General features: G+C 74.0%; 96 protein-coding genes, 1 other RNA gene and 1 pseudogene (1 of these 98 only partly in view). 33 read left to right on the top strand and 65 right to left on the bottom strand.

Annotated elements, in window-relative coordinates; translation table 11 throughout:
• Positions 1 to 388: 388 nt before the first annotated feature.
• Positions 389 to 4,510, bottom strand: a complete 4,122-nt coding sequence (locus tag Q5530_RS32530) for an FkbM family methyltransferase (protein WP_415366627.1) — start codon at positions 4,508 to 4,510, stop codon at positions 389 to 391.
• Positions 4,511 to 4,569: 59 nt separating this feature from the next.
• The gene (glnA, locus tag Q5530_RS32525) at positions 4,570 to 5,913 is read right to left on the bottom strand and encodes a type I glutamate--ammonia ligase (RefSeq protein WP_415366626.1); all 1,344 of its coding nucleotides are present in this window, start codon (positions 5,911 to 5,913) and stop codon (positions 4,570 to 4,572) included.
• 152 nt (positions 5,914 to 6,065) lie between these two features.
• Here glnA and Q5530_RS32520 point away from each other — a divergent pair, with 152 nt between their 5' ends.
• Positions 6,066 to 6,716, top strand: a complete 651-nt coding sequence (locus Q5530_RS32520; protein WP_415366625.1) for an LppX_LprAFG lipoprotein — start codon at positions 6,066 to 6,068, stop codon at positions 6,714 to 6,716.
• Complete coding sequence (locus Q5530_RS32515; protein WP_415366624.1) at positions 6,713 to 8,248, top strand: MFS transporter; 1,536 nt, start codon at positions 6,713 to 6,715, stop codon at positions 8,246 to 8,248. The genes Q5530_RS32520 and Q5530_RS32515 overlap by 4 nt, the downstream gene beginning before the upstream one ends.
• Here the strand turns inward: Q5530_RS32515 and Q5530_RS32510 are convergent.
• Complete coding sequence (locus Q5530_RS32510; RefSeq protein ID WP_415366623.1) at positions 8,232 to 8,720, bottom strand: hypothetical protein; 489 nt, start codon at positions 8,718 to 8,720, stop codon at positions 8,232 to 8,234. The two genes, Q5530_RS32515 and Q5530_RS32510, sit on opposite strands and share 17 nt — an antisense overlap.
• 208 nt (positions 8,721 to 8,928) lie before the next feature.
• Entirely contained in the window at positions 8,929 to 10,644 is a 1,716-nt protein-coding gene (locus tag Q5530_RS32505) for an NAD+ synthase (protein WP_415366622.1), read from the bottom strand.
• A gap of 72 nt (positions 10,645 to 10,716) precedes the next feature.
• Between Q5530_RS32505 and Q5530_RS32500 the strand changes: the two genes are divergently transcribed.
• A complete protein-coding gene (locus tag Q5530_RS32500) occupies positions 10,717 to 12,279 on the top strand; it encodes an alpha/beta hydrolase (protein WP_415366621.1) in 1,563 nt (520 codons plus the stop codon).
• A gap of 9 nt (positions 12,280 to 12,288) precedes the next feature.
• Here the strand turns inward: Q5530_RS32500 and Q5530_RS32495 are convergent.
• Positions 12,289 to 13,168: pseudogene (locus Q5530_RS32495) on the bottom strand (IS5 family transposase).
• A gap of 112 nt (positions 13,169 to 13,280) precedes the next feature.
• Here Q5530_RS32495 and Q5530_RS32490 point away from each other — a divergent pair.
• On the top strand, positions 13,281 to 14,501 hold the full coding sequence (locus Q5530_RS32490) for an IS4 family transposase (protein WP_415366620.1): 1,221 nt from the start codon (positions 13,281 to 13,283) through the stop codon (positions 14,499 to 14,501).
• A 306-nt stretch (positions 14,502 to 14,807) separates the two neighbouring features.
• Here Q5530_RS32490 and Q5530_RS32485 read toward each other — a convergent pair whose 3' ends face one another.
• Positions 14,808 to 15,632 (bottom strand): helix-turn-helix transcriptional regulator, encoded by an 825-nt coding sequence (locus tag Q5530_RS32485; RefSeq protein WP_380641085.1) that lies wholly within the window; start codon positions 15,630 to 15,632, stop codon positions 14,808 to 14,810.
• A 120-nt stretch (positions 15,633 to 15,752) separates the two neighbouring features.
• Between Q5530_RS32485 and Q5530_RS32480 the strand changes: the two genes are divergently transcribed.
• Positions 15,753 to 16,502: an SDR family oxidoreductase gene (locus tag Q5530_RS32480; protein WP_415366619.1), complete on the top strand. Its 750-nt coding sequence runs from the start codon at positions 15,753 to 15,755 to the stop codon at positions 16,500 to 16,502.
• A 52-nt stretch (positions 16,503 to 16,554) separates the two neighbouring features.
• On the opposite strand, the gene Q5530_RS32475 is transcribed toward Q5530_RS32480, so the two are convergent.
• Positions 16,555 to 17,610: a TetR/AcrR family transcriptional regulator gene (locus Q5530_RS32475; protein WP_415366618.1), complete on the bottom strand. Its 1,056-nt coding sequence runs from the start codon at positions 17,608 to 17,610 to the stop codon at positions 16,555 to 16,557.
• Positions 17,611 to 17,676: 66 nt separating this feature from the next.
• On the opposite strand from Q5530_RS32475, the gene Q5530_RS32470 reads away from it, so the two are divergent.
• A complete protein-coding gene (locus Q5530_RS32470) occupies positions 17,677 to 19,380 on the top strand; it encodes a right-handed parallel beta-helix repeat-containing protein (protein ID WP_415366617.1) in 1,704 nt (567 codons plus the stop codon).
• Here Q5530_RS32470 and Q5530_RS32465 read toward each other — a convergent pair.
• Positions 19,358 to 19,717, bottom strand: a complete 360-nt coding sequence (locus Q5530_RS32465; RefSeq protein WP_415366616.1) for a VOC family protein — start codon at positions 19,715 to 19,717, stop codon at positions 19,358 to 19,360. The genes Q5530_RS32470 and Q5530_RS32465 overlap by 23 nt on opposite strands.
• A gap of 122 nt (positions 19,718 to 19,839) precedes the next feature.
• On the opposite strand from Q5530_RS32465, the gene panB reads away from it, so the two are divergent.
• Together panB and pip are read left to right on the top strand one after the other, a co-directional pair.
• Entirely contained in the window at positions 19,840 to 20,694 is an 855-nt protein-coding gene (gene panB / locus Q5530_RS32460; protein WP_415366615.1) for a 3-methyl-2-oxobutanoate hydroxymethyltransferase, read from the top strand.
• A gap of 85 nt (positions 20,695 to 20,779) precedes the next feature.
• Complete coding sequence (pip, locus tag Q5530_RS32455) at positions 20,780 to 21,718, top strand: prolyl aminopeptidase (RefSeq protein WP_415366614.1); 939 nt, start codon at positions 20,780 to 20,782, stop codon at positions 21,716 to 21,718.
• A gap of 105 nt (positions 21,719 to 21,823) precedes the next feature.
• On the opposite strand, the gene Q5530_RS32450 is transcribed toward pip, so the two are convergent.
• The 11 genes from Q5530_RS32450 to Q5530_RS32400 form a co-directional block, all read right to left on the bottom strand.
• Positions 21,824 to 22,603, bottom strand: coding sequence for a helical backbone metal receptor (locus Q5530_RS32450; protein WP_415366613.1), 780 nt, complete (start codon positions 22,601 to 22,603; stop codon positions 21,824 to 21,826).
• A 1-nt stretch (position 22,604) separates the two neighbouring features.
• A complete protein-coding gene (npdG, locus tag Q5530_RS32445) occupies positions 22,605 to 23,270 on the bottom strand; it encodes an NADPH-dependent F420 reductase (protein WP_415366612.1) in 666 nt (221 codons plus the stop codon).
• Positions 23,271 to 23,282: 12 nt separating this feature from the next.
• Complete coding sequence (locus tag Q5530_RS32440; protein WP_415366611.1) at positions 23,283 to 24,704, bottom strand: RNB domain-containing ribonuclease; 1,422 nt, start codon at positions 24,702 to 24,704, stop codon at positions 23,283 to 23,285.
• A gap of 67 nt (positions 24,705 to 24,771) precedes the next feature.
• Positions 24,772 to 24,960 (bottom strand): hypothetical protein, encoded by a 189-nt coding sequence (locus tag Q5530_RS32435; RefSeq protein ID WP_415366610.1) that lies wholly within the window; start codon positions 24,958 to 24,960, stop codon positions 24,772 to 24,774.
• 64 nt (positions 24,961 to 25,024) lie between these two features.
• A complete protein-coding gene (locus Q5530_RS32430) occupies positions 25,025 to 25,648 on the bottom strand; it encodes a hypothetical protein (protein ID WP_415366609.1) in 624 nt (207 codons plus the stop codon).
• A 12-nt stretch (positions 25,649 to 25,660) separates the two neighbouring features.
• Positions 25,661 to 26,659, bottom strand: a complete 999-nt coding sequence (locus Q5530_RS32425; protein WP_380641102.1) for a C40 family peptidase — start codon at positions 26,657 to 26,659, stop codon at positions 25,661 to 25,663.
• Between the two features lie 6 nt (positions 26,660 to 26,665).
• Positions 26,666 to 27,277 carry a hypothetical protein gene (locus Q5530_RS32420; RefSeq protein ID WP_415366608.1) on the bottom strand — a complete coding sequence of 204 codons (612 nt, stop codon included), beginning with the start codon at positions 27,275 to 27,277 and terminating at the stop codon, positions 26,666 to 26,668.
• Positions 27,277 to 29,190 (bottom strand): hypothetical protein, encoded by a 1,914-nt coding sequence (locus tag Q5530_RS32415; protein WP_415366607.1) that lies wholly within the window; start codon positions 29,188 to 29,190, stop codon positions 27,277 to 27,279. The genes Q5530_RS32420 and Q5530_RS32415 overlap by 1 nt, the downstream gene beginning before the upstream one ends.
• Positions 29,187 to 31,937, bottom strand: a complete 2,751-nt coding sequence (locus Q5530_RS32410) for an ATP-binding protein (RefSeq protein WP_415366631.1) — start codon at positions 31,935 to 31,937, stop codon at positions 29,187 to 29,189. Before Q5530_RS32410 ends, Q5530_RS32415 begins: the two co-directional genes overlap by 4 nt.
• Before the next feature lie 88 nt (positions 31,938 to 32,025).
• Entirely contained in the window at positions 32,026 to 32,499 is a 474-nt protein-coding gene (locus Q5530_RS32405) for a hypothetical protein (RefSeq protein WP_380641060.1), read from the bottom strand.
• Between the two features lie 3 nt (positions 32,500 to 32,502).
• Positions 32,503 to 32,778 carry a hypothetical protein gene (locus tag Q5530_RS32400; RefSeq protein WP_415366606.1) on the bottom strand — a complete coding sequence of 92 codons (276 nt, stop codon included), beginning with the start codon at positions 32,776 to 32,778 and terminating at the stop codon, positions 32,503 to 32,505.
• Between the two features lie 382 nt (positions 32,779 to 33,160).
• Between Q5530_RS32400 and Q5530_RS32395 the strand changes: the two genes are divergently transcribed.
• Positions 33,161 to 33,505 (top strand): hypothetical protein, encoded by a 345-nt coding sequence (locus tag Q5530_RS32395; RefSeq protein ID WP_380641056.1) that lies wholly within the window; start codon positions 33,161 to 33,163, stop codon positions 33,503 to 33,505.
• A 128-nt stretch (positions 33,506 to 33,633) separates the two neighbouring features.
• Here the strand turns inward: Q5530_RS32395 and Q5530_RS32390 are convergent, their stop codons facing one another.
• Positions 33,634 to 35,292 carry a DUF6345 domain-containing protein gene (locus Q5530_RS32390; protein WP_415366605.1) on the bottom strand — a complete coding sequence of 553 codons (1,659 nt, stop codon included), beginning with the start codon at positions 35,290 to 35,292 and terminating at the stop codon, positions 33,634 to 33,636.
• 344 nt (positions 35,293 to 35,636) lie between these two features.
• Positions 35,637 to 36,034: RNase P RNA component class A (gene rnpB, locus Q5530_RS32385), an RNA gene on the bottom strand.
• A 225-nt stretch (positions 36,035 to 36,259) separates the two neighbouring features.
• Here rnpB and Q5530_RS32380 point away from each other — a divergent pair.
• The gene (locus Q5530_RS32380) at positions 36,260 to 36,817 is read left to right on the top strand and encodes an NAD(P)H-dependent oxidoreductase (RefSeq protein WP_380641052.1); all 558 of its coding nucleotides are present in this window, start codon (positions 36,260 to 36,262) and stop codon (positions 36,815 to 36,817) included.
• Here the strand turns inward: Q5530_RS32380 and Q5530_RS32375 are convergent.
• The 6 genes from Q5530_RS32375 to Q5530_RS32350 all read right to left on the bottom strand — a co-directional run bounded on the left by Q5530_RS32375 (position 36,814) and on the right by Q5530_RS32350 (position 41,792).
• Positions 36,814 to 37,938: a bifunctional RNase H/acid phosphatase gene (locus Q5530_RS32375; protein WP_415366604.1), complete on the bottom strand. Its 1,125-nt coding sequence runs from the start codon at positions 37,936 to 37,938 to the stop codon at positions 36,814 to 36,816. The genes Q5530_RS32380 and Q5530_RS32375 overlap by 4 nt on opposite strands.
• Positions 37,935 to 38,672, bottom strand: coding sequence for a zinc ribbon domain-containing protein (locus Q5530_RS32370; protein ID WP_415366603.1), 738 nt, complete (start codon positions 38,670 to 38,672; stop codon positions 37,935 to 37,937). The genes Q5530_RS32375 and Q5530_RS32370 overlap by 4 nt, the downstream gene beginning before the upstream one ends.
• A complete protein-coding gene (locus Q5530_RS32365; RefSeq protein WP_415366602.1) occupies positions 38,669 to 39,811 on the bottom strand; it encodes a Nif3-like dinuclear metal center hexameric protein in 1,143 nt (380 codons plus the stop codon). Before Q5530_RS32365 ends, Q5530_RS32370 begins: the two co-directional genes overlap by 4 nt.
• A complete protein-coding gene (gene cobC, locus Q5530_RS32360) occupies positions 39,808 to 40,851 on the bottom strand; it encodes an Rv2231c family pyridoxal phosphate-dependent protein CobC (RefSeq protein ID WP_415366601.1) in 1,044 nt (347 codons plus the stop codon). Before cobC ends, Q5530_RS32365 begins: the two co-directional genes overlap by 4 nt.
• Positions 40,852 to 41,037: 186 nt before the next feature.
• Positions 41,038 to 41,160, bottom strand: a complete 123-nt coding sequence (locus Q5530_RS32355) for a hypothetical protein (protein ID WP_380641042.1) — start codon at positions 41,158 to 41,160, stop codon at positions 41,038 to 41,040.
• A 155-nt stretch (positions 41,161 to 41,315) separates the two neighbouring features.
• Complete coding sequence (locus tag Q5530_RS32350) at positions 41,316 to 41,792, bottom strand: hypothetical protein (RefSeq protein WP_415366600.1); 477 nt, start codon at positions 41,790 to 41,792, stop codon at positions 41,316 to 41,318.
• A gap of 106 nt (positions 41,793 to 41,898) precedes the next feature.
• Here Q5530_RS32350 and Q5530_RS32345 point away from each other — a divergent pair, with 106 nt between their 5' ends.
• The 3 genes from Q5530_RS32345 to Q5530_RS32335 are packed head-to-tail and all read left to right on the top strand — an operon-like array spanning position 41,899 to position 43,523.
• A complete protein-coding gene (locus tag Q5530_RS32345; protein WP_415366599.1) occupies positions 41,899 to 42,126 on the top strand; it encodes a hypothetical protein in 228 nt (75 codons plus the stop codon).
• Between the two features lie 7 nt (positions 42,127 to 42,133).
• Positions 42,134 to 42,697, top strand: a complete 564-nt coding sequence (locus Q5530_RS32340; protein ID WP_415366598.1) for a DUF1349 domain-containing protein — start codon at positions 42,134 to 42,136, stop codon at positions 42,695 to 42,697.
• A 16-nt stretch (positions 42,698 to 42,713) separates the two neighbouring features.
• Positions 42,714 to 43,523, top strand: a complete 810-nt coding sequence (locus Q5530_RS32335; RefSeq protein WP_380641036.1) for an SURF1 family protein — start codon at positions 42,714 to 42,716, stop codon at positions 43,521 to 43,523.
• Here the strand turns inward: Q5530_RS32335 and Q5530_RS32330 are convergent.
• Positions 43,450 to 44,433, bottom strand: coding sequence for a cobalamin biosynthesis protein (locus Q5530_RS32330; RefSeq protein ID WP_415366597.1), 984 nt, complete (start codon positions 44,431 to 44,433; stop codon positions 43,450 to 43,452). The two genes, Q5530_RS32335 and Q5530_RS32330, sit on opposite strands and share 74 nt — an antisense overlap.
• A 52-nt stretch (positions 44,434 to 44,485) precedes the next feature.
• On the opposite strand from Q5530_RS32330, the gene Q5530_RS32325 reads away from it, so the two are divergent.
• Genes Q5530_RS32325 through Q5530_RS32315 form a run of 3 tightly spaced genes read left to right on the top strand, consistent with a single transcriptional unit; the run spans position 44,486 to position 51,449 of the window.
• Positions 44,486 to 45,964 carry a DUF2397 domain-containing protein gene (locus Q5530_RS32325; RefSeq protein WP_415366596.1) on the top strand — a complete coding sequence of 493 codons (1,479 nt, stop codon included), beginning with the start codon at positions 44,486 to 44,488 and terminating at the stop codon, positions 45,962 to 45,964.
• The gene (locus Q5530_RS32320; RefSeq protein ID WP_415366595.1) at positions 45,964 to 47,133 is read left to right on the top strand and encodes a TIGR02678 family protein; all 1,170 of its coding nucleotides are present in this window, start codon (positions 45,964 to 45,966) and stop codon (positions 47,131 to 47,133) included. The genes Q5530_RS32325 and Q5530_RS32320 overlap by 1 nt, the downstream gene beginning before the upstream one ends.
• A complete protein-coding gene (locus Q5530_RS32315) occupies positions 47,130 to 51,449 on the top strand; it encodes an SbcC/MukB-like Walker B domain-containing protein (RefSeq protein WP_415366594.1) in 4,320 nt (1,439 codons plus the stop codon). Before Q5530_RS32320 ends, Q5530_RS32315 begins: the two co-directional genes overlap by 4 nt.
• 150 nt (positions 51,450 to 51,599) lie before the next feature.
• Here the strand turns inward: Q5530_RS32315 and Q5530_RS32310 are convergent, their stop codons facing one another.
• From Q5530_RS32310 to Q5530_RS32290, 5 genes are all read right to left on the bottom strand, one after another.
• Complete coding sequence (locus Q5530_RS32310; RefSeq protein WP_415366593.1) at positions 51,600 to 52,802, bottom strand: ROK family protein; 1,203 nt, start codon at positions 52,800 to 52,802, stop codon at positions 51,600 to 51,602.
• Positions 52,803 to 53,191: 389 nt separating this feature from the next.
• Positions 53,192 to 54,142, bottom strand: a complete 951-nt coding sequence (gene nudC / locus Q5530_RS32305) for an NAD(+) diphosphatase (RefSeq protein WP_415366592.1) — start codon at positions 54,140 to 54,142, stop codon at positions 53,192 to 53,194.
• Positions 54,139 to 55,527 (bottom strand): M16 family metallopeptidase, encoded by a 1,389-nt coding sequence (locus tag Q5530_RS32300; RefSeq protein WP_380641022.1) that lies wholly within the window; start codon positions 55,525 to 55,527, stop codon positions 54,139 to 54,141. The genes nudC and Q5530_RS32300 overlap by 4 nt, the downstream gene beginning before the upstream one ends.
• Positions 55,524 to 56,810: a M16 family metallopeptidase gene (locus Q5530_RS32295; protein WP_415366591.1), complete on the bottom strand. Its 1,287-nt coding sequence runs from the start codon at positions 56,808 to 56,810 to the stop codon at positions 55,524 to 55,526. Before Q5530_RS32295 ends, Q5530_RS32300 begins: the two co-directional genes overlap by 4 nt.
• A 318-nt stretch (positions 56,811 to 57,128) precedes the next feature.
• Positions 57,129 to 58,769 (bottom strand): DUF2207 domain-containing protein, encoded by a 1,641-nt coding sequence (locus tag Q5530_RS32290; RefSeq protein ID WP_415366590.1) that lies wholly within the window; start codon positions 58,767 to 58,769, stop codon positions 57,129 to 57,131.
• Positions 58,770 to 59,189: 420 nt separating this feature from the next.
• Here Q5530_RS32290 and Q5530_RS32285 point away from each other — a divergent pair, with 420 nt between their 5' ends.
• Together Q5530_RS32285 and Q5530_RS32280 are read left to right on the top strand one after the other, a co-directional pair.
• Complete coding sequence (locus tag Q5530_RS32285) at positions 59,190 to 60,152, top strand: neutral zinc metallopeptidase (protein WP_415366589.1); 963 nt, start codon at positions 59,190 to 59,192, stop codon at positions 60,150 to 60,152.
• A gap of 15 nt (positions 60,153 to 60,167) precedes the next feature.
• A complete protein-coding gene (locus Q5530_RS32280; RefSeq protein WP_415366588.1) occupies positions 60,168 to 61,067 on the top strand; it encodes a neutral zinc metallopeptidase in 900 nt (299 codons plus the stop codon).
• Here Q5530_RS32280 and Q5530_RS32275 read toward each other — a convergent pair.
• A complete protein-coding gene (locus Q5530_RS32275) occupies positions 61,037 to 61,474 on the bottom strand; it encodes a hypothetical protein (protein WP_415366587.1) in 438 nt (145 codons plus the stop codon). The genes Q5530_RS32280 and Q5530_RS32275 overlap by 31 nt on opposite strands.
• 668 nt (positions 61,475 to 62,142) lie before the next feature.
• Here Q5530_RS32275 and Q5530_RS32270 point away from each other — a divergent pair.
• Together Q5530_RS32270 and Q5530_RS32265 are read left to right on the top strand one after the other, a co-directional pair.
• Complete coding sequence (locus Q5530_RS32270) at positions 62,143 to 62,820, top strand: response regulator transcription factor (RefSeq protein ID WP_380641011.1); 678 nt, start codon at positions 62,143 to 62,145, stop codon at positions 62,818 to 62,820.
• Positions 62,817 to 64,310 (top strand): sensor histidine kinase, encoded by a 1,494-nt coding sequence (locus tag Q5530_RS32265; RefSeq protein ID WP_415366586.1) that lies wholly within the window; start codon positions 62,817 to 62,819, stop codon positions 64,308 to 64,310. The genes Q5530_RS32270 and Q5530_RS32265 overlap by 4 nt, the downstream gene beginning before the upstream one ends.
• A 136-nt stretch (positions 64,311 to 64,446) precedes the next feature.
• On the opposite strand, the gene Q5530_RS32260 is transcribed toward Q5530_RS32265, so the two are convergent.
• Both Q5530_RS32260 and Q5530_RS32255 read right to left on the bottom strand, forming a co-directional pair.
• Positions 64,447 to 65,526: a potassium channel family protein gene (locus Q5530_RS32260; protein WP_380641007.1), complete on the bottom strand. Its 1,080-nt coding sequence runs from the start codon at positions 65,524 to 65,526 to the stop codon at positions 64,447 to 64,449.
• Positions 65,523 to 66,935: a M20/M25/M40 family metallo-hydrolase gene (locus Q5530_RS32255; RefSeq protein ID WP_415366585.1), complete on the bottom strand. Its 1,413-nt coding sequence runs from the start codon at positions 66,933 to 66,935 to the stop codon at positions 65,523 to 65,525. The genes Q5530_RS32260 and Q5530_RS32255 overlap by 4 nt, the downstream gene beginning before the upstream one ends.
• Positions 66,936 to 66,994: 59 nt before the next feature.
• Between Q5530_RS32255 and Q5530_RS32250 the strand changes: the two genes are divergently transcribed.
• Both Q5530_RS32250 and Q5530_RS32245 read left to right on the top strand, forming a co-directional pair.
• Complete coding sequence (locus Q5530_RS32250) at positions 66,995 to 67,381, top strand: hypothetical protein (protein WP_415366584.1); 387 nt, start codon at positions 66,995 to 66,997, stop codon at positions 67,379 to 67,381.
• Positions 67,382 to 67,460: 79 nt separating this feature from the next.
• Positions 67,461 to 67,997: a hypothetical protein gene (locus Q5530_RS32245; RefSeq protein WP_380641002.1), complete on the top strand. Its 537-nt coding sequence runs from the start codon at positions 67,461 to 67,463 to the stop codon at positions 67,995 to 67,997.
• Between the two features lie 87 nt (positions 67,998 to 68,084).
• On the opposite strand, the gene Q5530_RS32240 is transcribed toward Q5530_RS32245, so the two are convergent.
• The gene (locus tag Q5530_RS32240; protein WP_415366583.1) at positions 68,085 to 71,681 is read right to left on the bottom strand and encodes a UvrD-helicase domain-containing protein; all 3,597 of its coding nucleotides are present in this window, start codon (positions 71,679 to 71,681) and stop codon (positions 68,085 to 68,087) included.
• An 87-nt stretch (positions 71,682 to 71,768) separates the two neighbouring features.
• Positions 71,769 to 74,933, bottom strand: a complete 3,165-nt coding sequence (locus Q5530_RS32235) for an ATP-dependent helicase (RefSeq protein ID WP_415366582.1) — start codon at positions 74,931 to 74,933, stop codon at positions 71,769 to 71,771.
• 66 nt (positions 74,934 to 74,999) lie between these two features.
• On the opposite strand from Q5530_RS32235, the gene Q5530_RS32230 reads away from it, so the two are divergent.
• Positions 75,000 to 75,326 carry an MGMT family protein gene (locus Q5530_RS32230; RefSeq protein ID WP_380638484.1) on the top strand — a complete coding sequence of 109 codons (327 nt, stop codon included), beginning with the start codon at positions 75,000 to 75,002 and terminating at the stop codon, positions 75,324 to 75,326.
• Here the strand turns inward: Q5530_RS32230 and Q5530_RS32225 are convergent.
• The 13 genes from Q5530_RS32225 to Q5530_RS32165 form a co-directional block, all read right to left on the bottom strand.
• Entirely contained in the window at positions 75,289 to 75,750 is a 462-nt protein-coding gene (locus tag Q5530_RS32225) for a tetratricopeptide repeat protein (RefSeq protein ID WP_415366581.1), read from the bottom strand. The genes Q5530_RS32230 and Q5530_RS32225 overlap by 38 nt on opposite strands.
• Complete coding sequence (locus tag Q5530_RS32220; RefSeq protein WP_415366580.1) at positions 75,747 to 76,706, bottom strand: pirin family protein; 960 nt, start codon at positions 76,704 to 76,706, stop codon at positions 75,747 to 75,749. The genes Q5530_RS32225 and Q5530_RS32220 overlap by 4 nt, the downstream gene beginning before the upstream one ends.
• Before the next feature lie 325 nt (positions 76,707 to 77,031).
• Positions 77,032 to 77,697: a sirohydrochlorin chelatase gene (locus Q5530_RS32215; protein ID WP_415366579.1), complete on the bottom strand. Its 666-nt coding sequence runs from the start codon at positions 77,695 to 77,697 to the stop codon at positions 77,032 to 77,034.
• Positions 77,694 to 78,809 carry a uroporphyrinogen-III synthase gene (locus Q5530_RS32210; protein WP_415366578.1) on the bottom strand — a complete coding sequence of 372 codons (1,116 nt, stop codon included), beginning with the start codon at positions 78,807 to 78,809 and terminating at the stop codon, positions 77,694 to 77,696. The genes Q5530_RS32215 and Q5530_RS32210 overlap by 4 nt, the downstream gene beginning before the upstream one ends.
• Complete coding sequence (gene nirD, locus Q5530_RS32205) at positions 78,806 to 79,168, bottom strand: nitrite reductase small subunit NirD (RefSeq protein WP_415366577.1); 363 nt, start codon at positions 79,166 to 79,168, stop codon at positions 78,806 to 78,808. The genes Q5530_RS32210 and nirD overlap by 4 nt, the downstream gene beginning before the upstream one ends.
• Positions 79,165 to 81,687 carry a nitrite reductase large subunit NirB gene (gene nirB / locus Q5530_RS32200; protein ID WP_415366576.1) on the bottom strand — a complete coding sequence of 841 codons (2,523 nt, stop codon included), beginning with the start codon at positions 81,685 to 81,687 and terminating at the stop codon, positions 79,165 to 79,167. Before nirB ends, nirD begins: the two co-directional genes overlap by 4 nt.
• 114 nt (positions 81,688 to 81,801) lie before the next feature.
• Positions 81,802 to 83,151: an MFS transporter gene (locus Q5530_RS32195; RefSeq protein ID WP_415366574.1), complete on the bottom strand. Its 1,350-nt coding sequence runs from the start codon at positions 83,149 to 83,151 to the stop codon at positions 81,802 to 81,804.
• A 100-nt stretch (positions 83,152 to 83,251) separates the two neighbouring features.
• Positions 83,252 to 84,700 carry an FAD-dependent oxidoreductase gene (locus Q5530_RS32190; RefSeq protein ID WP_415366573.1) on the bottom strand — a complete coding sequence of 483 codons (1,449 nt, stop codon included), beginning with the start codon at positions 84,698 to 84,700 and terminating at the stop codon, positions 83,252 to 83,254.
• The gene (locus tag Q5530_RS32185) at positions 84,697 to 86,670 is read right to left on the bottom strand and encodes a molybdopterin oxidoreductase family protein (RefSeq protein ID WP_415366630.1); all 1,974 of its coding nucleotides are present in this window, start codon (positions 86,668 to 86,670) and stop codon (positions 84,697 to 84,699) included. The genes Q5530_RS32190 and Q5530_RS32185 overlap by 4 nt, the downstream gene beginning before the upstream one ends.
• 203 nt (positions 86,671 to 86,873) lie before the next feature.
• Positions 86,874 to 87,671 carry a TIGR02569 family protein gene (locus Q5530_RS32180; RefSeq protein WP_415366572.1) on the bottom strand — a complete coding sequence of 266 codons (798 nt, stop codon included), beginning with the start codon at positions 87,669 to 87,671 and terminating at the stop codon, positions 86,874 to 86,876.
• A gap of 273 nt (positions 87,672 to 87,944) precedes the next feature.
• The gene (gene moeZ, locus Q5530_RS32175) at positions 87,945 to 89,117 is read right to left on the bottom strand and encodes an adenylyltransferase/sulfurtransferase MoeZ (protein ID WP_415366571.1); all 1,173 of its coding nucleotides are present in this window, start codon (positions 89,115 to 89,117) and stop codon (positions 87,945 to 87,947) included.
• Positions 89,118 to 89,254: 137 nt separating this feature from the next.
• Entirely contained in the window at positions 89,255 to 90,283 is a 1,029-nt protein-coding gene (locus Q5530_RS32170; protein ID WP_380638473.1) for a DUF3152 domain-containing protein, read from the bottom strand.
• Between the two features lie 69 nt (positions 90,284 to 90,352).
• Complete coding sequence (locus tag Q5530_RS32165) at positions 90,353 to 91,381, bottom strand: alpha/beta fold hydrolase (RefSeq protein WP_415366570.1); 1,029 nt, start codon at positions 91,379 to 91,381, stop codon at positions 90,353 to 90,355.
• A gap of 137 nt (positions 91,382 to 91,518) precedes the next feature.
• Between Q5530_RS32165 and Q5530_RS32160 the strand changes: the two genes are divergently transcribed.
• Positions 91,519 to 92,226: a TetR/AcrR family transcriptional regulator gene (locus Q5530_RS32160; RefSeq protein WP_380638471.1), complete on the top strand. Its 708-nt coding sequence runs from the start codon at positions 91,519 to 91,521 to the stop codon at positions 92,224 to 92,226.
• A gap of 63 nt (positions 92,227 to 92,289) precedes the next feature.
• Here the strand turns inward: Q5530_RS32160 and Q5530_RS32155 are convergent, their stop codons facing one another.
• The gene (locus tag Q5530_RS32155) at positions 92,290 to 93,198 is read right to left on the bottom strand and encodes an alpha/beta fold hydrolase (protein ID WP_415366569.1); all 909 of its coding nucleotides are present in this window, start codon (positions 93,196 to 93,198) and stop codon (positions 92,290 to 92,292) included.
• Entirely contained in the window at positions 93,195 to 94,094 is a 900-nt protein-coding gene (locus Q5530_RS32150; protein ID WP_415366568.1) for an AurF N-oxygenase family protein, read from the bottom strand. Before Q5530_RS32150 ends, Q5530_RS32155 begins: the two co-directional genes overlap by 4 nt.
• Positions 94,095 to 94,158: 64 nt before the next feature.
• Here Q5530_RS32150 and Q5530_RS32145 point away from each other — a divergent pair, with 64 nt between their 5' ends.
• Together Q5530_RS32145 and Q5530_RS32140 are read left to right on the top strand one after the other, a co-directional pair.
• Positions 94,159 to 94,893: a TetR/AcrR family transcriptional regulator gene (locus Q5530_RS32145; protein ID WP_380638468.1), complete on the top strand. Its 735-nt coding sequence runs from the start codon at positions 94,159 to 94,161 to the stop codon at positions 94,891 to 94,893.
• Positions 94,893 to 95,255 carry a DUF4873 domain-containing protein gene (locus Q5530_RS32140; RefSeq protein ID WP_415366567.1) on the top strand — a complete coding sequence of 121 codons (363 nt, stop codon included), beginning with the start codon at positions 94,893 to 94,895 and terminating at the stop codon, positions 95,253 to 95,255. Before Q5530_RS32145 ends, Q5530_RS32140 begins: the two co-directional genes overlap by 1 nt.
• Positions 95,256 to 95,327: 72 nt before the next feature.
• Here Q5530_RS32140 and Q5530_RS32135 read toward each other — a convergent pair whose 3' ends face one another.
• Positions 95,328 to 95,555: a DUF3107 domain-containing protein gene (locus Q5530_RS32135; RefSeq protein ID WP_415366566.1), complete on the bottom strand. Its 228-nt coding sequence runs from the start codon at positions 95,553 to 95,555 to the stop codon at positions 95,328 to 95,330.
• 41 nt (positions 95,556 to 95,596) lie between these two features.
• Entirely contained in the window at positions 95,597 to 96,274 is a 678-nt protein-coding gene (locus Q5530_RS32130; RefSeq protein ID WP_415366565.1) for a ferritin-like fold-containing protein, read from the bottom strand.
• A 300-nt stretch (positions 96,275 to 96,574) separates the two neighbouring features.
• On the opposite strand from Q5530_RS32130, the gene Q5530_RS32125 reads away from it, so the two are divergent.
• The 3 genes from Q5530_RS32125 (at position 96,575) to Q5530_RS32115 (ending at position 101,150) form a co-directional block, all read left to right on the top strand.
• The gene (locus Q5530_RS32125; protein ID WP_415366564.1) at positions 96,575 to 98,281 is read left to right on the top strand and encodes a DEAD/DEAH box helicase; all 1,707 of its coding nucleotides are present in this window, start codon (positions 96,575 to 96,577) and stop codon (positions 98,279 to 98,281) included.
• 524 nt (positions 98,282 to 98,805) lie between these two features.
• Positions 98,806 to 100,119, top strand: coding sequence for a PQQ-binding-like beta-propeller repeat protein (locus Q5530_RS32120; RefSeq protein ID WP_415366563.1), 1,314 nt, complete (start codon positions 98,806 to 98,808; stop codon positions 100,117 to 100,119).
• Positions 100,120 to 100,277: 158 nt separating this feature from the next.
• Positions 100,278 to 101,150 carry an alpha/beta fold hydrolase gene (locus Q5530_RS32115; protein ID WP_415366562.1) on the top strand — a complete coding sequence of 291 codons (873 nt, stop codon included), beginning with the start codon at positions 100,278 to 100,280 and terminating at the stop codon, positions 101,148 to 101,150.
• 3 nt (positions 101,151 to 101,153) lie between these two features.
• On the opposite strand, the gene Q5530_RS32110 is transcribed toward Q5530_RS32115, so the two are convergent.
• The 5 genes from Q5530_RS32110 to Q5530_RS32090 form a co-directional block, all read right to left on the bottom strand.
• The gene (locus Q5530_RS32110) at positions 101,154 to 101,456 is read right to left on the bottom strand and encodes a hypothetical protein (protein ID WP_415366561.1); all 303 of its coding nucleotides are present in this window, start codon (positions 101,454 to 101,456) and stop codon (positions 101,154 to 101,156) included.
• A gap of 10 nt (positions 101,457 to 101,466) precedes the next feature.
• Positions 101,467 to 102,306, bottom strand: a complete 840-nt coding sequence (locus tag Q5530_RS32105; protein ID WP_415366560.1) for a PD-(D/E)XK nuclease family protein — start codon at positions 102,304 to 102,306, stop codon at positions 101,467 to 101,469.
• A 220-nt stretch (positions 102,307 to 102,526) separates the two neighbouring features.
• Complete coding sequence (locus Q5530_RS32100) at positions 102,527 to 103,384, bottom strand: PHP domain-containing protein (protein WP_415366559.1); 858 nt, start codon at positions 103,382 to 103,384, stop codon at positions 102,527 to 102,529.
• Positions 103,385 to 103,415: 31 nt separating this feature from the next.
• Positions 103,416 to 103,976, bottom strand: coding sequence for a PH domain-containing protein (locus tag Q5530_RS32095; RefSeq protein ID WP_380638458.1), 561 nt, complete (start codon positions 103,974 to 103,976; stop codon positions 103,416 to 103,418).
• A 42-nt stretch (positions 103,977 to 104,018) separates the two neighbouring features.
• Positions 104,019 to 104,177, bottom strand: coding sequence for a hypothetical protein (locus tag Q5530_RS32090; protein WP_170185132.1), 159 nt, complete (start codon positions 104,175 to 104,177; stop codon positions 104,019 to 104,021).
• A 142-nt stretch (positions 104,178 to 104,319) separates the two neighbouring features.
• Here Q5530_RS32090 and Q5530_RS32085 point away from each other — a divergent pair, with 142 nt between their 5' ends.
• On the top strand, positions 104,320 to 104,733 hold the full coding sequence (locus Q5530_RS32085) for an NUDIX hydrolase (RefSeq protein ID WP_415366558.1): 414 nt from the start codon (positions 104,320 to 104,322) through the stop codon (positions 104,731 to 104,733).
• A 14-nt stretch (positions 104,734 to 104,747) separates the two neighbouring features.
• Here Q5530_RS32085 and Q5530_RS32080 read toward each other — a convergent pair whose 3' ends face one another.
• Together Q5530_RS32080 and Q5530_RS32075 are read right to left on the bottom strand one after the other, a co-directional pair.
• A complete protein-coding gene (locus tag Q5530_RS32080) occupies positions 104,748 to 105,833 on the bottom strand; it encodes a DUF2332 domain-containing protein (protein ID WP_415366557.1) in 1,086 nt (361 codons plus the stop codon).
• Between the two features lie 75 nt (positions 105,834 to 105,908).
• Positions 105,909 to 106,415 (bottom strand): MaoC family dehydratase, encoded by a 507-nt coding sequence (locus tag Q5530_RS32075; protein WP_380638455.1) that lies wholly within the window; start codon positions 106,413 to 106,415, stop codon positions 105,909 to 105,911.
• 298 nt (positions 106,416 to 106,713) lie between these two features.
• Between Q5530_RS32075 and corA the strand changes: the two genes are divergently transcribed.
• Positions 106,714 to 107,796, top strand: coding sequence for a magnesium/cobalt transporter CorA (gene corA / locus Q5530_RS32070; RefSeq protein ID WP_415366556.1), 1,083 nt, complete (start codon positions 106,714 to 106,716; stop codon positions 107,794 to 107,796).
• 186 nt (positions 107,797 to 107,982) lie between these two features.
• Here corA and Q5530_RS32065 read toward each other — a convergent pair whose 3' ends face one another.
• The gene (locus tag Q5530_RS32065) at positions 107,983 to 109,077 is read right to left on the bottom strand and encodes a DUF2332 domain-containing protein (protein WP_415366555.1); all 1,095 of its coding nucleotides are present in this window, start codon (positions 109,075 to 109,077) and stop codon (positions 107,983 to 107,985) included.
• Between the two features lie 98 nt (positions 109,078 to 109,175).
• Between Q5530_RS32065 and Q5530_RS32060 the strand changes: the two genes are divergently transcribed.
• Together Q5530_RS32060 and Q5530_RS32055 are read left to right on the top strand one after the other, a co-directional pair.
• A complete protein-coding gene (locus Q5530_RS32060) occupies positions 109,176 to 109,856 on the top strand; it encodes a metallophosphoesterase family protein (RefSeq protein WP_415366554.1) in 681 nt (226 codons plus the stop codon).
• Positions 109,846 to 110,685: a chromosome partitioning protein ParB gene (locus Q5530_RS32055; RefSeq protein ID WP_415366553.1), complete on the top strand. Its 840-nt coding sequence runs from the start codon at positions 109,846 to 109,848 to the stop codon at positions 110,683 to 110,685. Before Q5530_RS32060 ends, Q5530_RS32055 begins: the two co-directional genes overlap by 11 nt.
• Positions 110,686 to 110,720: 35 nt before the next feature.
• Here the strand turns inward: Q5530_RS32055 and Q5530_RS32050 are convergent, their stop codons facing one another.
• Together Q5530_RS32050 and Q5530_RS32045 are read right to left on the bottom strand one after the other, a co-directional pair.
• Positions 110,721 to 111,692, bottom strand: a complete 972-nt coding sequence (locus Q5530_RS32050; RefSeq protein WP_415366552.1) for a hypothetical protein — start codon at positions 111,690 to 111,692, stop codon at positions 110,721 to 110,723.
• A gap of 180 nt (positions 111,693 to 111,872) precedes the next feature.
• Positions 111,873 to 112,313: the 3' end of an SDR family NAD(P)-dependent oxidoreductase gene (locus Q5530_RS32045; protein WP_380638449.1), read on the bottom strand. The gene runs 447 nt beyond the window's last position; 441 of the gene's 888 nt are visible here — the last part of the coding sequence; its start codon lies off the right edge, out of view; it ends in the stop codon at positions 111,873 to 111,875.

Here is a 112,313-nt window from a genome sequence, read left to right as displayed (position 1 = left end):
GGAATCCTCTTGACGAGGATCATAAATTTACTGGCTATTCGGCACGCTGTTGAGTTCTCAAAGAACACGCGCTCACCATCTTGTCCCGCATCTTACTGCGGTTCATTCCGGGGCTTTGTGTTTCCGGTGTTTCGCTTGTGTTTGAAGCTTAGCCGGTTCGTTTTCGCGGTGTCAAATCGGCCGGTTCCGGCTTCTTCGCTCCGCGTTGATCCCGCTTCGCATTCAATTTGCTTTGTCTTCCAGACCCGAGGCAGCACCTTGGTGCTACTTATTCGCTTCTGGGAGCTTGCCGCCGCAGAATCCTACCCGGCCCGATTCGCGGTGTCAACCGCTCGTTCCGGGGTCTTGCTGGCGACTCGACAAAAGTTACTCATGACCTTGGCACAAGTCAAATCGCCTGGTCAGCGGTCTGCCGGAGCGGTCGGGCCACCTGCTGGGCGGGACTCTTGGGCGCCACCGGGCGGGGGCGCAGCCACAGCGGGATGGTCCGCAGGCCCTCCATCGCGGCCACGATCTGCTCCGGCGACGCCGCCTCGCGGGTGGCGACGGGCACCAGGTCGTAGCCCCAGATCCGGAACTCCTTGAGAACCGTGACCGGATCGTCTCCGAAGCCCTGCGTCGCCGAGGCCGAGAACTCGATGAACACGTGCGGGCGGTCCCGGCGCAGCAGGCGCACGAGCCCGGCCAGCGCGCGGTGACCGCGACCCGGCGCGTCGACCCGGACGACCGAGAGCTTGCGGCCCTGGAGGCTCGGCACCGCCTCCAGCTCCTTGTCGAGCCGGGTGGCGCGGACCTTCGCGACGTCCTCCGGCGCGCCCTCGGGCAGCGGGGCCACCGACACCCCGCCGGTGAGGGCGGGGTTGGTGACCAGTTCGCCGCTGCTCTCCCACGCGGCCGCGTCCACCAGGACCAGTTGCTGCGCGGTGCGCTCGGGCAGGTTGACCTCGACGTTGTGCTTGAGCAGCGCCCGCGCGGACGGGCAGGGCTCGACCGCGACCACCGCGCCGCCCGTGCCGAACCGGCTGAGCATCCGCACGGTCTGGTAACCGACGTAGGCGCCGATGTCGAGGAAGATCCCGTCCGGCTCGACCACCTCGTCGATCAGCTGCGACAGCCCCGGTTCCCACACCCCGTTGCTCGACAGCAGCGGCAGCATGAACGCGTCGTCGGACGGCAGGCGCAGCAGGCCCACGTCGGTGAGCACCAGGGAGCTGCGCGGCACCGCGTCGCTGTGCCGCTCGTGCTCGCGGACGACCACCCGGCGCAGGGCGTCGGCGGTCTGCTGGGCCTGGTTGGCGGCGCGCAGGCCGGCGTCCATCCGGTGGTCGCGCTCGCGCAGCACGTCCACGACCTTCGACTCCAGCGAGTCGATGCGGTCGAGGGTGCGTTCGAGGGCGCCGGTGAGCTTGTCGATGCGGTGGGCGAGCGCGTCGCCCTGCTTGGCGCGCTTGCCGGCCTCCGCGACCAGCGCGTCCTCGATCTCGCGCAGCCTGCGGCCCTGACCGGCCATGTCCGCGCGGACCCGGACCACGCCGTCGTCGACGCCGACGAGCTGGTCGGCGAGGTGGCCCTGGTTCTCGGCGTGCTGCTCCAGCTCGGCGCGCAGCACCTCCAGCTCGCCCAGGCCGATGCCGGTGGAGAGGTCGTCCTGGCGGCGGACCAGCTCGGACACCGTGCGCTCGACCCCGTCGACCAGGGAGCCGAGCACGTCGCGCATGTGGTTGTCGTAGTGGTCGAGCACCCGCAGGACGACCTTGCGCAGCTGCGGCGCCATGGGCGTGCGGCTGGCGACGCCCACGTCGGGCTGGCGGAGCAGGGCGTGCTTGGCCGAGTGCAGCGCCGTCATCGGGTCCACGGTCGGCACGGGCTTGGGCCGGCGGGCGCGCCAGGTCCGATAGGCGTGCTCGACGCGCTCGCGCAGGACGTCGCCGACCGCGGCGGTGCTGCGGGTGGCGCGGACGCGCTCGCGGCCCTTGAGCCCGATGGCGGCGGCGGTCGACCGGTCGTCGGCGATGGCGCGCATCAGCTTGGCGGCGGCCTGCACGTCGGGCTCGACGCCCTGGCGGCACGGCACGAAGATCACCGAGTTCTTGTCGAACAGCTCCGCGACCGCGCCGTGGTCGGAGGTCAGGACCGGCGTGCCGACGGCCGCGTGCCCGCCGAGGGCGTGGACGATCCGGTCGTCCGCGCCACCCCGGTGGAGCTGGACCAGGCAGTCGACGCGACCGAGGTCGTCGACCAGCTCGATGCGCGGGTCGGCGGCGGTGGCCAGGCGCAGGCGCTCGGCGGCCTCCGGGTGGGTCCTGGCGTTGGTGACCTCGATCCGCAGGGTGAGGTCCGAGCGGTCGGGGAACGCGGACAGGAACGCGGAGACCGCGCCGAGGACGTTGCCCTCGCGGTCGATCGCGTGGTCGGCCAGGGCCCCGAAGATCACGCGATCGGGGAATTCGGGTTCGCGCGTGTCGGCCTCGGCCACGGGCAGCGGGAGGACGCGGGCGACCGGGCCGCCCTGGCGCTCGCGCGCGGCGCGGGTGGTCTCGGAGGGGACCCAGACCTCGCTCGCGCCGCCGGGCTGCTCGTCGTCGAGGAGGTAGTCGACGACGAAGCGGCTGTCCGGGACGGGCTGCCTGGTGCCGACCCGCACCACCACGGGGTAGCCGGCGGTGGTGGAGGTGGGCAGGCCGGAGGCGCGGGCGGCGGCGTGGACGAGCCGCGCGACCGGGCCGGTGCCGAGGACGGTGACGCCGAGCTGGTCGTGCAGGACGGGCGATTCGGCGCGCGACCTGGGCACGGCGGACGCGGGCAGGCGGCCGGACGCCACGCCGATCCCGGCGCACCAGTCGCGGAAGGCCGCGCCGTCCGCGCCGAAGGGGTCGGGGAACTGGGTGCGGAGCGCGGGGTCGGAGCGCCAGAGCGCGGCGGCCCAGCGGGTGCTGCCCGGCAGGTCGGGGACCGGTTCGCAGGCCCAGGCCACGAACGCCGCGCCGCCGTCCGGGCCGAAGGCCGGGGGTGGGGTGGGGGTTCGGTCGGCCTGCGGTGGGGTGGTGCTGGGAGGGGTGTCGGCGGGGGTGGTGCTGGCGGTGGTGCTGCCGGTGGCGGTGGCGCTGGTGGTCGGGGGTGCCGGCGGCGCGGAGGGCTCCGGCGAGGTGGCGGCGGTCGGGCTCTCGGGAGCCGGGTCCTCGTGCGACTGGACCTCGGTGGCCTGAACCTCGGTGGCCGAATACTCGGCAGCCGGGGCCTCGGGGACCGGAACATCCGCAGCCGACGCCCCGGTGGCCGGGCCTTCGCTGGTCGGGTTCTCGGCGGCCGGGTCCTCGCTGGCCGGGTCCTCGACGGCCGGCGCCTCAGGGGCCGGCGACCGGGAGGGCTCCGGCCGGGAGGGCTGCGGCCGGCCGTTGACGTGCCCGTTCACCCGGCCGTTGACCTGCCCGTTGACCGGGCCCCAGGCAGCGTCGGGGGTCTCGGCGGGCAACTCCTCAGGGGCCGACTCCTCAGCGGCAGGCTCCTCGGGAGCCGGCGCCGGCCTCCGCCCCTCGGCGCTGAACGCCGAACCGGCCCTCGCGCGGGCCGCTTCGCGGTAGTCCGCGCGCAGCTCGTCCGGGATGAGGGTGCCGTCCGCGAGCTGCCCGAAGCCGTAGCGGACCTTCTGCGGCGCGTGCCCCTTGCGGAGCAGGTCGGCGCGGTACTCGGTGCACAGCTCGGCCAGGTGCGGGTGCTCGGACAGGAGCACGCGCGGCCGGTCGGCGAACTCCGCCGACAGCAGCCACGGGCGCTGGGGGTCGAAGCCCGCGAAGTGGACGCTGCGCAGCGGTTCGCCCAGCGTGGTCAGGGTGCCGTCGTCCCGGCGGTGCAGGTCGCGCTGCCCCGCGTTCCACGCCGACAACCCCACCGTCGCGTTGCGCAGGACGTGGATGTTGACCAGGGCCGGGGCCATGTCCAGCACGGCCTTGGTGGCGTCCGGGGCGCGGCGCAGCTGCTCGGCCAGCGAGTGGAGGAACGGCTCGGCCCCCGGCGCCACCAGCAGGAAGCCCGGGTCGAAGACGCCGGTCTCCAGCAGCTCGGCGGGCGTGGGCCGCAGGCCGTCGTCCGGGAGGGGGCGCAGGGACCTGGGCAGCAGGACCAGGGGCCCGCGCCCGACCGCGCCCAGGACGAGGTCGGTCAGCGAGCCCAGCACCTTCACCCACGGGTCCAGGTAGAGCACCGGCACGCCCTGGCCCAGCAGCTGCTCCAGCAGCACGGGCCGCAGCAGGCCGCACAGCTGGTCGGCGGTGCAGCCGGTGGCCAGCTCGGCCAGCTCCTCGGCGGGCACGCCCAGGTCGGCCGGGGTGACCAGGCCGGGGCCCGAGTGCTCGGGCAGGGCGTCGACCACCAGGGCCAGGAACCTGGCCTCCGGGTGGGTCGCCAGGAACGAGCCGGACAGCACCTTCACCGCGGGCAGCTCGGCGGCCCTGGCCACCGTGCACGCGATGAAGGCAGGACGGGTTTCCGAACGCGCGGGCACCTCGGTCACGGTCGGCAAACCTAGCTTCTCCGAGTGCTCGGTGCGTACGACCCGCACGGAAGCTCCCCTCACAGGACCGGCAACAGGGTGCGCAACTCGTACGGCGTCACGCTGCGCCGGTACGCGTCCCACTCGGTGCGCTTGTTGCGCAGGAAGAAGTCGTACACGTGCTCGCCGAGCGCCTCGGGCAGCAGCTCGGAGTTCTCCATCTCGACCAGCGCCTCGCCCAGGTTCTGCGGCAGGTTGTCGTAGCCGGCCGCGCGGCGCTCGCGGTCGGTCAGCGACCACACGTCGTCCTCGGCGGCCGGCGGCAGCTCGTAGCCCTTCTCGATGCCCTTCAGGCCCGCGGCCAGGATCACCGCGTACGCCAGGTACGGGTTGCAGGCCGAGTCCAGGCTCCGGATCTCCACCCGGCGCGACGAGGACTTGCCCGGCGAGTACATCGGCACGCGCACCAGCGCGGACCGGTTGGCGTGGCCCCAGCACACCGCGGTGGGCGCCTCGCCCCCCACGATCAGGCGCTTGTAGGAGTTCACCCATTGGTTGGTCACACCGGAGATCTCGCGGGCGTGCCTGAGCAGGCCGGCGACGAACATCTTCCCGGTGTCCGACAGCTGGTAGGGGTCCTCGGCGTCGTAGAACGCGTTGCGGTCGCCCTCGAACAGCGACACGTGCGTGTGCATCCCGCTGCCGGGCTGGTCGGTGAACGGCTTGGGCATGAACGAGGCGCGCACCCCCTGGGTGATCGCGACCTCCTTGATGACGTAGCGGAACGTCATCACGTTGTCGGCCATGGTGAGGGCGTCGGCGTAGCGCAGGTCGATCTCCTGCTGGCCGGGCGCGCCCTCGTGGTGGCTGAACTCGACCGAGATGCCCATGGCCTCCAGCGCCTCGATGGCGTGGCGGCGGAAGTGGGTCGCGGTCTCGTGGCTGGTCTGGTCGAAGAAGCCGCCGTTGTCGGCCGGGATCGGCTCGCCCCCGTCGTCGGGCAGGCTCTTGAGCAGGAAGAACTCCATCTCCGGGTGCACGTAGCAGGTGAACCCGGCCTCGCTGGCCCTGGCCAGCGCGCGGCGCAGCACGTGCCTCGGGTCGGCCCACGACGGCGAGCCGTCCGGCATGGCGATGTCGCAGAACATGCGGGCGGAGTAGTGGTTGTTCTCCGCCGTGCGCCAGGGCAGCACCTGGAACGTCGACGGGTCGGGCTTGGCCACCATGTCGGACTCGTACACGCGGGCGAAGCCCTCGATCGCGGACCCGTCGAAGCCGATGCCCTCGTTGAAGGCGCCTTCGAGCTCCGCGGGGGCGATCGCGACGGACTTGAGGAAGCCCAGGACGTCCGTGAACCAGAGCCGGACGAACCGGATGTCGCGTTCCTCTAGGGTGCGGAGCACGAACTCCTGCTGGCGGTTCATGGGGCGAAGCCTAGGTAAGGACCACCGGCCCTGCGTGGCCGCCTCGCCGGTACGCGCCTGCGCAGTCGCACGCGGTGAGCTTACCCGCAGGTCAAGGGCCGGCGTCGGCGAGCGACCCGGCGCGGGCGGGCGGGAGCTCTACGATCTGCCCCATGTTCCCTCGTCGCGCCCTGGTCGGGTCGCTCCTGCTCGCCCTCGTGGCCGGCTGCACGTCCTCCGGGGACGGCGGTGGGCTGCCCGCCGGTCCGGAGGTGCTGGACCGGGCCGCCGCGGGCATGAGGGCGGTGACCAGCACGCACTTCGTGATCGAGGTGGACGGCGAGCTGCCGGACGTGACGGTCAAGGGCGCCGAGGGCGACCTCGACTCGGCCGGTCGGTCGCGGGGGCGGGCGAAGGTCGAGCAGTTCGGCCAGCTGATCGAGGTCGAGTACGTCCTGGTCGACCAGGACCTGTACTTCAAGGGCCCGACCGGCGGGTTCACGAAACTGCCGGCGGCGCTGGCCGGCCAGGTGTACGACCCGACCGCGATCCTCGACCCGGAGCGGGGCGTGGCGAAGGTGCTGGGCGACGCGCGCGACGAGAAGACCGTCAGCTCGGACGACGGCGTCACGGTGGTCGAGGCGACCGTGCCGCGGGACGTGGTGGCGGGCCTGGTGCCCGGGATCGACGCGGACGTGGCGTCCCGGTTCTCGGTGCGCGAGGACAGGCTGGTGAACGCGGTGTTCACGCTGCCGGGCGGGGCGGCGGTCACCATCGACCTGTCCGACTTCGACAAGCCCTTCTCCGTCACCGCGCCCGCGTGAGCGCGGTGGCGTCCCCGGCGTCCCCCGCGTCGCGCCGGCTGGCGATCGGCGCCGGGGCGGGCGCGGTGCTGCTGGGCGCGCTGGACGCCTACGTGGTCGTCGGCGTGCTCGTGGACATGGTGCGGGACCTGGGCATCCCGGTGAACAAGCTGGAGCGGGCCACCCCGGTGGTGACCGGGTACCTGCTCGGCTACGTGGCGGGGATGCCGCTGCTGGGGCAGCTGTCCGACCGGTTCGGGCGGCGGCTGGTGCTGCACGCCTGCCTGGTCGGGTTCGCGCTGGGCTCCGCGGTGACCGCGCTGGCGGGCGACCTGCCGCTGCTGGTGGCCGGGCGGGTGGTGCAGGGCCTGGCCGGCGGCGCGCTGCTGCCGGTGACGATGGCGCTGGTGGCGGACCTGTGGTCGGCGGAGCGGCGGGCCTCCGCGCTGGGCGTGGTGGGCGCGGCGCAGGAGCTGGGCAGCGTGCTGGGCACGCTGTACGGGGTCGGCGTGGCGTCGCTGTTCAACGCGTGGTCGGTGTTCGAGTCGCTGGAACCGCAGAGCTGGCGGTGGGTGTTCTGGGTGAACCTGCCGCTGGCCGCGGTGGCGGCGGTGGTGGTGCAGCGGACCGTGCCCCGGTCGGCGCGGACGGGCGTGCGGGTCGACTTCGTCGGCGGGGCGCTGCTGGCGCTGTCGCTGGGCCTGGTGGTCGTCGGGCTCTACAACCCGGACCCGTCGCGGGCGGTGCTGCCGCCGTGGGGTTGGCCGGTGCTGGGCGCGTCGGTGGTGGTGCTCGCCGCGTTCCTGTGGTGGGAGCGGCGGTCGCCGGTGCGGCTGCTGGACCCGGCGGGGGTGCAGTGGCGGCCGTTCCTGGCCTCGCTGGGCGTGTCCCTGGCGGCGGGCGCGGCGCTGATGGTGACGCTGGTGGACGTGGAGCTGTTCGCGCAGACGGTGCTGCGGCGGGACTCGGCGGCCGCAGCGGCGATGCTGGCCCGGTTCCTGGTGGCGCTGCCGGTGGGCGCGCTGGTCGGCGGTTGGCTGGCCGGGCGGATCGGCGACCGGTGGGTGTCGTTCGCCGGGCTGCTGATCGCCGGCGCGGCGTACCTGGTCATCGCGCGGTGGCCCGCCGACGTGGCCTCGTCCGTGGTCGGGCGGGACCTGGCGGTGGCCGGGTTCGGGCTGGGGCTGGTGATCGCGCCGGTGTCGGCGTCGGTGCTGCGGGTGGTGCCGGAGGCCCGGCACGGCGTGGCGTCGGCGGCGGTCGTGGTGGCGCGGATGACCGGGATGCTGGTCGGCGTGGCCGGGCTGTCGGCGTGGGGCCTGCACCGGTTCCGGGAGCTGACCGCCGACCTGGACACGCCGCTGCCGTTCGGCCGGTCGGCCGAGGAGTTCGCCGCCGCGGCGGCGGCCTACGAGCGGGCGCTGACCGGGGCCCTGCTGACCGAGTACCACGAGATCTTCCTGATCACGGCGGTCATCTGCGGGGTCGGGGCGCTGGTGTCGCTGCTGCTGCCGCGGGCGGCGCGCCGGGGCGGTGTCACTCCTCGCCGGTGACGACCGCGATGTCGCCCGCGGTGATGACCTGGCCCTTCATGTCCTCGTCGGGCTTGTCGCACTTGTCGGGCGACTCGTTGGACGGGACGCCGTAGGCGTTGAGCTCGTCGGTCGGCTCGCCCTCGCCGGTCGGGCCGTTGTCGCGGACGAAGAACTGGCGGTGCGTGCCGCCCTCGCTGCCGACGTCCTTGATCTTGAAGATGGCGGCGTTGCCGACGATGTTCACGCAGGTGATGCCGCCCAGGCGCTCCTCGACGCCCTCCGCGGTGTTGCGGAACAGGGCGAACCCGGTCGCCTCCTCCCCCTCGCCGCCGAAGACCCCGAAGGCGAAGCGCGTGTCCACGGCGCTGGTGCCGCTGCCGCCGACGAACGCCTCCTCCTGCGCCCGCGCGGGGGACGCGTGGCCGTCGGCCTGCACCAGGACCGTGGCGAGGGTGGTGGCGGCGGCGATCGAGGCGGCCTTCTTCAGCATGTCGTCCTCCCGAGGGGTCTCAACCGGTCGCGAACCCCGTTCTCCGAGGTCAGGGGCTCGTGGGAACGACACTGTCAGAGCCCGCGGGAGCGGTGTCGCGGCGCGGGCGGCAAACCACACGAACGTGTGTCGGCCCTCCTGCCGTCCCCACCCGCTTTTGAAGAGTGAAGAAGCAGGGACGGAAGAAGGAGGTCGGGAGATGCGGAGCTCAGCCCTCGCGCCAGCCGCTCGTGATCGGCAGCCGGCGGTCGCGGCCGAACGCCTTGAAGGTGATCTTCGTGCCCGGCGGGTACTGGCGGCGCTTGTACTCGGCCCTGTCCACCATCCGGAGGACCTTGTCCACCAGTTTGTGGGAGAAGCCCATGGCGATCAGGTCGCGGTAGCCCTTGTCGCCCTCGACGTAGTCGTCCAGCACCGAGTCCAGCAGCTCGTAGTCCGGCAGCGAGTCGGTGTCGACCTGCCCCGGCCGCAGCTCCGCCGACGGCGGCTTGCTGATCGAGTTCTCCGGGATCGGCGGCAGCTCGCCCAGCTTCTCGGCCTCCGCGTTGCGCCACCGCGCCAGCGACCAGACCAGGGTCTTCAGCACGTCCTTGATGGGCGCGAACCCGCCGACCGCGTCGCCGTAGATGGTCGAGTAGCCCACCGCCAGCTCGGTCTTGTTGCCGGTCGCCAGCACCAGGTGCCCGTGCTGGTTGGACAGCCCCATCAGGGTCACGCCGCGGCACCGGGCCTGGACGTTCTCCTCGGCCAGGTCGGTCAGGCCCAGCTGGTCGACGAAGACCCGCACCATGTCCGCGATCGGCTGCGCCGAGTAGTGCAGGCCGGTGCGCTGCGCCAGGTCGTGGGCGTCGGACCGGGAGTGCTCCGACGAGTAGTCCGACGGCATCGACACGCCGTACACGTGGTCGGCGCCCAGGGCGTCCACCGCCAGCGCGGCCACCACGGCCGAGTCGATGCCGCCCGACAGGCCGAGCACCACCGACCGGAACCCGTTCTTGTGCGCGTAGTCGCGCAGGCCGGTGACCAGCGCGTGCCACACCTCGGCCTCGTCGGACAGCGGCTCGGCGACCTGCGGCGCGGGCAGCGGCTCGTAGGCGGGCAGCGGCTCGTCGGACAGGGTGCGGCGGTGCACGGCGAACCCGCCGTGGTCGCCCTCGGCGCGCGACGCGCCGCCCGGCAGGTCCAGGTCCAGCACCACCAGGTGCTCCACGAACCGCGGCGCGCGGGTGACCAGCGTCCCGTCCGCGGTGACCACCATGGTGTCGCCGTCGAACACCAGCTCGTCCTGGCCGCCGACCAGGTTCACGTAGGCCAGCGGCGCGCCGGCCTCGGCGGCGCGCCGGGCCACCAGCGGCAGGCGGGCGTCGTCCTTCTCCCGCTCGTAGGGCGAGGCGTTGGGCGAGACCACCAGGTCCACCCCGGCCCGCCCGAGCGCGGCGACCGGGCCGCCGTCCTGCCACAGGTCCTCGCAGATGACCATGCCCACTTCGAGGCCGTGGACGCGCACCACGTCCAGCGAGTCGCCCGGCGTGAAGTACCGGCGCTCGTCGAACACGCCGTAGTTGGGCAGGTGGTGCTTGTGCTGCCGGGCGACGACCCGGCCGCGGTGCAGCACGGCGGCGGAGTTGCGCATCCCGGCGGCGTCGCGGTCCAGGTAGCCGACGAACACGGCCAGCTCGCCGCACCCGGACTCGTCCAGCGCCGCGGCCAGGCCGAGCAGGGCTTCCTTGGACGCCTCCGCGAAGGACACGCGCAGCGCCAGGTCCTCCACCGGGTACCCGGTCAGCGCCATCTCGGGGAAGACGGCCAGGTGGGCACCTGCCTCCACGGCCTTGCGGGACCACTCGACGACGAGTTCGGCGTTGCCGGCCAGGTCGCCGACACAGGCGTTGACCTGGGCGAGGGCGAGTCGGAGCTGTGGCATGGGGGCATTCTCGCTCACCGGACGCGCCCGCGGCGGACGTTGTGGCCGACGAGTCACACCTACGATCGACGTGTGCGCCGATCGCTCCTGCTGCTCCTGGCCCTGCCGGTCCTCGCCTCCTGCACGTCCGTGGTGGCCGGTTCCCCCGGCGCTGGGACGGTGCTGGAGCGGAGAGGGCCCGCCGGGGCCGTGCCCGCCGGGCTGGAGCGGTTCTACGGGCAGCAGCTGGGCTGGGAGGACTGCGACGGCTACGCCACCACGGGCGCCTCGGCCTCCCTGCTGAAGAACCGGCGGAACCTGGAGTGCGCCCGCCTGGAGGTGCCGCTCGACTACGCGGAGCCCGACGGCCGGACGATCAGGGTCGGCCTGCTGCGGCAGACCGCGACCGGGGAGCGCATCGGGTCGCTGCTGGTCAACCCCGGTGGTCCCGGCGGGTCCGGCATGACCTCCGCCGCGAGCCTGGCCACCACCGTGCGGTCGTCACCGCTGGGCGAGCGGTTCGACCTGGTCGGCTTCGACCCACGCGGCATCGGGGCGAGCGAACCGCGGATCCGCTGCCTCACCGACGCCGAGCGCGACGCCGAGCGGCTCGACGTCGACGTGGACACCTCGCCGGAGGGCATCGCCCAGACCGAGGCGGAGAACCGGCAGTACGCCGAGAAGTGCGCGCGGACCAGCGGCGAGGACCTGCTGGCCAACGTCGGCACCCGCGACGTGGTGCGCGACCTGGACGTGATGCGATCGGCGCTGGGCGACGAGAAGCTGACCTACCTGGGCTACTCCTACGGCACCCACATCGGCGCCGAGTACGCGCAGGACTTCCCCGGCAACGTGCGGGCACTGGTGCTCGACGGGGCGGTGGACCCGACCCAGAGCCAGGTGGAGTCGCTGATCGCGCAGGGCGCCGGGTTCCAGAAGTCGTTCGACGCGTTCGCCGCGTGGTGCGCGCGGCAGGCGGACTGCGCGCTGGGCAGCGATCCGGCCGGGGCCAACCGGGCGTTCCGGGACCTGACGCTGCCGCTGGTCCAGCGGCCGGTCCCGGTCGGCGACCGGCAGCTGGCCTACAACGACGCCATCACCGGGGCCATCCAGGCGATGTACTCCGAGGAGCTGTGGACGGCGCTGAACAGCGGGCTCACCGAGCTGCGCGGCGGTGGCGGCGAGGTGCTGATGCTGCTGGCGGACAGCTACTTCGACCGCGACGCGGAGGGCCGGTACGGCTCGGTCACCGACGCGTTCACCGCCATCAACTGCGTGGACAAGCCGGCCGTGACGGACCGGGCCGTGCTGGACGACCTGGCCCGCCGGTACAAGGAGGCCGCGCCCTTCCTCGACGACGGGCAGCCGGCCGCGGCGGCGCTGGACGTGTGCGCGTTCTGGCCCGTGCCGCCGACGGCCGAGGCGCCCGAGCCGGTGTCCGGGCTGCCCCCGGTGCTGGTGGTCTCCACCACCGGCGACCCGGCCACGCCGTACGACGCGGGCGTGAGCCTGGCCCGGGAGCTGGGTGGCGGGCTGCTGACGTTCGAGGGCAACCAGCACACCGTCTACCTCCAGGGCAACGGGTGCGTGGACACCGCCGGGCACGAGTACCTGATCAGCCTCACGCTGCCCGCCGAGGGCACGCGCTGCTCCTAGGGCGTGTCCTCAAAGCCAGATGAGCAGGGTGGCCAGGTCGAGGATGCCTCGGTAGGAGGTGGCGGTCTTGTCGAAGCGGGTGGCGATGGCGCGGAACTGCTTGAGCCGGTTGAAGCAGCGTTCGACCACGTTGCGGCGTTTGTAGGCGGTGCGGTCGAAGGCTGGCGGTCGTCCACCGACCCGGCCGCGTCGCCGCCGGTTGGCCTGCTGGTCACGGCGCTCTGGGATTGCGGCCGGGATACCCCGTGTGCGCAGGTGGGAGCGTATCGCTTTGGTCGAGTAACCCTTGTCGGCGATGACCCGTGCGGGCCTGGTCGCCGGGCGGCCCGGTCCCGGTCGGCGGAACTCGATGCCGGCCATGACGCGGGTGAACTGGGTGCAGTCGTTGACGTTGCCGCCGGTCAGGACGATCGACAGGTGCCGTCTGTGACCGTCGCAGGCCAGGTGGATCTTGGTGGTGGGTCCGCCGCGGGAGCGGCCGATGGCATGATCACCTGGTTCGCTGTGCCCGCCGCACGACCCGACCGCCCCCTGTGTGGGACGCGGTGATGCGGCGGGCGCCGGCGGCGTGCCGGTGGGCGCGCACGATGCCGGAGTCCACCGAGACCTCGCGGTCGAGTTCGTCGATCGCCTCGGCGATGACGCGGACCTTCGTCACGAGTGCGGTGAGGGTGCCGGTGCGCGACCAGCACCAGAACCGGTTGTAGACCGTCTTCCACGGTCCATAGCGCTCGGGCAGGTCACGCCAGGCGACCCCGGTCCTGGCCTTGAACAGCATCCCGTTGATCACCCGACGGTCGTCCACCAGCGGGCGCCCCTTCGCCCCCGAAACGGGCAGCAGGGGCTCGATCGCCTGCCACTGCTCATCGGTCAACTCGTGCCTACGCACCACAACCCAAGATCAAAGCAGATCACCACCACCCGCTTTGAGGACAGGCTCTAGGGCCAATACCAGTGACTTAAGGGTTCATCCGGTAGGTTGTGCGTCCTGGAGGTGCTGGATGCCACGGCCTGGGCAGGCCAAGCCTGAGACGGATGCGCGGTTGTCGGATCGGATCGCGATCGGGTTGTTGACCAGGTCGTTTCCGCCTGAATTGGTGGATCGGATGATCGCCGAGACCGGTCGGGAAGGGCAGCGTGACCGGTTGCTGCCGCCGCGGGTGGTGGTCTACTTCGTGCTGGCGATGTGCCTGTTCTCCGGTCAGGGTTATGAAGAGGTGGCCCGGTTGTTGACCGAGGGCCTGTCGTGGGCGACGCGGTGGTCCAAGCCGTGGCGGGTGCCCACGACGGCGGCGATCTCACGGGCCCGGGTCAAGCTCGGTCCGGTGCCGTTGAAGGCGTTGTTCGAGCAGGTCGCGAAGCCGTTGGCCGAGCCGACGACGCGGGGTTCCTGGTATCGGTCCTGGCGGGTGTTGGCGGTGGACGGCACGACCTTCGACGCGCCGGACACGCCGGAGAACGTGGAGCGGTTCGGCCGGCCGGGTAGTGGTCGGGCGGCGGCGCGGGGTGATCGGGCGGCGTTTCCGCAGGTGCGGGTGGTGGCGGTGGCCGAGTGCGGCACGCACGCGATCACCGCGGCCACGCTGGGCCCGATCACGGTGGCGGAGGCGACCCTGGCCCGGGACCTGTTTCCCGGTCTGGTCCGGGGCGAGTTGTTGATCGCCGACCGGGGGTTCGCCGGGCTGCCGTTGTGGCGGGCGGCGTCGGCGAACGGGGCGGAGCTGTTGTGGCGGGTGCGGTCCAACATCGTGCTGCCCGTGCGCGAGGAGCTGCCGGACGGGTCGTACCTGTCGGAGATCGTGGCGACCGAGGACCACTACCGCCGTAAGGATCCGGTGACGGTGCGGGTGGTCGAGTACACACTGGACGACCCCGCCCGCCCCGCCCACGACGCGCCGTATCGGTTGATCACCACGATCCTGGACCATCGCAAGGCCCCGGCACGCGAGTTGGCGGCGTTGTACTGCCAACGCTGGGAGATCGAGACCGCGCTGGACGAACTCAAGACCCACCAACGCGGCCCCTGGCAGGTGCTGCGCTCCCGCTCGCCCGACGGCGTCGAGCAGGAGGTCTGGGCACATCTGCTGGTGCACCACGCGATCCGGTCGCTGATGCACACCGCCGCCACCGACGCCGGCCTGGACCCCGACCGGCTCTCGTTCATCCGCAGTCTGCGTCTGGCCCGCCGCCAGACCACCGCCCAGGCCGCATTTTCCCCCTGAACGATTAGCCGGCGCCCTGCTCGACGGGGTCCGCGAGATCCTGGCCCGCCTCCTGCCTCGACGGCGACGGCGCAGCAACCCCCGCGTGGTCAAACGCAAGATGTCCAACTACAAACTCAAACGCGCCCAGCACCGGACCTGGCCACAGCCCACCCACGACCCTGCCGAGACAGTCCGGATCGCACCGCACTACCGCACCATCTCCGCCAACAAGCAGCGCAAACTCCTCTAAGTCACCGGTATTGGCTCTAGGGCCGCTCTTCAGGCCGTTCGGGTTGCCCCGGCCGTTCAGTCGCCCCGGCTGTTTCAGGCGTCGACCGACGCGCTCCAGCTCGCCAGCAGCTTCAGGCGCTCCTCGGACGGCGAGCCGACGCGGGCCGTGTAGACCGCGAGGGTGAGGTCCGGGTCGCCGGCGGGCTTGAGGGCCTCGTAGTCGAGGTCCAGGTCGCCCACGACCGGGTGGTGGATCAGCTTGGTGCCGTGGGTCTTCTCCCTGACCCGGTGCTGCGCCCACAGCCTGCGGAACGTCTCGTCCTTCACCGCCAGCTCCCCCACCAGCGCGGCCAGCCGGGCGTCGTCGGGGTAGCGGCCCGCGTCCAGGCGCAGGAAGGCCACCATGTCGGCGGCGACCGCGGGCCAGTCGCGGTAGAAGGTGCGGGCCTCGGGGCGCAGGAACGTGTGCCGGGCCGAGTTGCGGTCCTCGGGGGACGCGTCGTCGAACCCGTACAGGGCGCCCGCCAGCGGGTTCCACGCCAGCACGTCGGACCGGCGGCCCATCACGAACGCGGGCACGTCGCCGGACATCTCCAGCAGCCGGCGCAGGCCGGGGCGCACGCGCTGGGGCGCGGGGCGCCGGGTCGGGGTGGGGCGAACGAGGTTGCGCAGGTGGGAGCGCTCGGTCTCGTCCAGGCGCAGGACGCGGGCGACCGCGTCGAGCACGGCGTCGGACACGGCCGGCGTGCGGCCCTGCTCCAAGCGCATGTAGTAGTCCACGCTCACGCCGGCCAGCATCGCCAGCTCCTCGCGGCGCAGGCCGGGGACGCGTCGCCGGCCGCCTGCGGGCAGGCCCACGTCGTCGGGCCGGACCAGGGCCCGGCGGGTGCGGAGGAATTCGCCGAGGTCGTGGGTCACCCCTCCAGTATGGCCGCGCCCGGGTCCGCCAACCTGGGTACTGGTGGACCCAGGGAACGGCGGTACCGGGGTTGGACGGGGCCTCTCGTACGGGCCGGGACCAGGGCCAATGTTGTCGCCATGACCTACGACCTGAACAACCGCACTGCCGTTGTCACCGGTGCCGCGAGCGGCATCGGCGCCGAGATCGCCCTCGTCCTGGCCCGGTCCGGGGCGAAGGTCGCGCTGCTGGCCCGGCGGGCCGAGCGGCTGGCCGAGCTGGCCGCGAAGATCGAGGCCGAGGGCGGTCGGGCGCTCGCGGTGTCGGCCGACGTCACCGGCGACCTCGCCCCCGCCGTCGAGGCGGTCCACGCCGCGTTCGGCCGGGTGGACCTGGTGGTCAACAACGCGGGCGTCATGCTGGGCAACCCGATCACCGCGGGCCGCGACGACGAGTGGCGGCGGATGATCGACACCAACGTCACCGGGCTGCTCACCGTGACCCGGGCGTTCACCGACGACCTGGTCGGGGCCGGGCGGAACGGGGTGGCGGACCTGGTGAACATCTCGTCCGTGGGCGCGCACGGCACCTTCCCCACCTACGCCGTCTACGCCGCGACCAAGGCGGCGGTGACGCACCTGTCGGCGAACCTGCGCACCGAGTTCGGGCCGCTGGGCGTGCGGGTGACCAACGTCGAGCCCGGCCTGGTCACGTCCGAGCTGGGCGACCACATGGACAACCCCGAGGTCGACGCGCACCTGGCGGCGTGGCGGGAGCAGGTGCCGCCGCTGCACCCGGCCGACATCGGGGACGTGATCGGGTTCGTCACCAGCCGGCCCAAGCACGTCAACCTGCGGCAGCTGGTCGTGCTGCCGACCGTGCAGGTCTGAATTCCGGGCAGGTCTGATCCAGGGCAGGTCTGGGTTCCGGGGCAGGTCGGGGTCAGCTCGCGGGCCCCGACCTGCGCTTGCGGTAGGCGCGTTGCTGGCAGGCGCGGGAGCAGTACGCGCGGGGCCTGCCGGACTGCGGTTGGACCACCGGACCACCACACACCCGACAGGTTTCATCACGCTTTACATCACGCTGTTCGACGAGCAGCGCGATGCTGTCGAGCAGGCGGGCCAGGCCGAACTCGAACGAGGCGGGCTGGTCGAACCCGCCCGCCTCCCAGAGCGCGGTCAGCACCGGGTAGCGGTCGAACCGGGCGAACAGCGAGTCGCGGGCGCCCCACCACTCCTCGTCGCCGACGCCGGTGTTGCGCTCGGCCTGGACCGCGTCGGAGAGGGCGCGGGCCTCGGCGTCCAGCAAGCGGCCGAGCAGTCCGACCGAGGCGACCACCTCGGCCGGGGTGAGGGCGGTGCCGGCCAGGACGGCGAGGGCGTGCTCGTAGTGGGCCAGCGCGTTCGGGCCGGGCACGCGGCGGTTGACGGGCACCTCGGCCAGCCAGGGGTGGCGCCGGCGGATCTCCCAGCCCACCCTGGCGAACGCCTCCAGGCGGGGCCGCCACCCGCCGCCGGGGTTATCGCCGAGGTCGCCGCCACCGGAGTCGCCGCCGCTCCGGTCCGCCCCTGGTTCGCCCGCGCTCGCCCCCAGCCCACCCGCACCCGGCGCGCCCGCACCCAGCTCACTCCTGCCCCCGCCCGGCTCACCCGCGCCAGCCCTCAACCCACCCGCGCCCGCACCCGCCTCACCCGCACCCGCCTCCTTCGCGGCCACCTCCCCCGCGCCCGCCCCACCAGCCCCCGCCCCACCAACGGGAAGCTCCCCCAGCACGGCGTCGCACATGAGGTCCACCAGGTGATCACGCCCCGGCACGTGCCGGTACAGCGACATCGTGGTGAAGCCCAGCCGCTCGGCCACCTTCCGCATCGACAGCCCGGCTAACCCCTCGGCGTCGGCCACCGCCACCGCGGCGCCCACGATCCGCGCCAGGTTCAGCGCGGGCCGCTCGCCCCACAGCAGCTCGACCCCCAGGTCCGGGTCGCCGGCCTCGTCCATGCCCCACCTCCGCCGGTCATGATATACATCCCTCTTGTTTATGGCGTAAACACACGAGGAGCCATCATGGCCGAGTTCTACGTCTCCCCCGCCGGGGACGACGCCGCGCCGGGCACCGCGGCCCGGCCGTTCGCCACCCTGGACCGCGCCCGGCGGGCGGTGGCGGGGACCGGCGGCGTCGTGCACCTCAGGGCGGGCACGCACCGGCTCACCGCGCCGCTCCGGCTGACCGAGGCCGACTCCGGCGTCGTCTACCAGGCGTTCGGCCACGGCACCGACGCCGCGGAGGAGGTCGTGATCAGCGGCGGGCGCGAGGTCACCGGGTGGCGCGAGCGGGACGGCGTGCTGCTGGCCGACGTCGGCGACCTGGTCACCCGGCACCTGACCGCCGACGGCCGGCGGGTCGAGCGCGCGGGCGTCGACGGGCTGCCCGGTCAGGTGCGCCGCACCGACACCGGTTACGTCACCGACGCCCCGCTGGACTGGGTGAACAACGCGGGCGTGGAGTTCGTGCACCGGGGCGTCTACCCGTGGACCGAGGCCCGGCTCGCCGTCGCCGCGCTCGCCCGCGACGGGGACTCGACCGCGATCACCATGGCGCAGCCCGCCTTCGGCTGGTCCCTGGAGGTCTACCGGTCCGAGTGGGAGGGCAGCCGGACGGTCGGCCCGGACGCGCCGACCAGGGTGGAGGGCGACCCGTCGTTCCTGGCCGAACCCGGCGCCTTCGCCCTGGACCGGTCGCGCCCCCGCCACCACGTCCTGCACCTCCTGCCGCACCCCGGCGAGCCGGTGCGCTCGATCGTCGCGCCCGAGCTGGAGGTGCTGGTGCACGCCACCGGCGCGCGGGACGTGGCCTTCCGCGGCCTGGTGTTCGCCGACACCACGTGGCTGCGGCCCGGCGGCGACCGCGGGTTCCTGCACTACCACGCCAACGGCTGCTACGACGGCGGCGCGATCGGCAGGGTCGTGGTGGGCGAGGGCGCGTGGCTGACCGTGCCGGAGGAGCACGTGCAGGTCCCGGCGGCCGTGCGGCTCGACGGCGTCACCGGCGCGCGGTTCGAGCACTGCCGCTTCACCCGGCTCGGCGCCACCGCGCTCGGCGTGACCGGCGGCGCGGACGTCGAGGTGCGCGGCTGCGACTTCGACGACCTCGCCGCGTCCGCCGTCTCCGTGGTCGGCGCGCGGGACGTGCTGGTCGAGGACAACCTGGTGCGGCGGGTGGGCCTGGACCACGCCGGCTCGCCCGGCGTCGCGCTGCTGGACACCGTGCGCTGCACGGTGGCGCACAACGAGGTCCGGGACGTGCCGCACAACGGCATCGCCGCCGGTCCGGGGCGCGGCACCCGCCTGCTGCGCAACCTCGTCACGGGCTCGATGGGCGCGCTGGCCGACGGCGGCGGGGTCTACGTGTCCGGCCCGCAGGGCGACGACGCCGACAGCGGGGCGCTGATCGCCGGGAACGTCGTCGAGGACACGCGCACCCCGTACAACTTCGGCCTCTACACCGACTACGGGGCCGCGTGGGTGGTGGTCGAGGGCAACGTGGTCGCCCGCGCCGACAACACCGCCGTGCTGCACGTCAGCCCGCCGCTGGAGCACGTCGCCTACCGGGGCAACTTCTTCGACGCCGACCCGGTCGGCGCGGACGCCGTGCCCGCCGGTGTCGCCTACGAGGGCAACGCCACGATCACCGACCCGGGCGAGCTGGCCGCGGCGACCTCGGCCGTCCGGGCGCGGGCCGGGCTGCTCACGGCTCGACGCGGCGGCTGAGCAGGCAGAACTCGTTGCCCTCCGGGTCGGCCAGCACGTACCAGCTCACGTCGCCCTGACCGATGTCCACCCGCCGGGCGCCGAGCGCGAGCAGCCGTTCGAGCTCGGCGCCCTGGTCGCGGTCGGTGGCGTTGACGTCGAGGTGCAGCCGCAGCTTCTGGAGCTTGGGCTCGTCGACCCGCTCCAGCAGGAGCGTCGGGTACTCGCCGGGGCGGCCGATCTCGACCAGCCCCTCCTCCCGGTCGAGCACCTCGAAGTCGAGCACCCCGCACCAGAAGCGGGCGAGGGCTTCGGGATCGGTGCAGTCCAGCACGAGTTCGGTGATGCGGCACGCCATGCCGTGTGAAGCTACTCGCACTCCGGTCAAATTCCCCTCCGGCGTGTCACGCTGGGCCGGTAACCGTGCAACGACGCCCGGGGACCCGCGAAGAGGCAGGCCCCGAGGGAGGACGGTCGAAGATGGCCTCTGCCGAGGTAACCGCGCCTTACGGGAACGGGGCCACCGGCGCCCCGACCGGAAAGCGAGTGCGGATCCACCACCTCCAGGCGATGAAGGACCGCGGCGAACCGTGGCCCATGCTCACCGCCTACGACATGTACACCGCCGAGCTGTTCGACGAGGCGGGCATCCCGGTCCTGCTGGTCGGGGACTCGGCGTCCAACAACGTCTACGGCTACGACACCTCGCTGCCGGTCACCGTGGACGAGCTGATCCCGCTGGTCCGCGGCGTCACCCGGTCGGTGAAGCAGGCGCTGGTCGTGGCCGACCTGCCGTTCGGCTCCTACCAGGTGTCGGTCGAGCAGGCCGTGGCGACCGCCGTGCGGTTCATGAAGGAGGGTCGCGCGCACGCCGTGAAGCTGGAGGGCGGGCGGCACTTCGCGCCGCACGTCGAGGCGATCGTGCGGGCGGGCATCCCGGTCATGGCGCACATCGGCTTCACCCCGCAGAGCGAGCACCAGCTCGGCGGCTACCGGGTGCAGGGGCGCAGCGAGGCGTTCGACTCCGTGGTGGCCGACGCGCACGCGGTGCAGGCGGCCGGGGCGTTCGCGGTCGTGCTGGAGATGGTGACCGCCGAGGTCGCCAAGCAGATCACGCACGACCTGCGCATCCCGACCGTCGGCATCGGCGCGGGCCCGGACACCGACGCGCAGGTCCTGGTCTGGCAGGACATGATGGGCCTGCGGCGGGGGCGCGCGCCGAAGTTCGTCAAGCGGTACGCCGACATGGCCGGCCTGATGGTCGGCGCGGCCCAGCAGTTCGCCGCCGAGGTCAAGGGCCACCAGTTCCCCGGCCCGGAGCACACCTTCCACTGATCGTCGACGGGTGGGGCCGCCCGGAACGCGGGCGGCCCCGAACCCGGGAGATCCACTTTTCCCCCGGTTGGGGCACAGTGGAGGCATGTACCCCGAGATCGAGCCTTACGACCAGGGCATGCTCGACGTCGGTGACGGGAACCGCGTGTACTGGGAGGTGTGCGGCAACCCGTACGGCAAGCCCGTGGTGTTCCTGCACGGGGGTCCGGGCGGTGGCTGCTCCCCGGTGCAGCGCCGGCTGTTCGACCCCTCCGCGTACCGGATCGTGCTGTTCGACCAGCGCGGCTGCGGGCGGTCGGTGCCGCACATGTCCGACCCCGGCGCGGACCTGTCCGCCAACACGACCTGGCACCTGGTGTCGGACATCGAGAAGATCCGCGAGCACCTCGGCGTGGACCGGTGGCAGGTGTTCGGCGGCTCGTGGGGGTCGACGCTGGCGCTGGCCTACGCGCAGAGCCACCCCGAGCGGGTGACCGAGATGGTGCTGCGCGGGGTGTTCCTGCTGCGCCGCAAGGAGCTGGACTGGTACTACGGCGGCGGGGCGGGGTTCCTGTTCCCGGAGCGGTGGGACCGGGTGGCGGCGCTCGCGCCCGACGGCGACGTGATCGGCACCTACGCGCGGCTGCTGAACGACCCGGACCCGACCGTGCACGGGCCGGCGGCCGTGGCGTGGAGCGTGTGGGAGGGCTCGACGATCACCCTGCTGGAGCGGCCGGAGGTGGTCGCGGCGCACGCGGACCCGCGGTACGCGCTGGCGTTCGCGCGCATCGAGAACCACTACTTCCACCACCGCGGCTGGCTGGAGGAGGGGCAGCTGCTGCGCGACGTGGGTCGGCTCGCGGGCATCCCGGCGGTGATCGTGCAGGGCCGCTACGACGTGGCCACGCCCGCCGTGTCGGCCTGGGAGCTGCACCGGGCGTGGCCGGGCTCCGAACTGGTGGTCGTGCCGGACGCGGGCCACGCCTTCGACGAACCCGGCATCCGGCGCGCCCTGCTCAACGCCACCGACCGCTTCCGCCCCTGAACCCGTCCCGAACGCTGAACTCACCCGTCCTGAACGTACGACACGGTGGTCCCGAACGTACGACTCGCGCGCGTGTCGAACACTCAGGACGCGCGAGTCGTACGTTCAGGGCTCGCGTGTCGTACGTTCGGGGCCACTGAGTTCAGCGGTCAGGGTGGGGTGGGCGGTCAGGAGGGACGGGCCGTACCAGGTCAGGTGGCGGCCGGAGACCAGGACCGGGCGCAGGGTCGGGAAGAACTGCGGGCCGTCGGTCCGGGTGAAGTTGTAGGGCTCGTCGGGCAGGACCACCAGGTCGGCTTCCTGGAGGTCGGACAGGGGCGGGCGCGGGTAGCGCTCGGGGTGGGACGCGAAGGTGTTGACCACGCCCAGGCGGCGCAGGACGTCGCCGGCGAAGGTGTCCCGGCCCAGGACGACCCAGGGCTTGCGCCACACCGGCACCACGGCCCGCGCCCACGGCGGGGCCACCTCGCGCCAGAGGTCCTCGGCCGCCGGCAGCCACGCGGGTTCCGCGTCCCAGGCGGTGGCCAGCAGGCGGCGCAGCGAGCCCAGGGCCGCGAGGACGCCGGCGGGCGCCTCGGTCACCCACACGGGGATGCCGTCGGCACGCAGCCGCGCCACGTCCTCCGGGCGGTTCTCCTCGCTGTTGGCCAGCACGAGGTCCGGGCGCAGCGCGAGGACCCGCGCCACGTCCGGGTACTTCGACCCGCCCACCCGGGTCACGTCCAGGTCCGGCGGGTGCGTGCAGTAGTCGGTGGCGCCGACCAGCGCCGCCGGGTCCAGGACGTCGGTGAGCACGGCCTCGGTGAGCGACGGCACCAGGCTCACCACCCGCCGGGGCGGGGCGGGCAGCGGGACCGGCTCGCCCAGGTCGTCGACGGGCAGCACCTCAGACGCCGGTGATCCGCAGGCCGGCGTGGGTCTTGTAGCGGCGGTTGACCGCGATCAGGTTCGCGGTGAACGCCTCCACCTGGTGGGCGTTGCGCAGCCGCCCGCCGTAGACGCCGCGGAAGCCCGGCACGGTGTCGGCCAGTTCCCGCACCAGGTCGGTGGCCTCGCGGTCGTCGCCGAGCACCAGCACGTCCTCCTCGACCGACTCGACCGACAGGTCCGCCAGGGTCACCGCCGAGACGTGGTGGAACGCCGCGGTCACCCGCGACCCCGGCAGCAGCGCGGCGGCCTGCTGCGCGGCGCTGCCCTCGGGCACCGGCAGCGCGTAGGGGCCCTGCTTGTCGAAGCCCAGCGGGTTCACGCAGTCGATCACGACCTTGCCCTCCAGCGCGGAGCGCAGCGACGCCAGCAGGTCGGCGTGCCCGTCCCACGGCACCGCGACCAGCACCAGGTCGGCCCGCGCCGCGCAGCCCTCGTTGTCCGCGCCGCTGACGCGCCCCCCGGTCGCCGCCCGCACCTCCTCGGCCGCGGCCTCGGCGCGCTCGGCCCCGCGCGACCCGATGACGACCTCCAGGCCCGCCTTCGCCCACCGCAGCGCCAGGCCCCGGCCCTGCGCGCCCGTACCACCCAGGACCCCGACGGTGAGCTCACGAATACCAGTCACCGGGCCATCACATCACACGCGTTCGAAGACGACCTTCCGGCGATCGGGGTCCGCCTCCGCGAGCCGCACCCGGATCCACTCGCCCTCCGGCAGGTCCGGCCCGGTGCAGCGGCCCATCACCGGCGGTTGCGCGACGAACACGTCCGCCGCGTTGCCGTCGGCGCGCAGCACGACCGCGTCGAACTCGTGGCCCACCCGGTCGGCCAGCACCCACGCCTCGACCTGGTCCAGGATCGCCCGGTCGACCTTGCCCGCCAGCGCGTCCGAGCCGCCCATCAGCCCCGGCAGCCGCGGCAGCGCCCGCCGCAGCCACTCCGGCACGGGCTCGCCCGCGGTGACCGCCAGGCACACCTCGGTGGCGAACCGGTCCACCAGCCGCCGCAGCGGCGCGGTGACGTGCGCGTACGGCGCGCCCAGGCCCGCGTGCGTGAAGATCTCCGGCGCCTCGCCGTCGAACGCCGTGTACCCGGCGCCGCGCAGCAGCCGGGTCGCGTCCACGAACAGCGCCAGCGCCTCCGGCCGCGCCGGGTCCAGGCCCGCCAGCAGCTCCGCGGGCGTCGCGCCGTCGGGCCACGGCACGCCCAGCGCCTGCGCGGAGCGCCGCAGCGCCTCCACCGCGCCGTCGTCGGCGTCGGGCAGCGTGCGCAGCACGCCGACCCGCGCGTCCAGCATGATCCTCGCCGCCGCCATGCCGGTGAGCAGCGAGACCTCCGCGTTCCAGGTCTCGACGTCGGCGCGCGGCCGGATCACCAGCGCCCAGTCGCCGTCGCCGGTGGCCACGACCTCCTGCTCCGGCAGCTGGAGCTCCACCGCGCCGCGGTCGGCCGCGCGGGCCCGGCGCAGCCGGCCGAAGTCGGGCAGCGCCTCGATCGACGGGTGCGGCTCGCCCGCGTCGAACGACGCCTGCACGCCCCCGTAGTCGAACTGCGCGGTCGACCGCACCACGGCCCGCCGCACGCGGACCTCGCGCGGCTCGCCGTCGGGACCGCACTCGAACGTCCACAGCACCGCTGGCCGCACCTGGCCCGGCAGCAGGCTCGCCGCGCCCTCGGACAGCACGGGCGGGTGCAGCGGCACGTTGCCGTCCGGCAGGTACAGCGTCTGGCCGCGCCGGCGCACCTCGGCGTCCAGCGCGCCGTCGGGCTCCACGAACGCGCCCAGGTCGGCGATGGCGTAGTGCACCCGGAAGCCGTCGCCGACCCGCTCCAGCAGCAGCGCCTGGTCCAGGTCCTTCGAGCCGGGCGGGTCGATGGTCACCAGCGGCAGCGCCGTGGCGTCCTCGCGGTCGGCGTGGTCGACGTCCCCGGTCACGGCCCGCTGCGCCTCGCCCAGGGCGGCGGGGGAGAACCCGTCGGGCAGGCCGAACTCGGTCCGGACGCCCCCGAAGTCCAGGCCGGGGTCCGTCTCGGCCCGGTCGGTGCGGATCACCACCATGGGTGCACCCTAGACCGGCGGGCGCGCCCGGGGCCGGCGTTCCCCGCCCCGGCGCTCGGGTCGGCCCTCAGCGCTTGCCCCACTCGCGGTCGGCCTGGTCCTCCGACTCGGTGCGCTGCCGCGCCAGGTCCAGCGCCCGCTGCGCGGTCGCCTCGTCCGGGTAGGGGCCCATGCGGTCCGCGCCGCGGCAGCCCACGCCGCGCTCGACCGTGCGGTGGGTCAGGCAGTAGTACCACGCGTTCGGATCAGCAGCCATGGCACCAGGCTTCCACCCGTGTCCAGGATCCATGCACGATCCGGCACACCAGGGCGGGAGCGCGTCACGACCGCCACTGCGGGGGCGGCGGCGCCTGCACGGGCAGCGGGCCCGACTGCGGGTAGGTCGGCTGCGGCACACCCGGCTGGGACATCCCCGGCTGCGGCACACCCGGTTGCGGCGCCCCGGACTGGGACAACCCTCCCTGCGACAACCCTCCCTGGGACACCCCCGGCGGCTGCGCGAACCCGCGCGGCGGTGTGTTCTGGTTGGCGTTGGCGTGCTCGCCCGGGATCGGGTCGAGCACCGACACCAGCGCCGTCCGGTGCTCCGGGTCCGGGATCTTCTGGCCGCTGCGGTCGCGGTAGACCAGCTCGCCGTCCGAGTCGATCTCGACCAGCACGCCGACCTCGGCCAGCTGCTCCTCGTCCAGGTCGACCAGCCGCTCCCGCCGGGACGGCACCACCCGGTACACCGGCCAGGTCAGGTGGGCGTAGGAGCGGTGGAAGTCGGCCAGCAGGTGCGCCATCTGCTGCTGCCACGGCAGCGGCATCGCCTCCACCAGCGACCGGGGCAGCACCACGTACTGCGCGTCGGTGCCGGGCGGGCGGGTGTTGAGGTAGTCGCGCGTGGGCGCGTTCGGCGCCGGCGGTCCGGCGGGCCGCTGGATGGGGTCGTGGTTGAACACCGTCGCGCCTCCCTACACGCCCGGCCGGACGGCCAGCGGCATCAACTCGTGGTAGTCCCAGTTGACCTTGCTGATCTTGACCACGTCGCCGGTCTGCGGGGCGTGGATGTACTCGTCGTCGCCCAGGTACATGGCCACGTGGTGCACGGTGACCGGCTGCGCCGGGTTGGTCGCCCAGAAGATCAGGTCACCGGCCTTGGCCTCGCGCACGGGCAGGTGCGCGCCGCCGGACACGTACTGGTCGTTGGCCACGCGCGGGATCTTCACGCCCGCCGCGGCGAACGCCTTGACCAGGATGCCGGAGCAGTCCCAGGCGTCGGGGCCGTTGCCGCCCCACAGGTACGGCTCGCCCAGCTGCTGCCGGGTGAACTCGATGGCGGTGCCCGCCGCGTTGGAGGCGAGCAGGTAGTCCCCCACGGCCTCGCCGCAGCCGGCCGGGTCGCTGACGTCGCCCTCCTGGCCGATCAGGAACGCCGCCATGGCCTCCCACCGGTGGTAGCGGTCGGGGAAGGCCGACCGCTCCACGTCCTGCGCCGAGTCGCCGGGCCGCTGCTGCTCCCAGTCGGGCAGCTTGAGCAGCACGTCGTAGAACTTGTTGATCGCGTAGTGGGGGTCCGTCACCTGCTGCGGCGTGCCCCAGCCCATCGACGGGCGCATCTGGAAGATGCCCAGCGAGTCGCGGTCGCCGTAGTCCAGGCTGCGCAGCCCGGACTCGGTCATGCCCGCCTGGATGGCGATCTGCCAGGCCAGCGGCGGCAGCTGCCGCTCGCGGCCGATGGAGATGATGTTGGCGACGGTGGTGAGCTGGTCGTCGGCGAGCCGGTCGGCGTCACCGCGGCCCTTCTCCTCGCCGCCACCGGTCCACGGCCCGATGGAGGCGTTGCAGCTCGCCATCCGGAACCGCGTGTCGCCCTCGACGGGGGTGTTCTCCTTGATGACCGTGGACACGCCGTTGGTCACCACGACCGCGACCACGGCGACCACCGCGGCGACCGCCATCCCGATCTTCAGCACGCCTCAGCCCACCTTGTCGAACTTGTGCACTCGCCAGCCCTCGGGAAGCCTCACCACGACCACGTAGAGCTTGCCGTCCTCCAGCGCGGCTTCGAACTCCACCGAATCGGTGAACGACTTGACCGGTGTGACCGGCTGGTCGATCACCACCGGCACCTCCACCGGGTCCACGGACTCCAACTGGGGGAACACCTCGTTGGAGGTGTGCGGTTGGAGGCCCGCCAGCCACTGCTCCTTGGACGTGCGGCCCGGTTCGAAGGAGGCGAACGCGTCGACCCACATGTCCGCGACGAGCTGCGCGTTGGGGTTGACCGGCACCGTGGTGCCCTGGGGCGTGGGGCTGGGCGCCTTGGTCGGCAGCGGGGTCGTGGTCCGGGCCGGCGGCAGCACGCCGACCTGGTTGCCCGCCCCGGACGCGGCGGTGGTGCTCGTGGCGGCGGACCGGGGGCCCGTGCCGGGCCGGGTGCCGACCGCGTTGTCGATCACGATGCCGGCCGCGGCCACCAGCGCGGCGAAACCGATGATCGCCACGGCCAGGTGGCGGGGCGACCGCAGCGGCCAGCCCCACAGGCGTCGGTAGACCGCGGTGCGGCCGCGGTTGGTCCTGATCGGCATCAGCTGTCCCTGACTTCCAGCCCGCGTGACGGTCGGTAGATCACGTGGACCTGCCTGCCCGCCACGACCTCGGTCTCCGCCCGGCGCGGGGTCGGCAGGACCGGGTTGTCCGCGACGCGCGACACGCCGGCGACCCGCGAGGGCACCAGCACCGCGTCGTCCGACCGGTCCCAGCTCCGGTCCGCCACGGGCGGCGCGTCGACCACGCGCGAGCGGCCGACCGGCAGCGCCGCCGGGCCGCCGTGCGAGCCCGCGGGCAGCGCCGGCACCGCGCCGCCGCCGCCGGAGCCCGGCACCAGCTCGCCGACGCTGTTGCCGTTGCGGTCGAGCCGCTGGGCGGTGGCGACGACCGGGTTGGCCGCCTCCGGCCGCACCCGCCGCCGGTCCCGCTGCGGCACCTCGGGGCCGTCCGGGTCCGTGTCGCGCACGGTGTCCCAGAACTCGTCCTGCGGGGACGGCCCCTCCTTCTTCTTGCGCAGCCTGGACAGCACGCCGCCGCTCATCGGCAGGGCGTTGCTCGCGGTGCCCACGGACATCTCGACCATCTGCCACATGCGGCGCAGCGGTTTGCCGACCATGAAGCAGACCAGCGTCAGCATCAGGCCCAGCAGGGTCCGGGTGAGCAGCGACAGCCCGGTCGCGCCGAAGATCGCCTGGAGCAGCAGCGCGTGCACGCCCGCCAGGACCGCCAGCACCAGCACGTTGAACACGGTGACGGCGGCGGCGCGGGCGACCTTGCGCAGCAGCTCGTGGTGCAGCAGCGCGACCAGGCCGATGAGCGGGCCGGCCAGCGTGAACACCCGCAGCAGCAGCTGCGCGAGCAGCACCGCGGCCTTGGCGAACAGCTGGAACAGCGAGAACGCGACCGCCTGGAGCAGCGACAGGAACCCGGCGCCGGTGCGGCCGCCGTCGTCGCCGGTGAAGTAGCCCTGGGTGGGGCCGAGCTGGTTGTAGATGGAGGTGAACTCGGCCTTCTTCGCGTTGAGCGCGGCCTGGTCGCCGTCCTTGCCCTCGCTCAGCTCCTGCACCGTCCACGCCTGGGCGTTGAGCAGCTTGGGGCCGTACTCCTCGGCCTGCGGCGCCTCGGGCGAGCCGAACTCGCCGCGCAGCCAGCTCTGGTAGACGACCGCGTCGTGCAGCCGCGAGGGCAGCACGTCCAGCGTGTCCTTGTCGTCGTCCACGTCGATGAACCCGGCCTGGATCTCCGAGGTCTTGGTGACCAGGGTGTTGTCCAGGAAGTCGTAGAACTGGGGCAGCGCCAGCGTCGAGGTCGCCAGCCACATCGCGGCCAGCGCCCACAGGCCGCGCTTGCTGATCGAGGCCAGGTCGCCCTGCCAGATCTGGCGGAACATCAGCACCGCCAGCAGCAGCGCGACCAGGCCGAACCAGCGCAGGTAGACGTTGTCGTAGACCTTCTGGACGCCGTCCTTGACCGCCTGGTCCAGCGGCTGGAGCAGGCCCTGGCCGACGACCGTGTAGTGCAGGGCGTTCGTCGCGCCGACGATGTTCTTGCCGACGTTGAACAGCTCGTTGCCCATCCAGGTGTCGAGCACCGGGGTGGCGTTGGGCAGCGAGCACTTCTGCTGGTAGGTGTGCCAGACCAGGCCCGCGTACCCGTGGGTGAGGTACGGGGTGTCGGGCAGGCCGTTGCCGATCGGCGGGTCGATCGCGCCGACCATGCCGGAACCGGGGCGCTCGGGGTTCGGCGCCTCGCCGCACGGGGCGGCCTGGGCCGGGGTGGCGCCGAGAACGACCTGGAGGCCGACCAGCGCCACCACCACGGTCATGGCGCGCCAGCGGCCGGCGCCGGCGCGGCCGGGCGCCCGGCCCGCGGTGTCCTCACCGGAGCGCGCGGACCGCCGCCGCGCGTAGAGCGCGGCGGCCACCAGCCCGATCAGCAGCAGCGTGCTCATGCCACGCCTTCCCGACCCGGACGGCGGTTTCCTCCCTCGCCGTGCGCCGACTCGACCAGGTCGTCCACCAGGCCGACCTCCAGGTCGGCGGCCAGCTCGTCGTCGTAGTCGTCGGGGTACCGCTCCTCGTGGGCGAACGGGTCCTGCGGCGTCGCGGCCTCCAGCTCGGCGGGCTCGGCGCCCTCGCGCAGCGCGTCCGGCGTGGTGTCCAGCGCGTTGCGCAGGTGCTCCAGGTGCGGCCCGGAGAAGTCGGCCCGGATCCGCTCCACGCCGCCCGCGCCGTCGGCGAAGATGAACTGCCGGGGCGCGCGGTCGCGCTCGGTGCTGTTGCGCACGCCGCCGGGGCGGCGGCCCAGCGAGGCCACCACCTGCTCGTAGCCCGCGCCGACCGGCACCTTGAGCAGCCGCAGCGCGTCGGCCTGCGCCTGGTCGTCGTCCAGCCGGCCCACGAACACCGAGTCGAGCAGGGCCACGAAGCCCTGGATCCGCAGGAAGTCCGCCGGGATCTGCGACGACAGCAGCACGCGCACGTTCCACTTGCGCGAGTCGCGGGCGAAGCGGTTCATCAGCACCCGGCCGGTGGGCACCTCGGACAGGAAGAACGCCTCGTCGATCCAGACGCCCTTGCGCAGGTCCTTCGGCCGCTCGTAGATCGACCGCTGGGTCAGCCACGCGGCGAGGTTGAGCATCTCCACGCCGAGCGCCTCGGCGTCGGTCCAGTGCTCGCGGCCCACGCCGTCCTTCGGCAGGTTCAGCCCGGCCATGGTGAGCACGGTGAGCCGGTCGTCGCGCTGCTCGTTGTACGGGTCCGCGTCCTGCTCGGGGATGAGCAGCGACATGCGCTCCCGCATCTCGTCGAGGAAGTCCGCGACGATCACCGCGTGCTCGTGGTGCTCGCTGGCGTCGCGGCGCAGGGCCTCGAACACCAGGCCGGGGTGGGCGTCGGGCCGGCCGCCGACCGTGCGGACCGCGCGCAGCAGCACGATCCGGGTCTGCGGCAGCCTGGCCACCTCGAACGGCAGCAGGCCGGTGAGCACGTCGAGCACGAGGCGGCGCCGGGTGGCCGCGGCCAGCGCGCGTTCGCGCCGCCACGCCCGCTCGGGGTCGTCCTCGTCGGTGAAGTGCTCCAGCTGCGGCTCGGCCACCACCCGGTACGGGTTGAGGATGCCCGGCTGGGCGTTGAGCAGGTTGATCGGCCGCGCGTACGGGCGCAGCTCGGGCAGCTCGCACAGGGCGGCCAGCGGGCCGGACGGGTCGAGCAGCGTCCAGTGCGCGCCGGAGCGCAGCGTCTTGTAGACGATGCCGCCGCCGAGGAACGACTTGCCCGCGCCCAGGCCGGCGACCATCGCGGTCAGGCCCGAGGAGTCGCGCAGCTCCTGCGCCATCCACGGGTCCCACGCCACCGGGCGGCGGGTCGCGGTGACCGTCTCGCCCAGCAGGATGCCCCGGCGGTCGCCCACCTCGGCGGTCGCCGTGGGCACGGCCGAGGCCGCCCACAGCACCGAGCCGCGGCGCAGGTAGGCCGAGGACGACAGCGGCTCGCCCGGGATGAACTCGCGGGCGATCGCGTACTGCGCCTCGGGGTGCTCGACGGCGACCTTCGGCTTGTAGAGGTCGAGCAGCGACTGGGCCAGCTTGAGCGCCTCGCGCTCGGTCGGCCCGGACACCGCCAGCCGCCACCAGGACCGCACCCGGGTGCCCAGCGCGGTGAAGCCCGACGTCATCTCGTCGTCGATCTCCAGCACCCGGGACGCCTGGCGGGCCAGCGACTGCGGCGGTTCCAGCTCGTGCTCGTCGGTGTAGTGGCGGACCTGCGAGCGGACCTTGCTCATCTGCCGCTGGAGCTCGCCGGAGACCTCCTCCGGGCGGCGCACGTAGATGCGCGCCGACCACTCCACCGAGGCGGGCAGCCGGTCGGACCGCTGCACCCACGGGTCGTCGACCTCGGGGATCTGGAGGCCGTGCATCAGGCCCACGGTGAGCACCGCGACGTGCCGCCGGACGCCCGCGTTCGAGCCGGTGCGGCCGCGCACGACCACGGTCGGCGCGTAGGGCTCCTGGTGGAAGTCGGCGGCGTCGGTGAACGAGGCGAGGTCCTCCGGCTCCCACGGCGCGCCGGGCACGGCGGGCAGGTTGCGCGGCGCGGGCAGGCCCAGCGAGCACGACCGGTGCATCAGCCAGGACATCTCCTCGGCCGTGGCCGGGCGGCCCTCCAGGCCCGCGGAGCCGATCACCTGGTCGAGGTGGTCGATCTCGGACTCGATCGCGACCAGCTCGGCGTCCACCGCGTCCGGGAAGACCTTGCGCAGCACGGGGGCGGCGCGCTCGACGGCGCGGTCCATCATGTTGCGGGTCTGCACCTGGACGCCGAGGTAGACCTCCTTCTCGGCCATCGACCGGCCCATCAGCTGCTGCTGCTCGCCGACCATGTAGTCGTCGAAGCTCAGCGTGCCGGGGGTGTCGGGCAGCCGGCGCACGGCGTTGTGCACGTGCGCCTCGGCCCACATCCGGATCGGGTAGGGCCGGTTCGTCACGCGCAGGTGCATCCACCGGCCCTGGAGCTCGGCGTACTGGCCCGCGATCGCGGCGATCAGGTCCTGCCGCTGGGAGTCCGAGCGGAACGACCAGCGCTGCGGCGCGAGCCGGTACCAGGCGTAGACCTCCTGGCCGGTGCGCAGCAGGTGGCCGTCGATGCTGCGGGCGGCGATCGACGGCGTGTAGCTGGGCACGGCCTGCTCGCCGGGCAGGCGGCGGCCGCGCTTGCTGTAGACCTTGCGGTCGTCGCGGGCGGCGGCTGCGTGCTGGGCGACGTGCGCAGCGGAGCGTCGGTTGCGGTCACGCCGGCGTCCGAACACCGCGCACCTCCTTCTGACGGCGGTCTGGCGTGCGCTGCTGGGATCGGGCGGGGGCGCTCGCGCGTTTCGCGCCCTTCCCCTTCACCCGCTTGCGCGGGCGTCGGGAGCCCACCCGGATCCGGGCGGCGCTGGCGGCGCCGCCCCGGCCGGAGGTCGTCTCGCGCGGCGAGGTCAGCTCGCGCACCCACATCGTCAGCACCGACGACAGGGGGCGCTCGTGGCTGATCCGCGCGCAGATGAAGCGGGTCAGGGCGACCGTGATCACGAAGCCCCAGCCGGTGTTGATGAAGTCGAACCCGAAGCCGACCTGCCGCTGGACCGCGGTCACCAGCAGGAAGACCACGATGCCGACGCCCCACGCGACGTAGCGCGCGCGCCACGGGAACGTTGCCCTGGGCGGCCCCAACCAGACGGCGTCGACCCGGTAGACCTCGTCGTCAGTGCGTACCCGCAAGGGTCACCCGCCGGTGAACAGGCCGGCGAGCCACGAGCCGATGTTCTCGCCCGCGTCCGTGGTCACGGCCAGTCCGACGATCGCCAGCGCGATGATCACGCCGCCCAGGCGGCGCATGACCCCGGCGTTGTCGCCCTTGCCGCCGCCCAGCCACAGGAGCAGCACCGCGACCGTGAGCAGGAGCAGGGGCAGGAGGTTGTCGAGGATCCACTGGCGCACCCCGCCTGTGCCCAGGCCGGGCTGTTGCTGGGCGAGTGTTACCAGGGTCATGGCGGTCATTGCAGTACTCCTGAGTACGCAGGACTTCGCCGGACGGACCGAGGGGTGTCCGACCGGGTGTGCGCTATCGAGTAGAACACGTCTTGGTCACGAGGTGTATCGGCCTGTTAGCGGTGCGTAGATCAACAAGCATTCCCCTGACAGTCGATTACGTCTAATCTAGCCACAGACATGATGAGTCCGGGGGAGCCGGTGGAGAACCGGGGAGTCCGGATTCTCCCGATTGCTGGGACAGTTCACCCGGCTGCGAACGTCCTGATCACGGACAGTGCGCAAGATCCCGAACCCCCCATCCGCCTATCAACATCGTGTGCACCGTTCAGCCCAGTGACCGATCCGAACGGTCCGCACCCACACGAGTGACGACGCCGAGGAGGCCGAGATGGCCCAGCCGCCGGAAGCCGCGCCCGAACCAGCCGCCGGGGTGAACGAGATCACGGTCGCGGTGGCCGTCTCGGGTCTTGATCAGGTTACCGGCCCGGAGCGGCCGGCGGGGCGGCGGGTGCAGCGGACGGTCAACTTCGACCAGGAGGTGCTCGAACGGGCCCGCGCGGCGGCGACCTACCTGGCGGCGTACGAGGCGTCGGCGGGCGTGCGCAGCCTCGCCGACATCGTCAACCCGGCGGTGGCCGCCTACGTGGCCGAGCTGGAGGAGCGCTACAACGGCGGCGAGGCGTTCCGCCCGGTGATCCGGATGCAGCCGGGTCGGCCCTCGCGGCGCACCTGAAGGGGCGCACCGGACGGGGCTCGCCTGGGGTGCACGCGGAAGGGGCCCCTTCCGACCCCCAGTAGCCGGAAGGGACCCCCTCGGTCACGGTCCGCCGGTCCACGCCCGGCGGTCGCCCCGCGCGCCGGTCAGCTCGAACCGGAGATCTTCCAGTAGCCGCTGGGCGAGGTGATGTCCGAACCGACCGCGCCCCGGCCCCAGAAGTAGTCGTCGAAGTTGGCGCTGTAGTAACCGGAGCCGTTGCGGCTCATCGGCCCCATGGTCGCCCAGCGCACCCACGACGGCTGCGTGTCGCGCGACGCCTGGGCCCACGCCTCGCGCACCTTCATCGGCCGCTGGAGCGGGCGCAGCGACGAGCGCAGCAGGTAGTTCGCGTACCGGCCGCCGAACGTGCTGGTCGGCAGCACGAACGCGCTCTGCTGGACGATGCTCGTCTCGAAGCTGTTGATCTGGTGCAGGCCGCGGAACGCCCGGCCCCACCGCTGCGCCCAGTTCTGGCCGCTCGCCGTGGGCTGGAGCAGGCTCGGGGTGTAGAGGCTCATCCACTCGGAGTCGCGGTTGCCCCAGCGGGCCTCGGTGTTGCGCAGGGTGGTGTCGTTGACCGCGCTGCACCGGGCGAACGACAGGCCGAACGGGCCGCCGTTGCCGTGGTAGAAGGTCATGTCCACGTCGTCGGTGTAGACGTGGTCCTGGCCCCCGGCGAAGGCCGGGTCCTTGAAGTCCCGCTCCCAGGCGTTGGCGCCGGTCCAGCTGAACTGCACCGGCACGCCGGCGGAGGTGAACCGGTTGTTGAAGCCGCCGATGTTGTTCGGCACCCCGTACAGGCCCTGGCAGGAGCCGGTGCCCTCGCTGCCGACGTCGACGCGGGGGATCCAGTTGGCGCCGACCTCACCGGTGGCGGACGGCGCGGCGGACGCCTGGCGCGGCGGCACGGCGGGGTCGGGGCTCGGCGCGGACGAGCCGACCACGGCGGGCAGGAAGAACACCGGGGCGTTCTCGCCCGGGTCCACGCCCTGGCACCGGAAGAAGGGCTCCAGGTGCGTCTGGCCCGAGCCGAGCGGCTCGGCGGGGTAGGCGTACTGGACCGCGCCGAGCGGCACGCCGCCCAGCACCTCGACGCACTTCCGGTAGCCCAGGTCCAGGTGCTGCACCGGCTTGAGGCCCGCGTTGACGACCTCCCGGGCGGCGTAGGTGAGCTGGGTGACCGCGCCCGTGCCGTCCAGCGAGACGCGGATCTTCGCGCCGGCGCCCTCCAGCGGCACGCCGCCGAGCTTGAAGTCGAACGTGACGGTGGTGTCCATCGGCGCGCTGACCACGGTGGCGCCGTTGGCGTCGACGAGGTCGAGGGTGGAGTGCGAGGCGGCCGGGGTCGCCTCGGCGGGCAGTAGGCCGACCCCGCGGAGGGTCTCGGTGACGCGCTTGGCCGCGTCGGCGGGCGGGACGGTCTTGAGCGCGCGGATCGCCGCGACGTCGAACGCGGTCTGGGTGGTGGCCTGACCGCTCTCGTCGGGCTGGCCCGCGCCCAGGTCGATCGAGGGCACCCGCAGGTGCCGCTCCTCGTCGGTGAAGGTGACGACCCCCTCCGGGGTGCGCTCGATCGCGCTGAGGCCGAACGCCTTCTGGAGGGTGGCGGCCTGCTCCTGGGTGATCCCCTCGGAGCGGACGGCGTAGACGGGTAACTCGTCCGCCGGGGCCGCCCCGGCGCCGCCGGCGCCGGCGAGCGCCGCCGCGCCCAGCAGCCCGGTCAGGGCGAGCACCGTTGCTCCCTGACGTCTGGTGGTGGACATGCGTTTCCTCCTTCTGCCCCGCGGGGCAGGGCCCGCGGTTCGCCGTGAGGAGGGGGAGTCGGCGGGGTTGATACCGGAGATCACTCGAACGGCGTCACTTCTGTAACGCGGCGGGTCGAGGGGGGATCTACAGGCGGAGTGGTGTGCCCTCGGGGCGGTCGGGGTGCTCCCGGTCGGGGGTGCCCCGGCCAGGGTGTTCCCGGTCGGGGTGCTCCACTGTGGAGAGTGCCGGTGGGTGCGGGGAACCGAAGTACCGGCGGCGGTCGGCCACGCCCGGCGCGCCCCGTTCCGCCCGGCCCCGTCTCGCCCGACCGCATTCCCGCGCCGGGCTCCGGGTGTGGGGGCGGATGAGCCGGCATGTAAGCCGGATTCTGTTCCCGGGGGCCTCGCGGCGCTCCCGTTCGGCGGCCATCCATCTCGGCCTGCCGTTGCCGACAGGCTCGTGCGGCCTACCCGCAGGCATCGGACGGGCAGTCCTCGAACGCCTGCGCAGGTGCCCGGGGGCACCCTCTTGGCCTTGCTCCGGGTGGGGTTTACCTAGCCGCCCCCGTCACCGGGGGCGCTGGTGGTCTCTTACACCACCGTTTCACCCTTACCCCGGCTCGCACCGGGGCGGTCTGTTCTCTGTGGCACTGTCCCGAGGGTCGCCCCTGGTTGCCGTTGACAACCACCCTGCCCTGTGGAGTCCGGACTTTCCTCGGCGGCGGGGAAACCCCGCCGACGCGGCCGCCCTGCCGACTCATCCGCTCCCACCAGCCTAGTCGTCCCGCTCCCAGGCAGTGGAACCAGGGCGGTCGAACCTTGTTCGACCGCACCACGGCTGCTCTACTCGAAACATGCCGGGAATAGGGGCGCTCACCCGCCGTCGACACGTCGACTTCGGCCGCACGGCCGCCGCGATCTGTTGTCGCTGACGATTTTACCTCGTATCCCGATCCTTTTTTCGCACCGAAAGGTGTTCGCGCCCATGTCCTCTGTCCTGGTGATTTCCGGCAGCCCCTCCCCCGGGTCCCGGACCGGCATCCTCGTCGCCCGCGTCGAGGAGCTGCTGCGGGGGTCCGAGCACGACGTCCGCACCGTGCACGTCCGCGAGCTCCCGACGTTGTCCCTGCTCACCGAGGACCTGCGGGACCCGGAGATCGGGGACGCGGTCGCCGCCGTGCTGCGCGCCGACGGCATCGTGGTGGTCAGCCCGGTCTACCGGGCCGCCTACAGCGGCCTGGTGAAAGCCCTCCTGGACCTGTTGCCGAAACGCGCGCTGCGCGGTCGCGCGGTGCTGCCGCTGGCGACCGGCGGCAGCCAGGGTTTCCTGGTGGCGATGGACTACGCGCTCAACCCGCTGCTCGCCGGGAAAGGCGCGGACAACGTGCTGCGCGGTGAATTCGTCCTCGACGGCGACATCACCGGCGACGTGGTCGAACCGAAAGCCGACGACGCCGTGCGCGGCGCGGTGGAGCGGTTCGCGCACGCCGTCTCGGAAGCCCGGTTCCGGCGTGCGCGCCCGCGCCTGCGGGTGGCGGGCTAGGCCAGGTGGGAGGTGTCGTTGACCAGCCGCACGGAGGCGTGCCCGTCGGGGTAGAACTCGACCACCGACAGCGACGCGAGGTCCAGGTGGAGCCGGAACAGCAGTGACGGGCCGACGTCCAGCGCGGTCCGCAGCAGCTGCTTGATCGGCGTGACGTGGCTGACCACGACGACGTCCGCGCCGCCGTAGCGGGCGATGAGGTCGGTCTTGACCCGCCGCACGCGCCGCAGCACCTCGTCGAAGCTCTCCCCGCCCGGCGCGGCCACGGCCGGGTCGGACAGCCACCGCCGGTGCAGCCCGGGGTCGCGCTCGGCGGCCTCGGTGAAGGTCAGGCCCTCCCACGCGCCGAAGTCGGTCTCGATCAGCCCCTCGTGCGTGGTCGCCTCCACGCCGGTGGCCTCGGCAACGGCGCGCGCGGTCTCCCGGGCCCTGGCCAGCGGCGAGGACACCACCGCGGCGACGTTCGCCAGCCCGCCCAGCCTGCGGGCGGCGGCCTCGGCCTGCCCCCGCCCCACCCCGGTCAGCGGCGGGTTGCCGCGCCCGGAGTAGCGGCGGGCCACCGACAGCTCGGTCTGCCCGTGCCGCAGCAGGTGCAGGCGGGTCGGCTCGCCGACCGCGCCGGTCCACGACGCGGGCGGCGCCTGCGCCGTCGCCCCGACCCCCGGGCCCGTCTCCCCGGGCTGTCCGGGCTCCGGTCGCCGCGCCACGCCGGCCTGGTCGTCCATGGCCTGGTTGGCCAGCCGGTCGGCGCGCTTGTTGCGCTCGCGCGGGATCCACTCGTAGCCGACCCGCTCGAACTCCCGGGCCAGCTCGCGGGCCCGCGCGAACAGCGGCTGCATCGCCGGGTGCTTGACCTTCCAGCGCCCGGACATCTGCTCGACCACGAGCTTGGAGTCCATCCGCACGAGCACCTCGGCGGCGCCCACCTCGGCCGCCGCGCGCAGGCCAGCGATCAGGCCCTGGTACTCGGCGACGTTGTTGGTCGCCACGCCGAGCCCGGCGGACCGCTCGGCCAGCACGTCGCCGGCCGCGGAGAGCACCACGGCGCCGTAGCCGGCGGGTCCGGGGTTGCCGCGCGATCCGCCGTCGGCCTCGACGACGACCTTCCCCGCTCCGGTCACAGGCCGGATTCCCCCGTGCGGACCATGATCGCGCCGCACTCCTCGCACTGCACGACCTCGTCCGCCGCGGCCTCCTTGACCTTGGCGAACGCGTTGCGGTCCAGCTCGATCCGGCACGCGCCGCAGCGGCGGGACCGGAGCAGCGAGGCCCCGATGCCCTTGTGCGCGCGGACCCGGTCGTAGAGGGTCAGCAGCGGCTCGGGGAACCGGCCGACCATCAGCTTGCGGTCGGCGGTGCGCTTGGTCTCGGTGGACTCCAGGTCGGCCAGCGCGGAGTCGCGGCGCCGGGCCGCGTCCGCCATCGCCTCCTGGGCCTTGTCCAGCTCGACGCGGGCGTGCTGCACGTCCGCCTCGACGGCCTCGCGGCGCTCCATCAGCTCCAGCAGGTCGTCCTCCAGCGCGGCGCGGCGGCGGCCGAGGGTGGCCAGCTCGTGCTCCAGGTCGGTGAGCTGCTTGGCGCCGACCTTGCCGCCCTGGAGCAGCACGCGGTCGCGTTCCTCGCGGGCCCGGACCTGTTCGATCTCGGTCTCCTGCCGCCGGACCTCGCGGTCGAGGTCGCCGAGGTTCGTGCCGATGGTGGTCAGCGCGTCCTGCTTGGCCCGCAGCACCTTCTCGGCCTCGGCGATCTCGGCCAGCTCGGGCAGCGTGCGGCGGCGGTGGGTGACGCGCGCCAGCTCGGCGTCGACCTCGGCGAGGTCGAGCAACCTGCGCTGCACTGCGGGCTCGGCTTTCACTGGGCTCCTCCTGTTCGGCTCGTCGCGCCGACGGTCCACGGGTCGGTCCGGCGGGTCGAGACGACGACCTCGACCGTACCGCCGAGGGCCGCGCGCACGACGCCGGCCGCCTGCGCGCACCACGGCCACTCGCTGGCCCAGTGCGCCACGTCGACGAGCGCGGGTCCGCCCGCGGCCAGGTGCTCGCCCGCCGGGTGGTGGCGCAGGTCCGCGGTCACGTAGGCGTCCACGCCCGCCCGCGCCGCGGCGGACAGGTAGCCGTCGCCCGCGCCGCCGCACACCGCGACCCGCCGCACCGGCCGGTCCGGGTCGCCCGCGGCGCGCACGCCCCACGCGGTGGCGGGCAGGGCGTCGGCGACGCGCCGGGCGAACACCCGCAGCGGTTCGGCGGCGTCCAGTTCGCCCACGCGGCCGATGCCGGCGCCCGACGGCAGCTCCGCGATCTCGTTGAGGTTGAACGCGACCTCCTCGTACGGGTGGGCGGCGCGCAGCGCGCGCACGACCTCGGCGCGGCGGCGGCGCTCCAGCACCACCTCGACGCGCGTCTCCGGCAGCCGCCGCAGCTCGCCGACCTCGCCGTCGGCGGGGCGCGCGCCGGGCAGCGGCCGGAACCGGCCGGTGCCCTCGACGGTCCAGGCGGCCTCGCGGTAGTCGCCGAGGGCGCCCGCGCCGGCGGCGTGCAGGGCGTCCAGGACCCGCTCGACGTGTGCCGCGGGCGCGTAGGTGGCGAGCACGTCGAGCTGCCGGGCGGGCGCGGGCGACAGCGGCCCGGTGACCCGCAGGCCCAGCACCCCGGCCAGCGCGTCGGACACGCCCGGGTCGGCGATGTCGGCGTTGGTGTGCGCGGTGTAGAGCGCCACGCCCGCGCGGATCAGCCGGTGCACCAGCGCGCCCTTGGGGTCGTCGGCGGGCACGCCGGTGACCCCGCGCAGCATCAGCGGGTGGTGGGCCACCAGCAGCTGCGCGCCGACCTCCAGCGCCTCGTCCACAGTGGACTCGACGGGGTCGACGCAGAACAGCGCCCGGGTCACCGGTTCGGCGCGGTCGCCGCAGACCAGGCCGACCGCGTCCCACGACTCGGCGGTCGCCGGCGGGTAGGCCGCCTCCAGCGCGGCCAGCACGTCCCCGAGCGTCGTCACGCGTCCTCCAGCACCACGCGCAGCGCGTCCACCAGCACCGCGAACTGCTCGGGCGCGCGCACCGCGACCCGGATGTGGTCGGGGGTCAGGCCGGGGAAGGTGTCACCGCGCCGCACCGCCACCCCCTTGTCCCGCAACGCTTGCCGCACCCGCGGCCCGTCGGGCACGCGCAGCAGCACGAACGGCGCGGCCGGCGGCACGACCACCAGGTCGCCCAGCCGCGCCACGGCCAGCGACGTGTGCTCGCGCGCCTCCCACGCCAGTTCGTCGGCCTCGGCCACGGCCTCCGGCGCGCAGCACGCGGTCACCGCCTCCAGCACCAGGCTGCCCACCGGCCACCGCGGCCGGGTCGACGCCAGCCGGGCCAGCAGCTCCGGCGCGCCCAGGAAGTAGCCCGCGCGCAGCCCGGCCAGGCCCCACGTCTTGGTGAGGCTGCGCAGGACCAGCAGCCCGCCCAGGTCGCCGCGGCCGGCCAGCGACGCGGGTTCGCCGGGGATCGCGTCGGCGAACGCCTCGTCCACCACCAGCACCCGGCCCGGCCGGGCCAGCGCCGCGACCACCTCGGCCGGGTGCAGCACGGAGGTCGGGTTGGTCGGGTTGCCCAGCACCACCAGGTCGGCCTCGTCGGGGACCAGCTCGGGCCGCAGCCGGTAGCCGTCCCCGGGCCGCAGCGCCACCCGCGCCACGGGCACGCCCGCGTCGCCCAGCGCCACCTCGGGCTCGGTGAACGACGGGTGCACCACCGCGGCCAGGCGCGGGCGCAGGTCCGGCAGCAGGGCGAAGCCCTCGGAGGCCCCGTTGAGCACCAGCACCTCGTCCGGCGACCGGCCGTGCCGGGCCGCGACGGCCTCGCGGGCCCGCAGGTCGGCGGCGGCGGACGGGTAGGAGCCGAGGGTGTCCAGGGCCGTGACCAGCCGGTCGCGCAGCCAGCGCGGCGGCGCGGGCGCCCGCACGTTCACCGCGAAGTCCGCGAGTCCGGGCGCGGCGTCGACGTCCCCGTGGTGGCGCAGCAGCGCCCGACCGGGATCCTGGCTGGTCATCGCCGGGAGTCTAGGCGATCTGCGAGGTCGCCCGGTCATGGCCGGCACGGGCCTCACGGCGGGCACGCGGGGATCGTCGCGCGGCCCGGCCGGGAGCCCGCCGAGATCACCGCGGGCAGGTCCGGAGAACCGGTCGGGAGAACCGGTCGGGAGAACCGGTCGGGAGAACCGGTCGGGGGAACCCGGTCAGCCGACCGCGGAGACCAGCGAGGCGAACACGGCGAACAGCACCACGGCCGCGCTCAGCACCAGGTGCGCGAACGAGGGCACCTCGCACACGGCCAACCGGCACAGCGACGGCTCGTTCACCGGTCCCCGGCCTTCCGCGGCCGACCGGGTGAACCCGCGCGGACGGGCTTCCCCGCATTGGACGTACGAACGTGGCGGACGACACAGGTATGGGACATGCGCGTTCCTTCCCCGACATTCCATATGCATTGTCGTCGGAATTGAACGCCCGTACGTTACCCGTTCTCGCGCTTTCGCAGGCTTTCCTCCGCGGCGGACAGGAACCGGGCCCGGTCCTGCCTGGCGCGCTGCCTCCGCCGCCGCTCCCGCACCCACGTCCGCACGTCGTCGACCTGGAGACCCGCCGCCTCGCGGTAGAACTCCCCCTCGAACCACCACCACGACCGAATGCCGTGCCGGGCAATGCGCACGGGCTGTTCCCGCTGCGACACGTCCAGTGACGAAAAGTCGGTCACCAGCTGCGGCGGGCACCCGGTGCCGACGAAGAAAAGTCTTTTCCGGAACAAGAAACCACGATCGGTGAAGAATCCGGCGTTCGGGTCGGGGGCCAGCCCGCCGGGCGAGGCCACCGGCCGGGGCCGCGCGAACGCGGGCGTCTCCGGCCACGACCGGCGCCACAGGGCCACCGCGACGGCCGCCCCGGCGGCCACCCCGACCGCGAGCAGCACGACGAAGACCACGACCCCGGACATCGAACAATCCCCCCGCGCGAACCGGTCGGTCCGAAGGGTCCCGCGTGCGCGCCCGTGACGTCCGCCGACCCCACCCGGAGCGCGCGACCCGGCAGACTCCGCTGCCGTGGGCCTGCACGTGACCTTCATCCGCACCGGCAACATCTGCCGTTCCCCCGTGGCCGCGATCATATTCGGGGGGCACCCGGGGCGAGCCGGCCCGGGTGACCTCGTCGAGGTGACCAGCGCGGGCACCGGCGGTTGGCACGCGGGCGACCCGGCGGACCCGCACCACGTCGGCGACGGCCGGGGTTACGCCCAACAGGCGTTGGCAGCGGCCCGTTCGCTGACATGATGGTCCGATGGGGATGCGACTGTTCGGCCACGAGGACTGGCGCTGGATCAACGAGCCCCGCTCCTGGTCCGCGGAGGCCGGCCTGACCGTCACCGCCGACCCGGACACCGACTTCTGGCGCACCACCCACTACGGGTACGACCGCGACTCCGGGCACCTGCTGGGCGTCCCGGTGATCGGCGACGCCACCTTCACCGCCTCCTTCACCGCCGACTACGCCGCCCAGTACGACCAGGCGGGCATCGCGCTGCGCCTGGACGAGCGCAACTGGATCAAGGCGGGCGCCGAGCTCGTGGACGGCGAGTTCCAGATCAGCACCGTGGTGACCAGGGAATTCTCCGACTGGTCGGTGGTGGGCGTGGCCCGCGCCGACCGGATGACGATCTCCGCGGTCCGGGAGGGCGACGCGGTGACCATCCGCTACGGCCTGGGCGACGACGAGCCGGTCACGCTGCTGCGCCTGGCCTACTTCCCGCCCGACGTGCCGGCCCTGGTCGGGGTGATGGCGGCGGCTCCGACGGGGGGCGGTTTCACCGCCCGGTTCGACCGGATCCAGGTCACATCGGCCTAGGGCTTACCGTGGTGGCGTGCGGTTGAGGTTCCTGTTGCGTCCTGGCTGGCTCGCGCTGACGTTGACGGTCTGGGTGTTCGCGGGCGCGTGCTTCGCGCTGCTCGCGCCCTGGCAGTTCGACCGGGACGCCGAACGGGACGCGCAGAACAGCGCCGTCACCACGGCCGTGCGCACCGACCCGGTGCCGGTCGAGGGGCTGCTGGACCGCCCCAACACCGACTTCGAGTGGCGCCGGGTCTCGCTCACCGGCCGCTACCTGCCCGAGGGGCAGGCGGTGGCCCGGCTGCGGACCGTGCAGGGCGAGGCCGCGTTCGAGGTGCTGACCCCGTTCGAACTGGCGGGCGGCCGGGTCGTGCTGGTCGACCGCGGTTACGTGCGGCCGGTCAACGGCATCCGGGTGCCGGCGCTCAAGCCCCTGCCCACCGGGACCGTGACGCTGGTCGCGTGGACCCGCGCGGGCGAGTCGGACGACCGGGACGCGTTCGCCGAGGACGGCCACCGGCAGGTGTACGCGATCAACCCGGCCGTGGTGGGCCGGGCGGCCGGCCTGGACATCCGGCCGGGCTACTTCCAGCTCACCGAGGACCAGCCGGGCGTCGAGGGCGCGCTGCCGCTGCCGAAGCTGGACGCCGGCCCGTACTTCTCCTACGCGCTCCAGTGGATCGCGTTCGGCGCGATGGCCCTGGCCGGCTGGCTGTACTTCACCGTCCGCGAGGTGCGCCCCGGCGGGGCGCTGCACGAGGGGCCGCGCCTCAGGCGGAAGTCCGTCGCCGAGATGCTCGCCGAGGACGAGGCCGCAGCAGACGAGGCCGCACCAGCGCGATGAGCGCGGTCACGGCCGCCGCCGACGCGCCGACCACCCGCGACAGCTCCACCGCCCGCGTCACGTGGCCCGCGTCGGGGTTGCGGCCGTGCCCGAGCACCGGCCGGTCCTCCGCGCCGTGCGCGTACACCGTGCGCCCGCCCAGCCGGATCTCCAGCGCGCCCGCGAACGCCGCCTCCACCTGGCCGGCGTTCGGGCTCGGGTGCGCCGCCGCGTCCCGCCGCCACGTCCGCCACGCCTCGCCCGCCGACCCGCCGACGACCGGCGCGCCCACCGCGGTGAGCAGCGCCGCCAGTCGCGACGGCAGCAGGTTCGCCACGTCGTCCAGGCGCGCCGCGGCCCAGCCGAACCGCAGGTAGCGGGGGTTGCGGTGGCCGATCATCGCGTCGAGGGTGTTCACCGCCCGGTAGCCCAGCAGGCCGGGCACGCCCGCGACCGCGCCCCAGAACAGCGGCGCGACCACGGCGTCGGAGGTGTTCTCCGCCACGGACTCCACGGTGGCCTTGGCCAGGCCCATGGTGTCCAGCTTCGAGGGGTCGCGCCCGCACAGGCCGGGCAGCCGGTCGCGGGCCGCCGCCAGGTCGCCGGCGTCGAGCTCGCGGCCCATCGCGGTGCCCTCGTCGGCCAGCGACGCCCCGCCGAGCACCACCCACGTGGCGGCCGCCGTGGTCAGCGCCCGCACCACCTGGTCGCGCCCGGCCAGCCGCTCGACCGCGGCGCCCGCCAGGACGGCGCCGCCGACCAGCACGGCCACGTGCGCGACCCCGGCCGCCCGGTGGTCGCGGTACAGCCCGCGCTCCAGCGCCGACGCCGCCCGCCCGAACCCCGCCACCGGGTGGTACCTCCGCGGATCGCCGAGCACCGCGTCCGCGGCCACCCCCAGCACCAGCCCCACAGCCCGCCCCAGACTCACAGGGGCACGGTAGCCCCGGAGCCGTCGGTGCCCGGCACTAGGGTGGGCAGGCGTGGAACCAGCCCGCCTGAAGCTCTACGCGTACCTGGACGCGCGCGACCACCAGCGCACGTACCTGGCGATCATGCGGCTGTTCACCTCCACGCTGCTGGCCGACCTGTCCGCGGGCGAGGTCGCGGGGGCGCTGGCCGGCGCCGAGCGCGAGGGCCGGGTCGAGCCCGGCGAGTCGCAGATCGAGAACGTCATCAAGCGGCTCAGGCAGCTGGTCGAGTGGGGCAACCTGGTGCAGGGCCGGCGCGAGGTGGTGGCCTCCAGCATCGCCGAGTTCCGGCACGGCAGCGTGCGCTACCAGGTCGGCAAGCTCGCCGTGCGGGTGCAGCGCGACGTGGACGAGCTGCTGCGCGTGCCGGAGGGGGCGCGCGAGGTGTCGCGGGAGCTGCTGCCCGCCGTGGAGCGCGGCCTCGGCCGGCTCGGGCGGACCCTGGCCGAGGCGCTGGCCGGCGAGTCCCGGCGGCCCCGGGAGGAGCTGGCCGAGCAGGTGACCACGCTGTTCCTCCAGCACGCCGAGCTCGCCGCCACCGTGCGCGACTTCTACGCCTACCTCGGGCAGGTCGTGACCCGCCACCACCTGGCGCCGGACGAGATCTCCGGGTTCCGCAACCTGCTCGTCGAGTACATCCAGGCGGTCGTGGAGGACGTGCTGCGCCACACCCCCGCCGTCGCCGCCGGACTGGCCCGGCTCAACACCTCCCGCGACGGGCTGCTGGGCCTGCTCGGCCGCGCCGACCTGGGCGACCGGGTCGAGCGGGCGCGCGGCCGGTCGCCCGAGGACTGGCAGGAGCTGACCGACTGGTTCGTCGACCGCCCGGGGCGGCCCAGCCAGGTGACGGCGCTGCGCGAGGCCACCGCGCGGGCCATCGGGTCGCTGCTGGCCAGCGTCAAGCGGGCCACCTCGGGCGGCGGGCTGCTGCCCGGCAGGCGCGCCGAGCTGCTCAGGCTGGCCGGGTGGTTCGACCGGGGCGACGCGTCCCGGGGGCACCGGCTGTACGCGGCGGCGTTCGGCCTGCACTCGGCCCGGCACGTGTCCCCCGAGCCGGAGCACGACCGCGACGACGAGCGCACGCCGTGGCGCGACGGGCCGGTGGTGGACGTGCCGGTGAGCGTGCGCAGCCGCGCGGACCGGGCCGGCCGCGGCCGCGCGTCGCGCATCCTGGACGACCCGATGACCGAGCAGTCGCTGCTGGCCGAGGCGCGCGAGGCCGACGAGCGGCGGGCCGCGTCAGTGGCCGAGCTGGCCGGGGCGGCGCCCGCGCTGGCCACGACGACGCTGTCCGGCGAGGCGCTCGGCGTGCTGTGCGAGCTGCTCACGCTGGCCATGGCGCAGCGCGACACCGCCGACGACCCCGGCTCGGCCACCGACCCCGTGCGCGGGCTGCGCGTCACCGTCTCCCCCGCCGCCGGGCGGGTCACCCGGATCAGGTCCGCCGCGGGCACCCTCACCCTGCACGGCTCCGCGCTGGTGCTCGACTGATGTTCGACGGCCTCTCCGAGATCGACGCGGCCGACATCGTGCGCTGCGCCCGCACCCTGTTGCGGCGGCCGCTGCTGCGCGCCGACGGGCCGGACGGCGAGCTGGTCGTGCTGGTCCACCGCCACCGCGTCACGTTGCAGGACCTGTTCGCGCGCCTGCTGGGCTACCGGCTGGTGGTGGAGCGGCGCTTCGCCCGGCTCCACAAGTCGGGCCCGGTGGACGACGACTCGCGCGGCGTGCCCGGCATGTCCCCGCGCGGCTACGCCTACCTGGCGCTCACCCTGGCGGTGCTCACCGGCATCGGCCGGCAGGCGCTGCTGTCGCGGCTGGTCGCCGACATCCGCGCGGCCGCCGCCGAGGCCGGGATCGCGGTCGTCGACGACGTGGCCGACCGGCGGGCGCTGACCGCCGCGCTGCGGCACCTGGTGTCGCTGGGCGTGCTGCACGAGACCGAGGGCACGGTCGACGTCCAGACCGAGGCGCTGATCACCGTCGACACCGACCTGCTCGGGCAGCTGCTCACCGGCCCGGTCGCCGAGGCCACGTCCCCCGAACGGCTGGTCGAGCTGGCCGCCCGGCCCGGCCCGCGCGGCGTCGAGCACGCGGTGCGGCGCAGGCTCGTGGAGAACCCGGTCGTGCTCTACGCCGACCTGCCGCCCGAGCAGGCCGACTGGCTGCGCCGCCACCAGCGCAAGGAGTCCGCGCTGCTGGAGACGTGCTTCGGGCTGCGCACCGAGCGCCGCGCGGAGGGCGTGCTGGCCGCCGACCCCGAGGACTACCTGACCGACCTGCACTTCCCGGGCGCCTCCACGGTCGCGCGGATCGCCCTGCTGGCGCTGCCCGAGCTGCTGGAGGCCCCGCCGGGCGCGGACGGGCGGCACCCGGTGGCGGCGGCCGACCTGCGGGCGCTGTGCGCGCGGCTGGTCGAGGACCACCCGACGGCCTGGTCCCGGCAGTTCACCGACGACCTCGACCGGCTGGTCGACGAGGTGCTGGAGCTGCTGCGGCGCACCGGCCTGGCGGTCCCGACCGGGGACGGGTGGCGGCTCAACCCGGTCGCGCACCGCTGGGTCCCCGTGCCCGACGGCGCCCCGGAACGCGAAGCGGAACAACCGGCGACCGCACCGGCAGAGCCGGGCTGGTCGCTGTTCGACGAGGAGATCGCGTGAACAGGTGGCGGCTGCACAGGGGCGGCATCGTCAACATCTGGCAGTACACCGAGCAGGTGTTCGACTTCTCCGGCGGGCGCGCGATCTTCCAGGGCACCAACGGCTCCGGCAAGTCGCGCACCCTGGAGCTGCTGCTGCCGCTGTGCCTGGACGGCGACCTGCGGCAGGTCGGCTCCAAGGGCTTCGACACGGTGTCGCTGCGGCGGCTGATGCTCGACGACTACGACGGCGGGCCCAACCGCGTCGGGTACGCGTGGGTCGAGCTGACCCGCGACCCCGGCGAGTACCTGACCTGCGGTCTCGGCGTGAAGGCGTCCAAGACGTCGCAGGCCATCACCGACTCGTGGCGGTTCATCACCCCCGCCCGCGTCGGCCACGACCTCTCCCTGACCGCCGACCGCACCCCGCTGGCCCCGGCGCGGCTGCGCGAGCTGATCGGCGCGGACTGCGTGCTGGAGGAGGCCGCGTTCCGCGCGAAGGTCGCCGAGCGGGTCTACGGCGTCCCCGCCGCCCGCTACGGCGACCTGCTGCACCTCCAGCGCACCCTCCGCAACCCCGACGTCGGGCTGAAGGTGCTGGAGGGGCAGCTGGAGCAGATCCTGTCCGACGCCCTGCCGCCGCTGGACCAGGCCGTGGTCGAACAGCTGGCCACGTCGTTCGACGACCTGGAGTCGATCCGGGAGAACATCACCCGGTTGTCCACCGCGGACGCCGCGCTCGGCACGTTCCTCAAGACCTACTCGGACTACGCGTTCGGGGGCCTGCGGGCGGCCTCGGACAAGCTCGGCGCGGCCGAGGAGGACGTCCGCAGGCTGGAACGCGGATCGGCCCGGCTGTCCGCGTCGCTGGCGGGCGCCCTGGCCGGGCGGGCGGCGGCCGAGCACTCGCTGACCTCGCTGGAGGTGGCGGAGCAGCAGGCCGAGGAGACCATCGGCGCGCTGAAGGAGCTGCCCGCGTTCCGCGACCTCCAGGACCTGCGGACGCGCGAGAAGCTGGTGGCGGAGAAGCGGTCGTCGGCGGTCGCGGCGCTGGAGGTGGCGGGCAGGCAGCGGTCCCAGGAGGACGGTGCGGTCGACGGCGTGCTGCGCCTCCTGCGGCGCCTGGCCGAGGACCTGGGAACGGCGGAGGAGCTGGTCGAGCCGCTGCGCCACCACCTGCGCACGGCCGGTCTGCCCCTGTCGCCGCCCGAGGTGCCGCGCCTCGGCGTCGTCGAGGCGGAGACCCGCACGGAGTCCGTGCGCGCGAAGCCCGACCCCGAGGCCGAGCCGCTGCCCATCGAACGCCGCGTGCCCCCCGCCGCGGCGGACCTGCCCCTGGGCCCCGCCGCGGCGGGCACGGCGGAAATCGCCTCGGCGGCCAGGCAGCGCGGAGCCCTGGCGCTGGCCCTGGCCGAGGAGGCGGCGGCCCTGGACGAGGCCCAGCGCCGGCTGGACGCGCTGCACCAGACCGAACGCGACGCCCGGCGGTCGGCGACCGAGGCCGCGCTCCTGCGCGACGAGGAGGCGCGCGAACTGGCGGAGGTCGCCCAGGCGTGGCTGGCGGAGGTGGACGCGTGGCGCACCTCCGGCCCGCTCGCGGACACGCGACCCCCCGACCCCCTGGCCCTCCCGCAGTCGGTGGACCCGGCCGCGGCCCGAGCCCTCACCGGAGCCGCGCGCGACTGGGTGGGCCCCCTGGTGTCGACCGCGAGGGACCGCGCCCACACCGACGCGCGGCGCAGGTCGGAACTGGCCGAGGTGATCAACGGTCGGGACGCCGAACTGGCGGCCCTGCGCTCCGGCACGTCCCGCGTGCCCGAGCGGTCCAGGTTCGTGTCACCCGACCGTGGAGTTCCGACGGGCGCCCCGTTCTACCGCCTGGTTGACTTCCACCCGTCGGTGCCGGACGAGGAGCGAGCCGGCCTCGAAGCGGCCCTGGAAGCCTCGGGCCTCCTCGACGCCTGGGTCACACCTTGGGGTGAAGATGGCCCGGAAATGTACGGAAACACCATCACCGATCATCGGTTGAGAGAATCGGACGCCGAAACCACCCCGGAACCCACCACCACACCCCACCCGACCCAACCCCACCCGACCACCAACGCCACAGCTACGGCCACGGCCACTGCGGTCGTAGCCACAGCCACCACCAGCCCAGCCGCTACCCGCACCCCGGCCGACCCCCGCACCCCGGCCGACCTCCCCCCAGCGACCGACAGCACCCCTGCCGACCCCCACCTCCCGGCCGACAGCACCTCGGCATCGGCCCCAGCCCCAGTCCCAGCCCACGACGTGTACGCGGTAGCGAGCGAGCCGGCACCGGCCCCGTCGCTGGCGTCGGTGCTGGTGCCGGCAGTCGAGCCGGACTCGCCGGTGCCGGCCCGGACCGTGGCGGACCTGCTCGCCTCGGTCTCCCTGGGCCAGGGCACGTTCGCGGTCACCCCCACCGGCCGGTGGCAGGCGGGCGTGCTGACCGGGACGTGGCACAAGGACGCGGCCGAGTTCATCGGCGCGGGCGCCCGCGAAGCCGCGCGGCAACGCCGGATCGCCGAGCTGGAGGACGAGCTCGCGATCCTGCGCGCCGACCTGGGCACGGCCGAGTCGGACCTGGTCGCCGCGCGCCGCCTGGTCGAGCAGTGGGAGGCCCACCTGGAGCGCTTCCCCGCCGACCGCGACCTGGTCACCCGGCACGGCCGCCTCCAGGGCGCCCAGGAGTCCGCCGACCGCGCCGCCCGACGCGCGGAGCAGTTGCGGGCCGAACTGGCGGAGGCCGAGGCCCGCAACGAGGCGGCGCGCGCCGCCCTGGTCCGGCAGGCCGGTGACGCCGGGCTGCCCGCGACGACCGAGGGGCTCCGCGAAGCACGCGCCGCGGCCGCCGAGGCGCAGCGCACCGCGGACCGGTTGGGGGACGTGCTGGGGCGCCAGTGCCGGGCCACGGTGGCGGACCTGACCGACGCGGGGCACCGGTACCACGCGGCGGTGGAGGACCGCGTGGCCGCCGAGGCCGAGGCCGAGGCGCGGTGCCGGGACTACGCGACGCAGGCCACGGCGCTGGCCGAGCTGACCGACGCCATCGGCGGCGAGGCCCGCGAGATCGTGGATCAACTGTCCACTGTGGAGCGTTCGCGGCGGGAGATGCGCGTCGAGATCAAGCGCGTGCGCGAGGACGTGACCGCCGCCCGCGAGCAGGCCGCGAAGCTGTCGGCCCAGCTCGACACGGCGACCGAGCAGCTCGGTGAGGCGCGCGAGTCCTCGACCCGCGCCGCCGAGCACTTCCGGGCGGCCGTGCGGGCGCCGGGTGTGCTGGTGGCCGCATTGCCGGACGTGTCCGCGGACGAGCCCGTGGACGTGACCTCCGTGCGGGCCGCGCTGGTCACCGGCGACCGGCGCGGCGCGAGCGAGTCGACCGTGATCGCCAAGCTCCAGGCGTTGCAGACCTCGCTGGCGGGCAGCCACGACATCGCCGCCGACCAGCACGCGGGGCTGCTGACGGTCATGGTCACCGGCGAGGAGGGCGCCCGGCCGGTCGCCACCGCCGCGCGCCGGGTGACGGCGAGGTTGGCCGAGCAGCGGGGTTTCCTGGACGACCAGTACCAGCGGATCTTCGCCGACTACCTGATCCGCGACCTCGCCGAGTGGCTGCGCGGCCAGATCGCGGTGGCCGAGGACCTGTGCAGGAGGATGAACGAGGTCCTCGCCCAGGCCAGGTCCAGCCAGGGCGTGCACGTCAAGCTGACGTGGAAGTACTCGGCCGCGCTGGACGACGAGACCCGCGCCGCCCTGGCCCTGGTCCGCCTGCCCTACGCCGAGCGCGACGCCGAGCAGGACACGACGTTGCGGAAGGTGTTCACCGAGCGGATCGAACAGGAGCGGGACACCCGGAGCGGCAGTTACGCGGAGGTGCTGGCCAGGGCGCTGGACTACCGGACGTGGCACCAGTTCACCGTGACGGTCGCCGACACCGGGCCGGACGGCGGGCCGCGCGAGCGCCGGTTGCGCCAGCTGTCGTCGGGTGAGACGCGCCTGATCTCGTACGTCACGCTGTTCGCGGCGGCGGCCTCGTTCTACGACGCGGTGAGCGGCGACTTCTCACCGCTGCGGCTGGTGCTGCTGGACGAGGCGTTCGAGCGGCTGGACGACCCGACGATCGCGCGCATGCTCGGCCTGCTGGTGGACCTCGACATGGACTGGGTGATCACCTGGCCGAGTGGTTGGGGTGTGTCGGACAGGATTCCGCGCATGCACATCTACGACGTGCTGCGCCCGCGCAACGGCCGCGGTGTCGCGTGCATCCAGACGACCTGGGACGGTGCCGCGCTCGACCGCGTCGACCCGTGACCTGATCGGGCGGGGTCCGGAAGTGCGGGAGCCGGAAGTGCCGGAGCCGGAGTCCCACTCGCCGTTGCTGTCCGATCGTTGCTCGATCCGGTCGGACAGCGGCATAGGCGCGGTGGTCGACAGCGTGCTGACGGCGGTGGGCCGAAGGGGTTAACCCGCGCGGCTGGGCGCCTGGCGGCGCACCCCGCCCGCAGCGAAGAACTCGGCCACCGGCAGCGTCGCCGCACCGAGGGCCACCGACTCCGGACCCAGTTCGCACAGGGTGATCGACGCCTGCTCGAACGGCCGGTGCAGCGCGTGGCGGGCGGCCTCGGCGCGGACGTCGTCCAGGATGCGGGCGCCGAGCAGCAGCCCGGCCCAGCCGCCGACGATGACGCGCGACGGGTTGAACAGGTTGATCAGGTTCGCGATGCCCAGGCCCGTGTAGCGGGCGGCCTCGGTGAGCACGTCCCGCGCGGCCCCCGACCCGTCGGCGACCAGCGCGGCCAACGCCGCCTCCTGCTCGGCGGGCACGTGCGGTTCGACCGCCCGGTACCGCTCGACCACGCCGGACGCGCCGATGTACGCCTCCAGGCACCCCCGGGCCCCGCACCGGCAGGGCCTGCCGTCGAGGGCCACGGTCGTGTGCCCCCACTCCCCCGCGCCGCCCGACGAGCCCCGGTAGAGCACGCCGCCCGCGATGACGCTCGCGCCGACGCCCGACCCGATCAGCGCGACCACCGCGTCACCCGCGCCGCGGCCCGCGCCGAACCAGACCTCGGCCTGGCCCAACGTGTTCGCGCCGTTGTCCAGGAACAACGGCAGGTCGGTGCCCGCGCGCAACATCCGCTCCAGGGCGACGCCGTGCCAGCCCACGGTCTGCGCGTAGACCAGGCCCCGCTCGACGAACCCGGGCACGCCGATGCCCACGCCGAGCACGTCCTGCACCCCGCTGTCGCGCAGGCAGCGGTCCAGGCCGTCGAGGACGCGCTTCGCCACCTCGTCGACCGAGTGCACGTCCGGCCCCATCGGCGAGGTGGCCTCGGCCAGCCGCCGCAGGGTCAGGTCGAACACCTCGACCAGCACGTGCGTCTCACCGACGTCGACCCCGACCACCGCCGCGTACGCGGGGTTGACCCGCAGCAGCACGCGGGGCCGCCCGCCGTCCGAGTCGACCTGCCCGGCCTCCACCACGACGCCCTCGGAGATCAGCTCGCCCACCACGTTGCTGACCGACGCCTGGCTCAACCCGGTGATGCCGGCCAACTCCTGCCGACTGCGCGGCTGGTCGAAGTACAGCGCGCGCAGCACCCGCGCCCGGTTGCCGGCGCGCAGGTCGCGCACGGTCAGCTTGCGGTGCACAGCGACCCCCATCAGGCCAGTTGGCGATGTCCTGCCACAAAGGCGCGGTGGACATACGACGTTATCCCCCGCGTACCCCCGGAGGAGCCCGATTGGCCGTGCGCCCCCGCCACTTTCCGCGCGGACCACCCTGTGGGAAGCGCCCGAACGGAGACCGCCGGTCAGGGCACCACGCCGACACCAGCCGACCCGCAACGCCTCACCCACACCACCGCGCCGGCCCCCGTCCCCGCCCGCACGGTCCGACCCGCGCCGCCACGTCAGAGCCACTGACCAACCCTGTCGCAGGCTCGCGCTGCCGGTCGTCAACGCCCCCGCTGCCCACGCGCCACCACCCGCCCGACCCGCCGGCCGAGCACGTCACCACTCGCCCAGGTGACGGTTCCCGATCCCGGGCCGTCCTAGCCGGCGGCCACCCAGGACTGGATCATCCGGTAGGCGATGGACGCACCCGGCGCGAGCAGCAGGTCCGGCACGCTGCCCGGCTCGGCCAGCGCCCGTCGCACGTCGGCCCGGTCGACCCACTTGGCCTGGGCGATCTCGCCGTCGGCCAAGCGCAGCGGTTCGGTCGGGTCGGCCACCGCCTCGAAGCCCACCATGAGCGACCGCGGGAACGGCCACGGCTGGCTCCCGAGGTAGCGGATGCCGCCCACCTCGACGCCGACCTCCTCCTCGATCTCCCGCGCGACGCACGCCTCCAATGACTCACCGGCCTCGACGAACCCGGCCAGCACCGAGTACCGCCCCTCCGGCCAGCCCGCGCCGCGGGCGAGCAGCACCCGGTCGGCGCCGTCGTGCACCAGGCAGATCACGGCCGCGTCGGTGCGCGGGTACTCCTCGTGTCCGCACTGCTCGCAGACCCGCGCCCAACCCGACTTGATCGACTCCGTCGGACCGCCGCACACCGAGCAGAACCTCGCCGAGCGGTGCCAGTGGAACAGCGCCACCGCCGAGGTGAACAGGCCCGCGCCGGTGTCGTCCAGCAGCGCCCCGACGGCCCGCAGGTCCACCCACTGCGGGTCGTCGGTCAGCTCCGGCTGGGACCACACCCGCCTGGCCGGCGCCGCCACGTCCGTCTCGTCCTCGGTCAGCGGCACCGCCCAGTAGGCCACGCCGTCCTGCTCGCCGAGCAGGACGGCGGTGTCCGGCGGCCCGTCGCCGAAGTCGGTGGCGGGCCGGTCGACCAGGCGCGTCCCCCGGTCGACCACCTGGGCCCGGCCGTGCACGTCGATGGTGATGACCCGCGCCTTCGGCCACAGCTGCGCGATGCGCGCCCCGTCACCGCGCAGCGGTTCCCGCCGGTCGACGGTGAACCGCGAGAGCGCCGGCAGCTCCACCAGCTCGAAGCTCACGGCAGGGCCACACCTCCCAGCGCCCGCAGCTGCGGCGTCAGCTTGTCGGCGTCGCCCACCAGCACGCCGGTGAACGCGCTGGGCGCGAAGAACTCCAGCGCCACCTCGGCCACCTGCTCGACGGTGACCGAGGCCAGCCGCCCCGGGTGCGCGAGGAACCAGTCCACGCCCAGCCCCAGGCCGGCGAGGTTCACCAGGAACGACGCCAGCCCGCCCTGCGACGACGTCGCGGTCAGCAGCGCCCCGATGGCGTACCGGCGGGTGGTGTCCACCTCGGCCTCGGACGGCGGCACCAGGGCCATCCTGCCCAGCTCGTAGCGGGTCTCCAGCAGCGCCGCCGCGGTGGCCTCGCTCGCCGTGTCGGCGTCCACCAGCAGCGCCGCGCCGCCCGGCGTGAACTCCGGGTACGACCGCGCGTGGTAGGTGTAGCCCTTGTCCTCGCGGATGTTCTCCACCAGGCGCGAGGAGAAGAACCCGCCGTACACCAGGTTCGCCAGCTGCAACGCCGGGTAGCGCTCGTCGGTGCGCACCAGACCGCGCGCGGCGAGCCTGATCTGCGACTGCACCGCACCCGGCCGGTGCACCAGCAGCACGTCGCCGCCCCGGACCACCGGCAGCGGCGACGGCGTCACCGCGGCGCCCTCGGCGGTCCACCCGCCCAGCGCGTTCTCGATCGCCCGCACCGCCGCGTCCGGCGCCACGTCGCCGACCAGCACCAGCACCGCACCCCGCGGCAGCACGGCCGCCGCGTGCAGGGCCAGCACGTCGTCGCGCGTCACGGACGACACCTCGTCCGCCTCGGGCATCTCCTTGGCGTACGGGTGGTCGCCGTACAGGTGCCGCTGGAGCGACTCCCGCGCGATCACGCTCGGCTGCGACCGCGCGAGCCGGATCCGCTCGACCAGCCGCTCCCGCTCACGCTCCACCTCGTGGTCCGGGTAGGTCGCGCCGGTCAGCGCGTCCCGCAGCACGTCCAGGACGGTGTCGAGGCCGGCCACCAGCGCGTTGCCGGTGAACGACAGCCGCTCCGGGTCCACCGCCGCGTCCAGCTCGCCGCCGACCAGCGCCAGCTCGGTGTCGACGTCCACCCGGCTGCGGGTCGCGGTGCCGGTCAGCACGGTGCTGGCCAGCAGCTCGGCGCGGGCCGCGTGCGTCGAGCCCGTGCTGGAGGTCGCCGGGTCCCCGAACGGGATCCGCACCCGCAGCTCCACCAGCGGCACCGACGACCGGCGCACCGCGATCACCCGCAGGCCGTTGGCCAGCGTCGTGTCGACGGTGTCCAGGTCCGCCGCCGCCCGCTGCTCTCCCAGCTCCGGGAACGGGCGAGGCCCGAGCGCCGTACGGCCGATCTCCTCGGCGCTGCGGTGCTTGGTCGGGGCGCTCACTCGTTACCTCCGGTGGCCGGGTTGAGGATCAGGACGGCGCGCGAGTCCGGCCGCAGCGCCTTGGCCGCGGCGGCGACCTCGTCGGTGGTGATGCCGGACAGCTTCTCCGGCAGCTCGTACAGCAGCTCGGCCCGCCCGAACAGCAGCTCGGCCGATCCGAGGCCCAGCGTCCGGCTGGTCAGCCGGTCGTGCTCGCGGTGCATGGTCGACACCCAGCGAGCGGTGATCTTCGCCAGCTCCTGCGCGGTCGGCCCTTCCTCGGCCAGCCGCAGCAGCTCCTCGTCCACCACCGCGATGATCTGCTCGACGGTCACCTCGGAGGGGTGGATCGCGGTGATGCTGAACGTGTCGGGGTCGCGCGCCTCCAGCGGCCCGAACAGACCGCACCCGGCGCCGACCTCCACCACGAGCCGGTCGCGGTGCACCAGCCGCTGCTGGAGCCGCGACCCGTCGCCGTCGGTCAGCACCCCGGCCAGGACCAGGTAGGCGAGGTAGCCCTCCACCTCGTTCACCGGGTCCGGGATGCGGTAACCCAGGGCGAGCGCGGGCATCGGGGCGTGCGGGTCGGTGTGCTCGGCGCGCAGCTCGCCCTTCGGCGCAGCCTCGGCGAAGGACTTCCGGGACGGCGCCGGACGGGCCGGCACGTCGTCGAAGTGCTTCTCGACCAGCGCCTTCGCCGTCTCCACGTCGAAGTCGCCCGCCACCGTCAGCACGGCGTTGCTCGGCGCGTAGTAGGTGTCGAAGAACGCGGCGCAGTCGTCCACGGTGGCGTTCTCCAGGTCGGTGAAGTCGCCGTAGCCGTTGTGCGCGTTCGGGAAGGTCTGGAACAGGACCGGTGGCAGGAGGATCCAGGGGAACCCCCCGTACGGTCGGTTCAGGACGTTGAGTCGGATCTCCTCCTTCACCACATCGATCTGGTTGCGCAGGTTCTCCTCGGTGATCTTCGGAGCCCGCATGCGGTCCGCTTCGAGGAACAGCGCCCGCTCCAGTGCCGCCGACGGCAGCACCTCGTAGTAGTCGGTGTAATCAGGGTGCGTGGAGCCGTTGAACGTGCCACCCGAGGACTGCACGTGCCGGAAGTGCGCGAGCTTCTCCAGGCTCTCGCTGCCCTGGAACATCAGGTGCTCGAAGAGGTGCGCGAACCCCGTCCGCCCCTCCGGTTCGGAGCGGAATCCCACGTCGTAGTGCACACTCACCCCGACGACCGGGGCGCTGCGGTCTGGTGCGAACACCACCCGCAGGCCGTTGGGGAGCGTGAACCTGTGCAGTTCGGGTAGCGCCATGGACGCAGCCTACGGGTTCGGACCGCCACTCGGGCCGCAGGTCACCCGCCGGCCGCGCCGTCCCGTTGCGCCCACCGCGAACCGGCCGGGCTCGGACCGGCCGACCGCCACTTCGACGCCCCGACCGACCCGGGTGCACCCGGGAACGCGGGCCGTTCCGACCTGCCGCCCGCCCGGTGGAGCCACGCGCTTGGACACCGGACCGGCTTCGGCCGCCGCGCCCGGCCCCCTCACCCGCCGCCCGCGGGGTGGTGGTCGGACCGTGTCATTGTCGAACGGGTGTTCGACGGGGGGCAAGATCTCTATCGGGTGGTGATGTCAGCCCCGCAGCGACCGCAGGTGCCCGGCCTGCGCCAGGACCCCGTCCAGCGCGCCCAGGAACGCGGGGAACCGGTGCGCGAAACGCCCCAGGTCACCGCCCTGCTCCGCCTCGCCGAACCAGTACAGCCCCGGCCGGGTCCCGGCGAACGCCGCCAACCACCGCTCCGTCTCCCCCAGCACCACCGCGTAAGGCAGCGACCGCGAGAACACCATCTCCCGATCCGCCTCGGGGATGTCCTGGGGCGTCGCCGTGTGCAGGTACCCGCGCAACCCCCGCACGTGCTCCAGCAGGGCGCTGCCCCGCTTCGTCCGCGCGGGCATCGAGCGCGCGCCCAGCGCCAGCGCCACACCCGCCGCGATCACCACCAGACCGACCAGCGCACCGGTCCCGACCAGCGCCAACACCGCGGTCAGCGCCGCGCCGAGCACGCCGAGCCCGACCCCGGCCCACCACCACAGGTTCCGCTCGGCGTCCGGCCGCCGCGCGAACCAGTTCTTCGCCACCACGTCGGCGTACAGCGCGTCCCGCACGCGTGACAGGTCGATCCGCCGACCGCGCAGCTCGGACAGCAGCACCGCGTCCACCCCGTCGGGCAGCAGCGCCTCGTAGACCGCGCGCTCGTACCCCGACAGCGACGGGTCGGCCGGGTTGCGGCGGACGAACCGCCAGTCCAGCCCGCCGACCTCCTCGATCCACACGTAGTTGCGCACCGCGAGGTCGACGATCGTCGCGGTCACGTCGACCACGTCCACGTGCTCGTCGACCACGGTGCCGACCTGACCGGGCAGCACGCCGTCCGGCGAGGCGAACGCCACGCGCCCGGCCGGGTCGGCGACCAGCACGGCCACCGGTCCGACGTCGCCGGCCAGGGCGCGCGCGTCGCGACCGCGGAGGTACCACAGCAGCACCGCCCCGCCGAGCAGCAGCAGGACCAGGGCGCCGAGCCCGACGCCGGTCGCGGGGGTCAGCGCGAACGCCGCGGCCAGGCCGGAGGACTCCACCACGCGCGCGTTGGCCGGCGCCGCTCCGTCCTGGAGGCCGACCGCCACGTCGACCCGCTCGCCGGGCGCCAGGCCGATCTCCGTGGCCCGCACGCCGCGCCCGTCGCCCAGCTCCGCCGTGGTGCACGGTGTCGCCGTGCCCGGCTCGCCGGCCAGGCAGTTCACCGACCGCGGCGCGTCCGGCGCGATCACCGAGACGGTGACGGAGTCCAGCGCGGTGTCCCAGCCGCTCGCGGGCTGCCAGCGCAGTTCCAGGGTGTCGCCGATCTGCGCGACGGCGCCGACGACCGCGTAGGTGACGGTGGACGTGCCCGCCCGGAGTGCGATCGCCAGTTCGTCGGCCGATGCTGTAGTGGTGCCCTCGCCGTCCACTCGCGCGTCGACGACCTCGTACACGCGGTCGCGGTTGCCGCCGACCGCGATGCGTAGCGGGACCACACGATTGGCTGATTTTCCTTCGGGGACGGTCACCACCTCGGTCACGGTCAACCGGCCGTCGCGCTCCAGTTTCAGGCGCACATCGGCGCTGACCGTCCCGGGCAGACCGGCCGGGCTGCCCGGTTGCGTCACCGCGACACCCGCGCCCGTGCCCAGCGCGATCACGCAGATCGCGACAGCTCCCCAGTTTCTCAACACGGCCGCGCAGAATAGCGGAGTTCCCCTAAGCTCCAATGCTGATTCGGGCATCCGCGACATGGGGGACCACCAGCGATGACGCAACCACCACCGCCGGGTGGCTGGCCGCCGCCACGACCGGTTGGGCCTCCTCCGGTGCCCGCGCCGCTGCACCACCAGCAGCCCCCGCCGACCCGCCAGTGGCCCGTCCAGCAGCCCCCGCCGACCGGTCCCCCACCCGGTGGGCGGCAGCCCCCGGGACCTCACCCCGGTGGTCCTCCCCCGATGGGACCAGGGCCGCAGCAGGTCGGACCGCCGCCGCCCTGGCCCGGACCGAACGCCGGGCCGCCGATGGCCGCGCCGCAGCCGCCGCCCGTCAGCTGGGGCCCACCGCCCGGACCGCCGCCGGGGTGGGGTCCGCCGCCGATGCCCTACCCGCCGATGCCGCGCCCCAGGAGCAAGGGGCCGCTGGTGGCGGTGCTGCTGATCGGTTTCGTGGTGCTCGGCATCGCGACCATCGGCGTCGTCGCGGCGACCCGCGACTCCAGCCAGGCCGGCGACTCCGGTTACTCCGGGTATTCGAGTTACACCTATTCGCCTGAACCCACGACCACCACCAGTGATTCTCCGACCACCGCGGACAGCACGACCAGGCCGTCCACCAGCACGACGCAGGCCGGCCCGAAGGCCGTGATCGCGCTGGGCGACAACCCGATCCACTCGGCGGACCTGGGCGCGTTCGACATCGCGGGCTGCCCGCTGCCCGCGATGGACTACTCGCCGGCGGGGCAGGACCAGTTCCTGCGCGCCGCGCTGCCGTGCGTCGAGGCGATGTGGAAGCCGTCGTTCACCAAGGCCAACCTGCCCTACCAGCCGGTCGAGCTGGTCATGGTGACCTCGCAGATCACCAACACGTGCGGCTCCATGGGACCCGACCGCACCGCCATGTACTGCGACGGCACCATCTACTGGACGCCCAACCACTACGCGAACGAACAGGGCACGGCCAACCCCAACCACCCGGGCAAGTACCTGGGCCAACTCGCCCACGAGTACGGCCACCACGTCCAGTGGCTCTCCGGCATCCTGCGGGCGTCCGGCGAGGCTCAGTACGAGCAGGGCGGCTGGGACACCCCCGCGGGCCTGGAGCTGAACCGGCGCAAGGAGCTCCAGGCGACCTGCTTCGGCGGGATGACGCTGGCCCCGCTGTCGCACGGCGCGGTGCCCGGTGACGTCATCTCGGTCGCGCTGACCGACGCGGGCAACCGCGGCGACTACCCCATCTACCCCAACCGGGACCACGGCGCGCCCGAGCGGAACTCGGCCTGGGTGAACCACGGGTTCAAGAACAACAACACCAGCGCGTGCAACACTTGGGTGGCCGGCGCGGCGGAAGTCAGCTGACCCGACTGGAGGACCGTGCGCACACCCGACCAGCCCAAGAACAACCCGATCGTGCTCATCGGTGTGTTCTCGTTGATCGTGTCCTGCGTGCTGGGCCTCGGTGCGGTGACCCAGGTGGAGTCCTCCCGGCGGATCGAAGGGCGACCGGTGGCCGCTCCGGACGTGACGCCCGATCCCGCGAGGGGCACGGAGGAGCCGCGGCCACGGGCCGTGCACCGGCTCGCCGACCACCCGCTGCTGGTCACGCCCACCAAGCTGCCCGCTGTGGCGTGCACGCTGCCGGGGTTCGGGCTGTCGGACGGCCAGCTGTCGACGTACTACGAGGCCGGCACGGCGTGCCTCGACCAGGCGTGGCGGCCCGTGCTGGAGCAGGCGAACCTGCCGTTCTCGCCGCCCGCGCTGGACACGACCCCGGAACTGGCCGAGGGTCCCTGCGGCTCCGCGCCGGCGGAGAGCGAGGCCGTGGCCTACTACTGCGGTCGCAACCGGACCATCTACATGCCCACGCGGCGGCTGCGCGACAACGGCGGCGGCGAGCGCGCCGGGTCGCACCTGGCGACGTTGGCGCACGAGTACGGGCACCACGTGCAGGCGCTGAGCGGGATGCTGCGCGCGGCGGACAGCAAGATCGTGGCCGCGGGTGAGCGGACGCCGGCGGGCCTGGAGATGTCGCGGCGGCTGGAGTTGCAGGCGAACTGCTTCGCCGGGATGTTCCTGTCGGCGGCGGCCGGGTCGATCGGGCCCGCGCTGGCCGCCGAGGCGGCGGAGGACTTCCGGTACGCGGTGGAGCAGCCCGCCGAGGAGAACGCGCACGGCAACCCCGCGAACCAGGCCCAGTGGGCCACGAACGGGTTCAGCACGGGGATGACGACGTCGTGCAACACCTACGCCGCGACGACGGCGGCCGTGGGCTGAGGACGCCTGGTCAGCAGGTGGGCGTACAGGCCGCCGGCGAGGCCGCTCAGGCACAGCAGCGTCGCGGCCAGCCTGATCTCCAGCGGCATTCCGGCGGGGGCGCTGGCGGCCGCCTGGACGGTGAACTCGCCGCTGGTCTCGGCGGGGAGGACGATGTCGACGACCTCGTTCTCCTGGTGGCCGCAGCCGTCGAGCCTGGCGGTGCGCACCTCGCCGTCGAGTTCGAACTCGACGCGGTCGTAGGCGTCCGCGCTGCCGCAGGAGGCCGGTTCGACGACGGTGGCGGAGGCCGGGCGGGTTCCGGTCGACGTGCCCGGCCACCACAGGGCGATCGCCGCCGCGATGCCCACCAGTCCCGTGACCAGCAGGATCAGCGCCCACCTCGCCGGGCTTCGCGGAACCGCCACAGCGTGGATGGTCGCAGACGGGAGGGGCGGTTGTCGTGGGGCCCGACGGGTGTTCCCGCCCGCCTCAAGTCACTCGATCGTGATCTTGCCGGCCGTCGAACGCCTGTTCGAAAATAGACCCATGAACAAGCCGTCGAAAGTCATCGGACAGGTCGGGCCCCTGGTGGGGAGCGGGATTCGCTCCCGGGGTCGGGCGGCTGATCGCCCGGGTCGAGGTGGTCCACCGGGGCGAGGAGTCGCGTCACGCGCCGGGGGCCGTCGTGCTCGACGGTGGCCTGATCGATCGCGGTCGCCGAGTGCCGGGTTCGGGGCTTGGGGTCGGGTCCGAGCAGGCCCGGGTTCGGCTTCCGGCTCGGCTTCGGGCTCGGCTTCGGGCTCGGCTTCGGACTCAGGCTCGGCTTCGGCTTCGGACTCAGGCTCGGCTTCGGCTTCGGGCTCGACTTCGGGATAGGTCCGGGTTCGAGCTCAGGTCCGGCCGGCTCGACACGCGAGGACGTGCCGCCCGTGCGGCCTCGCGCGCCGATCCGCTCCTCGGGCCCGCCGGCTCGTAGCGGTTCGCCGCGGTTTCTTTCGGTCTCGGTGGAAAAGGTTGGTCGTCGGGTTCGACCCGTGGTGGTTCCGGGGTGGAGCGATGGGGAATCGCGGCCGGGGCGTCGCAGAATGAGGAGGTGTCGACTGCTGCCAGGGTGCTGGTGATCGAGGACGCGGAAGCGATCGGTGCGGCGGTGAGCTCCGCCCTCCGGGACGCGGGTTACCAGGTGCAGGTCCGGCCGGACGGCCGGGACCTGGAAGGCGAGCTGAGCCGGTTCCGCCCGGACCTGGTGGTGCTCGACGTGATGCTGCCCGGTCGGGACGGCTTCACGTTGCTGGAGGTGATCCGGCGGACCAGCGGGGCCGGGGTGGTGATGCTGACCGCCCGGGACGGCGTGTCCGACCGGCTGCGGGGGCTGGACCGGGGCGCGGACGACTACGTGGTGAAGCCGTTCGTGCTGGCGGAGCTGGTCGCGCGGGTCAGTGCGGTGCTGCGGCGGCTGGGGCGCACGCCGTCCACCGTGCAGATCGGTGACCTCGTGGTCGACGCGGACTCGGCGGTGGTGTTGCGCGGGAGCAGGCCGGTCGAGCTGACCGCCACCGAGTTGCGGCTGCTGCGGTACCTGGCGGCGCAGCGCGGGCGGGTGATGGGCAAGACGCAGATCCTCACTGCGGTGTGGGGTTACGAGGACTACGACCCCAACCTCGTGGAGGTGCACGTCAGCGCCCTTCGCCGGAAGTTGGAGGAGCACGGTCCCCGCCTGCTCCACACCGTGCGGGGTCTGGGCTACGTGCTCAGGGCCGACGAGACGTGAGCCTGCGGACCGTCTCGCTGCGACGTCGGGTCACGCTGTACGCGCTCGGCGTGCTCGGGGTGGTTCTGCTCGGGGTCGTGCTGCTGGTGGACGGGCTGTTCGCGGCCCAGTCCAAGCGGGACGTCGAGACCGCGTTGCTGGAGAAGGCGCGGGTGGCGCAGCAGTTGGTCAAGCAGGACGTGCGCGGGGCGGAGCTGGCCGGCCGGTTGGAGGGCCGGGGTGTGGAGGTCCGGCTGGTCATGCCGGACGGGACGGTGTTCGGGAAAGCTCCTGTGGAGGGGGTGGCCAACCAGGTCGACCGGGAACTGGTGGACGGATCGGCGATCACGCTCTACGCCGAGGTGGCGGTGATCACGGCCGCGCAGGTGCGGCTGCGGCGGTTGCTGCTGCTGGTCGGGTTCGGCGCGTTGGCGGTGACGGCGGCGGCACTGGTGTGGACGGTGCGGCGGGCGTTGGCGCCGTTGGACGCGATGGCCACGCTGGCCCGCTCGATCGCCAGGGGCAAGCGGGGGTACCGGCTCCACCCCTCGTCGGTGGAGAACGAGCTCGGTCGGACGGCGGCCGCGTTCGACGACATGTTGGACTCGTTGGAGGGATCGGAGGAGAGGACCAAGAGGTTCGTGGCCGACGCGGCGCACGAGCTGCGGACACCCATCGCGGGGGTGCAGGCGGTGGCCGAGGCGTTGATGCAGACCTCGGACGCCGAGGAGCGGGAGCGGTTGACCCTGCTGCTGGTCCGGGAATCGCGGCGGGCCGGGCGGTTGGTGGACGACCTGCTGGCGCTGGCCAGGATCGACGTCGGGCTCGAACTGCACCGTGAACGCGTGGACCTGCTGGCGCTGTCCGAGGCCGAGGTGGGGCGGACGCGACTGCTCGCGCCTGACTTCGACATCGTGGTCGAGGGCGTGCCGGTGTTCGTCTCCGGCGACCCGCAGCGGTTGGCGCAGGTGCTGGCCAACCTCGCCGACAACGCCCGGCAGGCCACCGGCCCCTCGGGGCAGGTGAGGCTGTCCGTGTCGACGGCGGGTGGGTTCGCGCTGCTCGTGGTGTCCGACAACGGGCCCGGGGTGCCACCTGACGAGCGGGAACGCATCTTCGACCGGCTGGTCCGGCTCGACGAGGCGCGTGATCGGCGGTCGGGCGGTTCAGGGCTCGGGCTGGCCATCGCGCGCGGGGTGGTGCGGGCGCACGGCGGGGAGCTGACCTGCACGGATGCCTACCGGGTCGACGCGTTGATGCTGGACGAGGTCGACGAGCCGACGCTGAGGATGAAGGGGGTTGTGGACGCTGTTCAGGGCATGACCGGTGCCGAGACGAACAGGGACAGGACCAACGGGGAGGAGAGGCACGGGGAGGAGAGGCACGGGGACGGGGACGGGACGAGCAGGGAGGGGACGAGCAGGGACGGGACGATCGGGGACCGAGCGCATGGGGACGGGGCGCATGGGGACGGGGCGGCGTTCGTGGTGCGGTTGCCGCTTGCGGAGTGACGGTGGGTGCGTGGGCTGAGGCAGGGTGGACCGGTCCGGGCGCTGCGGGGAGTGCTGTGTGGGTGATGGCCGCAGCGGTCCGGGTGGTGGCCGGGTCCGGTTCGGGTGGTGGCTGCCTGCTGCCCGCGGCTCCCCGCTACCGCCCTGGCTCCTTCTCCTTGGGCATGGTGACCTTCTTGACGTAGAGGAGGCGGTCGCCGGCTTCCACGGCGTCGGCTTCCGGGGCGTCGATGCGGTAGAGGGTGCCTTCGCGGACCACGCCCAGCACGATGTCCGGGAGGTGTCGTGGGGAGCCGCCGACCTCGGAGGGTTCCACGTCCCGTTCGGCGATGGCCAGGCCGGCGTCGGGGGTGAGCAGGTCCTCGACCATGTCGACCACCGACGGGGTGGCCGTCGCCATGCCGAGGAGGCGGCCCGCCGTCTCGCTGGAGACGACGACGGAGTCGGCTCCGGACTGGCGCAGGAGGTGTTCGTTCTCGCGTTCGCGCACCGAGGCGACCACCTGGGCCTTCGGCGCCAGCTCGCGGGCGGTGAGGGTGACCAGGACCGCCGTGTCGTCGCGGTTGGCGGCCACCACCACGGCCCTGGCCCTGGGCACGCCCGCCACGCGCAGCACGTCGTTGCTGGTGCCCGAGCCGTGGACGGTGACCAGGCCGATGGCCGAGGCGGCGTCGAGGGCTTCCTGGGAGGTGTCCACGATGACGATCTGACCGGGGTCCATGCCGTCGCCCATGAGGGCGCTCACCGCGGACCTGCCCTTCGTCCCGTAACCGATGACCACCACGTGGTCCCGCACCTTGGTCCTCCACTTCTGGATGCGCAGCGCCTGGCGCGAACGCTCGGTGAGCACTTCTAGGGTCGTGCCGACCAGCACGATCAGGAACAGCACCCGCAGGGGCGTGATCACCAGGACGTTGACCAGGCGGGCGTGGGAGGTGACGGGTGTGATGTCGCCGTAGCCGGTGGTGGACAGCGACACCGTCGCGTAGTACACCGCGTCCAGCAGGGACAGGCCGTCCTCGTTGACGTCGCGGTAGCCGTCCCGGCCGAGGTAGACGATCAGGACCGCGGCCGTGAGGGCGGCGGTGGCGCCGATGACCCGCTTGACGATCGCGCGGACCGGGCTCTGCGACGAGTCCGGCATCCTGATCACGCCGACGAGCGAGTGGCCGGGTCGCTCGGCCAGCGGCTCGCCGTGGTGGGTCCGGCGGATCATGACAACCTCTCCGGGAGTAGCCGCCACAGCCTGGCGGCGGCCTCGGCGCCGCGGAGCAGCTGGGGCACGACGACGCGCTCGTTCGGCGCGTGGATGCGATCATCCGGCAACGTCGCCCCCAGGTACACGACCGGCACGCCGAGCCGCCCGTGCAGCAGCGCCGCCGGGCCGGAGCCGCCCGTCCGGCTGAACCTCACGGGCTGCTCGAACGCGGCCTCCAGGGCGTCGCGCACCGCGCCGACCGCCGGGTGCGCCACGTCCACCGCGTAGGGCGGGGCGCCGTCGCCGGCCGCGATCACCTCGGAGCGCAGGCCGGGTGGGGTGTGGGTCCGCACGAACTCGCGCAGCGCGTCGGCGACCCGCTCGGGCCGCTGGTCGGGCACGAGCCGGAACGAGAGCTTCACCGACGCCTCGGCGGGCACGATCGTCTTCAGGCCGGGGCCGGTGTAGCCGCCGCGGATGCCGTTGACCTCGGCGGTCGGGCGCACCCACACGCGTTCCAGGGTGGACCAGCCGGACTCGCCGGACGGGGCCTGCGCGCCGCCGGCGTGGGCGAGCCACTCGGCCTCGTCGAACGGCAGGGCCGCGTAGTCGGCGCGCTCGGCCTCGGTGGGCTCCACCACGTCGGTGTAGAAGTCGCGCAGGCGGACGCGCCCGTCGTCGTCGTGGAGTGCGGCGACGAGCCTGGCGACGGCGGTGGCCGGGTTGGGCACGCCGCCGCCGGCGCGGCCGGAGTGCACGTCGGACTCGCCACCGGTGAACACGACCTCCGCGCCGTAGACGCCGCGCTGGCCGGTGCAGACGGTGGGGGCGTCCCGCGCGTACAGCGGGGTGTCGGTGAACACCACCAGGTCGCACGCGAGGTCGTCGCGGTGGTCGTCGAGCAGGCGGGTCAGGTGGGGCGAGCCGGACTCCTCCTCGCCCTCCACGAACAGCTTCAGCGTCACCGCCGGCCGGGTGGCGCCGGTGGCGGCGAGGTGGGCCCGGACGCCGAGCAGGTGCATCGCGACCTGCCCCTTGTCGTCGCTCGCGCCGCGCCCGAACAGCTCCTCGCCGACGAGGGTCGGCTCGAACGGCGGGTGGTGCCACCGCGCGACCGGGTCGACCGGCTGCACGTCGTGGTGGCCGTAGACCAGCACGGTCGGCGCGTCGGGGTCGTCGGCGGGCAGGCAGGCGTACACGGCGGGCAGGGCGGGGCCCGCGTCCCAGACCCGGACGTCGGGCCAGCCGTCGCGGCGCAGCGCCGCGGCGAGCCAGTGGGCGGAGGCGAGCACGTCGCCGCGGTGCGCCGGGTCGGCGCCGATCGACGGGATGGCCAGCCACTCGCGCAGCCCGGCCACGAAGTCGTCGGCGAACGCGGCCACGGCCGCCCGCTCGGGATGTTCCGGTTTTTCGGGATCACCGCTCACGTTGCGGGAGGATAACCCCGGGAGCGCAGTTCGCGGGTCGACGTGACAGGGTGGGTCCCATGGAACCCACTCGTTCCCGATCGTGGTCGGCGCTCGCGCTGGCGGGTCTGCTCGGCGCGGCCGGCGCCACGCACTTCGCCAAGCCGCGTCCGTACGACTCGATCGTGCCGCGTTCGCTGCCCGGCGAGCCGCGGACCTGGACCTACGCCTCCGGGGTCGCGGAGGTGGCGCTGGCCGCGGTGGTCGCCCTGCCGCGCACGCGCCGGCTGGGCGCGAGGCTGGCGGCGGTGTTCTTCGCGGCCGTGTTCCCGGCGAACGTGAAGATGGCCCTCGACTACCGGGCGAAGGCGAAGTCGCCGAAGGCCAGGGCGATCGCGTACGGGCGGCTGCCCCTCCAGGTCCCGCTGGTCCTGTGGGCCTTGCGCGTGGGTCGATCGGCTCCCTGATCACCCTCGGCGTCCGGGTCGACACCCACCGCGCCGACAGGTCTGTCATTGAAACCGCAACCAGTTCTAGGATGCCCGAGTGCAACCGCTCCTCCACCGTGCCGCCTCGGCGTTGGGTTGGCGCGGCGTCGTCGTCCCAGACGTCGCCGTGCTGGGTCACCAGGTCTCGGCCGTCGTGCGGGTCCGCGCCGACGTGCACGAGTGGCGCAGTGCGAACGGCTGGCCGCCGCAGGCCGATCCCTCGTGGTTCCGCTCGTGGTTCGAGCCCGCCGCCCACGACCAGCTGCCCGTGCCCGCGGTGGAGCTGGTGGGCGTCCTCGTGGGCGAGTCGACGGTGGACCGCGCGTTGCAGTCGTGCGGGACGCTGATGACGCTCGCGCCGTGCTCGGTGGTGCTGCCGGCGCCGCAGGGCGGCCAGTCGTGGCCGCTGATCGAGCTGGACTACTACGGCATCGGGGTCGTCGCGGTGGACCCGTCCGGCGTGGCCGAGCTGGTGGTGCCGCCGGAGGACCGGTCGACCGAGTTCGGGCCGTCGCTGTTCGGGCGGTGGCTGCTGGAGGTGCTCTACGAGCGGGTGCTCAAGGAGGTGCCCGCGGACGCGCGGGTGCTGGGCTGAGCCCACCGGACCGAACCGCTCGACCGAACGACCGGACCGAACCGCTCGACCGAGCCACCCGGGAAGCCGCCCGCAGGGCCGAACCGGCTAGTCCGGCACCGAGCGGACCAGGTCGCGCAGGCCCTCGACGTCCAGCAGGTCGGCCGGGCGCAGCGTGCGGTCGTGGCGGACGTAGTGGAACGCCGCGCGCACCTTCTCCACGGGCGTGCCGGTAAGCGCCGCCCAGGCCAGCCGGTAGGCCGCCAGCTGCACCGACAGCGCGGGCAGGCGCTCCTCCTCCGGCACCGAGCCGGTCTTCCAGTCGACCACGGTCCAACCGCCGTCCTCGTCGGCGAACACCGCGTCCATCCGGCCGCGCACGGACATGCCCTCGATCTCCGCCTCGAACGGCACCTCCACGTCGTAGGGGGTGCGCCGGGCCCAGCCGCTGGCCAGGAACGCCTCCTGGAGGCGCCCGAAGTCCGAGTCGGGGGCGGCGCCCTCGTCGGCCGCGCCGGGCAGCTCGTCCAGCTCGAACAGCCGGCTCGCGCCGAACCGCTGCTCCAGCCACGTGTGGAACGCCGTGCCGCGGCGGGTCAGCGGGTTCGGCGGGAACGGCAGCGGGCGGCGCAGGCGGCGGGCCAGCCGGTCGGGGTCGTCGGCCAGCTCGACCAGCTGGCTGACGGTGAGGTGCTCGGGCAGCAGGACGCGTTCCCGGCGGTCGGCCGCGGCGGCGCGTTCGGCCAGGAGCACGTCGACGTCGCGGGACCAGCCCTCGGGGTCGTCCTCGGGGGTGTCGGGGGCCGCCTCCGGGGGCGCCGCCCCGGCCTGCTCCTCGACGACATCGGGGGACGGCTCGAAGTCGGGCAGCGACGCGAGGTCCGGCGGTGACGCGTGGTCGGCCGCCGGTCCGGGGTCGGGTGGCGGCTCGAAGTCGGGCGGCTCGGGGGGCAGCTCGTCGAACGGGACCGGGGGCGGCTCGCCGAAAGAGGCCGCCCCGTCGGAAACCGGCGGCTCGGCGGGGGAGGACGGCTCGTCGAACGGGGCCGGCGGGGCCGGTTCCTCGGGCAGCACCACGTCCACGGTGTGGCCGGACACGGCCACCGCGCGGGCCTCGGCGGGCACCGGGGCGGGCTCGGGCTCGGCGAGCAGGCGCTCCAGCGCCGACAGCACCAGCTCCGACCCCTCCACCACCGCCGCGCGGCGCCGGCCCAGGGGGTCGGCCGGCCACTGGGCCGACTTGGTCTGCGAGGCCAGCGGGTTGGGCGCGTCCTCCTCCGGCGGCGGCGCCCAGACCGCGATGTCCGCCGGCGGGTGCTCCGCCGCCAGCACCGCCGCGCGGATCTGGGTCAGGAACGTCGAGGGCCCCTTGGGCCGGTCCCCCGTCTCGGCCCACCAGTGCCCCGACACCAGCAGGCTGTGCTCGGCCCTGGTCAGCGCCACGTACAGCAGCCGGCGCTCCTCGACCAGCCGCCGGGTGTCGAAGTCGGCCTCGTGCCCGACGAGCGCCTCCTCCACCTCCTTGCGGTCGTGGTCGGGCGAGAGCCACAGCGTGGGCAGGTCCTCCGCGTCGCCGCGCAGGTCCGCCGGCAGCTCCGGCACCGTGCGCAGCCAGGACGAGGACTTCTTGCGCCCCGGGAACACGTCCTTCACCACGTGCGGCACGGCCACGATGTGCCACTCCAGGCCCTTGGCCGAGTGCATGGTCAGCACCTGCACCCGGTTCTCGGCCACCTCCACCTCGCCCGGTTCCAGGCCGTCCTCGGCCTGCTCGGCGGTGTGCAGGTAGTCGACCAGCGTGGGCAGCGTCGCGGACGGGCTGGCGGCGGCGAAGTCGTTGACCACGTCGGCGAACGCGTCCAGGTGCGCCCGGCCGACACCGCCGGGGCGGGACAGGGCCTCGATGTCCAGCAGCAGCGTGCGCTCCACGTCCGCGACCAGCTCCGGCAGCGGCTGGTCCAGGCGCCGGCGCAGCGCCGACAGCTCGGCGCCCAGCCGGCGGATCCGGCGGTAGCCCTCGGCCGAGTACGCGGTCGGGTCGCCCGGGTCGTCCAGGGCGTCGGCCAGGCCCGCCTGCTCGGCGTGCTCGCCGGGCAGGGCGTCGGCCAGCACGGACAGCGGGTCGTCCACGACGGCCTGCCGCGTGGGCGCGCCCGCCAGCTCGCGGGCCCGCGCCCACAGCGCCGCCAGGTCGCGCGCCGCGACCCGCCACCGGGAGCCGGTGAGCAGGCGGGCGGCCGCGGTGCCGGCCAGGGGGTCCACCAGCACCCGCAGGGCGCTGAGCAGGTCGCGGATCTCGGGCTCGTCGAGCAGCCCGCCCAGGCCGACGACCTCCACCGGCAGGCCGCGGTCCCGCAGCGCCGCCGCGATGGCCGCCATGTCGGAGCGCCGCCGGACCAGCACGGCCGCGGTCGGCGGCTCGTCGCTGGTGTCCAGGTGCGCCTCCCACTGCGCGGCCACGGTCTCGGCCACCCAGTCCAGCTCGCGGCGCACGTCGTCGAACAGGGCCACGCGCACGTCGCCGGGCCCCGCCCCGTCGCGGGCGCGCAGCTCCTCCACGTCCAGGCCCATCTCGCGCAGCGGCGCGGACACGGCGTTGGCCAGGGTCAGCACCTCGGGCGGGTTGCGGAAGCTGGTGAGCAGCCCGTACTTGCGGGCGGGCGGGAAGTCGTGCACGAACCGGGGCAGGTTGGCCGCGGACGCGCCGCGCCAGCCGTAGATGGCCTGCGCCGGGTCGCCCACCGCGGTGACCGGCATGGGCTCGCCCCGGCCGAACAGGGACCGCAGCAGCACGCGCTGGGCGTGGCCGGTGTCCTGGTACTCGTCGAGCAGGACCGCGCCGTACCGCTCGCGCTCGCCGCGCGCCACCTCGGGGTGCTCCTGGGCGAGCCGGGCGGCCAGCGACATCTGGTCGGCGAAGTCCATCGCCGCCTCGCGCCGCTTGCGCGCCTGGTACGCCTCCAGCAGCGGCAGCAGGCCCGCGCGCAGCCGCTGGGCGTCGACCACGGCCTGCAACGACTGCGGCAGCGCGGCGCCCTGCCGCGTGGTCCTGGGCGCCGATTCGATCGCCCGCACCAGCCGCTCCGCGTGCCGGCTCAGCAGGTCCGGCTCGACCAGGTGCTCCCCCAGCTCGCCGGCCAGCGCGATCAGGTAGTTGGTGATGGTGGCCGGGACCTTGTCGGTGTCGATGTCCTCACCCCACGTCGACACCACGCGGTGCGCGAGCTGCCACGCCGCGGTCTCGGTGAGCAGCCGCACGCCCGGTTCGACGGGCAGCCGCAGGCCGTGCTCGCCGACGAGCCGGCCCGCGTAGGCGTGGTAGGTGAGGATGACGGGTTCGGTGGTCAGCACGGCGGCGCGGCGTTCGCCGCTCGGGTCGAGCCGGTCCAGCAGCGGCGACCCGGCCAGGCGCCGCAGCCGCGACCGCACCCGCTCGGACAGCTGGCGGGCGGCCTTGCGGGTGAAGGTCAGGCCCAGGACGCGCTCGGGCGTGACGAAGCCGTTGGCGACCAGGTAGACGACGCGCGCGGCCATGGTCTCGGTCTTGCCCGCGCCCGCGCCGGCCACGACCAGGCCGGGCGCTCCCGGCGCGGAGACCACGGCGGCCTGCTCGGGCGTCGGGCGGGGCAGCCCGAGGGCTTCGGCGACCTCGAACGGGCCGGCGAGCTCCCCCGGCTCACCCGCTCGTTCGACCCCACCCGGCACGACCACAAGGGGGCATTCTTCGACATCACGCCCAGCTACCTACGGCGACCCGCAGGACGGCGGACTATTGCCTGCTCACAGCCGTCCTCATTGGCTGACCTGCCGCCCCGAGGAGTGGATCGGGCACGAGGTGCGGGCCGGGCACCGGTCGCAGTCCGCGTTCTCCGCCGCGCGGTAGGAGGGGCCGACGCTGGACCCGGCGGCCACCTGCACGGCCTCCAGCCACACCCGCACGCCCTGCTCGTCCAGCGGCGCCTGCTCCAGCTCGGCCGCGCCGGTCTTCTTGTTCTCCTTGGCCACGTAGAGCAACCGCGCGCCGCCCGGGTCGGTGCCGAGGCCGAGGTGGGTGAACCCGCCCAGGGCGGTCGCCAGCTGGTACACGGCCAGCTGGGGGTGCTCCTGGGCCTCCTTCCTGGTCACCGGGTTCTTGCCGGTCTTCACGTCGATCACCACCGGCCGCCCCTCCCGGTCGGTCTCCAGCCGGTCGACGCGGCCGCGCACCCGCAGCCCCGGGCCGCCGTCCTTGCGGGGCACCTCGACGGAGATCTCCTCCTCCACCGAGACCTGGGTGAGCTGGGAGCGGCTGGAGGCGAGCCAGTCGAGGAACGTGTCGAGCATCCGCTCCACGCGCATCCGCTCGCGCCGGGAGAACCAGGGCGCGCCCGCGTCCACCGCCGCCCACGCCTCGTCCAGCTTGACCCGCAGCTCCTTCTCGTCCGCGCCGGCCGCGGCGGCCTGCGCCAGGGCGTGCACGAGGGTGCCGGTGACGGACGCCAGCTCGGCCGGGTCCTGGCCGCCGTGCCGCTCGACCACCCACCGCAGCGGGCACCTGGTCAGCACCTCCACCGTGGACGGCGACACGCTGACCGTGTGCTCCTCGGTCCACAGCGGGTCGTCCGTGGTCACGTCCGCCAGGCCGTACCAGGCGTCTGGGTGCGCGCCCGGCACGCCCGCCGCGGCCAGCCGCGCCAGCTGGTCCGCCGCCCGCCGCCGGCGCTCGTCGGGCTCGTCGTCGTCGCACACCACCCGCCGCAGCTCGCCGACCAGCTCGGCCAGCACCAGGCCGCGCTGCGGGGTGAACACCGCCCGCTCGGGCGCGCCGGTGGACAGCTCCTCGATCTCGTCGAGGAACCGCGACGGCTGGAGGTCCTCCCCGCGCACCGCGCTGACCAGCAGCGACCGCCGGGCGCGGCTGGCGGCGACGAGCAGCAGTCGCCGTTCCTCGGCCAGGACCGGGGCGATCGACGAGACCGTGTCGGCCTGCACGCCCGCCACCACGTCGAGCATCCGCTCCACGCCCAGCAGCGACCCGCGCAGCCGCAGGTCCGGCCAGCTCCCCTCCTGCACGCCCGGCACCGCCACGACCGTCCACTCGCGACCGGCGGCGGCGTGCGCGGTGAGCACCGACACCGCCTCGCCGACGGGTGCGGCCGGGGCCAGGGTGTCGCCCACGATCTGCTGCATCGCCAGGTAGTCGACGAACCCGTCGGCGCCGGCGCCGGGCAGCCGGTCCACGTACCTGGCGGCCGCCTCGAACAGGCCCACGACCGCGTCCAGGTCCCGGTCGGCCTGCCTGCCGCCGAGGCCGCCGCGCGCGGACTGCGCCACCCACCGCTGCTCCAGCCCGGTGCCCTGCCACAGCTCCCACAGCACCTGCTCGACGGTCAGGCCGTCCGCGATGGCCTTGCGGACCCGGCGCAGCAGGCCGGCGACGCGCCGCGCGGGCAGCGCCTCGGCGTCCTCCAGCGCGGCCAGCCGGTCGTCCTGCTCGACCACCTCCACCAGCAGCTCGCCGCTGGCCCGGTCGCCGCCCGCGGCCAGTTCCAGCCGCCGCAGGCCGCGCCGCAGCCGGCGCAGCGCCAGCGGGTCCGCGCCGCCGAGGGGCGAGGACAGCAGCATCGCCGCGGTGTCCTCGTCGAGCGACCCGGGCACGGCCGCGCAGCGCAGCAGCGCCAGGAACGGCAGCACGGCGGGCTGCTGGGCCAGCGGCAGCTCGTCGTGCGGCACGGCCACCGGCACGCCCGCGGCCAGCAGGGCGCGTTGCAGCACCGGCAGCACCCGCGTGGCGGACCGCGCCACCACCGCCATCCCGGACCACGGCACGCCGTCCACCAGGTGCGCGCGGCGCAGCTGGTCGGCCACCCAGCTCGCCTCCTGCGCCGCGGAGGCGAACAGGCGCACCTGCACGTGACCCTCGCCGTCGGCCGGCTCCACCTCGCGGGCGGGCGAGGCGCCCGGCAGCCGGGACGCGAGCCGGCCCACCGCGGCGCGGATCTCCGGCGCCATCCGGTGGCCCCGCCGCAGCACCACCGCGGGACCGGGCGCCCGACCGAGCAGGGTCGGGTCCGCGCCGCGGAAGGAGAACACCGCCTGGTCGGGGTCGCCGGCCAGGACGAACTCGTGCGCGGTGTCGCCCAGCACGCGGAGGAACTCCAGCTGGAGCGGGTCGAGGTGCTGCGCGTCGTCGACGAGCAGGTGCCGGACGCGCCGCCGTTCGGCCTCCAGGATCACGGGCTCGGTCTCGAACGCCAGCAGCGCGCTGCCGACCAGTTCGGCCGCGTCGTAGGACGGCGCGTGCCCCTGCCCGCTGCTGGCCAGCAGGTTGACCTGTTCGTACTGGGTGCCGAACAGGCCGGCGGCGATCCACTCCTCGCGGGCGTGCTTGCGGCCCAGCTCGGTCAGGTCCTCGGGGGCGAGGCCGCGCTCGGCGGCGCGCAGCAGCAGGTCTCGCAGCTCCTGGGCGAAGCCGGGCAGGGTCAGCGCGGGCCGCAGCCGGGCGGGCCACCTCGGCGCGCCCATGTCGACGTCGCCCGCGAGCAGCTCGCGCAGCACCGCGTCGTGCTCGGGGGCGGACAGCAGCCGGGGCGCGGGCTCGCCGTTGAGCACCGCCTGGGCGCGCAGCACCGCGAACGCGTACGAGTGCACGGTGCGCACCAGCGGTTCCTGGGTGGTGGGCAGCACGCCGTCGGTCGCGGGCCCGGCCAGCAGGCGGGTGATGTGGGCGCGCATCGCCTCGGCCGCCCGCCGGTTGGCCACCAGCACCAGCACCTGCTCGGGGTCCGCGCCGCCGCGCCGCACCCGGTCGGCGACGACCTCGGCCAGCAGCGTCGTCTTGCCCGTGCCGGGGCCGCCGAGGACCCGCAGCGGCCCGCCGGGGTGCGCGAACACCTGCCGCGCGGGCGCGTCCCAGTCGCGGCGGGGTTCCTCCCGCCGCTCCGGTCGCACCAGCAACGGCGCCCTGTTGACCACCACGGCAGGAGATGGAACCACGTCGCACCGACAGACCCGCGGGCGGCAGGCCGTGGAATGCTGATCGGCGTGGACGAACAGTTGCACGAGTCGGTGCGGGAGGTCGTGCGCTCCATCCCCGCCGGGCGGGTCGCCACCTACGGTGACGTGGCCGACCTGGCGCGCGCGCCGTCGCCGAGGCTGGTCGGGCAGGTCCTCAACGGCGACGGCCACGACCTGCCGTGGCACCGGGTGCTGCGCGCCAACGGCACCTGCGCGCCCCACATCGCCGAGGAGCAGCTGCAACGGCTGCGCGAGGAGGGCGTGGTCGACCGGGAGGGCAAGGTCGACCTGCGCAGGTACCGGTGGGAGGAGGCCGTCACGGAGCCCGAGGAGGAGCCTCCGGGGCTGTGGTGACGTCCGGGGTGACGTCCGGGGTGACGTCCGGGGTGACGTCCGGGGTGACGTCCGGGGTGACGTCCGGGGTGACGCGCGCCCGGACGCGCGCCACCTCCCGCTCGACCTCCGGGTCGCCGGTCAGCGCGGCCGCCAGCTTGAGCTGGGGCAGCGCCTCGGCGTGCCGGCCCAGGCGGCTGAGCGTGCGGCCCAGCAGCAGGCGGGCGTAGCCGTCGGCCGGGTCCAGCCCGACCAGCTCGGTGAGCACGCGCTCGGCCCGGCCCAGCGAGGCGGACCGGAAGTGCGCCAGCGCCAGCTCGGTGAGCACGGTGCGGTCGCGCGGGGCCTGCTCGGCGGCCTCGGCGAGGTAGCGGGCGGCGCCGCTGGGGTCGCCCGCGGCCAGGAAACCGCGGCCCCGGCGCAGCAGTTCGACGACGTCGGTCATGACAGCTCCTCGTCCGCCGCGGTGACGTGGGGGACCTGGGTCCGCCCGAGTCGCCCGGCCTGGTGGTCCTCGATGGCCTGGATGATCTCCGCGCGCGTGTTCATCACGAACGGGCCGTAGCGCGCGACGGGCTCGTTCAGGGGCAGGCCGCCCAGCACCAGCACGTCCCACGGGGTGGCGGCGTGCGCGGTCAGGGCGCCGCCCCGGCCCAGGACGGCGAGGTGGCCCTCGTCGAGCGGGCGGCGCTCGGGGCCGACCGTGCCGCGGCCGGCGAGGACGTAGACCATCGCGGTGAAGTCCTCGGGCCACGGCAGGTCGAGGCGGGCGCCGGGGCTGAGCGTGGCGTGCAGGTAGGTGATCGGGGTGCGGGTCGCGCCGGGGCCGCGGAAGCCCGCCACGTCACCGGCGACGAGGCGGACCAGCGCGCCGCCGTCGCCGCTGGACAGCAGCGTGGTGTCGCGGGCGGCGATGTCCTGGTAGCGGGGCGGGGTCCACTTCTCGGCGCGCGGCAGGTTGACCCACAGCTGGACGCCGTGGAACAGGCCGCCCCGGGCGACGACGTCCTGCGGCGGCAGCTCGGAGTGCAGGACGCCGCTGCCCGCGGTCATCCACTGGGTGCCGCCGTCGGTGATCAGGCCGCCGCCGCCCGCGGAGTCCCGGTGCTCCAGCGCGCCGTCGATCATGTAGGTGACGGTCTCGAAGCCGCGGTGCGGGTGCCAGGGCGCGCCCTTGGCCTCGCCGGGGCCGTACTCGACCGCGCCCATGTGGTCCAGGAGCAGGAACGGGTCGGCGTTGGCGAGACCGACGCCCGGGAAGGGGCGGCGGACCCGGAAGCCCTCGCCCTCCAGGAACTCCCGGGCCCGGACGACCTCGCGCACCGGCCGCCACGCGGTGGCGGTCTGCGGCAGGTCGGGGAGGCGGGGGAGGGTGAGGGTGTCGGCGGTGACGGCGGGCACGGCTGCCTCCTTCGGCCGGCCGCCCTGGTTCGGGCGGCACACCCGCGTCAACCTGGTTGAAACCTCAACTATTCCGCGCGAGTGTTGAACTCGGGGGTCCTGAACGTGGGACACGGTGGTCGCGAACGTACGACTCGCGCGTTCCGAACGTACGACACGCCGGTCCTGAACGTACGACTCGCGCGAGTCGTACGTTCAGACCTCGCGAGTCGTACGTTCAGGTCGGGTGAGTCGTACGTTCAGGACCACCGTGTCCCACGTTCGCGACACCCGAGTTCTACGTTCGCGACGCCTGGTTCTGCGGTTGGGAACGCCTGAGGGGTGGTCAGGCTGCGGGGCGGGAGTGGTGGGACTGGTGGTAGCGCAGGAGGACGGCTTCCGTGACGCGGGGGTGGGCGCCCAGGGGGGCCGTGACCACCGGGGCGCCCGAGGTGGTGGCGGTGCGGTGGAAGAGGCCCGGGGCCAGGAGCCAGGAGGCGACGGCCACGCGGCCCGGGGTGCGGGCCACCACGTCGGTGATGCGCGGGGTGGCGGTGGCGGCGTAGCCGATGGCCACCGGGCCCACGTGGTGGGAGAGGGCGGTCGCGGTGGCGCGCACGTCGGCCAGGGCGCGGGGGTCGGAGGAGCCTGCGGCGGCCAGGACGACCGGGTCGCCGGGGCGGTGGCCCGCCTCCGCGAGGCGGGACAGCAGGGCCGGGAGGAGGGCCGGGCCCAGGTGGTCGGTGATGGTGGCGGCGGGGTGGCCGGAGGCCGCCACCTGGGCGGGGATGTCCACCCGGACGTGGTAGCCGGCGGCCAGGAAGGCGGGGACGACCACGGCCGGGCCGGGGGTGGCGGCGAGGACGGTGGTGACGTCGGGTCGGCGGACGTCGGCGTAGGCGACGCGGACCGGCACGCCGCCCAGGCGGGCGCGGACCCCCGCGGCGATCTCCTCGACGACCTCGGCGCCGGCCGGGTCGCGGGTGCCGTGGGCGACCAGGACGAGGGTCATACGGCCACCCCGGCGGGGTCCACGGCCAGGCGGTAGCCGCGCTTGACCACGGTGGTCACCATGCGCGGTTCGCCCAGGGCCGTGCGCAGCCGGCCGATGGCGGTCTCCACGGCGTGCTCCTCGCCGCCGCCGGGCAGGGCGGCCAGCAGGTCGCGGCGCGGGACCACCCGGCCGCGGGCGGCGGCCAGCGCGCGCAGCACGGCCATCGGGGCGGGCGGCACGGGGCGCAGCTCGCCGTCGACCACCACGGCCTGGCCGCGCAGCTCCACGTCGCGCGCGGCGATGCGCAGGCGGGTGGCCCGCGCGGGCAGCTCCAGGGTCAGCTCGCGGGCCAGCGCGCCGATGCGGGCGCGGGCGGGCTGCACGACCGGCACCCCGGCCCGCACCAGCGGGGCGGCGGTGATCGAGCCCACCCCGACCACCAGGACGTCCCGCCGGAGCGCCGCCAGCAGCTCGGGGCGCCGGCCCAGCTGCTCGGCGGTGCGCAGCACGGACGCGGCGGCGGGCGCGCTGGTGAAGGTCAGGGCGTCCACCTGGCGCGCCAGCACGGCCTCCAGCAGCCGCTCCAGCGGCGCCGGGTCCTGCGGCCCGGTCCACCGGTAGACGGGCACCGAGACCACGTGCGCGCCCGCGTCCCGCAGGGCCGTGGTGAACTCCGGCAGCGGCTCGCCGTGCAGCTGCACCGCGATGCGCTTGCCCGCCACCCCGGCGCGCAGCAGGTGGTCCAGCAGCTCGGCGTTGCTCTCGCCCTCCGGCGACCACTCCTCGACCAGGCCGGCGGCGCGGACGGCACCCCGGGCCTTGGGGCCGCGGGCCAGCACCGTCGCGCCGGACAGCCTGGTCAGCAGCCGCGCGGCCAGGCCCCAGCCCTCGGCGGCCTCGACCCAGCCGCGGAAGCCGATGCCGGTGGTCGCCACGGCGACGTCCACCGGCTCCTCCACCACGGTCCGGGTCGCGGCCAGCAGCTCCGCGTCGTCGGGCAGCGGCACGATGCGGATCGCGGGGCCGTGCAGCACGGTGGCGCCCTTGCGCTCCAGCAGCGCGCCCAGCTCGTCGGCCCGCCGGGCGGCGGTCACGCCGATCGTGTACCCGGCCAGCGGGGCGGCGGTCACGCCGAACCGGCCCGGACGACGTCGCCCACCGGGGCCCCGTCGGCCGGCCCGACCAGCACCACGCCGTCGACGACCTCCACCGGGTGCGCGGGCACGACCGCGGCCGGGTCGTCCAGGCACGTGCCGGTGGACAGCTCGAACGCCTGCTTGTAGACCGGCGACACCACCACCGGCACGCCGCCCCGGTCGCCGACGAGGCCGCGCGACAGCACGGCCGCGCCGCTGAACGGGTCGATGTTGCCGAGCGCGTGCACCGTCCCGGCGGAGGTCAGGAACACGGCCACCTGCGTCCCGTCCGGGAGCAGGGCGGCGACGCCGCGGTCGGGCAGCAGGGCGCTCAACGCGCAGACGGGTGTCATCGGGAAACCTCCACCGGGTCGTTCTTCCCGCCCGGGGCCGGGAGCCCCAGCAGGACCGGAACCTTCTGGCCGCGCTCCTCGCGGAAGGAGATGGTCGGGTCGGGAGTGCCCGGCGCGTTGACGAACGAGGTGAACCGGGCCAGCTTCTCGGGGTCCTCCAGCACGCCGCGCCACTCGTCGGCGTAGCCGGCCACGTGCCCGGCCATGGCGGCCTCCAGGTCGGCGCAGATGCCGAGGCTGTCGTCCACGACCACCGCCCGCAGGTGGTCCAGGCCGCCCTCCAGGCCCTCGATCCACGCGGAGGTGCGCTGGAGCCGGTCGGCGGTGCGGATGTAGAACACCAGGAACCGGTCGATCAGCCGGACCAGGGTCGCGGTGTCCAGGTCGGACGCGAGCAGGTCGGCGTGGCGCGGGGTGAAGCCGCCGTTGCCGCCGACGTAGAGGTTCCAGCCGTTCTCGGTGGCGATGATGCCGAAGTCCTTGCCGCGCGCCTCGGCGCACTCGCGCGCGCAGCCGGACACGGCGGACTTGAGCTTGTGCGGCGAGCGCAGGCCGCGGTAGCGCAGCTCCAGCGCGATCGCCAGGCCCACCGAGTCCTGCACGCCGTAGCGGCACCACGTGGTGCCCACGCAGGACTTCACCGTGCGCAGCGCCTTGCCGTAGGCGTGGCCGGACTCGAACCCGGCGTCCACCAGGCGCCGCCAGATCCGCGGCAGCTGGTCCACGGTCGCGCCGAACAGGTCGATGCGCTGCCCGCCGGTGATCTTGGTGTAGAGGCCGAAGTCGCGCGCCACCTCGCCGATGACGATCAGCTTCTCCGGGGTGATCTCGCCGCCGGGGATGCGCGGCACCACCGAGTAGGTGCCGTTGCGCTGGATGTTGGCCAGGAAGTGGTCGTTGGTGTCCTGGAGCGCGGCCTGCTCGCCGCCCAGCACGTGGCCGCGGTCCAGCGACGCCAGGATCGAGGCGACGGTGGGTTTGCACAGGTCGCAGCCCCGGCCGCGGCCGAAGCGGTCGATCAGCTCGGAGAACGTGGTGATCCCGGTGGACCGGACGACCTCGAACAGCTCGGCGCGCGACTGGTCGAAGTGCTCGCACAGCGCCTTGGACTGCTCCACGCCGCACTCGGACAGCAGCTTCTTCAGCATCGGCACGCACGAGCCGCAGCCGGTGCCCGCCCTGGTGCACGCCTTGATGCCGGGCACGTCCACCGCGTCGCCGGAGGTCACCGCGTCCACGACGTGCTGCTTGGTGACCGCGTGGCACGAGCAGACCTGCGCGTCGTTCGGCAGGGTGAGCTCCACGCCGCCCGCCGGGCCGATCAGCGACACCGGGTCGCCGGGCACCGGGCGGCCCACCAGCGGCCGCAGCACCGGGTACCGGGAGGCGTCGCCGACGAGGACGCCGCCGAGCAGCGTCCGCGCGTCGTCGGAGACCACGACCTTGGCGTAGGTGCCCGCGACGGCGTCGTTGACCACGACCTCCAGTGCGCCCTCCTGCCGGGCGTGCGCGTCGCCGAACGAGGCCACGTCCACGCCGAGGAGCTTGAGCTTGGTGGACGTGTCGGCGCCGGGGAACGCGGCGCCGCCGCCGAGCAGCCGGTCCGCGACCACCTCCGCCATGGAGTACCCCGGCGCGACCAGGCCGTAGACGACGCCGTCGAGGTTGGCGCACTCGCCGACGGCGTAGACGTCCTCGGCGGAGGTGCGGCACGCCTCGTCCACCAGGACGCCGCCGCGCTCGCCGACGGCCAGGCCCGCCGCGCGGGCCAGCTCGTCGCGGGGCCGGATGCCCGCGGAGAACACCACGACGTCGAGGTCCAGCTCGGTGCCGTTGGACAGCCTGGCGATGAGCCGGCCCCGGTCGCGCTCGATGGCGGAGGCGGAGGTGCCGGTGTGCACGGTCAGGTCGAGCTTCTCCACCAGCCGCTTGAGCAGGCCCGCGCCGCCCTCGTCGACCTGGAGCGGCATCAGGCGGGGGCCCAGCTCCACCACGTGCGGCGAGATGCCCAGGCCGCGCAGCGCGTTGGCCGCCTCCAGGCCGAGCAGCCCGCCGCCGAGCACCATGCCCGCGCGCCGCCCGGCGCGGTGGGACCGCACCGCGCCCTCCACGGTGGCGCGGATGGCGTCGAGGTCCTCGATGGTGCGGTAGACGTGGCAGCCGGGCAGGTCGCGGCCCGGCACCGGCGGCACGAACGGGACCGAGCCGGTGGCCAGCACCAGCGCGTCGTAGCCCAGCACCCGCCCGGAGGCGGTGCGGACCTCCCGGGCGGCCGGGTCGAGGCCCACGACCGGGTCGCCGAGGTTCAGCTCGACCAGGTCGTCGTGCGGCGCCAGCGCGAGGGAGGACGCGTCCCGGGTGTCGACGTAGGAGGACAGGGCGACCCGGTCGTAGGCGGGGCGGTTCTCCTCGGCGAAGACGACGACCCGCCACTGGTCGGTCGCGTCCTTCTCCCGCAGCGCCTGGACGAGGCGGTGCCCGACCATGCCGTGACCGACCACCACGAGCGTTCGAGTCATGGACCAATCCCTCCTCCTGCCCGGCCATGCTCACCGGGCGCCGTGTCGCACCGAGGTCGCGAATGTTGCGCAGGCGTTAAAGCAGCCTCACGTCGCACGTCGACGCGGTGTGCGTCAGACCCCGGCGTGGGCCAGGCTCGGCACCCGGACGAAGACCCGCCGCCGCAGGTAGAACCACCACGTCGTGGTCACGCACAGCGCGTAGAACGCGAGGAACGCGGTGAGGGCGGGCGCGAGCGTCCCGCTGCCCTCCAGCGAGAACTTGAACACCAGGTTGACCAGCACGCCGCCGAACGCGCCGACCGCGCCCGCGATGCCGACCACCGCGGCGGCCTGCCGCCTGGCCGGGGCGAGGTCCGCGACCTGGGTGGCGAAGATCGCCGGGATCATCCGGTAGGTGGACCCGTTGCCCATGCCGGCCAGCACGAACAGCCAGGTGAACGAGCCGAAGAACAGCGGGAAGCTGCCGACCTCGGTGCTGGCCAGCACGCCGACCGTGCCGATCCCGAGGCCGACGAAGGTCAGCAGGGTGATCCGCGCGCCGCCGAACCTGTCCGCGAGCCAGCCGCCGAAGGGCCTGCTCACCGAGCCGATCAGGGCGCCCAGGAACGCCAGGGCGACGAACTCCCGGTGGTCGGCGAAGCTCAGCCTGATCAGCGACGGGAACGCGAACGAGAAGCCGATGAACGAGCCGAACGTGCCGATGTAGAGGAACGACATCACCCAGGTGTGCTTGTTGGACATCGCCGCGCGGTAGGAGGTGCCGTCCGGCTTGGCCTGCACCAGGCTGTCCATGAGGAACCACGCGCAGGCGGTGGCGACCACGATGAACGGCATCCAGAACACGGCCGCGTAGGCGAGGTTCACGCCCGCGCCGAGGGTGATGACCATCGGCACGACCAGCTGCACCACGGCCACGCCGAGGTTGCCGCCCGCCGCGTTCAGGCCCAGCGCCAGGCCCTTGCGGCCCTCCGGGTAGAAGAACGAGATGTTCGCCATGGAGGAGGAGAAGTTGCCGCCGCCGAAGCCCATGGCGGCCGCGGTGAGCAGGAAGAACCAGTAGGGCGTGCCCGGGTTCACCACCGCGGCGATCAGCATGGCGCAGGGCACCAGCAGCAGGCCCGCGCTGATCGTGGTCCACGCCCGCCCGCCGAAGCGGGGCACCGCGAACGTGTAGGGCACCCGCAGCACCGCGCCGACCAGGTTGGGCACGATCAGCAGCCAGAACTGCTGGCCGACCGAGAAGGCGAACCCGACCTGCCCGAGGCTCACCACCACGATGCTCATCAGGCTCCACACCGTGAAGCCCAGGTTCTCCGCCAGGATCGACAGCACCAGGTTCTTGCGCGCCACGCGCTTCCCGGTGCGCTCCCAGAACGCCGGGTCCTCCGGCTCCCAGTGCTCGATCCACCGCCCGCCGCGTTCGCCCCGCGGCGCCACCTCGGTCTCCACCACCGTGCTCAAAGAACCCTCCCGGACACCGGCCTGCACTGGTTGGAACAGTAGGAACGGCCTGTTACCCCCGCGTTGGACGAGGTGTCGCGGCCGACAACTCCCCCGCACATCACGCGGGCTGCGGCTGTGAGGCCGCGAGCCAGTCGACGATGCCGCACACCGCGTCCTTGCAGCCGCCGCAGCCGGTGCCCGCCCGGGTGACCTCGGCCAGCGCCGACACGGTGGTGGCGCCGGCGCGCCAGGCGCCGACCAGCTGGCCCTTGCTGACCGTGTTGCAGCGGCAGACCACGGCGGAGGCGGGCAGGTCGGCGGGGCTGGCCTCGCCGCCGCCCGCGGTGGGCAGCGCGCGGCCCAGCAGCAGGGCCAGGCGGTCGGTGGGCGCGGCCAGGCCGCGGTCGTAGAGCTGGGTGATGGCCGCCGCCGCGTCGGGCGCGCCGAGCACGATCGCGCCGGTCACCCGGTCGTCGCGCAGCACCAGCTTGGCGTAGCGGCCGCGCGCCGGGTCCTGGAAGCACAGCACCTCGGCGTCCGGGCAGTCCACGTCGACGTGCACGTCGCCCAGCGCGGCCAGGTCGACGTCGCGCGCCTTGAGCCTGGTCACCACGGTGGTGCCCGCGTAACGGGCGGCGGGCGCGGCGCCGGTGAGCCGGTCGGCGAGCACGGCGGCCTGCTCCCACGCGGGCTGGACCAGGCCGGACACCGTGCCGACGTGCTGGGCGCAGTCGCCGATGGCGTGCACGCGCGGGTCGCTGGTGCGCAGCGCGTCGTCGACCAGGACGCCCCGGTCGACCTCCAGGCCCGCCTGCTCGGCCAGCGCCGTCTCGGCCCGCACGCCCGCGGACACCACGACCAGGTCGGCGGGCACGGAGGTGCCGTCGACGAGCTCCAGGCCCTCCCCCGGCACGTACCGGCCGGCCAGCGCGCCGAGGCGGAACTCGATGCCCAGCCCCTCCAGGGTCCTGGCGAGCACGCGGCCCGCGCCGGGGTCGAGCTGGCGCTCCATGAGGTGCCCGACCGGGTGCACCACGGTGACCAGGCAGCCCCGGCCGGCCAGGCCGCGGGCGGCCTCCAGGCCGAGCAGCCCGCCGCCGATGACCGCGACCGGCGTGCCCGGCGACGCCTTCTCCACGATCAGCGCGCAGTCGTCCAGCGACCGGAACGCCACCACGCCCGGCGCCATCGCCCCGTCGCCGTCGAGCAGCCCCTCGGTCGGCGGCACCCAGGACCGCGCGCCGGTGGCCAGCACCAGCGCGTCGTAGGGCACCTCCCCGTCGCCCACGTGCACCACCCGCCGGGTGCGGTCGATCTTGCTGACGGGCTCCCCGAGCCGCAGGTCCACGCGGTGGCGGGCGGCCCAGTCGGCGTCGTGCAGCCGCACCGCGTCCGCCGTCAGCGACCCGGCCACCACGCTGGACAGCAGCACCCGGTTGTAGGCGGGGTGGTCCTCGTCGCCCAGCACGGTCACCGCGACCCGGTCGGCGCCGGGGTCGCGACGGCGGATCTCGTCGGCCAGCCGGGCGCCGGCCATGCCGTAGCCCACGACGACAACGTTCCTCATACCGTCTCCAATCGGACCGCGCACACCTTGAACTCGGGCATCCGGCTGGTCGGGTCCAGCACCGGGTTGGTCAGCAGGTTGGCCCGGCCGTCGCCGGCGTAGTGGAAGGGCAGGAAGACCACGTCGATCAGCAGGGACGGCACGCAGCGCACCCGCGCCAGGGTGCGGCCGCGCCGCGACACCACGGCCGCCCGGTCGCCGTCGCGCAGGCCCGCGCGGGCCGCGGTGTCCGGGTGGACCTCCACGTAGGTCTCGGGCTCGGCGGCGTTCAGCTCGGCCACCAGCCGGGTCTGCGCGCCGGACTGGTAGTGCTGGAGCACCCGGCCGGTGGTGGCCTGGAGCGGGTAGTCGGCGTCGGGCAGCTCGGCGGGGCCGCGGTGCTCGACCGCGGTGAACCGGGCCCGGCCGTCGGGGTGGGCGAAGCGGTCCAGGAACACCCGCGGGGTGCTGCGGTCGACCACGGGCCAGTGCAGCGCCTCGCCGGCGCGCAGGCGGTCGTAGGTGACGCCGGAGTAGTCGGCCGCGCCGCCCGCGGAGGCCCGGCGCAGCTCGTCGAACACCACCTCGGGCTCGGTGGGGAACCGCTCGGCGGGCTGCCCGAGCCGGGTGGCCAGGCCCCGCAGCACGTCGAGGTCGCTCCGCACCCCCTCGGGCACCGGCACCGCCTGCCGCCGCAGCAGGACCCGGCCCTCCAGGTTGGTCATGGTGCCGCTCTCCTCGGCCCACTGGGTGACCGGCAGCACGACGTCGGCGACCGCGGCCGTCTCCGACAGCACCAGGTCGCACACGACCAGCAGGTCCAGCGCGGCCAGCCGGTCGGTCACGTGCCCGGCGCGCGGGGCGGAGACGACCACGTTGCTGCCGAACACCAGCAGCGCCTTGGGCCCGCCGGGCTGCCCGAGCGCGTCGAGCAGCTCGTAGGCGGACCGGCCGGGACCGGGCAGCTCGTCCACGCCCCAGACGCCCATGACGTGCTCGCGGGCCGCCGGGTCGTCGATCCTGCGGTAGCCGGGCAGCTGGTCGGCCTTCTGGCCGTGCTCCCGACCGCCCTGGCCGTTGCCCTGGCCGGTCAGGCAGCCGTAGCCGGAGCCGCGCCGACCGGGCAGGCCCAGCGCCAGCGCCAGGTTGATCCACGCCGACACGGTGTCCGCGCCGGTGGCGTGCTGCTCGGCGCCGCGGCCGGTGAGCACGTAGGCGCTGCCCGCCTCGGCGAGCATCCGCACCGCGGCCCGCTGGTCGGCCACCGGCACGCCGGTGACCCGCTCCACCCGTTCGGGCCACCAGGTGGCGGCGATCCGCCAGGCGTCGTCGAAGCCGGTGGTGCGCTCGGCCAGGTAGTCGCGGTCCAGCCGGCCGTCCGCGACCGCGGTGTGCAGCAGGCCCAGCGCCAGCGCCAGGTCGGTGCCGGGGGCGGGCTGGAGGTGGAGGGTGGCCAGCTCGGCGGTCGCCGTGCGGCGCGGGTCGACCACGATCAGCTCGGCGCCCCGCAGGTGCTGCACGAACGGCGGCATGGTCTCGGCCGGGTTGCCGCCGACCAGCAGCACGGCGTCCGCGCGGTCGAGGTCGGTTACCGGGAACGGCATCCCGCGGTCCAGGCCGAACGCCCGCAGTCCCGCGGCGGCGGCGCTGGACATGCAGAACCGGCCGTTGTAGTCGATCTGGGAGGTGCCCAGGGCGACCCGGGCGAACTTGCCCAGCAGGTAGGACTTCTCGTTGGTGAGCCCGCCGCCGCCGAACACGCCGACCGCGTCGGGCCCGTGGGCCGCCCGCAGCGCGGCCAGCTTCTCCGCGACCAGGTCGAGGGCGTCGTCCCAGGTCGCGGGCTGGAGCACGCCGTCGCGGCGGACCAGCGGCGTGGTGAGCCGGGCGGGCGAGGTCAGCAGCGCGGCGGAGGTCCAGCCCTTCTGGCACAGGCCGCCGCGGTTGGTCGGGAACTCCCGCGGCGTCACCCGGCCGTCGGTGATGGTCATCGCGCACTGGAGGGCGCAGTACGGGCAGTGGGTGTCGGTGCCTGCCCCGGCCGCTCGCGCGCGGGGTGCGTCGAGCACGGGCGGGCCGGCGGCGGTGGAGTCGGTCACCCGCCCGACGGTAAGAACGGGCTGTTAACGCCAGAACGCGCGGTGTTTCGTCCACGCGAACTTGACTGCTCAGCGCGCGCGGGGCGCGGGTGAGGTCACAGCAGTTCGGCCACCCGCGCGGCGGCGCGCTCCAACCCGACCAGCGACCGGGGGCCCGAGCGCGGGTGCAGGGCGTGCACCGCGAGGCGGAACAGCACGGCGCGCAGCAGCACCTGGGGCCACTCCTCCAGGTGGGCCCACCGGCCCAGGATGCCGGGGTCCGCGCCGCCCCACGCGAGCGCGTCGACCACGACGACCGCCGCCCCGTAGGGCGCGGGCCGCCAGTAGGCGCTGAAGTCGATGATGGCGGGCGGCGCGTCGCCCGCGAACAGCACGGTGCCGAACAGGTCGCCGTGCACGACCTGCGGCCGCAGCGCGATCGGCTTGCGCCCGGCCGCGTGCTGCTCGAACAGCCGGCCGCCCAGCTCCGGGTCGAGCTCGACGGGCTGCTCGTCCCAGGCGTGGCGGTCGGCGGCGGCGAACAGGTCGGCGCGGGCGTCGAGGAACCGCGGCTTGGGCAGCCCGGCGGTGGCCTGGTGGAGCTTGACGGCGACCTCGACGACCTCGTCGTGCCGGGGCTCGGCGCGGCCGGACAGGTACCTGGTGGCCGCCCAGCCGCCGACCACGTAGCGGCCGTCGGTGGAGCGCAGCGGCCTGGCCACGCGCAGGTTGTCGACGTCGAGCGCGTCGAGGGTCTTGGCGACCCAGGTGGCCTCGGCGGGCTTGCCCGCGGGCCGGACGGCGGCGTCGCCGCACTTCCACACGGGGCCGCCGTCGATCAGCTCCGGTTCGGCGTCCCGCGCGCCGAACGCGGCGCGCACGTGCGACGGTGGCGGCTCCGGAGACGGGTTCACGGCCGGCACGCTACCTGCACCGGCCGTCTCGGTGGTGGACCTCGCGACGGCAACCTGTGGTGTCCACGCGTTCGGCCTAACCGCAATAATGCGGTTTCAGCAGCGGGGTAGGCGCTGTGACCAGAACCACCCGCGCCGCGTCCGCTCCCGGGTGTGTCGCGCGTGGCCGGGGGTACCCGTGCGGGTCGCGCGGACGGCGGGACCGGGACGGCGGGCGGGACCCGGACGGCGGGCGGGACCGTCGCGACGACGACCCCGCCCCCGTCCGTCCGCTCAGTAGGTAGGCAGGCTCGGGTCGACCTGGCGGGCCCAGGCGATCACGCCGCCGCCGACGTGCACGGCGTCCTTGAACCCGGCCCGGTGCAGCGCCGCCAGCGCCTCCGCCGACCGCGCGCCCGTCTTGCAGTTGAGCACCAGCTGCTTGTCCTGCGGCAGCTCCGCGAACGCCTCGCCCGACAGGATCCGGTCCTTCGGGATCAGCACCGAGCCCGGGATCTTCACGATCTGGTACTCGTGGGGCTCGCGGACGTCGACGAGCAGGAAGTTCTCGCCCGCCTCCTGCTTCTGCTTCAGCTCCAGCGGGGTGATGGTGCTGCCCGCCGCGGCCTGCTGGGCCTCGTCCGAGACCACGCCGCAGAACGCGTCGTAGTCGATCAGCTCGGTGACCTTCACGCTCTCCGGGTCCTTGCGGATCTTGATGGTCCGGTAGGACATCTCCAGCGCGTCGTAGATCATGAGCCGGCCCAGCAGCGGGTCGCCGATGCCGGTCAGCAGCTTGATCGCCTCGGTGACCATGACCGAGCCGATCGACGCGCAGAGCACGCCCAGCACCCCGCCCTCGGCGCACGACGGCACCATGCCGGGCGGCGGCGGCTCGGGGTAGAGGTCGCGGTAGTTCAGGCCCTGCCCGTCCGGCGCGTCCTCCCAGAACACGCTGACCTGGCCCTCGAACCGGAAGATCGAGCCCCACACGTACGGCTTGCCCAGCAGCACGGCGGCGTCGTTGACCAGGTACCGGGTGGCGAAGTTGTCCGTGCCGTCCAGGATCAGGTCGTAGTCCCGGAAGATGTCGAGCGCGTTCTCCGAGCTCAGGTGCGTCTGGTGCAGCACCACCTTCACGAACGGGTTGATCTCGGCGACCGAGTCCCGCGCCGACTCCGCCTTCGGCCTGCCGACGTCCGACTGGCCGTGGATGACCTGGCGCTGGAGGTTCGACTCGTCGACCACGTCGAAGTCGACCACGCCGAGCGTGCCGACGCCCGCCGCGGCCAGGTACAGCAGGGCCGGGCTGCCCAGTCCGCCCGCGCCGACCACCAGGACCTTCGCGTTCTTCAGCCGCTTCTGACCGTCGACCCCGACGTCGGGGATGATCAGGTGGCGGCTGTACCGCGCGACTTCCTCCTTGGTCAGCTCCGCTGCGGGCTCCACGAGCGGCGGAAGCGCCATCTGAGTCCTCCTCGACGAAACATGTCCTCTACCGACGGACAACACCAGCCTGCCCCGGCGTCTTCCCGCCCGGGAAGTCGTCCCACGCCTCGGGACGTCCCGGAGGGGTCCCCGGGAAGGCCTCCCGGAGGGATCACTCAGGGGGACACCGGGAACGGGTTGGGCGTGCACACCTTGCCGTCGGCGGGCACGGCGCCGGAGTCGCCGCCGGGCACCGAGTTGAGCTGCGCGACGTAGTCGTTGGCCACGCCGAACGACTGCTGCATCATCACCGGCGCCGCCTTGCCGCTCTCCGCGCAGCCGACGTGCTGGTTGTCCAGCACGTGCCCGACCTCGTGGTTGATCGCGTAGGTGCGGTAGGCCGTGATGTCGTTGCCGTAGACCTTGCCGCCGCGCACCCAGCGGGCCACGTTGATGATCACCCGACCGGTGGGCTCGTGCCAGCACGAGGACTCGAACTGGATCGAGTAGCCGCAGATGGCGTGCGTGGTGTTGGTGGTGGTGAGGCTAATGGTGAAGTCGACGTCGCCGCCCTCCACCCGCTGCATCGACGCCTGGCCGGTGCCCACCCAGCTGCGCGGGTCGGCCAGGAAGGAGTCGACGGTGCGCGCGAACGCCTCGCGGTCGCCGCCGAAGTCCACGGGTTCCACGCCGTCCTCGATGGCGATGTCGTACCGGTAGAGCCGGCCCTCGCCGACCTTGTCGGTCTGGCCGGGGACGACCTGCCAGGTGCCCGCGCCCTGCTCGGAGTACCTCGGGCCCTCGGGCAGCACGGCGGTCGGGAAGTTCTTCAGGTCGATGTCCGCGGGCGGCTTCTCGCTGGCCGCGGGCCCGGCGGAGGTGGTGAGCACGGCCTGGTCGCCGGGCGGCGACCCGGCCTCGGCGTCCTGCCCGGTGCCCCCCGGCGTGGCGGTGTCCAGCACCACCAGCGCGGTCAGCACCAGCAGCACGGGCACCGCGTAGATCCGCCAGCCGTAGTTCGCGACCAGGCCCTTGACCCCGCGGCGGCGCCGGCGCGGCGCGCGGCCCGCGGGCTCCCACGAGGCGGCCAGGGGGTCGGCCCCGGTGCGCCGCGCGCCCCGGCGGTAGCGGTCCTCGGACAGCGACGGCCGGTCACCCGGGGAGGAACCCCCGGGAGACGCCGTGCCCTGCGTCGTCCGGTTCACGCCCACCAGGGTGCCACAACCGCGGTGATCGCCCCGACCCCGGTGACCTGGGTGCTGAACCGATCCACCTCACCATTCGCCCCGGTCGGCCGCCTCCCACATGCCGAGCACGGCGCGGGCCGCGGAGACCGGGCGCTCCATCTGCGCCACGTGCCCGGTGCGCGGCAGCACCAGCAGCCGCCCGCGCGGCAGCATCCGGGCGACCCGCGGCGCCTTGCGCACGCTGACCAGCCGGTCCTCCGCACCCCAGATGACCAGCACCGGGGCGGTGACCTTCGGCGGCAGCAGCCACAGGGACCTGGACCGGGGCACCAGCCAGGTCCGGATCAGCTCGATCGTGCTGCGGTTGAGCGCGTTGCCCGCCCACGCCTGCGCGGACCGCTCGACGTACTCGTCCTCGCTCTGCCGGATGCGGTTGTCCGGGACCAGCGAGGGGTCGGCGAAGCACAGGCGCAGCATCTGGTGGGTCCGCTCGCGCGGCGTCAGCGCGGCCAGCTGCTCGCGCACGCGGGCGCCCACGACCGGCAGGAAGGCCAGCGGCAACCGGGGGTCGGACACCCGGCGCAGGCTCAGCCGCAGGTCCGGCACGGCGGGCGAGACCAGGGTCAGCGTCCGCACCAGGTCGGGGCGGGTCGCGGCGGCCATGAGGGTGATCGCGCCGCCCATGGAGTTGCCGAACAGGTCCACCGGGCCCGCGCCGAGCGAGTCGAGGTAGCCGATGACCACCTCCGCGTGGGTGAGCATCCGGAAGTCGTAGCCGTGGATCGGCTCGGAGCGGCCGAACCCGGGCAGGTCGAGGGCGTGGCCCTCGGCGTAGCCGGACAGCTGGGCGGCCAGGTCGGTCCAGTTGGTCGACGAGCCGCCCAGGCCGTGCACGTAGACGGCCGTCCGGGTGCCCCCTGCCGAGCTGCCTCCTGCCGAGCTGCCTCCTCCCGGGACGCCTCCTCCCGGGGTGCGCCGGACGTGCACCCGGTGCCCGGCGACCTCGACGTAGTCACCCGGCCACGGTTCGATCGTTGTGTCCAGCGGTGGGAGCGGCGCGGCGGACAGGGGCACGTGGGTGATGGCGGCTCGGCCCGCCCCGAGGGTCTCGGTCACGCTTGCAGGATGCCTGCCGGGGCGTCCCGCGAAACGAGGAGCTTTCCCGGGTCGCTCCTACCAGCGAGTAAGGTTGCCGACGAGCCGGCGGGGCAACCCCTTCCCGGTTCCGCGATGATCGGTTGGCTGGAGGCACCATGACGGAGACGGCCCAGACTGCGGTCGGGCACCACGGCGGCGCCGCGGGGCGGGGCGTTCGGCTGCCCCGCACCGCCCGGCGCGCCCAACTGCTGGCCGCGGCGCAGGACGTGTTCGTGACCAACGGCTACCACGCCGCCGCGATGGACGAGATCGCCGAGCGCGCGGGCGTCAGCAAGCCCGTCCTCTACCAGCACTTCCCCGGGAAGCTGGAGCTCTACATGGCGCTCCTGGAGTCCCACGTGGACGAGCTGGTGAACCGGGTGCGCGACGCGCTGGAGTCCACCACGGACAACAAGCAGCGGGTCAAGGCGACGGTCGGCGCGTTCTACGACTTCGTGGACGGCGAGGGCCAGGCGTTCCGGATGGTGTTCGAGTCCGACCTGCGGGGTGAGCCGGCCGTGGCGCAGGCCGTGGAGCGGGCGACGACGGACAGCGTGGACGCGATCACCGAGACCATCACCGCCGACACCGGCCTGGACGAGCACCGGGCGCGGCTGCTGGCCGTGGGCCTGGTGGGGTTGTCGCAGGTGACGGCGCGGGCCTGGCTGGCGGACGACCGGCAGGTGGCCAAGGAGGACGCGGTGGCGCTGATCTCCAACCTGGCGTGGCGGGGCATCGGCGGCGGCTTCCCGCTCCAGCACCTCGACGGCCAGACCCTCGACGGCCAGCAGTGGGACGCCCAGGAGCTCGACGCCCAGCGCTGACACCGGCGGGTGGGCCGCCTCCCCGACGGGGCCCACCCACCGGTCAGGGCCCTGACTCGCCGGTCAGGGCGCCGACCCACCGGGAGCGGGGCGGCGCAGCAGCGCGGTGATGCGCGCGGTGACCTCCTCCGCCCTCTCCAGGGGCAGCATGTGCCCGGCGCCGGGGTGCACGACCAGCTCGGCCCCCGGCAGCTCGTCGGCGATGACGCGCGCGTGCCCGAGCGGCGTGAGGCGGTCGGCGGTGCCGGCCAGCACCACCGCGGGCACCCGGGCCAGCCCGGCCAGCGCCCGGCGCCGGTCGTGCTCGTCGAGCGAGTCGCGGAACGCCACCATGGCCACCGGGTGGCAGCACCCGACCATCTCCGCCGTCATCGCCACGTGCCGCCACGACGGCCGCTCGCCGAACAGCAGCCAGCGCAGGCCCGGCCGCACCGCGCCGGTGCGCTTGAGCAGCCTCGGCCGCCGGGACCGGGCGATCCGCCGGTTCACCGCCTTCTCGCCCGCCGTGAACAGCCGCCCGAGCGCGCCCGGCAGCCCGAGCGTCGTGCCCGCGAGTTCACCCGAAGAGGTGGCGACCAGCACCACGCCCGCGAGCCGGTCCACCAGCGCGGGGTGCTGCTCGGCCAGCGCCATGATCGTCATGCCGCCCATCGAGTGGCCGACCAGCAGGACCCGCCCGGTCGGCACGAGCGCCCCGACCAGCTCGGCCAGGTCGTCGGCGCACCGGGCGATGGTGGCCGTGCCCTCCGGCGCGGGCGACGACCGGCCGTGACCGCGCAGGTCGTAGCGCAGCACGCGGCCGGGCAGCCCGCGCGCCACCTCGTCCCACGAGGTGTGGTCCAGCGTCCAGCCGTGCACCAGGACGGTCGTGGTCGTGGCGTCGCGCGGGCCGGTGTCGACCACGTGCAGCTCCGCGCCGTCCGAGGTGGTGAACCGGGTGGTGCCCCCCACCGCCGCGCCCACCGCGCTCACCCGAGCAGGAAGGACCGGCGCCACGCGCGCGTCCCCGGCTTGCCGACGAGGCCGACCTCGTCCAGGAACCCCATGATCCGCTCGCCCGACCAGCGGATCGTCTCCCGCCAGTGCGGGTTGCCCAGCGCGGCCCGGTGCGCCTCGTCCCGGTCGAGCCCGACCGCGGCGTAGACCTCGGGGTTGATCAGCGACCGGATGACGAACATGGACGTGGTCGCGAGCAGCCACCGCTGGTAGGGCAGCTCCTTGCGGGTGATCGTGGCCATGCCGCGCACGACCTCCTCGCGCGCGAACCGCACGTGGCGGGCCTCCTCCAGCACGTGGATGCGGTTGACCATGCGCACCAGCGGCTGCACCGACCCGTCGGCCATCGCCTCGCGCTGGAGCCGGTCCAGGACCTCCTCGGCGACCAGGATCGAGCCGTACAGCGCGGGCCCGTAGCCGATCACCGGCAGCACCTTGCCCAGTCGGCGGGTGTGCGGGCGGGGGCCGTAGGCCGGGCAGCCGATGCGCTCGACCAGGCGCGCGAACATGGTGGAGTGCCGGCACTCGTCGGCGATCTCGGTCAGCGCGTACTGCGCGTGCCGGGTCGTCGGGTCCGCGCCGTAGATCTCCTTGAGGAGCATCTGCATCAGCAGGATCTCGAACCACAGGCCCACGGACGCGATGCTGGCGACCTCGTGCCGGGACAGGTCGACGCGCTGCTCCGGGCTCATCCGGTCCCACAGCGCGGTGCCGTAGAGGGAGCAGCGGTGCTCGGGGGTGTACCGGAGGCCCTCGACCAGCGGCGCGGACCAGTCGATGTCGACCTCGGGGTCGTAGGACCGGTCGGCCGAGGAGTTGAGCAGCCGTTCGGCGGTCTTCTCGCGGTCCGCCACCTTGACGGTCCTCGTCATGGACCCCTCCCCGATCGAGTACATGTTACTTGAGGTAACGGTTACTTCTGGTAGCGTGCGTCACATGGCTCGAACTGTCAAGGGCGGGACGGACGCTCGGCGCGAGCGGTGGAAGGGCCACCGCGAGGCGAGGCGCGCCGAGTTCGTCGAGGCGACCATCCGCGCGGTCGCCGGGCACGGCCCGGACGTGGGCATGGACGAGATCGCCGCCGAGGCCGGGGTGAGCAAACCGGTGCTCTACCGGCACTTCGCCGACAAGTCCGACCTGTACCTGGCGGTGGGGCAGCGGGCCACGGAGATGCTGATGGACCGGCTCGGCCCGGCCATCGGCCACGAGGGGCCCATCCGCGTCCGGATCGCGCGGATCGTCGACGCCTACCTGTCGGTGATCGAGGAGCACCCCAACCTGTACCGGTTCGTGGTGCGCGCCTCGTTCGCGGACCGGCCGGTCGAGCAGGACGTGGTCGGCGAGGACAAGACCATGATCGCCAACGCGCTGGCGCGGCTGCTCGGCGACTACCTGCGGGCGTTCGGCATGGACTCCGGCGGCGCCGAGCCGTGGGCGCACGCGCTGGTCGGCATGGTGCAGAACGCGGGCGACTGGTGGCTGGACCGGCAGTCGATGACCCGGGCGAGCCTGAGCGACTACCTGACCACGATCATCTGGCACGCCATCGACGGGCTGCTGCGCTCCGCGGGCGTCGAGATCGACCCGGACGCGCCGCTGACCACGGAGTTCTCCCCCGAGGAGGCGCTGTCCGAACCCCGGTTGCGGCTGGTCGACGGCAGGGAGGCGTGATGGCGGGGGAACACGGTCCGGACGGGCACGGGCACCCGGAGGACGGGCACCAGGAGGACGGGCACCAGGAGGACGGGCACCAGGAGGACGGCTACACCGGCGAGGCCGTGCTGGTGTTCGATCAGCGGGAGGTGCCGGTGGGCGTCGAGCTGCGCGGCTTCTTCCAGCCCATCGACGGCCGCTACCACTGGTACGGCCGGGTCGCGGCGGACGAGCGGGTCACCGAGCTGGTCGAGGGCGGCGCGCGGACCGCGCTGCTGCGCACCCCCGGCGGCGCGGCGACCGGGTCCCTGACCGACCCCGACCCGTGGGGGCGCTACCGCGTCGCGGGGACCTCCACCCCGCCCTTCCCGGTCGGCTGACCGGGACCCGAACACGCGGAAAGGGCACCCGTTCGGGTGCCCTTCCGGTCGTCCACGGCCGTGCCGAACGGCTCAGCCGGCGACGAAGCCGACCCGGCGGGCGTCGCTCGGGCCGATCTCCACGTACGCGATGCGCGCCGCGGGCACCACGAAGCGGGCGCCCTTCTGGTCGACCAGCACGAGCTGCCCGGACCCCGCCTTCAGCGCGTCCGCGACCTGCGCCTCGACCTCATCGGGGGTGAGCCCGCTGGACACCACGAGCTCCCGCGGGCTGTCCGCGATGCCGACCCTGACCTCCACGCTGACCTCCGTGCGCGCGACGATGGCTGTCGAGGGCAACACTAGCCGAGGCCGAGCACGGTCATGCGGCGTGTGTGGCTCTGCTGGAGCCGGCGGAACAGCGTGGCGATGCCCGCCAGGTCCCCCGAACCGCGGATGATCAGCTCCGCCAGCCCGTCCCGCTCCGCCACCACGTACTGGGCCTGCGTCAACGCCTCGCCGAGCAGCCGGCGGCCCCACAGGGTCAGCCGGTCGCGGAGCTTCGGGTCCGCCTCGCAGGCCGCCAGGACTTCGCGCTCGGCGAACGCCGAGTGACCCGTGTCGGCCAGCACCGCCAGCACCAGCTCCCGGGTCGGCTCGTCCAGCCACTCGGCCACCTCGCGGTAGAAGTCGGCCGCCAGCGCGTCGCCCACGTACGCCTTGACCAGCGACTCCAGCCACGACCGGGGCGCGGTGGAGGCGTGGAAGGCGTCGAAGCCCGCCGCGAACGGCCGCATCGCCTCCTCCAGCGACCGGCCCCGCTCCGCCAGGTAGCGGTCCAGCAGCGCGTAGTGGCCGATCTCGGCCGCGGCCATCCGCGACAGCGCCGCGCGCCCGGCCAGCGTCGGCGCGGTGCGGGCGTCCTCCGCCATCCGGTCGAACGCCGACAGCTCGCCGTACGCGATCGCCCCGAGCAGGTCCACGACCCCCTCGGCGAACTGGTCGGACACCGCCGCCCGCCCCGCCTCCGCTTCGCTCATGCCGGGGAGCCTAGCCGGGCACGCCGCACCCACGACGTCGTCGTTGTGCCCCGATCGTCCAGGTCGGCGGGTATTGTGGTGCTTCGACGCCCGGTGCGGCGCGGCCCAGTGGGGGCTCGCAGCGGTACCGACGGCTGAACTGCGGCGGCACCGTGCCGTCAGGAGAGGGTGCGCGCACAAACCTCGCCGGCCCCTCCCGCGACCTCGCCCGGCCCTCGGCGGCCCAGCGGCGGTGACGCGGTCGAGCGGCCCGTACAGGCCGTGCGCGCTGGTACGAGAGAGGCGATCACCCTGACTGCGATGAACGAAGACACCCCCATCGATCCCGTGACCCTGGAGCACAGCGAGGCCGGTGTCCCCGAGGGGGACACCTCGCACCCGCTGGTGGCCAACGCGCCGGCGCGGACCGACTCCCCCACCTTCACCGAGATGGGCGTGCGCGAGGAGATCGTGCGCGCGCTCGCCGAGGCGGGCATCGAGCGCGCGTTCGCCATCCAGGAGCTGACCCTGCCGCTCGCGCTCGCGGGCGACGACGTCATCGGCCAGGCCCGCACCGGCACCGGCAAGACGCTGGGCTTCGGCATCCCGCTGCTCCAGCGCATCACCACCCCCGGCGACGGCACGCCGCAGGCGCTGGTCGTGGTGCCCACCCGCGAGCTGTGCCTCCAGGTCACCCACGACCTGACCGACGCGGCCAGGCACCTGGACGTGCGCGTGCTCGCCATCTACGGCGGGCGGCCCTACGAGCCGCAGATCGCGGCGCTGCGCAAGGGCGTGGACGTCGTCGTCGGCACCCCGGGCCGGCTGCTCGACCTCGCCGAGCAGCGGCACCTCGTGCTCGGCAAGGTGCGCGGGCTCGTGCTCGACGAGGCCGACGAGATGCTGGACCTGGGCTTCCTGCCCGACATCGAGCGGATCCTGCGCATGGTGCCCGACGAGCGGCAGACCATGCTGTTCTCGGCGACCATGCCGGGGCCGATCATCACGCTCGCCCGGACGTTCCTCAACCAGCCCACGCACGTGCGGGCCGAGGAGAACGACGCGGGCGCCATCCACGAGCGCACCGAGCAGTTCGTCTACCGGGCGCACGCCCTGGACAAGACCGAGCTGCTGGCCCGGATGCTCCAGGTCCGCGACCGGGGCCTGTCCATGATCTTCACCCGCACCAAGCGCACCGCGCAGAAGGTGGCGGACGACCTGGTCGAGCGCGGCTTCGCGGCCGCCGCCGTGCACGGTGACCTCGGGCAGGGCGCGCGCGAGCAGGCGCTGCGGGCGTTCCGGTCGGGCAAGATCGACGTGCTGGTGGCCACCGACGTCGCGGCGCGCGGCATCGACGTGGAGGGCGTCACCCACGTCATCAACTACCAGTGCCCGGAGGACGAGAAGACCTACGTGCACCGCATCGGCCGCACGGGTCGGGCGGGGCGCACGGGCGTCGCGGTCACGCTGGTGGACTGGGACGAGGAGCCGCGCTGGAAGTCGATCAGCGACGCCCTCGGCCTGGGCAAGCCGGAGGCGGTGGAGACGTACTCGACGTCGGACCACCTGTTCACCGACCTGAACATCCCGTCCGGTTCCTCCGGCCGACTGCCGCTGGGCCTGCGCACGCGGGCCGGGCTGGACGCGGAGCCCGAGGAGAACCTGAAGACCGGCGGCAAGAAGACGCGGTCCAAGTCGCGTCGCCGGGGTCGTGGCGAGGCGGCGGACGAGGCCGCCCCGAAGTCGTCGCCCTCGGCGCCGTCGTCGTCCTCGTCGGCCCCGTCGTCGGCCCCGTCGTCCTCGCCCTCGTCCTCGGGTGACGAGGAGGGGACCAAGCGCCCGCGCAAGCGCCGCCGCAGCCGCGCCGGCGTGTCCGTCGAGGGCGAGGGGACCCCGAGCGAGGTGCCCGCGGGCGCGCCCGGCGACGCCGAGGCCCAGTCCTCGTCGGCGGACGGCCCGTCCCGCCCGCGTCGGCGCAGGCGTCGGCGTGCCGGTGGTGGCGAGGCGGAGGCCCCGTCGGCGGAGTAGGCTCACGCCTGTTCGACGAGACGTTTCTGCTGGTGAACGGGCTTGTGCGTCACTCGATTGAGTGATCATGGGCCGAAAATGTACGGAAACGGTGTTACCGACACTCGGTTAAAAGAGTGAGGAACGCCGGCCACCACGGGACCGCGACTCGCACAGGGGTCGCGGTCCACACCTGAGACCGCGGCTCCCACGGGCCGCGGTCCGCCACACGGGGCAGCCGGAGCACCAGGAGCACCCGGGACCGCCCGCCGCCTCGCGCCACGGGGCAGACGGGCCCGCCCGTGCGCCACGCGGGTAAGAGGTGGGCCACGGCTCGTGCGCCACGCGGGTGAGGGGTAGGCCACCGCCCGTGCGCCACGCGGGTGAGGGGTAGGCCACCGCCCGTGCGCCACGTGGGGAGGGGTAGGCCACCGCCCCGCCGCCGCAGGGGTTGTGGTCTCACATGGGCCGCGGTTCACACCGACCTCTTCCCCGTGGTGGGAGCATGTCGCCAGACAGATCGCCGATCAACGGGGAGCCGGGCAGTGGGTCAGCCGGAGCAGGCGGAGGCGAACGGGCGGGGCGTCCTGGCAGAGGACGTCATGGAAGATCCCGCCGACCTCCACGACGACGCGGACGAGCCGCTACCCGCCCGCTCGTGGCGCACCAGGGGTGACTTCATCGGGGTCGCGCTGGTGACGGTGGCGGTGCTGGTGGCGACGCTGGTGGTGTGGCTGACCAGCGACGCCCGCAACACCACCAGCCAGACCGGCCCGTCGCAGATCACCCCCCTCCAACCGGTGACCGTGCTGCCGCCCGCGCTCGCGGAGGTGTGGCGCGCGCCCAGCGGCGCGACCCCGGTGCCGGTGAACCTGGACTCGGTCGTGGTCACCGGCGACGGCGGCGAGGTCGTCGGCCGGAACGCGCTGACCGGCGACGTGCGCTGGCGCTACAGCCGCGACTGGCCGCTGTGCACCGTGTCGACCGCGTGGGGCCGGGTGTTCGCCGTGCACCGCAAGGAGATCAACTGCTCGGAGGTCACCACCCTCGACACCGCCTCCGGCACCCGCGGTCCGCAGCGCAACGGTGACGCCGAGCTCGGTACCCGCCTGTTGAACGAGGGCTCCCACGTGCTCACCACCGGGGAGAAGTTCGTCGAGGTCTACCGCCGCGACGACCTGGTGCGGTCGCTGGAGTACGGCACCCTGCGCGCCATCGTGAACCCGGGCAAGCAGCCGCGCCCCAACTGCACGTACGGCTCGTTCGCGGTGGCGCCCGGCAAGGTCGCGGTGCTGGAGCGGTGCCCCGAGCAGGACCCCGGCGACCGGATCACGATCCTCAAGCCGAACCCCGAGAAGTCCGACGAACCGCAGGTCATCAGCAGCATGGCGCTCGCCGACAAGGGCACCCGGGTGGTCGCGCTGACGGCGACGCGGGTCGCGGTGGCCACGCCCGGCAAGCTGACGGTCTTCGACGCCGACAACGGCAGCCTGGTGGCCGAGTACCCCGTCCAGGTGACCGCGGAGGAGCTGGCCGGCGACCCGCCCGGTCGGGTGGCGTCGACCTTCACCAGCACGGCGAACACCTACTGGTTCACCGGGTCGCGGACGATCGCGCTGTCGCTCAACGACCTCAACCCGCTGTGGACGGTGGACGGCACCCTCGGCACCGGCACCACGATGGCCGGTCACCTGCTCGTGCCGGTCGCCGGCGGGTTGGACGTGATCGACCAGGTCAGCGGCCAGGAGGTGGCCTCGGTGCCGGTCGACCGGGAGGGGTACACCGGGCCCGTGGAGATGGCCACCGAGGGGCCGGTCGTGCTGGAGCAGCGCGGGGGCACGCTGGTCGCGCTGCGGTAGCGACACGCTGGTCGCGCTGCGGTGGGTGGGGAGGCGGGAAGGCGCGGCGGGAGAAGGTCCCGCTGTCGCCCGCGTCACGTCGAACCACCCGGTCGGCCCCGCAGCCGGTGCGGAGGACCACCACGCGTCCGCGCCCCCGGTACGGCAGACTGCCAGACGTGCACTCGCAGTTCAGCCCGCACCGCGCGGCGCGCGTCGACCTGCCCGGCAGGCACGGCCCGATCGCCGCCCTGCGCTCCCCCGCCGCCGGGCGCGACCTGGGCGCCACGGCGCTGCTGGTCCCCGGCTACACGGGGTCCAAAGAGGACTTCGTGCCCCTGCTCGACCCGATCTCCGACGCGGGCATCGAGGTCGTCGCCGTCGACCTGCCCGGCCAGTACGAGTCGACCGGACCGGTCGCGGAGGCGGAGTACCGGCCCTCGGCGCTGGGCGTGGGGCTGTCCGAACTGGTGGCGAAGCTCGCCGCGGAGGGCAGGCGCGTGCTGCTGCTGGGCCACTCGTTCGGGGGACTGGTGGCGCGGGGCGCGGTGTTGGCGGGCGCTCCGGTGTCCGGGTTGACGCTGCTCGCGTCGGGTCCGTCCGAGCTGCCGCCGGGGGCTCGGCGCGCCGCGCTGGACCAGGGCGAGGTGGTGCTGCGCGAACGGGGCGTGGAGGCGGCGCAGCAGGTCAACGAGTCCCGCCAGGCGCTGAACCCGCACTGGCGGGTGATGTCGCAGGAGCTGAAGGACTTCTACCGGACGCGGTTCGTCCGCTCGTCGCCGGCGGGGCTGCTGGGCATGGGCGAGGCGCTGCGCACCGAGCCGGACCTGGTCGCGAAGCTGGCCCGCACCCTGCGCACGACGGGCACCCCGTGCCTGGTGGTGTGCGGCGAGCTGGACGACGCGTGGTCGGCGGCCGCGCAGCGCGACATGGCCGAGCGGCTCGACGCGGACTTCGCCGCGCTGCCCGGGGTGGTGCACTCGCCGAACACGGAGGCGCCGGACGCGCTGCTGGGCACGGTGCTGCCGACGTGGCGGGCGTGGCTCAGCTGAGGCTCACGCCCACCAGTAGAACCACATCGTCAGGGCGGTGAGCACGACCACGACCAGGCCGCACACCGTCACGGCGCGGCCCTGCCGGCGGTCCGCGAAGACCTGCGCCACCGCCGCCGCGACGGCTGCCCCGACGTGGCCGGCGACCACGTCGAGCCCTGGTCCGGGCAGGTCGTGGGCGCCCGCGTAGACCTGCACGCCGATCAGGGCCAGCGCCAGCAGCACCAGTCCGACGGCGAACGCTCCGCTGACCCCGCGCCACAGCCTGGCCACGCGCGGTTCGGGTCTGCTGTCGACCATCGTCACGTGGTCAACTCTACGGCGCGAGCAGCTCCCACGGTTCGAGCGCCGGCGACGCGCGCTGTCCCTCGGGGCAGGAGCGCCGGAAGTCGCACCAGGTGCACTGCCGGCCGGTGCGGGGCGGGAACAGCACGTCCCGGTCGCCGCCCGCGGCGAGGGTGTCGGAGGCGAGGCTGAGCTCGTCGGCGGCCTCCTCGGCCCGGGTCACGTGCCGGCCCAGGCTCTCCTCGGTGTGCTCCCACACGGCGACGGACCTGGTGGGCAGGTGGTGCAGTTCGACCCGGTGGCACGGCCTGCGCAGGGTGCGCCGCGCGGCCAGCGCGTACAGGGCGAGCGCCTGGGAGCCGCGCGCGTCGTCCACGGTCAGGGCGTGCCGCCCGGTCTTGTAGTCCACGATCACCAGTTCGCCGTCGCGCAGGTCGATGCGGTCGACCCGCCCCTCGGCGACGATCCGGGTCGTGGGGGTGGACACCCAGCGCTCGATGCCGACCGGTTCGATCGAGGTGTCGGTGCCCTCGACGTAGTCGCGCACCCAGCCGACCGCGCGGTCCCGGTAGCCGGCGGCCTGCTCGGCGTCGCGGAAGCCGTCGTCCTTCCACTGGCGGTGCAGCAGGGCCACGGCCTGCTCGGGGGTGCGGCGGTCGGCGGGCAGGTCGAACAGGGCCTTGAGGGCGTTGTGCACGACGGCGCCGAGCGTGTTGTGCGCCCACGCGCCGCCGCGCGGGGGTGTCGGCCGGTCCAGGTAGGCCATGCGGAAGCGACGCGGGCAGTCGGCCCACGTGGACAGCTTCGCCGGCGTCACCTTCACCAGCTTCTTCGGGGCGGCCCCGAAGTCGAACCCCAACTGCTCAGGCACGGGCCAAAGCTACAGGGTTGAATGCGCCGCCTCCGGCGTCGCGGCGAGACCGCCTGGAAGTCGGGGGTGCTGTCCGGAGAGGTTGCGCGAACGGCGGGTAGGCGAGTCGACCCACCACGGCCGGTCGACCCACCACGGCGGTCAGCCCACCGAGGCCGGCCGGTCAGCCCGCCACTCCGGTCAGCCCACTGCGGCCGGTCGGTCAGCCCGTCAGGGTCGGTCAGCCCACCAGGACCTTGCAGCCCGTGGCGCGGTCGGCCAGGGCGTCGAGCACGTCCGGCGACGTGGTCTCGGCGCCCAGCTCCACCGTCTTGTTCGTGCCGTGGTAGTCGCTGGACCCGGTGGTCAGCAGCCCCAGCTCGCCGGCCAGCCCGCGCAGCCGCGCCCGCGTGGCCCGGTCGTGGTCGGGGTGGTCCACCTCGACGCCGGCCAGCCCCAGGTCGGTCAGGTCGGCCACCACCTGGTCGCTCACGATCGGCCCGCGCGAGGTGGCGAACGGGTGCGCGAGCACCGTCACCCCGCCCGCCTCGGTGATCATCCGGATGGCCCGCTCGACGGGCGTGTCCGTGCGCGACACGTAGTACCGCCCACCGGTCAGGTACTTGGCGAACGCCTCGTCCACGGTGGTGACCACGCCGGCCCGGATGAGCGCCATGGCCAGGTGCGGCCGGCCCGCGGGGGCGTCGGCGGGCATGGCCGCCATCAGCTCGTCCGGGTCGATGGGGAAGCCGTCGGCCACCATGTGCTCGGCCATCCGCCGCAGCCGCTGCCGCCGTTCGAGGCGCAGCCTGAGCTGCTCCTCGACCAGGGCGGGCGAGGTGTGGTCGTACAGGTAGGCCAGCAGGTGCACGGTGATCTTGCGGCCGAGGCCGTCGTCGGAGGCGCAGGACAGCTCCGCGCCCCGCACCAGCTTCAGGCCGGGTGGCAGGGCGTTGGCCGCCTCGGTCCAGCCGGCGGCGGTGTCGTGGTCGGTCAGCGCGACGGCACCGAGGCCCGCGGCCGCCGCGGCGGCCACGAGCGCGGCCGGCGTGTCGGTGCCGTCGGACTCGGTCGAGTGGGTGTGCAGGTCGATGCGCACCCACCCAGTCTGACCTACGCCGCCGCGCGGCCTACGGCACCATCTTCTTGCCGCGTGCCGCCCGCTGCGCCTTGATCATGGAGAAGCGCTCCGCCTGCGCCTTCTTGTCGCCGAAGGTCAGCTCGGAGATCGCGTCGTAGACCTCCTCGGGGTTCGGCAGGTACTCGATCCGGTTGAGGGCCTGGATCTGACCCGCCGACTCCACGACCAGGGTGCCGAAGCCGAACATGCGCCCGAGGAACGTGCGCTCGTAGGTGAGGTCGGTCACCTTGCTGATCGGCATCATGGCCACCTTGGTCTCGAAGACCCCCGAGGAGATCATGAACCTCTTGTCGGTGACGACGATCCGCTCCACCCACCACTCCATGACGAAGTAGGCCAGCCTGAGCAGCACGAACAGGGACGCGTACCAGAGGATGTTCTGGATGATGCCGGCGTTCCCGGGCAGCAGGTAGGAGATCATCATGGCGCCGGCGAGCAGCGCCCCGGCCTCCACCAGATCCCAGAGCAGACTGCTCCAGTGCCTGCGTACCCGGATGACCCGCCGCTCGGTCGGCAGCAGGTACTCGTCGGGGTCCCGTGGTGCGAACATGCCTAGACCTCTCGCCGAGGGGGAGGGAGGAGCCGGCGCGACTCAGAACAATTGTTTCACGAAGGTGATGAGCGCCTCAGCCGCTTCCCGGAGGGTCCCGAGGATGTTCTGCACCAGCTGAGCCGCCTGCTGCGGCTCCGCGATGAGGAAGAACAGGACCAAGCCGACCCCGGCGAAAGTGAGAATCTTCTTCAGATTCACGGTGATCAACCCCGTTCGCTACCGCACCCGTTTGGCGCCAGTGAAAACCGTTGTACCGCACTCTGCGGCAAGTCGGGAGATTTGTACCGCACTCGGGGCAGCCTCCAGCACCGCCAACCCGGTGCGACTACGCTTCGTGATCGTGACGGCCAAAAGTGCCCCTCGGACCCGCTGCGTTGGCGCGATAGTGCATGACACGAATGGGCGAGTGCTGCTCGTGCGTCGCCGCAATCCCCCAGGTGAGGGACTGTGGTCACTTCCGGGAGGGCGCGTCGAACCGGGTGAATCCGACGAGACCGCACTTGTGCGGGAAGTACGGGAAGAAACGGGACTCTCCGTGACCGTCGGGGCGTGGGTCGGCACGGTTGACCGAGTGGCGCCACGGGGGGTCTACGAGATCCACGACTACGCCTGCCAGGTGCGATCGGGGACGCTCCGGGCGGGTGACGACGCCTCCGACGCCCGGTGGGCCGACTCTGCGATCTTGGCCACACTCCCACTGACCGAGATGCTCCACGACACCCTCGCGGCGTGGGGGCAGCTCCCCCGCCGCTGATCGACTTCGCCCGATCAGGGGAGCCAGATCAGCCGCTGGCCGTGGAGGGCGGTGCGCGCCAGCGCGCGGGCCGAGCGCAGCGCGCCGTCCGCGAAGTGGACGAGCCCGAGCACGCCGAACGCCGGTCCGGCCGGGTCCGGCCGCAGGTCGTCGCGCCCCGGCAGGACGTGCGCCAGCCCCGCCGCGTAGCTCTCGTGGCTGATCCACCACACCGGCCGGCCCAACCCGGCCAGCGCGGCGACGAACTCCTCCCCCGCCAGGTACGGCAGGGTGTTGCTGGTCATCACCACCAGCGGGAGGGCTTCGGGAACCCGCGCGGCCGCGCCGGGCAGGTCGGCCACCGCGTCACCCGTCACGAACTCCGGCGGCGACCTGCGCTGCGCGGTCGCGGCCACGCCGAACAGCCGCACCCGCTCCGGCTGGTCGGCCCACACGCACGCCTCCAACCAGGCGTACGTGTCCTCGTCGGTCAGGTCCGCGGGCGCCCGGTCCAGGCCGACCCGCGCGGCCACCTTGACCGACTTGGGGATCTTCGGCAGCTCCGCCCCGGGCGCCAGCTCCAGCGCGCAGTGCAGCCCGACCGGCGCCTTCGCCGGCCCCGCCGCCAGCTGCCCGGCCTGCTGGGTCTGGTAGCGGTAGGCGTACCGGTCGAGGTTGAGCAGCAGCCCGGCCGAGCAGCCGACCTCCAGCAGCCCCACCGGCCCCTTGACCTGGGCCAGCGCCGGGTAGAGCAGGGCGGCGCGGCGCACCTCGTTGGTCTGCGTGGTGCGCCGCGAGACCAGCTCCCGCACCCGGTCGGCCCGCTCCAGCACGAACTCCCGGAACAGCGGCCAGGTGCCCTCGTCCGGGCCGCAGGAGCCGCCCAGCGAGGGGTAGTAGTCGGTCAGCCGGTGGAACGGCTCGGCCTGGAGCAGCCGGTGGGCCGCCGCCAGCAGCAGCGTCGGGTGCGCGAACCGCTCGGGCGCGGCGGTCAGCAGGCCGGCGACCTCGTCGTCCTCGGCCGCGCGGGCGGCCAGGTGCTCGTAGAGCGGGGAGACGCCGTGCGCCTCCCGCCGGGCGAACCGGCTCAACGCCCCGCGCACGAGCTCCAGAGAGGTCACATCGCTCCTTTTGTCCGGATCAACCGACGCCTACCCGCCCGGCACGTCCAGCCCGGCCCTGCCCGCTCAGCCCGCTCAGCCCGCCGCGGGTTCCGGCCGGCCCGGCTGCTCGCCGCCGCGCGCCTCGCCGTAGGAGCGCTTCGGCACCATCACCTTGCGGCGGAACACGCAGACGACCGTGCCGTCCTGCTTGTACCCGCGCGTCTCGACGTGCACCACGCCCCGGTCGTCCTTCGACTTCGACGGGGTCTTGTCCAGCACCTCGGTCTCACCGTAGATGGTGTCGCCGTGGAAGGTCGGCTTGACGTGCTTGAGCGACTCGACCTCCAGGTTGGCGATGGCCTTGCCCGAGACGTCCGGCACCGACATGCCCAGCAGCAGCGAGTAGACGTAGTTGCCCACGACGACGTTCCGGCCGAAGTCGGTGGTCTCCGCCGCGTAGTGCGCGTCCAGGTGCAGCGGGTGGTGGTTCATGGTCAGCAGGCAGAACAGGTGGTCGTCGTACTCCGTGACCGTCTTGCCCGGCCAGTGCTTGTAGACCGCGCCGACCTCGAACTCCTCGTAGTAACGCCCGAACTGCACTACCGCCTCCGTTGGCCGTCGTGGTGGGCCGGGTGGGGTGGTCGAGCACCACATCCGACCGGGACGACAGTGTGAGCACCGGGGGAGTACCCTCGGCAACCGGTCTGTGAGCGACTCCACCGCCGCGACCGCCGACCCGAGGAGGTGAGGACCAGCGATGAGCAACGACCCCCATCCTGCGAGTACCTCGCGCGTCCTCATCGGGGAGCCGGCTTCCCACAGCTAGGCCCAGCGGTACCGGTCGGGGACGTGCCGTCGTCGTTCGTCGATGTCGACGCCTGCTTCCCGGAGGTTCCTCGTGCCCAGCCTGCCCTCGCTCGGCGGCCTGAGAGGCCGCATGCCCGACCGCGACCGCCCGGCCGTCCCCGTCCCGGTGCCCCTGTCCTCCTACGTCGTGGACTGCGGCGTGTACGTCGACGGCGCCCGCCTGCCCGGCCGCTGGACGCACGCCGCCGCGGTGGAGGAGGTGCGCGGTCGCGGCGAGGGCTTCGTCTGGATCGGCCTGCACGAGCCGGCCGCCGAGCAGATAGAGGGCGTCGCGGACACCTTCGGCCTGCACGAGCTGGCCGTCGAGGACGCCGTGCACGCCCACCAGCGGCCGAAGCTGGAGCGCTACGACGACACGCTGTTCATGGTGCTCAAGACGGTCCGCTACATCCAGAACGCCTCCCCCGACGCGGCCAACGAGATCGTCGAGAGCGGCGAGATCATGGTGTTCCTGGGGCGCGACTTCGTGGTGACGGTCCGGCACGGCAACCACTCCGGCCTGGCCGTGGTGCGCCGCGAGCTGGAGGCCGAGCCCGAGCGGCTCCGGGTCGGCCCGGCCGCGGTGCTGTACTCGATCGCCGACCACGTGGTCGACAACTACCTGGACGTGACCGACCACATCGAGGACGACATCGACTCGATGGAGGCGCTGGTCTTCCAGCCGCGCAGCCGGGTCAGCGCCGACCAGATCTACCTGATGAAGCGCGAGGTGCTGGAGCTGCGCCGCGCGGTGATGCCGCTGGCCGTGCCGCTGCGCCGGCTCGCCGAGGGCTACACGCCGCTGATCCCCGAGCAGGTGCGCTCCTACTTCCGCGACGTCGACGACCACCTCACCCAGGTGTCCGAGCGCGTGTCGAACTTCGACGAGCTGCTGACCACGCTGGTCAACGCCGTGCTGGCGAAGATCACGCTCCAGCAGAACCTGGACATGCGCAAGCTCGCCTCGTGGGTGGCGATCATCTCCGTGCCGACCATGGTGGTCGGCGTGTACGGCATGAACTTCGAGCACATGCCCGAGCTCCAGTGGAAGTACGGCTACCCCATGGTGATCGCGGTGATCCTGGTGGTCTGCCTGACGCTGTACCGAATATTCCGTCGCAACGAGTGGCTGTGACCCCCCACCCCTCCTCCGCGACAGGAACCCCCGCCATGACCAGGATGCTCACCAACCTCCGCTTCTGGGTGCTCACCTTCCTGCTGGGCTGGCTCACCACGGTGACCGTGCTCATCGCCACCGGCGGCTGACGGCCGGGGGCGCGGGAGGACCCGCGCGGCCCCGGGGTGGACCTCCCGGGCGCGCCTAGTCCCAGGGCTGGGTGTCCCAGGTGAAGGGGATGCCGTGCCCCGCGCCCCAGCCCAGCCGCAGCGACACGCCCGCCGGCCACAGCTTGAGCAGCAGCCGGAACCGGTACGGGTCCGGCCCGTGGGTGCGGCCGGGCTCGTAGACCAGCAGCGCCAGCGGCGCCGGTGGCGTGGCCCGCGCCGCCGCCTCGGCCAGCACCGAGCGGCCCATCGCCCGGTCGGCGGGCGAGGTGTACTGCCACACCACCGAGTGCCACACGACGGTCAGCACGTCCCGCTCCGGGCGGGCCAGCTGCTCGGCCAGCCACTCCGGGCCGGAGGCGCGCCGCACCGGCACCGGGTCGAGCTGGGCCAGGTCCAGCGCGGCCCGCAGCCGCTCGAAGCGCGCCACCTGGTCGGCCCACACGAACGACTGGAGGTGCAGCCGGCCGTCCTCGGTGGTCACGTCCACCGGGTCGGGGTCGCAGCCGGCCCGCCGCACCAGGCGCAGGTTCTGCGTCACGTCCACGGGCGGGCGGCCCGTCCAGCACGGGTCGAGGGTGAACGGGCTGCCCGGGTCACCCAGCCGGACCCCGTCGACCCGGTAGGCGATGCGGTGCGGCCGCAGGTTCAGCCCGCCGGACGCGCCGACCTCCAGCAGCCGGACCGGGAAGCAGGCCCGGCGGCCCGCCGCGTCGGCGGCCAGGTGGGCGGCGGTCTGGAGGCCGCCGAACAGGGGCGCGCTGCGGCCCGGCTCGTTGGTCTGCACGGCCGTCGTGGAGACGAGGGCGCGCAGCTCGTCGGCGTGCTCGTGCAGCACGGGCAGCGCGTCGTCCCACAGCGTGGCCAGGTCGGGCTCGCCGCCCGCGGTCGGGTAGTGCGCGGCCAGCGCCGGGGCCCGGCCCTCCAGCACCAGCCGGTGCAGCGCGCCCGCGAACCGCAGGCCCGGGACGGTGCCCTGCCGGTCGCACTCGGCGCCCGCCATGACGCGCGCGACCACCCCGCCGCGCGCCAGGTCCTCGGCGGCCGCGGTCAGCAGGGCCAGGGTCAGGGGGCTGCGGCCGGCGCAGCCGCGGGCGGCGTCGAGGAACAGCTCGGCGAGCACCCCTGTCACGCTAGCCCGGTTTCCCTTGTGCGGCAGGGGGAGCGCGTCCCTTTTCACCCTTTTACCGACGAGGTGTCACCCGGCGCCGTTGCGCCTAGGCTCGACTGGTGCCGAAGGTGCTCGCGGTGGCGGACGAGGTGGTCGAGCGGCTGTGGACCGACCGGGTGCGGGAGCTGGGCGTGGACCTGGTCGTCGCGGCCGGCGACCTGCCGTTCGACTACCTGGAGTTCCTGTCGGGCGCGCTCGACCGGCCGTGCGTGTTCGTGCCGGGCAACCACGACGTCGACCTGGGCGGCTACACGAACGTGCGCGGGCTGTGGACCAGGGCGGGCCTGCCCGCGCGGTGGCCCGGCCCGGCGGGCGGGGTGAACGCCGACGGGCGGGTGGTGGACGTGGCCGGGCTGCGGATCGCCGGGCTCGGCGGCTCGATCCGGTACCGGGACGGGCCGAACCAGTGGACCGAGCGGCAGCAGGCGCGGCGGCTGCGGCGGGTGCTGCGGCTGGCCCGGTGGCGGCGGCTGCGCGACGGGCGCGGCGTGGACGTGCTGCTGACCCACTCCCCTCCCCTGGGCTGCGGTGACGAGGACGACCCGCCGCACCGCGGTTTCGCGTGCCTGCACGAGGGGGTGCGGGTGCTGCGGCCGCCGCTGCTGCTGCACGGGCACGTCCACCCGCACGGCACGCCCCGGTCCGACCGGGAGCTGGGCGGGACGCGGGTGGTGAACGTGGTCGGGTACCGGGTGCTGGACCTCGACCTCGGCGGAGGGGAGGCGGGCCGTGCCCCGTGACACCGGGTTCCCGCGGGCCGACGCGGAGAACGACTTCCTGCGCGCCCGCCGCGCGCAGGTGCTGTCGCGGCTGGCCGCGCGGCTGCGGCGGGAACCGGACGACGTCAACATCATGCTGCCGTTCCACGAGGTCGTGGCGGCGCTGGGGCAGGTGGGCGAGAAGCGGCTGGGGCTGCGCACCGTCCGCCTGGACTCGATCGTGGGCAGCGTGGACCGGACCCGCGACTTCGACCGCCGGTTCCGGCCCACCTCGGCGCGGGTGCGGGAGCGGTGGCAGCGGCTGGCGCTGGCGCAGCGGCGCGGCGAGCCGGTTCCCCCGATCGAGGTCTACCGGGTGGGTGACCTGCACTTCGTGCGGGACGGGCACCACCGGGTGTCGGTCGCCCACGCGCTGGGGCTGGAGGTGATCGACGCCCACGTGACCGAGGTGGTGACGCGGGTGGCCGCGCACGGCATCCGGCACCGGGGCGACCTGATCGTCAAGGACTACCGGCGGCTGTTCCTGGAGCGGGTGCCGCTGGGCGGCCGGGCGCGGGTGGCCGTGGTGCTGTCGGACCCGTGGGACTACGCGGTGCTGGGCGAGCACGTGGAGGCGTGGGGGTTCCGGCTGATGCAGGACGAGGGCGCGTTCCTGGACCGGGCCCGCGTCGCCGAGCGCTGGTTCGAGGAGGAGTACGCGCCGGTGGTGGAGCTGCTCCGGCAGGCGGACCTGGTGGGCGACCGCACCGAGACCGAGGCGTACCTGTGGGTCGCGGCCGAGCGGTACCGGCTGATCCGCACGCACCGCTGGGACCCGGAGGTGATCGCGGCGCTCCGGTCGGAGCGGTGAGGCGGCGGGACGGGGGTGGGGAAGGCGCCGGGTCGCTAGCCCCGGCTGTCCGCCCTGGGCAGCGGGCGCGCCTGGTCCATCACCCGGTCGGTGTAGCTGTCGAGCAGGCGGGTGGCGATCTGCTGGCCGTAGCCGAGCAGGACCGCCCACACCAGCAGCGCCGCCTGGGAGGCCACGCCGATCAGGCCGGTGGTCACGCCCGCGCCGAGCGCCAGGATGCCGACCACGGCCAGCGCGGCGCCCAGCAGCACCTTGATCAGGGCCTGGTAGCCGACCATCACGTAGGGCGAGAGGCTGGGCCGGCGGCGCAGCAGCAGCACCACCGCGGACAGCACCGCCCCGAACGCGCCGAGCACCTGGATCAGCCACACGTCCGAGGCCGCCTCGCCCCGGCCCGACGGGCACACCGTGGGCAGCTTCTCCGAGCTGACGCACATCGGGATCATGCCGGGGTCGACGATGCCCAGCACGCCGAGCAGGGTGTTGACCGCGAACAGCACCACGGACGCGGCGATCAGCTTGTTGCGCAGCGCCCGCGACCCGGCGTGGGCGAAGTCGGAGGCGTCGAACGCGGCCCGCAGCGCGTCGACCACGATCTCCCGCTCCACGGCCAGGGTGAACTCGCCGGGCCGCAGCTCCTCCAGGGCGCGGCGGCGGGGGTCCTCCTCGGGGAGGTTCTCCGAGACGCGGGCCTTGAGGCCGGGCAGGCGGCCGAGGAACCCGCGGCCCGCGGCCACGGCCGCGATCTCGGCCTCGTGCAGGGAGCGCCAGGCGCGCTCGATGTGCCAGCCGGACCACCACGAGGCCACCGACTGCCGGCGCGACTCCTCGCGGGTGATCATGTCGTCGACGACGGCGGCCTCCCGCTCGGCCACCTCGCGCCACCGCTGCCCCTCCTGGTCGAGCGGGTCGGGCGGGCCGAGGGCGGCGAGGTCGGCGCGGACGCGGTCCAGCCGCGACCCGACCACCAGCCGCCAGTCCGTGACCCTGGGTTCCCTCGTGCCCACGTCACCCATGGGACAGCGGAACGCCGCGGTTCCGCGATCAGCCATCGGGGTGATCGCGGAACCGGGGACGCCCGTCAGGGGGGTCGGAGCCCGCAGGTCGGGCCTGTGGATCAGGCCCTGCGGGTCGGGCCCTGCGGGTCAAGCCCTGCCGCGGAGGCCCCGCGGGTCAAGCCGTGCGGATCAGGCCGTGCGGCCGGGCTCCACCAGCTCCCGCAGGCGCGGCGGCATCCGCTTCTCCAGGCCGAACGGCTCCAGGTGGGCCTGGAGCACGTCGTCGAACGCGCGCTTCACCGAGGTCGTGTCCCAGGCGTCGCTCTCGAAGATCGGCTGCTTGAAGTGGGGCTGGCCGACGAGGTGGAGCTGGCGGCCGTTGCAGCGGACGACCTGCCCGGTGATGCCGTCCGCCGCGTCGCTGAGCAGGAACAGCACGAGCGGGGCGACCTTGCCGGGGGTGCGGTCGGCCGGGATGGCGCGCAGGGAGCGCTCGGACTTCCACACCATCCGGGTGTGGGCGACCGGGCACACGGCGTTGACCCGGATGTTCTCCGACTCCAGGTCCAGCGCCCAGGACAGGCTCAGCGAGGCGACCGCCCCCTTCGACGCGGAGTAGGCGGCCAGTTT

The sequence above is a fragment of the Saccharothrix sp. BKS2 genome (assembly GCF_047689505.1).
In the GTDB taxonomy this organism is placed as follows: domain Bacteria; phylum Actinomycetota; class Actinomycetes; order Mycobacteriales; family Pseudonocardiaceae; genus Actinosynnema; species Actinosynnema lopnurensis.
The sequence above is the reverse complement of the archived record's forward strand: the minus strand, read 5'-3'. Positions and strand labels throughout refer to the sequence as shown.

What these genes read in the sequence shown, in the direction of transcription:
- Q5530_RS32490 (WP_415366620.1), top strand. Translation starts at nt 13,281, where the DNA reads ATGCCACGGCCTGGGCAGGCCAAGCCTGAGACGGATGCGCGGTTGTCG.
- cobC (WP_415366601.1), bottom strand. Translation starts at nt 40,851, where the DNA reads ATGACCAGCCAGGATCCCGGTCGGGCGCTGCTGCGCCACCACGGGGAC.
- Q5530_RS32440 (WP_415366611.1), bottom strand. Translation starts at nt 24,704, where the DNA reads ATGGTGGTGATCCGCACCGACCGGGCCGAGACGGACCCCGGCCTGGAC.
- Q5530_RS32160 (WP_380638471.1), top strand. Translation starts at nt 91,519, where the DNA reads ATGACGGAGACGGCCCAGACTGCGGTCGGGCACCACGGCGGCGCCGCG.
- Q5530_RS32505 (WP_415366622.1), bottom strand. Translation starts at nt 10,644, where the DNA reads ATGCCACAGCTCCGACTCGCCCTCGCCCAGGTCAACGCCTGTGTCGGC.
- Q5530_RS32395 (WP_380641056.1), top strand. Translation starts at nt 33,161, where the DNA reads ATGGCCCAGCCGCCGGAAGCCGCGCCCGAACCAGCCGCCGGGGTGAAC.
- panB (WP_415366615.1), top strand. Translation starts at nt 19,840, where the DNA reads ATGGCCTCTGCCGAGGTAACCGCGCCTTACGGGAACGGGGCCACCGGC.
- Q5530_RS32380 (WP_380641052.1), top strand. Translation starts at nt 36,260, where the DNA reads ATGTCCTCTGTCCTGGTGATTTCCGGCAGCCCCTCCCCCGGGTCCCGG.
- pip (WP_415366614.1), top strand. Translation starts at nt 20,780, where the DNA reads ATGTACCCCGAGATCGAGCCTTACGACCAGGGCATGCTCGACGTCGGT.
- Q5530_RS32390 (WP_415366605.1), bottom strand. Translation starts at nt 35,292, where the DNA reads ATGTCCACCACCAGACGTCAGGGAGCAACGGTGCTCGCCCTGACCGGG.
- Q5530_RS32185 (WP_415366630.1), bottom strand. Translation starts at nt 86,670, where the DNA reads ATGACCATCACCGACGGCCGGGTGACGCCGCGGGAGTTCCCGACCAAC.
- Q5530_RS32140 (WP_415366567.1), top strand. Translation starts at nt 94,893, where the DNA reads ATGGCGGGGGAACACGGTCCGGACGGGCACGGGCACCCGGAGGACGGG.
- Q5530_RS32130 (WP_415366565.1), bottom strand. Translation starts at nt 96,274, where the DNA reads ATGAGCGAAGCGGAGGCGGGGCGGGCGGCGGTGTCCGACCAGTTCGCC.
- Q5530_RS32285 (WP_415366589.1), top strand. Translation starts at nt 59,190, where the DNA reads ATGCCGCGCCCCAGGAGCAAGGGGCCGCTGGTGGCGGTGCTGCTGATC.
- Q5530_RS32295 (WP_415366591.1), bottom strand. Translation starts at nt 56,810, where the DNA reads ATGGCGCTACCCGAACTGCACAGGTTCACGCTCCCCAACGGCCTGCGG.
- Q5530_RS32225 (WP_415366581.1), bottom strand. Translation starts at nt 75,750, where the DNA reads ATGACCGACGTCGTCGAACTGCTGCGCCGGGGCCGCGGTTTCCTGGCC.
- Q5530_RS32250 (WP_415366584.1), top strand. Translation starts at nt 66,995, where the DNA reads ATGGAACCCACTCGTTCCCGATCGTGGTCGGCGCTCGCGCTGGCGGGT.
- Q5530_RS32475 (WP_415366618.1), bottom strand. Translation starts at nt 17,610, where the DNA reads ATGGACGAGGCCGGCGACCCGGACCTGGGGGTCGAGCTGCTGTGGGGC.
- glnA (WP_415366626.1), bottom strand. Translation starts at nt 5,913, where the DNA reads ATGAACCGCCAGCAGGAGTTCGTGCTCCGCACCCTAGAGGAACGCGAC.
- Q5530_RS32145 (WP_380638468.1), top strand. Translation starts at nt 94,159, where the DNA reads ATGGCTCGAACTGTCAAGGGCGGGACGGACGCTCGGCGCGAGCGGTGG.
- nirD (WP_415366577.1), bottom strand. Translation starts at nt 79,168, where the DNA reads ATGACACCCGTCTGCGCGTTGAGCGCCCTGCTGCCCGACCGCGGCGTC.
- Q5530_RS32190 (WP_415366573.1), bottom strand. Translation starts at nt 84,700, where the DNA reads ATGAGGAACGTTGTCGTCGTGGGCTACGGCATGGCCGGCGCCCGGCTG.
- Q5530_RS32420 (WP_415366608.1), bottom strand. Translation starts at nt 27,277, where the DNA reads ATGCCGATCAGGACCAACCGCGGCCGCACCGCGGTCTACCGACGCCTG.
- Q5530_RS32350 (WP_415366600.1), bottom strand. Translation starts at nt 41,792, where the DNA reads ATGTCCGGGGTCGTGGTCTTCGTCGTGCTGCTCGCGGTCGGGGTGGCC.
- Q5530_RS32150 (WP_415366568.1), bottom strand. Translation starts at nt 94,094, where the DNA reads ATGACGAGGACCGTCAAGGTGGCGGACCGCGAGAAGACCGCCGAACGG.
- Q5530_RS32435 (WP_415366610.1), bottom strand. Translation starts at nt 24,960, where the DNA reads ATGGCTGCTGATCCGAACGCGTGGTACTACTGCCTGACCCACCGCACG.
- Q5530_RS32125 (WP_415366564.1), top strand. Translation starts at nt 96,575, where the DNA reads ATGAACGAAGACACCCCCATCGATCCCGTGACCCTGGAGCACAGCGAG.
- Q5530_RS32520 (WP_415366625.1), top strand. Translation starts at nt 6,066, where the DNA reads ATGTTCCCTCGTCGCGCCCTGGTCGGGTCGCTCCTGCTCGCCCTCGTG.
- Q5530_RS32465 (WP_415366616.1), bottom strand. Translation starts at nt 19,717, where the DNA reads ATGGCGTGCCGCATCACCGAACTCGTGCTGGACTGCACCGATCCCGAA.
- Q5530_RS32310 (WP_415366593.1), bottom strand. Translation starts at nt 52,802, where the DNA reads ATGGGGGTCGCTGTGCACCGCAAGCTGACCGTGCGCGACCTGCGCGCC.
- Q5530_RS32215 (WP_415366579.1), bottom strand. Translation starts at nt 77,697, where the DNA reads ATGACCCTCGTCCTGGTCGCCCACGGCACCCGCGACCCGGCCGGCGCC.
- Q5530_RS32480 (WP_415366619.1), top strand. Translation starts at nt 15,753, where the DNA reads ATGACCTACGACCTGAACAACCGCACTGCCGTTGTCACCGGTGCCGCG.
- Q5530_RS32470 (WP_415366617.1), top strand. Translation starts at nt 17,677, where the DNA reads ATGGCCGAGTTCTACGTCTCCCCCGCCGGGGACGACGCCGCGCCGGGC.
- Q5530_RS32340 (WP_415366598.1), top strand. Translation starts at nt 42,134, where the DNA reads ATGGGGATGCGACTGTTCGGCCACGAGGACTGGCGCTGGATCAACGAG.
- nirB (WP_415366576.1), bottom strand. Translation starts at nt 81,687, where the DNA reads ATGACTCGAACGCTCGTGGTGGTCGGTCACGGCATGGTCGGGCACCGC.
- Q5530_RS32510 (WP_415366623.1), bottom strand. Translation starts at nt 8,720, where the DNA reads ATGCTGAAGAAGGCCGCCTCGATCGCCGCCGCCACCACCCTCGCCACG.
- Q5530_RS32400 (WP_415366606.1), bottom strand. Translation starts at nt 32,778, where the DNA reads ATGACCGCCATGACCCTGGTAACACTCGCCCAGCAACAGCCCGGCCTG.
- Q5530_RS32415 (WP_415366607.1), bottom strand. Translation starts at nt 29,190, where the DNA reads ATGAGCACGCTGCTGCTGATCGGGCTGGTGGCCGCCGCGCTCTACGCG.
- Q5530_RS32320 (WP_415366595.1), top strand. Translation starts at nt 45,964, where the DNA reads ATGTTCGACGGCCTCTCCGAGATCGACGCGGCCGACATCGTGCGCTGC.
- moeZ (WP_415366571.1), bottom strand. Translation starts at nt 89,117, where the DNA reads ATGGCGCTTCCGCCGCTCGTGGAGCCCGCAGCGGAGCTGACCAAGGAG.
- Q5530_RS32260 (WP_380641007.1), bottom strand. Translation starts at nt 65,526, where the DNA reads ATGATCCGCCGGACCCACCACGGCGAGCCGCTGGCCGAGCGACCCGGC.
- Q5530_RS32095 (WP_380638458.1), bottom strand. Translation starts at nt 103,976, where the DNA reads ATGTTCGCACCACGGGACCCCGACGAGTACCTGCTGCCGACCGAGCGG.